Source organism: Butyricimonas sp. BSD2780061689_150309_C8 (assembly GCF_015560935.1).
GTDB classification, from domain to species: Bacteria; Bacteroidota; Bacteroidia; order Bacteroidales; family Marinifilaceae; genus Butyricimonas; species Butyricimonas paravirosa.
Window position 1 is genome coordinate 115,344 of sequence record NZ_JADMSV010000001.1, and the last position, 115,343, is coordinate 230,686.

A 115,343-nucleotide genomic window follows, 5' to 3' on the forward strand; every position below is an offset into this window, starting at 1 on the left:
TTTTATAATTCAACTTTTCCTCCATAATAAAATCATTATCAAAATTTACCAAATCACACGCTTAATCATGCAATACAAAATTATTACTTTTTCCCAAATAAAACCCGGTTTCAACCACAAACACGCCCCTATACAAACTAGAGGTGGATCAAAAGACTTTTGACCCACCTCTAATTTATAAATCTTACAAACCTTTGACTTATAAATATCATATTCTCTCGAACTCCGGTAACACCATATCCAGCCATTTACTTATCCGGGCATCGGTCTTTTCCGGTTCAAAATCTTCATCCAAAGGTAACCCCACAAACAAATCATCAATCACTGCTGTGGAATCCTCGTACACGTACCCATCTGTCGAAGTCTTTCCCACGAGAGTTCCGCCAAGTCCCGTCACCAATTCCGCCATATACCCCATACCATCCACAAAATTCTTCGGATAGGTCACGTGGTCACCCAAACCGACAAGTGCCACGAAACGATCTTTCAAAGAAATCTTACGCATTCCGGGAAAGAACTTCGCCCAACGATCCCGCTGTTCCCTCTCCCAGGTACTACGTCCCAAAGAAGAACATACCAGTATCAGATTCTTGTAATCCAATAACTTACCCGCTTGAATATCATTCACGCAAAACATATCCACCTTATCCGCTCCGATCTTCTTCTTCAGCATCTTGGCAACCCGGTGAACACTTCCCCCAGCGGGAGAATAGAAAATCCCCAACCACTTCATCTCGCTTGTCCGCTCATCCAGCAGATAGTTCCCTTCCAGATCGGCCGTCAAACGTAAAGGACTATCCTCCTCCACGCCCTTTTGATTCAAACCCGGTTTCTTTTGTTCAATCTTATTTTTATCCATAGAAATATAGTTTATAGTGATTAAACCATTATTATCAACTATAAACTATACGGTAAGAAAGACGAAAAGTTATAGACGTCTATTTTTTATGCGTGGCAATCGCTAACAAAACTCCTAGGACAACCCCTAGCAAGGCTGCGAATAAAACCCGCATATCACCCGGCAACAAGAAAGTGATTGTGTGAGCCGGGAACCAGAAAAAAGGAATCGTCTTCTTGAAAACAAAATTCCACTGTACCCGCCAATTCAAATTTGCCATGATTTCCCCCATCTTGATCGGGGTAAAGAAACCGGATAACGTCCCTCCATGACTCAGTATATGCGTATCCGTGATCTTGTGCAATGTCATAAAAACAGGAGCGAAAATCGTGTTCTGCGCCACGGAAATACAGAAGGCCACGAACACCTTATCCCACGATAAACTCTCCCCCATCACGGTAACGGCATTTTCCATGCCCATCGTCTTCAGAAAGACCGGAACCCCGCTTGAAAAAATCGTCATTGCCATACTGATACCCATTCCCAGCACACCCCACACGATAGCACGGGGCCAGATCCCGAAACCTTTCCGGTTATACACCCCGGCACTGATCCTCAATCCGATACATTCCCCTAGTGTTGACAAGATTGCGAACTTCAAAAAGCTCATAATCATACCATGCTCGGCATTAAATGTTTTATAAAAAGAATACACGGCATCAGACACGAAGAAAGGCAACAGGCATACGATTACACACCCGATAACAATAAAATCACTTTTTTTCATCACACATACTTTACCCGTTTCCCGGAAAACCACACCCTCCCGGGGAATTTTAAACATTATTTTTCTGTACTCTCGCTCGACGCATCCGTGTTCCCGTCCTCCGGACCTTGGTTCAACCGGGCGTCCTTATTCACTTCCTCCTTGGGAGAGGAATAGAAGAAATCAAATCCTTTTTTCCAACCGCTACTGATACGACCAAAACTTAGGAGTATTGCCAGCAGCAATACTCCTATTATGATGATCATCTTTCTCTCTTCCTTGCTATAATTTTTCCAAGCTCGCATGAGAAATTTCTATTTCTCGATACGGATACGAGCATCTACAGCCACCACGTTATCTTTATTTCCTAACAACGGGTTCAAGTCCATCTCGAAGATTTCCGGGGCAACCTTCACCAAAGCAGAGATTCTCATCACGGCCTCGGCAAACTTATCCTCGTTCACAGGTTCTTGTCCGCGAACCCCTTGTATAATCTTGTAAGATTTCAACTCTTTAATCATACCATGAGCCTCGTCTTTAGACATCGGGGCCAATCCGGCCTTCACGTCCTTCAACACCTCGATAAAAATACCTCCCAACCCACAAAGTACCATGTGACCGAACTTATCATCCCGTTTAGCACCGATAAACACCTGCGTTCCGCTCAACTGTTGAGCCAGCATAATCGCGTACGTATCCTTGATCTGCATCATCCGCTTGAATTCACGACGAACGGTCTCCTCGTCGCCCACGTTCAACACGACTCCACCAACATCCGATTTGTGGATCGGTCCGACAACTTTCATCACCAGCGGGAACCCGATCTCTTTTGCCATCTTAACAATCTCCTCCTCGTTATCAGAAACTCCCTCTTTAGCTCTCGCTACCCCGGCAGCATCCAACAAAGTATGAATCTCGTCCGGAGACAAATAACCGTTTTGCGCGTTATCCACCACCTCACGGATTCTCTTCACGTCCATATCCGGCATTTCAAAATGTTCCGGTTGCGGGGCCGGAGTCTTGTAAATCTTGCACAAAGCATTTCCAAACAGCACCTCGTCCGGGAAATAAACACGGCCTTTAGACACGAACTCCGCAATCTCGTCCTTCACGATCTTGGAAGAAGGGAAAATCGGGAAAATCGGTTTCTTGCTAGTCTTCATCTTCTCGTCAAGTACCCTGTACACGTCGAACACGGGGAACAAACCGGGGCTACCGAAAATAACCGCCATCCCGTCAATATTGTCAAAGTCCTGATCACAAGCATCTAGAATATATCCTAATTGTTCAGCCGTACCCGTTGCCAAAAAGTCGATCGGGTTACCCACGGACGACCCGGCAAACAATTTCGCCAACAACTCCTGCGCTTTCTCACCTTCAATATGCGGAACATCCATCCCTCCGTTAGAAAGAGCATCTGTCAACATAACGGCAGGTCCACCGGCATGAGTCACGACAGCCATGTTACGACCTTTCATTTCCGGATGCATGAAAATTCCGGCAACCGTCATCAACTCGTCACGTCCGTTACAACGCACAATACCCGCCTTGCGGAACAAAGCCTCTACGGCAACATCCGAACTGGCTAAAGCTCCCGTGTGAGAAGAAGCAGCACGACTTCCGGCAGCAGAACCTCCTGACTTAACGGCAGCGATCCGGCATCCCTTGCGGATCAAAGAAGATGCATGCTTTAACAACTTCTCCGGCTTCTCGATACTCTCCACGTATAATAATTTTACCCGGGAACTCGTCTTCGGATCGAACGACTCGTCCATGTATTCCAAAATCTCCTCTACACCTAATTGAGCTGAATTACCCACGGAATACATACTGTTGAATTTGATTCCTTTTTGCATTCCGGAGTCCATGATAAACAATGCCGTCGCACCAGAACCGGAAATCAAATCTACCCCTTGTGGGTTCAGTTCCGGAATCGGGCTTGTGAACACACCACTATAATGGTTTGTCAAAACACCGATACAGTTCGGTCCGATCAAAGATCCACCTACTGAATTAATCGTCTCCACAATTTGGCGCTCCAGCTTGGCTCCCTCCTCGTTTTCTTCATGGAATCCGGCAGAGAGAATAATAAATGCTTTCGTGTTCTTCTGTTTTGCAAGAACCTCCACGGTTGACGGACAGAATTTAGCAGCAATCGCTAAAATAGCACAATCCACCTCCGGAAGATCCTTCACGTCACGATACGCCTTGATTCCCTGCACTTCATCCATCTTCGGATTCACCACGTAAAGCGAACCTTTGAAATTTCCATCTTGCAAATTCCGTAACACGGTACCCCCGGGCTTGTGAATGTCGTCAGAACCACCCACAACCACAATGCTCTTTGGCTCAATTAATTGTTTTGCTATCATATATTTCGATTTTATTTTTAACTTCCTCTTTAATTTCAAATGGATGATCGCTGTTACAATCATCCATTTGAAGTTTTTTTGTTTCTATATATTATTGAAGAATGTCAGAAACTCCTGTACTTTCTGTACCATCTTCTTCGAACCCGTGTATAACGGCACCCGCTGGTGGAGAGCCTCCGGCTTTATCTCCATGATTCGCTGCTCCCCGTCCGTGGCCAACCCTCCGGATTGTTCGGCAATAAACGCCATCGGGTTACACTCGTACAACAATCTCAACTTTCCTGTTGGGTGAGAACTCGTCTGCGGATATAAGAACACCCCACCTTTCAACATATTTCGGTGGAAATCGGCCACCAAAGACCCGATATAACGGGACGTGTACGGCCGGTTCGTAGCCTCATCTTTCTCCTGACAATACTTGATGAATTTTTTCACACCTACGGGGAAATTCACGTAGTTACCCTCGTTAATAGAATATATCTTTCCGCTTTCCGGTGTTTGCATATTCGGGTGAGACAAACAGAACTCCCCGATAGAAGTATCCAGCGTGAAACCATTCACCCCGTTACCGGAAGTATACACTAACATGGTTGATGACCCGTAAATCACATAACCGGCAGCCACCTGCTCTGTTCCGGGCTGGAAGAAATCGTCCATCACGAGCGGTTCCCCGATAGGAGAAATACGTTTATAAATAGAGAAGATCGTACCCACGGAAACATTCACGTCAATATTTGACGATCCATCCAGCGGGTCCATACAGATGATGTACTTCCCGTCCTTGCTTAATCCCTCCTCGAAAACCACGATGTCCTGATTCTCTTCGGTAGCTACCCCACAACACTCGCCACTCGCCCTCAACTCATCCATAAAAGTTTTGTCGGCATAGACATCCAACTTCTGTTGGTCCTCTCCTTGCACGTTGATTGAACCCACCTTTCCAAGTATATCTACCAAACCAGCTTTATTTACCTCCCGGTGAACTTTTTTAGCAGCGATACCTATATGGTGCAAAAGTCGTGAAAATTCTCCGGTAGCCCCGGGAATCTCGGCTTGCCGTTCAATAATAAATTGATTTAAAGTTGTAACTTTATGCATTATCATGGTTATGTGTTTTAATTTTTTTGCAAATATAGAGTTATAATCTTTAATTTAAAAGGTTTGCGGGTTTTATTCCGTTTCTCCCTTTCAAATCCTTACGCGTATAGCCCGAATTCACGAAGAGGCCTGCAATCGATGACGAAACATCAATCTTCTCTCCGCCGTATACCCCTTATCACGAAGATAAAGCGTTTTCCATCAACATTATGACGTATCCATATTGATACTCAAGTTCATCTTAAAGCATTACGTCAATCCATCATGAGAAGTTTCATCAGTAGGCACGAACAGCACGAACTTTTGCCTGACTTATTTTAGTATATGGATATACCGTTTTCCCTATTTTATCAGGACCAATATAGTGCGTAGGTTCCCCTTCCTTCTCTGTAGAACTCCCATATAATTCAACAAGAGATATTAGATCTCCTAATTGCTCCTCAATTTTGACATTCAACATATCTTTATTAGCAACAACACACCTTATTTCGTTATATGCCGGAAAATACCATCCATCTCCCAAATCACGACAAGTTACAAATGCCGGGTAATTCTCCAATTTTTCACCATTCATTTTGATGAAATTTTCCAATGCAATCGTATTTGTTTTTCCATTATTTTTATCACTCGCTCCCACCGATACCTTTTCTCCTTTGGCTCCACTTTCACACCAAGCCAACTCCCCTAACATCTTACTTGACACCATCCGTCCCCGATAGGCATTTATCCCTTTTACATCCGTCACGAAAGAAGATGTATTTTCATCATATCCCGTCACCTCTCCTACTGCAAAAATCACCCCATCTCCCCAAGCATCCCCAACTTTCGGTGCCACCAGAGACAACTCATCCAGATTATCACCCAGCAACTCCTTATCCTTAAAATAATAATCAAACTCATCTCCCGCCTCCGTGTAAAAACGAGCCTTGTTCAAACGCAATGTCTCGCCTTTCTTTTCCCTTGGGAACATAAATTCCATCTTATTATTTATCACAGGAATATTCAACTTCTCATGGACTTTATTTTCAGAAGACAAATACAAATCCGCCCGATTCACGACCACCCCACTCGCAACATCCGTCAACGTTGCCACCACATTCTGCCCGTCTTCAAACACAATATGAATGGGCGGTTCAGATTCATCCCAATCTTCAACCCGAGTACTGATCACCACGTCTTTATCACCCGCTCCCGGATATTGATTGATCAAAATATCACACTTATACACCTTCCCTTTTTCCAATGACATACCCGCTGCCGGCACCGAATACGACCTTTCTTTTCCACCTTGAACAAAACGAAACAAAACATCCCCACCTTTAACCCTCTGAGGCAAAACAATCACCATCGATTCATTTGCCGGTTGCACCTGTATATCATCAATAGCATCTCCCAACGTCAATTCACCCGTGGTCACGTCAAAATTCCCCTCCCGGACAACGTTTAAAACCTCAAGAGTCGTTATCTGTCCTAAATCAACCGTCTCTGGGGTATCTGTTCTAAAACAAAATTGTAACTTTACAAACTGGTGACTAAAACTCAATGAAATCGCATTATCACTTGCCCGATAACGCTCTTCCGATTTTACATACAAAAAATCAGACCTCAATAAAGCATCCCCCGTCACTTGTTCCCCTTCTACCATTACAGGTACTTTCAAAAGGTTCACGGGATTCCCTTCCATTCCTTTGCAACAAAACCCATATATGTTTATCGGGTTATTCGGATAAATGTGCTTTTCCCCGTCCTCAAAATTTACATTCCCATCCGCATCGCTACTCATTTGATAAAAATCCTCACTTGCAGGTAATTTCACCCCTTCTTCATCTTGCTCCACGATATACAACTGCACTTTATTTCCACTACCCAACCCCACCCTAGATTCCGACAAATTAACTTGTTGTAACTCTTGCACATTCCCTCTAAAACAAATTTCCTGCTCTCCCGATTCATCTGATTCGATTCGGGTACAACTTTGAAGCATACATAAACACACTACACTATACAACCAAACCTCTTTCATAAACACATACATTTATGGTTAATAATTTCATTCGCCGATCACCAAAACCAGAATACTCACAAAAATACTAAAATAATACTAAATAGCAATTTTTACAACAATATTAATTTCTAATAATTAAAATAGATTCATTCCACTTTTTTTCGTACATTTGTATAATACTATTAATACAAAAACCATGTCAAGATACAATCTCATCCGGTTCGACTGGGCCATGAAACGTTTATTACGCAACAAAGCAAATTTTGTCGTGTTAGAAGGATTTTTGAGCGAATTACTACAAGATAATATCAAGATTCATCGGATCCTAGAAAGCGAAGGCAATAAAGAAGACGAGTCCGACAAATTCAACCGGGTTGACGTTTTGGCTGAAAACAACAAAAAGGAACTCATTATCATAGAAGTTCAAAACACCCGGGAACTATATTATTTTCAACGAATGCTATACGGTGTCTCCAAAGCCATCACAGAATACATTCATGAAGGTGACCTTTACGCTGAAGTTCGAAAAGTCTATTCCATTAATATTGTATATTTCGATTTAGGACAGGGGAGTGATTATATCTACCGTGGAGTAACCGATTTCAGAGGAATTCATTCAGGTGATACCTTACGTCTTTCAACCAAGCAACGTAACACGTTCGTGAAAGAAAATGCCGGAGAAATCTTTCCGGAATATTACGTCCTCAGAGTTAATGAATTTGATGATCGGGCCAAAACACCTCTTGACGAGTGGGTCCGTTTCTTGAAATCCGGTATCATTGACGAAAACACCACGGCTAAAGGCTTGCAAGCAGCAAGAGAACGGCTACGTGTGTCAGACATGAGCGAACAGGAACGTCGTGCTTATGAACGCCACATGGACAACATCAGAATCCAGTGGGATGTCCTAACCACTGCACATGGGGAAGGATGGGACGAAGGAAAAGCCGAAGGAAGAGCTGAAGGGAAAGCTGAAGGCAAGGCCGAAGGATTAGCCGAAGGAAGGGAAAAAGGCATTCAAGAAGGCATCGAACTAGAGAAGAAAGAAACCGCCAAAAAATTACTCGAAAAGGGCATTCCTCTTAAAACCATCATGACATGTACCGGATTATCCTTAACGGAAATACAACAATTACAATAAACACGAAAAGACACATCTTCAACATCTTATTTTGCATTTTACAATTTAAAATTTACTTTTGTTTCGTGTTACTTTTTAATCGGAACCTAAATGAAAGTTTTTAAATTCGGGGGAGCATCCGTGAAAGATGCGGCAGGAGTGAAAAACCTCTCTTCAATTGTCCATCAACAGCATGGACAACTTATCGTGGTCGTTTCAGCTATGGGAAAAACGACTAATTTGCTAGAAACATTATGCAACGCCTATTTTCACCAAGATCCAAAAGCGACCGCTATCATGAAAGAATTAAAAGACTTTCATCTAAATATCGTAAACTCGCTATTTCCCTTGAACGATCCGGTCTACAAGCACTTGGAAGAATTATTTACTAACCTGGAAAACATACTGGCAAGCGAATCATCACTATGCTATGATTACGAATACGATCGCATCATCTGTTTCGGGGAACTGATCTCCACGACCATCATCTCCGACTACTTGAAAATGGAGGGGATCGAAAATCAATTCATTGACATCCGGAAATTCCTCAAAACCGACCAAAACTATCGTAACGCGAACATAGACTTGGAACTTTCCGAACAACTTTGCAAAGAAGCATTTGACTTCAAGGCATCGTCCACATTCGTCACCCAAGGATTTATCGCCGGAACCCGCACCAACCAGACCACGACCTTAGGACGGGAAGGATCGGATTACACGGCCGCCCTTTTGGCTAACTTGCTAAATGCCGAAAACGTGACGATCTGGAAAGACGTACCGGGAGTGATGAATGCCGACCCGAAAGAATATGAAAAAGCACAAGTGATCAGCCGGATGTCCTATAAAGAGGCCATCGAGCTATCCCATTTCGGGGCAAAAGTCATTCACCCGAAAACCATAAAGCCAATCCAGAACAAACAAATCCCCCTCTACGTGAGATCGTTCCTGCACCCGGAATCCGAGGGAACCGTGATACAAGAGATTGACGAGCATCTAAAGTTACCCCCCATCTACATTAACAAAGAAAATCAATGCTTGTTGACCCTCACCCCGAGAGATTTCTCTTTTATCGCGGAAGAAAAATTAAGCCACATATTCGCCGTGCTGGCCCAATATAAATTGAAACTGAACCTGATGCAAAACTCTGCCATCAGCTTCTCTTTCTGCGTGGATTGCAACAGCGCCGTGTTCAACGAATTTCTGGATCAACTCCGGGAAGAATTCGAGGTACGCTACAACCAAGACGTGAAACTCATCACGATCCGCCATTACAACGAGGAAATCATTCGGGAGATCATCGGGGATACCCCCTCGCTAGTCGAGCAACGTAGCCGCACGACCGCCCAGTTCGTGCTAAGGAATCATGTACTACAATAACTCCCGCGGCATGAAACATAAAACGCTGTCAATCATCATTCCCGCCTATAACGAAGCCCGAACTCTTTTCACGTTACTGGAAAAAGTTCACCACACACGACTGGTTGAAAATATCCAAAAAGAAATTATCGTTATAAACGACTGTTCGAAAGACGAAACGGAAGACGAGATTCAGCGTTTCATGGAAACGTATCCCGATTGTCCCATTCAATACCACAACCAACCTTATAACCAAGGCAAAGGAGCTGCTTTACGGGTAGGGATTCAGAAAGCCAACGGAGAATGGACCGTTATACAGGACGCGGACCTCGAATACGAACCGGAAGACTTTAACCCGTTACTGACATGGATGATCGAACACGACGGGAAAGTTATCTACGGGTCCCGCTTTCTAAACAAAGCAAACAAACACTCCTATCAACGATTCTATTTCGGCGGCAGGCTATTATCCATCATCACGAACATCCTGTACGGGCAACGCTTGACGGACGAACCGACCTGTTACAAAATGTTCGACACCGCACTACTTAAATCCATCCCGTTAAAATGCACCGGATTCGAATTTTGTCCGGAAGTAACAGCCAAAGTTTGTCGCAAGGGATACAAGATAAAGGAATTACCAATCCACTATTACCCCCGGAGTATTGATGAGGGTAAAAAAATAAACTGGAAAGACGGGGTCATTGGCATATGGACTCTTATAAAATATCGTTTTTAATTTAAAGAATAATTTTCGTATGGGAATTTTTAATAAAATAAAACCGACTACATGGATTTATTTCTGCCTCGCGATCATCGTGTGCGTATTCGTCGTGAATTACCTGGAAATATTTGACTTCAAACCGGATCTGAACGGGGATAACGTTTACTATTATGCCCTGGGAAGAGCCATTGCCGCCGGGAAAGGCTATACGAATATTATGTTTCTGGAAGAAACCCCTCATTCCCATTTCCCACCGGGTTACCCCCTGTTTAACGCGGGGATTTTACTTTTCACCCATTCCTACACGGCTTTAAAAATAGCAAACGGCATTTTATTCGGGTTGTCCATCCTAATCCTTTTTTTCCTCCTGAAAAGGATTTCGGGGAACTTATTCGTCGCCCTGTCAACCTGCCTGTTATGCTGTATGCAACAAGCATTACTACGTTACTCCACGATTGTCATGAGCGAAATGCTATTTACCTTCCTCACGCTGGGAGTCCTGTACTTGATCTCGCTGATTGACATGGACCACCTGTTCTGTAAAAAGCGCCCCCGTTCCCAGATCATTTATTTCATTCTGATGATTATTGCGCTGAATTACATCTATTTTGTCCGGACCATGGGGACATCCATCATTCTGGCAATAATAATTTACCTCGCTATTCTTTGTGTCCAAAAAGGTCTCACGCTCCTCAAAAGCAAGCGTAAAAATGACGAGATCACCATACAGGCTACCAACAAACAAGCCCTGTTCAGCCACCTCATTATCCTATGCGTGGTCATCGCATCCTTTGCAGGGGCGAAAACAGCCTGGGATATGCGAAATAAAAGTATTGGGGTCACGAGTAGTGACTATCTCCATGACTTCAAAAAGAAACCCAAAGGTGAAACCATGGCCACTTTCTCAGACTGGACGGAACGTATCGAAAATAACCTGGTCAGCTACGTGGGCAAATGGATTCCTACGGCAATTATTTCCGATGATCCCGGATTCGATGAAAAAGTAACCACTTCAGGACTGATCGAGGGCATTTGCATCTTAATCATCGTCCTACTCGGATTAATCGCACTGAAAAAAATGCAATTACTCCTGTTCCTGTACATCGGCATCACGATGGCCGTACTCATGATCTGGCCGGAACAATACGCCGGACACCGCTATTTTATCGGGATCATCCCCCTTTTCATATTCCTGTTCCTGAATGGTTGCCTTGAAATCATGAACTCGATCACTAAAAAACTTTCATTTGGCAAATACCAACACATAATTCCCGCGGGAGGCCTGATCGTGTTCCTCGTGTTCTTCATGTTCCCGCACTACGCGAAAGCCTTGAAACCGCAACAGAATTTTGCGACATACAAGCAATGGAATGAAAAAATTGCCGATGCCGCCTTCGTGGAGTACATCTATGCCATCAACTGGTGTAAAAAGAATCTACCCGAAGAAGCCCGCATCACCTGCCGGAAACCGGAACTTTTTTACCTCTTTTCAGGCGGTAGAAAATCGACCTCTTTTCCCCAGTATGCCGAACCGGATGACCTGTTCAACCGCTTCCAAGAACAAAAAATCTCTCACGTGATCATCGACCGCTGGTTCCGCCACGGGTATGTCACAGTGTACCCCATGGTCAAAAAATATCCGGATTATTTCAGACCGCTCATCCAGATCGGGCAGAACACGAAACAGCAACTCCCCACGTTAATTTTCCAATTCCTGCCGGGAGGCCAACCACAAGTTCCGTAGTTTAGTTCAAAGAAAAACGAATCATACTTCTCATGTCGGGTGAAAAATCCGACATGAAAAGGTATATTACAGGACAACAAACCGTTGACCCGAAAATTTAATACCATAATCCATTATCATATCCTCATCAACAACGGATCTCTTTCGTGTAAAGCGCTATTAGAACGCTATTAAATCCCTATTAAATCGCTATATATAATAGCGTTTTAATAGAATTTTAATAGGATATTAAAATTACTTTATCCGTAACACGTCATGTATTGCTACTCTATTCATCTTGAAGTGATTTAGAAAAACGGCAGCAAATCATGACCTCCACTCCTAAACGTCTTTTATTACCCTCTAAAAGAATGAACGCACGAAAAAAAGAAGAGGATTTCCAGTTTCACAAATAAATGGTATATTTGCAACTTGATTTTTTAAATGTGCAAATAAGTAATATCTTAAAATCAGGAGTCACGATGGACAAAAAATTCCAAGAGTACAAAGGTTTGGATCTCTCTCAGGTAAACAAGGATGTCTTGAAAGAGTGGGAATCAAACAATACCTTCGAGCAAAGCTTGAAGAATAGAGAGGGGCACCCCTCGTTTGTCTTTTTCGAAGGTCCCCCTTCGGCAAACGGGATGCCAGGTATTCACCACGTAATGGCTAGGACGATTAAAGATATTATTTGCAGATACAAAACTTTACAAGGATTTCTCGTTGAGCGAAAAGCCGGTTGGGATACACACGGGTTACCTGTTGAATTGGGGGTTGAAAAGAAACTCGGCATTACGAAAGAAAATATCGGGAAAACGATTTCCGTGGCCGACTACAACAAAGAATGTCGTTCCGACGTCATGAAATTCACCCGCGAATGGGAAGATTTGACGAACAAGATGGGTTACTGGGTAGATATGAGCAACCCGTACATCACCTACGACAACCGTTACATCGAAACCTTATGGTATTTGTTGAAACAATTGTACGAGAAAGGTTTCCTGTACAAAGGGTACACGATACAACCCTATTCCCCCGCTGCCGGAACAGGATTAAGCACGCACGAGTTGAACCAACCGGGATGTTACCGGGACGTGAAGGACACGACGTGTGTGGCTCAATTTAAAGTGATCCGGGACGAAAAATCGGAAAAATTATTCGCTTTCAGCGATGAGGTATATTTCACCGCTTGGACAACCACGCCTTGGACGTTACCTTCCAACACGGCATTGGCAGTAGGCCCGAACATCACGTATCTGGAAATAAAAACTTATAATCCTTATACATTCCGCCCGGTAACCATTATCATGGCGAAAGATCGTTTCAGCGCATACTTCAACAAAAAAGCTGAAGGCATCGCCTTGGAAGACTACAAGGAAGGAGATAAATTGATACCTTACCAGATCGTGGCCGAATATAAAGGGCCGGAGCTGGAAGGCATACGTTACGAACAACTTTTACCTTGGATGCAACCCATGGGTGACGCATTCCGTGTAATCCTCGGCGATTACGTTACCACGGAAGATGGTACCGGAATCGTGCATATTGCCCCGACTTTCGGAGCCGATGACGACCGGGTGGCCAAAGTGGCAGGCATAGCTCCCTTGCAATTAATCGACAAGGAAGGCAGCAAGCAACCCATGGTGGACAAACGGGGACGCTTGTTCCGGATGGAAGACATTGATCCGGAATACTTGAAAAATAACGTCAACACGGACCTATACGGGGAATTTGCCGGACGATTCGTGAAAAACGCTTACGATCCGACTTTAACTGAAAATGACCCGACTCTTGACATCGATTTAAGTATCCTGTTAAAACGGGAGAACAAAGCGTTTAAGGTCGAGAAACAAGAACATAATTACCCGCATTGCTGGAGAACCGACAAACCGGTACTTTATTACCCGTTGGATTCTTGGTTCATCAAAACGACAGCCGTTCGGGATCGCATGATCGAGCTGAACAAGACTATCAACTGGAAACCCGCCAGCACGGGCGAAGGCCGTTTCGGGAAATGGTTGGAGAATTTGGTGGATTGGAACCTCTCTCGTTCCCGCTACTGGGGAACTCCCCTACCGATATGGGTTAGCGAGGATGGGACAGAGAAAAAATGTATCGGTTCTGTGAAAGAATTAGTTGAAGAAACTGAAAAAGCGATACAGGCAGGAATCATGAAGGAGAATCCCTTCAAAGGCTTCAAGGTGGGAGACTACTCGAAAGAGAATTACGAGAAAATCGACCTGCACCGCCCGTACGTGGATGACATTATACTGGTTTCTCCCACCGGACAACCGATGTACCGGGAGAAAGACCTGATCGACGTGTGGTTCGATTCGGGGGCCATGCCTTACGCACAGGTACATTACCCGTTCGAGAACAAAGAATTGATCGACAACCGGACAAATTTCCCGGCAGACTTTATCGCCGAAGGAGTAGACCAGACCCGCGGTTGGTTCTTCACGCTACACGCTATCGCAACCATGGTGTTCGATTCCGTGGCATTCAAGAATATCATATCCAACGGACTGGTGCTTGATGCCAAGGGAAACAAGATGTCCAAACGTTTGGGCAATGCCGTTGATCCTTTCGACACGATCGAGAAACAAGGGTCCGATCCCCTGCGTTGGTACATGATCACGAACTCTCAACCATGGGATAACTTGAAATTCGACATCGCCGGGGTGGAAGAAGTGAAACGTAAGTTCTTCGGGACACTGTATAACACGTACAGTTTCTTCGCCTTGTACGCTAATATAGACAAGTTCACGTATGCAGAGGCAGAAGTTCCGTTTAACGAGAGACCGGAAATCGATCGCTGGATTCTTTCCCTATTGAACAGCTTGATTAAAGAGGTCACCGAGGCTTACGAGAAATATGAACCGACACGGGCCGGACGGGCAATACAGGATTTCGTGATCGAGAACCTGTCGAACTGGTACGTGCGCCTTTCCCGTAAACGTTACTGGGGTGGCGAGCAAACCACTGATAAATTGTCGGCTTACCAAACGTTATATACCTGCTTGGAAACCGTGGCAATTTTGTCCTCGCCCATCGCACCATTCTACATGGATCGCTTGTTCACGGACTTGAACAAGGTTACGGGACGATACACGACGGACGTTCACCTGGTAGATTTCCCGGTGGCCGACGAATCAATGATTGACAAGCAACTGGAGGAACGGATGAATATGGCTCAACAAATATCTTCCATGGTACTTGGACTGAGACGCAAAGTGCAAATCCGGGTAAGACAACCGCTGTGCAAACTGCTGATCCCGATCTTGAATGACGAGATGACTACCCAACTGGATGCCGTGAAGAACATCATCCTGTCGGAAGTCAACGTGAAGGAGATCGAATACATCACCGACACGGCAGGAATCTTGGTAAAGAAGATCAAGCCGAACTTCAAGACCTTAGGACCGAAATACGGTAAATACATGAAACAGATTTCCGCTCTCGTGGCAGAAATGAACCAGAATGATATTTACAATTTCGAGAAACAAGGAACTTATTCTCTGGAAGTGGGAACAGAAACGCTGGAATTGACACTGGAAGACGTGGAAATTTTATCGGAAGACATCCCGGGCTGGTTAGTGGCCAACGAGGGACGTCTCACGGTTGCCCTAGACATCAACATCACGAAAGAATTACGTGAAGAAGGTATCGCCAGAGAATTGATCAACCGAATCCAGAACTTGAGAAAAGAGAGTGATTTCAACGTGACAGACAAAATTGATCTTTACATCGGGAAGCACAAAGAGATCAATGAGGCCGTCGAGAACTTCAAGGCGTACATCGCCAGCCAAGTTCTGGCAGAGAACGTTACGCTAATAGATAAAGCCGAGGACGGTGCCCAACCCATCGAAATCGACGACATACAAACGTTTATTAAGATCCAAAAAATGTAACCTCTTCCCCTTGTTACAAGTAAAAGTGGATATTTTTCCACGGGAAAGATTACATAGCGGATTTTTTATTAACTTAGACAAAAACTTTACAACTATGGCCGAGAAAACTAGATATTCGGATGAAGAGTTGCAAGAATTCAAAGAATTGATTCTTGAGAAACTCGAAAAGGCGAAAAGAGATTACGAGGTGCTGAAAGCCTCGATCTCTGGCAGCGACGGGAATGACATTGCCGATACGTCTCCCACTTTTAAAGTATTGGAAGAGGGAGCATCTGTTCTTTCCAAAGAGGAGGCCGGTCGGCTGGCACAAAGGCAGGCAAAATTTATTGCTCACCTAGAGGCTGCGTTAGTACGAATTGAAAATAAAACTTACGGGATCTGCCGGGTAACCGGAAAACTGATCTCCAAAGAAAGATTACGCGCCGTACCTCATGCAACATTGAGTATGGATGCCAAAATGGGACAAGACTCTTAATCGCAAAAGCGATTAAGAGTCGCTTTAAATTTTATCACACAGATGAGTACGCGGAAAAAACTTATTATTTTTATTATTGCCCTATTAGTCATTGATCAAGTTGTTAAAATCTGGATCAAGACCCACATGATGATCGGGGATGAATTCAGTGTCTTCGGGGACTGGTTCAAAATTCATTTTATTGAAAACAACGGGATGGCCTTCGGGATGGAACTCGGGGGAGGCAAGTGGGGAAAAACCGTTTTAAGTGTATTCCGCTTAATTGCCGTAGTGGGCATCGCTTGGTACCTAGGACGTCTCATCAAAGAAAAGGCTCCCATGGGGGTTATTCTCTCTTTCGGATTAATTTTCTGCGGGGCAATAGGTAACATCATCGATAGCGCATTCTACGGGATGATCTTCAGTGACAGTTATTCACAAGTCGCAACCCTATTCCCTCATGGGGGAGGGTACTCGTCGTTCCTACATGGCAAGGTGGTAGATATGCTCTACTTCCCGCTTTACGAAGGCTTTCTGCCCCAATGGATTCCCATCTGGGGAGGTGATTTCTTCGTGTTCTTCCGCCCGGTATTCAACTTGGCTGACTCCTATATTACCATAGGCGTGTTCATCCTGTTACTTTTCCACCGGAAGTATTTCGCATCGAAGAAGTAAGGATACACAATTCTTAAAAAATGTTATGGTGGACGATAAAAAGAGGCTTGAAAGCCTCTTTTATTTTAAAAATAAGTTAATGTTAAACCATGGAATAACAGCGTCAGGCTTTCTTTCCTACCTTGCAACTTTATTTACCAATTTATTGTTGAATTTATGAAAAGCCTTATTTCAATTGTTGCATTTTTGATGCTTAGTCTCACGGCATTCTGTCAAGGAGGCGTGAATTTCGAGCATATCACGTTTGATGAAGCATTGGCTAAAGCCAAAGCAGAGAACAAACTCGTTTTCATGGATTGCTATACCTCATGGTGCGGTCCTTGCAAGTACATGTCAGAAACCATCTTCCCGCAGGAAAAAGCCGGAGAATTTTTCAATCCTAAATTTGTTTGCGTGAAATTTGATATGGAAAAAGGAGAAGGTCCTGAACTGGGTAAAAAATTTGGAGTCAGAGCCTACCCGACATTCTTAATTCTTCGTCCCGATGGATCGGTACAACACAAAGTGGTTGGCGGCGGGGATCTGGAAGGATTCATTGCAAGAGTTGAAAAAGGACTGAACGAAAAGACCTCTCTCGATTATTTGAACAAATTATACGAGAAAGGGAAAATGAACAAGAAACAGCTCATGGCTTACCAGATCGCGTTGAACGATGCTTATGAACAAGCAAAAAGCGAAAAAGTAGGCGAAGAGTTGAATAAAATACTGAAAGACAAGGATAAAATGAAAAAAGAATTCTGGCCTATTCTCGAAGAAAGTCCTTACGGTTCTGATAATTTCAAACTTGTCGTAAATAACCTTGCCGTGTTCAATAAAAACATCGGCAAAGAGAAAGTAGATGCTTACCTTTATGGTAATTATAGTCAAGCTATTGATAATACTACTCGCCGTAACGCAAAAGAACCCGCTAAGACACTTGAGCAAATTCGCCAAGAATTAACCAATATCGATTTGGAGAATAAAGATCAATTGATGAGCAAGATCGAGTTGGCTCAAGCCACGATTGACCAGAACGTGGATAAAATTATTTCTCTCGCTGAACAAGCAGCAGAAACCAAGAGCGAAGAACTATGGTCTATCGTAAACGCCTTAAACTCGATCAGTTCCAAGGTGAACAAAGCCGAAGCCGGGCGTATCGTAACATTAGGAGATAAATTCATTGCCAATAGCCCGGAAAACGGGAAAGCCTACATGACCAACTTCTTTGAAAAATTCAAGGTTGCAGCACATGTTGGTGTATATTTCTACGAGTTAAGTTATGAAGATGCCTTGAAAATGGCAAAACAACAAGGACGTAAACTTTTCATTGACTGCTACACGACTTGGTGCGGCCCTTGCAAGTATATGTCAGAAACCGTATTCAAACAAGAAAACGTGGGAGATTTCCTAAATCAGAACTTCATCTGCTTAAAATATGATATGGAAAAAGGAGAAGGTCCTGAACTAGCAAAAAAATTCGGTGTTCGTGCCTACCCAACTTTCGTGATCGTAAATCCGGACGGTACCATTCGTCATAAACTTGTCGGTGGTGGTGAAGGTGAGAAATTCATCGAGAGAGTGAAGGAATCTTTCGATGACAACAAAGCTTTAGGAGCTTTAGATGCAAAATACAATAGCGGTAATAGAGATAAAGCATTTTTATCTCAATACGCTCAAGTGATGGTAGCTAATTACGATCCGAACGCAAAAGCCATCGTGGACGAATTATTGAAAATTTCTACCGATGAAGAAAAATTATCAGAAGATTACTGGTTCATTTTCGGTAATAGTGAATTAAGCCCGAAAGATTCAGAAGCGGCAAAATTCTTGACTGACAACCGGAGCAAATTCAACGAAACCATTGGCAAGGAGAAAGTAGATAGCCGTTTGAGTGAAGGCCTTTTCCGTGAAATATTAATGGTTATCGCCGGACGTGGTCAAAAAACCGATGTAAAACGTTTAGACGCTATCGGACGGGAAGTAAAAGCTCTGAAATTATCAAACGAGAAAACCTTGCTGTCTTCTTTAGCCATCGCAAAGGCAGTGAAGACAGAAAATATTGACAAGATCTTGACAGCTTGCGAGAAAGAACTCCCGAAACTGGGAAAAGATTCTCAAATGATAGCTTACTATTTATCCGGTTCATTGGCAAAAGCAAATGACACGCAAAAAGCCCGTTGGCAAAAAATAGTTCAAGCGAACACGGGGAAATAAACTCCGGAATACTTATAATAATATGCTCGAAGAGGATGTATCTAAGGAACATCCTCTTCGCTATTTTGGAGAGAGTTTTTTACTAAAAAATGGGTAGAGTTTTTCATTTTCAATTGTTTTACGTAAGTTTGCACCCTAATTTTAGGACGAACAGCTTAAAAAAAGCGATAAATCCGTTTCGGAAGGAAACGGAAATGTAAAAGAAAATCGTATATGATTGAAAATTTAGTAATTGTCGAGTCTCCGGCTAAAGCCAAGACTATTGAACGTTTTTTAGGAGAGAATTATGTTGTAAAATCTAGTTTCGGACATATCCGGGATCTTGAAAAAAAAGATTTGGGGATTGATATAGAACATAATTTCCAACCAAAATATGAAATATCACCCGACAAGAAAGCGATTGTAAAAGAACTGAAACAACTTGCCAAGGAAGCCAAAACGGTTTGGTTAGCCTCCGATGAGGACCGCGAGGGAGAAGCTATTGCCTGGCATTTATTCGAAGTTCTGGGGTTGAAGAAGGAGAACACGAAACGGATTGTTTTTCACGAAATCACGAAAGATGCCATTTTACACGCGATCAATAATCCCCGGGACATTGATAAAAACCTCGTGGATGCCCAACAGGCCCGCCGGGTTCTTGACCGACTGGTCGGATTCGAAGTGTCACCGGTCCTATGGAAAAAAGTGAAACCTTCCTTGTCAGCCGGACGGGTTCAATCCGTTGCCGTAAAACTCATCGTTGAACGGGAACGGGAGATTAACCATTTCGTTGAACAAAAATACTATAAGGTTACCGGAACATTCGAAACCAAAGACGCAAATGGTAATTCGATCCCTTTAAAGGCAGAATTATCCGAACGTTTCTCCACGCAGGAAGAGACGGTTAACTTTCTGGAACATTGCAAGAAGGCGGCATTTTCAGTAAGTGATGTCGAGACGAAACCGAGTAGCCGTAAACCGGCACCACCGTTCACGACATCCACGCTACAACAGGAGGCATCCCGCAAATTGGGATTCTCTGTTTCACAGACAATGGCCGTGGCCCAGAAACTATACGAACAAGGACACATCACCTACATGAGAACAGACTCCGTGAACCTATCCCAACTGGCTATCGGTGCGGCAAAAGCCGTTATCTGCAACACGCTGGGAGAAAAATATTCCAAACCCAGGAATTTCGCCACGAAGACGAAAGGGGCGCAAGAGGCTCACGAGGCCATTCGCCCGACCTATATGGACAAGGAATCAATCAGCGGAGACAAGAATGAACAGCAACTTTACTCGTTAATCCGGAAACGGACTCTCGCCTCTCAAATGGCAGAGGCCGAACTGGAAAAAACGACCATAACAATCGCCATTACCGGGGAGAAACACACGTTCGAGGCCGTGGGTGAAGTGATCGTTTTCGATGGTTTCCTCAAAGTGTACATGGAATCTTTCGATGACGAGAAAGAAGACGATGAAGCAGCCTTATTACCTGCAATACATAAAGGAGACCAATTACAACGTTCCCTGATCCAAGCCTTAGAACAATACACGACGCATCCTCCCCGCTACACGGAGGCCAGTCTAGTGAAGAAAATGGAAGCTTTGGGAATCGGGCGTCCGTCAACATACGCACCCACGATTACCACAATCCAGAACCGGGGATATATCTTACGGGAAAGCCGGGATGGTACAGAACGTCAACTAGACCAGATAGACCTTAAAGGACAAGATATAAAAGTCAAGAAGATCAGCCGGATATTCGGTGCGGAAAAGAAGAAATTGTTTCCCTCGGATATCGGAATGGTCGTGACGGATTTCCTTTCCAATTATTTCACGAATATCATGGATTATAATTTCACGGCAAATGCCGAGGATGCCCTTGACCACATTGCCGAAGGAGAGGTTGAATGGCAATCCATGATCGGAACATTTTATCAACCTTTCCATGCTAACGTGGAGAAAACGTTGAAAGAATCCGAACGAAACACGGGAGCCCGGGAACTTGGTAAAGATCCACAAACAGGAGAAACCGTTTCCGTACGAATCGGACGTTTTGGACCGATGGCTCAGATTGGTGAAGGAGAATCCGTACGTTATGCCGGGCTGCTCAAAGGGCAACTGATGGAAACCATTACCTTGGAAGAAGCTTTAGACTTGTTCAAGTTTCCCCGTCAACTGGGTGAATTCGAAGAGAAACCTGTCAGTGTCGGCATCGGTCGTTTTGGACCTTACATCAAGCATAATCAACTTTTCGTTTCCTTGAAAAAAGGCGTTGACGATCCGGGAACAATAACTCTTGAAACCGCTATCGAACGAATCAACGAGAAACGAGAAATCGAAAAAAATAGGAAGATCCAAGAGTTTGAAAACGGGGCACAAATTCTTAACGGACGTTTTGGACCTTACATCACGTTCAACAAAGTGAACTATAAGATTCCCAAAGGAAAAGAAGCAGACAAATTAACCTTTGAGGAAACCATGGAGATCATTGCAAAGGGAGGGGACAGTAAGAAAAAAACGACAAAAAAGACAACAAAAAAAGCGGCCCCGAAGGCAACAAAAAAGGAAACGAAAAAAGAGACAAAAAAGGAAACGAAAAAGAAGGAATAGGGCAATAAACGAAAGGGATTGAAATTTATTTGCATAAAACCAATCCATTTTATATATTCGTACCCTCGAAAAATAGAATAAATTCGTGTGTAGAAACATAAAATTTTAATATAAATGGCAACGTTACAAAAAATTAGAAATCGCGGTGGAGTACTTGTTAGTATCGTGATTGGATTAGCCCTCGTGGCGTTTATTGTTGGTGATGCTCTTAGCTCTGGCGCCAGCCTTATCAATCGTTCCAGAAACAAAGTTGGAGAAGTTGGAGGTGAAACTATCGGCATTCAAGAATATCAACAAAAGATTATGAAGAATGAAGATTTCATCAAAAGCATGAACGGTTTATCTGCCTTAACGGATGAGCAACAAAGAATGATCCGGGAAAATACCTGGAATCAGATTGTTTCCGAAATCATTCTGAACAAGGAATACGAGGAATTAGGTTTGGACGTTAGCGGTGACGAGTTATACGATTTCTTATTAGGGAGCAACATGAACCCGGCTGTCAGCCAGTTATTCGCAGATCCTAACACGGGACAGGTAGACAAAGAAAGAGCCCGTCTGATCATCAAACAATTGATCGAAGCTCCTGCCGGGACCCCGCAAAAGGAATACTGGTTGAACATGGAAGAGCAAGTAAACACGGCTCGTAAACAAGAAAAATATAATACTCTGCTAGCAAAAAGCTTGTTTGTAACAGATGCTCAAGCCAAAGAACTTGCAGAAAGTGCAGCAACGACAGCTGACATCAGCTTTATCATGAAAAGCTACAACACTGTTAGCGACTCTGCAGTAAAAGTAACAGCTAACGAGATCAAAGATTATTATAATTCACACAAATATTTGTTTGAACGCGAAGAAGCCAGACAAATTGCTTACGTGAATTTTGACATCACGGCCTCAGCCGAAGACATTAAAGAAACGGAAGACTGGGTGAATGACTTGAAACCCGAATTTGCAGAAGCAAAGAACGTACTTGAATTCGCAAACCTTTCATCTGAAAAAAGATTTCAACCCAAATATTACAAAAAGGGAGAATTGGATAACGAGGAACTGGATGAATTCCTGTTCACGGAAAAGAGCGATGCCGTATTCGGACCTTATCTGAAAGATAACGCTTACAATATCGTTCGTGTTGCCGACCGCCGTGTATTACCCGACTCAGTAAGAGCCCGTCATATCTTGATCGCATCAAACAATATGGCTCAATCAGAGAAATTAGCCGATAGTTTAGCAGGCTTAATCCGTAAAGGCGGAGATTTCGATGCTTTAGCAAGACAATATTCTGCCGATCAGAATACCTCTGTAAACGGTGGAGATTTCGGATGGTTCACCCAAGATCAGATGCTCCAACCGATCGCGGATTCAGCGTTCTTTTCTAATAAAAACGAGGTGAAAGTGGTAAGATCAAATTACGGTTTCCATGTTTTGCAAGTAACAGACAGATCAAAACCTGTTGATAAGGTACAAATCGGAATCGTTGCAAAAGAAATTACCCCGTCTCAACAAACGATCAACAAGATTTATAACGACGCACGTACTTTTGCAAACAATATCAATACCGTAGAAGATTTTGAGGCAGCTTTAACTGCTAATAATCAAACCAAACGTATCGCAAACTTAGGTAAAAACGATTATCAGATTGCAGGCATTGATAACGCAAGAGATATTATCCGCGAGGCTTATATGGCTGAAAAACCGGGTTTCATCCTGACGACCAAAGAGAAATCGCCGATCTTTGAGGCTGGAGACAAATTCTCTGTTGTGGTTCTAACCGGAATTCAAGAAGAAGGTATCGCACCTCTGAACTCTGTTTCTGCAGCTATCCGCACAGAACTTATCCGTAAAAAGAAGGGCGAAATCATTGCCAAGGAATTGACCAATGCTATTTCCGGAAGTGAAAGTTTACTTTCTGTTGCCCAAAAAGCCAATGCAGAGGTAATGGATGCCACGGATGTTAGTTTCAGTTCATTCCAAGTTCCCGGAGTTGGTATCGAACCCGTGCTGACTGCCGAAGTTGTTACAATGAAAGAAAACGAAATTTCTAAACCGATCATCGGTAACCAAGGAGTTTATGTTGTGGTTGTAAACTCTAAAACTGTTGAAACAGTTACTCCCGAACAAATTGAAGCTGCCAAGAGAAGTATCGAACAAACGAATCTGTACACCAAGTTCCGTTTGATTCTCCCCGCTTTAGTGAAGAATGCCGGAGTGGTTGATACAAGATACAAATTTTACTAGTAACCTAAACCACAAACCGAAAAAGCCGCCCGTCAAGGCGGCTTTTTTATTTCCTCGAAAGAAAAACATCACCCCCGTTTCTTTCAATACTTTAATAGAAAAACTATCTTTGCCAGTAAAATGATTCAGATATGAAAGATTATTTCGTACACGAGACCGCCATCGTAGACGAGGGCGCAACAATCGGAAAAGGAACTAAAATATGGCATTTCTCCCACATTATGAGTAATTGCCGGATCGGAGAGAATTGTAACATCGGGCAAAACGTCGTCATATCCCCGGAGGTAGTTCTCGGGAACCAAGTAAAAGTACAGAATAATGTATCCGTGTACACGGGAGTCACTTGTGACGATGATGTTTTCTTGGGTCCATCATGCGTGTTCACGAACGTGACCAATCCTCGTAGTGCAGTAAACCGGAAAAGTCAATATGCCAAAACGCACGTGGGTAAAGGGGCTACCATCGGAGCCAATGCCACGATCGTGTGCGGGCATGACATTGGGGCTTACGCCTTCATCGGAGCCGGGGCCGTTGTAACAAAAACTGTTCCTGCATATGCTTTGTTAGTTGGTAATCCGGCTAAACAAATCGGTTGGATGAGTGAATACGGGCATCGTCTTCATTTTGACGAAAAGGGAATAGCCGAATGTCCGGAAAGCAAACAACGCTATCATTTACAAAACGGGTTAGTTCAAAAAATAGAAGAATAAATCTAATTTTATATCACAATGAAAATCACGATGGTTGACCTTCACGGACAATATGAACGCATCCGGGAGGAAATAAATAACGCCATACAGGAAGTACTTGACACCACGGCTTTCATTAACGGCCCCCAAGTGAAGACTTTCGCCCAACATCTCGCCGAGTATAATCAAGTAGAACATGTTGTTCCTTGTGCCAACGGCACGGATGCCCTACAAATTGCTTTAATGGCTCTCGGGTTACAACCCGGCGACGAGGTGATTGTACCTGTTCATACTTACGTGGCCACAGCCGAGGTGATTGCCCTTTTACGGTTGGAACCTATTTTCGTGGATTGTGTCGCAGACCGTTTCACAATTGATGTTACCAAGATTGAAGAAAAAATTACCCCCCGCACGAAAGCAATCGTTCCTGTTCACTTGTACGGCCAATGCGCAGACATGGAACCGCTTATGGATATAGCCCGCCGACACAAACTTTACGTGGTAGAAGACACGGCACAAGCTATCGGAGCCACTTACACGTTCAGTAACGGTCTCCAACAAAAAGCCGGATGCATTGGAGATATTGGTACAACCTCATTCTTCCCCTCCAAAAACTTAGGATGTTACGGGGACGGTGGAGCCTTATTTATCCGAGATCACGAATTAGCCGAACGGGCCCGCATGATTGCCAATCACGGGCAAAAGATCAAATATCACCATAGTGTCGTGGGATGTAACTCTCGTTTGGATACCATGCAAGCTGCCATTTTGGATGTAAAACTAAAATACCTCGATGAATATTCAGCCGCCCGTAATCAAGCCGCTGAACATTATGACAAAGGGTTAGCAACAGTAAAAGGAATTATCCTTCCACAACGGGCTGCTAATAGCACACACGTGTTCCATCAATACACCATCCGGGTTGAAAATCACCTACGGGATGAGTTGAAATCTTTCTTGGCAGAACATGATGTTCCCAGCATGATTTATTATCCTATCCCCTTACATTTGCAAGAGGCTTATGCTAAAAAGGGACAAGGGCAAGGAACATTCCCCGTTGCTGAACAATTAAGCGAAGAGGTACTATCGCTACCGATGCACACGGAAATGAAAGCGGAAGAGCAAGAGTACATCATCGAACAAATTCGTAGATTCTTTAATCGATAGAGATTTCACCGTGAAAAAGATTCTGATCATCACCTATTATTGGCCACCTTCAGGAGGACCGGGAGTTCAACGCTGGTTGAAGTTCTCGAAATACCTTCCGGAATTTGGTTATGATCCGATCATTATCACGGTTGATCCGGAAAAGGCTGAATATCCCATAAAAGACCACACGCTGGAACAAGATGTACGAGCCGGACAAATCGTGTATCGAACGGATTGTTCCGGTATATATGAATATTATAAAAAACTGACTAAAGCCCAAAGTGCCCCGTATAGCGGATTCGTCAATGAAGGGAGTCCCAGTCTAAAACAGAAAATTGCCCGTTTTATCCGGGGTAATTTCTTCCTACCGGATGCCCGGAGAGGCTGGAATAAACACGCTTATCATCAAGCAATCCAAATTATTCAGGAAGAAAAAATAGACGCCGTCATCACAACGGGCCCGCCTATGTCAACCCATCTGGTCGGACAAAAACTAAAAAAGCGTTTCCATCTGCATTGGATTGCTGATTTTCGAGACCCATGGACTGACATCTATTACTATAATAAAATGTACCCAACTCCCATTGCAAAAGCGATTGATCGGCAATATGAACGAAATGTTCTTCTGGATGCAGATCAGGTAATCACGGTAAGCGACTACATCAAAAAGCAACTGGCAGCAAAATCTCCGGCCATTCAAGCCTCTAAAATAAAAGTTATCGCTAATGGATTCGATGCCGAGGATTTCGACCTAACTATTCCAAAGGAAGATGTTTTCACGATCACCTACACGGGGACTTTGGCGGCTGACTACACGATTGATTCCTTTATCCATTCAGTTAAAAGACTTTCCACATCAAGAAAACTCAAACTACGTTTTGTCGGTAAAGTGGATCAGGGTATAGCTCAAAAACTCTCGGAACAACTGGGAGATTTCGTAGAAATCCATTCGTTCGTAGCTCACGCAAATGCCATCAAATACATGAAGAGTTCTTCTGTTCTATTACTCATTATCCCCAACATCGAAGGGAGTAAAGGTAATCTCACGGGCAAGCTTTTCGAGTATATCGGCTCCAGAACCCCTATTCTTTGCCTCGGTCCTACCGATGGTGATGCCGCAGCCATCATTCAAGTTTGTAAGGCCGGGAAAACATTCGAATATGACGATGAAGAAGGTATGTTTCAATTTCTAACCTCCTTACTGAATAATTTTGATCCACAATCTCCTATAAAAGAGGACAATGTAGTCAACCGTTATTCGAGAAAGTCCTTAACCCAGTCTTTAACCCAAATCTTAGCCCGCCATGAAGCTTAAAAAAGCTATTTTCATGTTACGTAAACTTTTGCGAGATTTCAACACGAACCGCAAGATCGAAATTAACATGGAGAATCAATCTGAAACGCTAGGCTATTATTACATCAAATTTGACGAGGACATAGCTAAGCTCAATCGTCTGATTCACTCTTTTGACAAAAATGGAGTCCCCTTGAACATGACTTATATTGACGTGGAAGATACAAAACTGCACTACTATCCTATTTCTATCGGACAGTACGGGTTAGCCATATTCCACTCGTGGTTAAAGACACATTCCGAAGAGAAAAGGGCTCATTTTCTTCGCATTGCAGACTGGTTTATGAACAATCGGACAGATCATACAGAACTCGGTTGTTATTGGCTAACCGATGTGCCTAAACCCGAATACCATGTTTATCAACCTTGGAAATCCGCCTTCGCACAAAGTAGGGGAATATCCATGCTATTGAGAGCCTGGCAACTTACAGAGGATGATGCCTACTTGAAGGTTGCAACTCAAGCATTAATTCCTTTCACGAAGGATATAACAGTCGGAGGGGTTTCCGTAGACCGGGAAAAGGGGGAAACCTTTTACGAAGAATACGTGGCAGAGTGTCCGACACGAGTACTGGATGGCCATGGCTTTTGCCTTTTCGGTTTATACGATTACATTCGTGCAGTTCCCGAAAACAAGGACCCCAACGGGTACGCACTCGCTCTTCGGTTGTTTAATGAAGGAGTAGAAGGTCTTACCCGTCAACTTCCTCTGTTTGACATGGGGTTCTGGCCTCGATTCAATCGCTGCGATCTTTCCGGTTATCCACAAGATGACCCCTGCACGATCGGTTATCTCAGACTTGTTCGCCAGCAACTCCTAATCCTCTATCGAATCACCGGAAAAGAGGAATTACGCCTTTTTAGCGAGAAATTCCATCATTATGACCGTATTTCCAATATTTTAAAAATGTATCGCCACAAGTTCACGGCATTAAAGAAACTGAATCGTTTATAATAAAAACGGGAAAAAATAATACTTTTGTATAAACAAACTCTTGTAATATGTGTGGAATAGCCGGAATATTCGAACGGGATACAGATAACACTCAACTCATGTCGGAAATGCTGACCACGATTGAACATCGGGGGCCGGATGATCAATCTATATATACCTACCGGGATTTCACTCTCGGACACCGGCGTTTGTCCATTATCGACGTTTCCACGTGTGGCAATCAACCTATTTTTAATGAAGACAAAAGTGTCTGTGTCATTTTTAACGGGGAGATATACAACTACGAAGAAATCCGGGAAGAACTCAAATCCAAGGGACACGTGTTCTATACCGCTACCGACACGGAAGTTCTGGTTCATCTTTACGAGGAGTACGGAACCGGATTCTTCAACAAGTTAAACGGTATTTTTGCTTTTGCCCTACTGGATCAAAACAATAACCGCCTGATTCTCGCACGGGATCATTTCGGAACTAAACCTCTACACTATTTCCTCAAAGATGGTATATTAGTTTTCGGTTCCGAACAGAAATCCATTATCCTACACCCGAAATATGAACGGAAATTAAATTTAAAGGCTTTACATATACACTTGAACTTGCGTTACACGCAAGGGAATGAGACTCTTTTTGAAGGCATCAAACGTCTTCCCCCGGCTCACTTTGCCGTGTTTGAAAACGGTCTGTTCACGGTAAAACGCTACTGGCAGCTGGCTGTGAATATCGATCGATCCATCACGGAAAACGAGGCGAAAGAGAAAATGAACGAATTGATCAAACAGGCCGTGAAACGCCAGTTGGTCAGTGATGTTCCAGTCGGCGTGTATCTATCGGGCGGACTGGATTCCTCAACGATCGTGCAGAAAATGCATGAACTGGGTGTTCCCGAGATCAACACGTTTACCCTAGGGTTTAATGAGCCCACGGATGAATTTCCCGATGCCCAACAAATCGCCGATCACTTTCACACGCATCACCACACGTTGAGCCTATCGATGAATCCGATGCAACAAATGCCGAAGGTAATCTGGCATGCAGAGGAACCTAAAATTAATCTATTGCAGGGATTCAATATGTCGGCTTTTGTCCACCCAACCGTGAAGGTTATTCTCGGAGGGCTAGGCGGAGACGAACTATTTGCCGGATATGATATTCATAAATTCATTTACCCGTTCAAAAACTGGCATCACCATACTCCACAATGGCTACAACGTATGTTACGTTGGAAATCGGATTTCATCTTCCGTCTTCAGAACAACTCTAAATCATTACGTTACGACGAATATCGCCGGGGCGTACAAATGTTACTGTCGATCGGGAACGTGGAGCGCTTTTACCTCATCCTGCGAAACACGTGGGATTTCGATAACCCTTTCTACAGGAATATCTATTCGGAATCGTTCTTGAAACAGCAAGAAATAGAACAATTCAAGGTACATAAGGAATTTGACAAGATTTTTGAATCTGTACGCCACCAGAACGGATTGGATCAAGTGCTATATGCCGAATTTCAATCCAAAATGGTAAACGATTATTTGCTTACGGATGACCGGATGTCCATGGCCCATTCGGTTGAGGAACGAATTCCTTTCCTTGATCGGGATTTGGTAGACTTCGGCTTTACTCTCCCCGTGGAGATGAAGATCAAAAATAACCAGACTAAAAATCTTTTCCGGGAAGCCATGAAACCATATCTTCCCCCCAAGATTATCACGAAAAAGAAATGGGGATTCACGGTGAACCCGTATCTACAATTCAAAAAGGATTTAAAAGATACAGCCGAGAAGATTCTTACAAAAGAATATATCGAGAAACAGGGAATATTCAATTATGACTATATCCGCTATATTCTGGATTACCCGGCACATCCGAAACTCCGGTGGCACTACAATTTTATCTGGATCATTCTGGGACTGGCTATCTGGGAACAGGAGTTCATACACAAACGAGTAGAAGATAACATCGAAGCTTACTATTAAAACATGATTATGACAAAAAAAGAAAGCATCAAGCTATTCGAAGAACGTAATTAAGTTTATCTTCAAACCGTGAAAAATTGTCTCGGTTTGAAATAAATCCAATAAATATTACAAACAAGGAACTGGCATTCAGGTATACACGATTATAATAAATACAACTAGATCATGAAATACTCTATCATCATTGCCGTATATAACCGTCTGGAAGAAGTGAAAGAACTCCTTGAAAGCGCAGAAAAGCTCGAAGGGAATCGGTGTCTTTTTGAATTATTATTCGTGGATGACGGTTCGAAAGACGGGTTCAAGGAATTCATCGAACAATACCACTCTGCCAGCGGACTTCAAATACGAGCGATATACCAACAAAATCAAGGTCCCGGGGCTGCCAGAAATTACGGCATGAGTAAAGCCCAAGGAGAGTATTTTATCTTTGTAGATTCCGATTGTATGTTTCCCCCTCAATGGCTGGCTGAAATTGAGAAGGCCCAAAACGAACATCATTATGACGCATTCGGAGGCCCGGACACCTGTCATCCCTCTTTTTCTCCCCTACTGAAAGCGATTAATTACTCCATGACCTCATTTATCGGAACAGGAGGAACCAGGGGAAATAAAAAGCACGTGGGGCGTTTCTATCCTAGAAGTTTCAACATGGGAATATCCAGAAAAGTATATGACATGATTGGAGGTATGGGAGGATTGCGTCATGGTCAGGATATGGATTATTCCATGCGAATATACAATGCCGGTTTTAAAGTGGGGCTAATCGCAGATGCTTATGTCTATCATAAACGCCGCACAAGTATACCCAAGTTCTTCCGCCAAATCTTTAACTGGGGAGTTGCACGCATCAATTTATCCAGACGCCATCCACATACGCTAAAACCGATTCACCTGCTCCCGGCCCTATTAATCGTTGGATTAGTCGTTTTGGAATTATGCACCTTTTTCACAGGACAAAACTATCCTCCCGTACATTTTGTATGGAATATTGTTGACTACGGATTAATGCTTGTTTGCTTATTTGCTTTTTTTCAGTCACTTTTCAGATACCGGAACATCATTGTTGCCTTCCTCTCCATCATTACTTTGCTCATCCAAGTCTTCGCTTATGGCTTCGGGTTACTCTGGGGAGGCTGGAATGCCTTGCTCGGAAAGGAAGTAAAAGGATTTTCAAAAAATTATTACGGAAATAAGAAATCATAATTCACCACATGAAAATAGTTACCATCATAGGCGCACGCCCTCAATTCATAAAAGCAGCCGTGGTCAGTCGAGCCATCAGTAGTTTCCCGGATATACAGGAAGTTATCGTTCACACGGGACAACATTTTGACACGAATATGTCTGATATTTTCTTTGAAGAGATGTGTATACCCAAACCCAACTATAATTTGAATATCAACGGAATGACGCATGGAGCAATGACGGGCCAGATGCTCGAAAAGATTGAATCTATCCTATTAACGGAACAGCCGGATTGGGTGATCGTTTATGGGGATACAAATTCCACACTGGCCGGAGCCTTGGCAGCAAGTAAATTACATATCCGGGTTGCACACATCGAGGCCGGACTACGTTCATACAATATGAATATGCCGGAAGAGATCAACCGAATTCTCACGGATAGGATAAGTTCCGTATTGTTTTGTCCCACAGAGCAAGCTATTAAAAATTTACACCAAGAAGGCTTTAAACAATTTCCTTGTACATTATTGAATTGTGGTGATGTCATGCAAGATGCCGCACTTTTTTATGCCAATAAAGCCAAACATCCTGATTTTTTACTTCCGGAACATTTTATTTTAGCTACTTTGCACCGGGCTGAAAACACGGATTCTCCCGAACGTTTACAATCTATTATCGCTGCTCTTGAAGAGATTGCACGGGAAATGCCTGTCGTTATTCCTATTCATCCCCGTACCCGTAAAAAATTACAAGAGTTGAATTTCAATTTTAAACAAACCCGCCTCCAACTGGTGGACCCCGTAGGCTACCTGGAGATGGTTTATCTGCTAAAACACTGTTCTCTTGTTGCCACGGATAGTGGTGGTTTACAAAAAGAAGCCTATTTTTTCAAAAAATACTGTATCACTCTCCGAACTGAAACGGAATGGGTTGAACTGGTTGAACAAGGAGCCAATATCATTACGGGTTGGAGATACGAAGATATTTTAAACAGCTACAAGCAACTTAAACATACAACAAAAGACGTTTTTTCTTCTCCTCTGTACGGGGATGGACAAGCCGGACATATCATTATCCGGGAACTTCAACGAATAGATTCGTAAGCTGCTATTAACTGTTTAACAGAAACATCCCAATTATATTGCTCCAAACACAATTTGTGAGCCCGAGTTGCCATATCTTCCAAATCCAAGGTTACCAGCTGCTCTAATTTCCGGGCACAGTCTTCCGGAGAATTATCTTTATACACCACTCCAACTTGATGCTCTCGTACAATATTCCCAACACTATTCATATCGCTCACCAGCACGGGTAAACCATAATAAAAGTACTGGTATATCTTATTCGGAGAAGAACAGTCGGTCTGTACCGAACGCAGATTCGATATTACTCCCAAAGAATAGGCGCACATCTTAACGGCTTCTACCGGAAACTTCAAATACCCGGGGAAATGTACCATCTCTTCTAAACCAAGTGCTAATACCAAATCCTTTATCTCTCCGGCATAGGCCCCTTTTCCATATATGTCAAGACTGTACTTAGATTTATCCTTTATCAATGCCAATCCCTTGATCACATTTTGTAATCCCCGGTGATAAGTGATTCCCCCAACATAAAGTAAACGTATCTTTCCTGCTGTCGTCTGGTGTGGTTCCGGACGGGGAAACAACTCCATACTAATCGTATTGTCCACGTGATAATATGTCCGTGGAACCAGATCATTCATCCGGTCAGACATCTCCTTACATACCGTAATAACAATATCCGCCTTGCCTATCATCTCCCGTTCATAGCGTTTCCAAGCATCAAAAGAATACATCAACTTCCCGGCTATCCCTTTCGTGTAGGGAGCCATATCCAACATATAAGGATAATTCTCATGACTATCCAAAACAAATTTTATCCCGAATTTCTTTTTTGCCCAATATCCAACCTCGGCTAAGGGTAGGTCATGTATATGAATCACGTCAAAAGTCTCCGCACACAATAAATTCCCGACCTGTTTCTTCCAAAACATAAAATAGAAGGGCAAGCGCAGACAGGCAATTTTCGCTTTATTATATAGGAAAGATGTCGACAAGGCTCTATGTAACCTGATTCCTTTATAATTTTCATCCCCGACACGTTCTTTTTTTAGCGTTGCACACAACAAATGGACTTCATGTCCGGCTTTTATCAAGGATAACGCCTCTTTCTCAACCCGTTCGTCATCCGGGAACTGGTTCTCTAAAACCATCAGTATTTTCATGCTCCGAAGATATTATTCTATTATTCAAATAAACACATTAACGCACATTCATTCGAAATTTCCGGTAAGGTAAATAAATACCCAGCCATTTCATCATGGCTATAATTTTATGTTTCCCCGTCGGGTTCACAGGCAAGTCTATTGTTTTACCTGCAAAATGATTAATCACTTCTCTAAATACCCGACAAGACTCTTTTACCCGATACTTTGCATCGGCACTCAGCAATGTTGTCAACATTATTCGGGAGTTAAAAGGTGAGCAAACTTCCGAAGCAATCCAACATTCCTGTTTTGACTGTGCAGTCGAAGGTCCCCAATCCAACTCCCAAAACAACATATCCAGCGCATTTAAATGATTTGCTTTAAAAAGAGGACGATTCGTATCATACCATGCTTGCAATTCCCGTACGGCATAAGGATAGTTTCTACACTCCATCAACGCCGCAAGCTCCCTTCCCGATACATTCTCTGTATAATTGTAGTAACTACGGGCAATCTCTCCTAAATTACCATTTAACATTATTGCATCCTTAAAATAAGTTCCGTTTCCCGAAAGAATCATTGCCGCTGTCCGATCTCTGGCATAATCAACACTATTCTTATACACTTCTTTCAAAATAGGATCGACCTCTGGCGAATACCGGAACACTTGAAATGATTTCCCAACTAATTCTGTCAACTTTTTAGGAATAACCAGATCCGGGTGGTTTTCTTTAAAAGAAGGATGTTTATAAATAAAATAAGTACACTCTTTCAAACCAAGACTAGCGGCAAAAACCATTCGGCTATCAAAGCCAGCCGTCACGGGGATCACTACTTTTTTATAACGTTTCGCTATCGCCTCGATATATCCTTTAAACATCGGAATCACCTGTTCCACAACATCCTGCAAGGCTTGTCTCTGAATAGGCTGTGCCGGGAAGAAACGCACGACTTTACGTGCAGTCACATCCAGGTAGGAATTTGCCATTAAACGAAATATTCCTTGTTTCCAAGTCTTGTTGGAGATCGCATATAATCGATATTTATAAACCGATGAATTAAAAAATGCTTTTGCCTCCGGGTCTACAACATCTTCCAAGGGGAAAAAATGTTCTATTAATTTCACTTGAGAGGCAAAAACGTCAAAAGAATCCTTATAATAAAGGATTCGCTGCGCACAAGCATCCGGTATAATTTTTACCCCCACAGCATCTTTACAAAGTACAATAAAATGACCGCAATATTGATCCAGTTGCCGCATCAAATCTTCCACGTCAACAGATTCCGATAATCTCTTTACAATATCTTCATTTGTATATTCAGTATTCCGATAGTCAAACAGATAACCCAATACTGACACAGACAAATATTTCCCATCCTGATGTACATAATCCAGATTCGGATGTACGTAAACATGATAATTATCAAACAAAAACTGTTTCCACCCGTCTAGAGCCAATTCTTTCTCTGAAATTATATACTGCCTGTTAAAAAGCTCTGTTTCCATCATTTGTCCATTTTAAGATTCTTACAAATATAATTAATTCATCCAGTATGGGAAATAGTCCTATGACTCCCGGTATTTTACATTTTTCACGTTCTCTTTCAATCGCCTCAGATCAGACCATTTTTTCCATGCTCCTTTCAAGTTATTCCACTCATCCTTATCGTAAAAATGCCATTTATACAACAAAAACGGATATCCGCCCAAAATAACCAATTTCACCAATATACTTATCCCAATAGCTGTTTCATTAAATAATATACCGATCAGGTATAATATTGTTCCCACAACAAGCACCTTCCCCACTTTCGACAATTCATAGGGAATAGGGTAATACCGTTGAGCAAATATATAACATGCCAACCACGAAATTACATGAACTATCATTGTAGCCAAAGCCGCCCCGTACATTCCCATTGAAGGCACCAGTAGCATATTCAAGAAAAAATTCAATATGGTAATACCAACTATAACATAACTTATAATTTTAGTCTTCTTCATAATTTGCAACCCAATCATGCAACATTCCCGCATCATACTGAAAAAAATAGCATAGGTCACGAAAGGAATGACGTAAAGCGCCTCTATATAATCCGGATTAGTTGTCACCCAAACAATTCCCTCCCGCGAAAACAGATTCAAGCCTAAAGCACAAAACATCAAACCAAAAGAAAAATAAGTCAATACTTTTGAATAAAATTGTTTATTATCCGGATCATTCATTTTCTTCATCAACAAAGGCGTTAAAGCCAATTGCACGGATGTCACGATAAAAACTTTAAGAGTATTCCCTACTTTATATCCCAAACTATAGAAACCGACATCATCCAATCCTTGAAAATGATTTATTATATAACGGTCAAAAACAGTAAGTAAACTTCCTACTATGGCGGGAAAAACTAACGGATAACTATATGCCAGCAATTGTATTGTACACTTTCGGTCTACTCGACAAGAACTGTTCTTAATAACCAGTGGTAATACCATAAGTAATTGTATAGCTATACCGACTAATTGCGCCTCATACACTCCTGATACCCCCCGATGTAAAGAAATTGTAAAATAAATCGTTAGAACTAATGTTACAAATAATCTTACGATATTCGTTAACGAATAATAGATAGGCTTACGTTGTAAACGCAATAAATTTTGTGGAACTTCAACAACTGCCCCCAACATAGAAGTCAATATCAGTAATTGAAGAATATATGGAAGTTCCCCTCCCAAAGAATACCCTTCTTGCTGTACCAGTAATGCCGATAACTCACCAACATTTAACCACAACACGCTCCCGATACACAAAGAAGTCAATATCGTAAACAACAATGTAGTGAAAAAAATAGTCTTTTGTTTATCCCGATATTCGGCATCCCAATACCAACGGATCAACCCGGAATATAAAGAAAGTCCCATCACCGCAATCAAAATTTGTGATGTCACCTCCAATAACCCCATCAACCCGTAATCAGCAGTAGAGAAATATTCGGCATCCGTATAAAGGGGAATCAGAATAAAACCGACAAGCTTGACAGCCACATTTCCGATACCATAAAGTACCGAATCTTTCATGACTTGCTTTATATCTTTAAACATTTCTTTCCTCCATGATTTCTTGATATATTTCTATCATATCTTCCACATTCTTATCCCAATCATATAATTCCCGAACCCTCTTTTCTCCATTTTGAGCCAAGGTAACCCGTAATGTTTCATCATTTACCAGGGTTTCCATGGCCTCTGATGCTTGTTGTGGATTCTCACGTTCAACGATAAGGCCGGACTCTCCCGATTTCACGATTTCGGTGAATCCCGGAGCATCTGATACAACAACAGGACAGCCCACGGCCATTGCCTCCACTACAGCAACCCCAAAACTTTCTGCCCGGGAAAGCGCCACGAATACATCAAAAGAACTGATGACTTCCGGCAAATGATCATGTACGACCTTTCCTTCAAATATGATTTTTTCTGCCAACCCCCAATTTATTGCTTGTAACTGTAATTTTTCTCTCTCACTTCCCTCTCCCACGATCCGTAAACACAAGTTCAGATCTGGTCGCCGTTTACACAACAAAGCAAAAGCATCAATCAACGTATCTATCCCATACCCATATTCCAAAGTTTTCACAATACCAAACACGAATCCATCTGTCTCTTGATGCTTTTTTGGAAATCTCTTGAACAATGTCATATCCACTCCGAATGGGGTAACAGGGATTTGTTTTTTATCCGTATATCTTGCAAGTTCTCCGGCCATCACGTGGCTTGTAGACAAAACCCGATCCGCCTTTTTCAATATATATTTAATCACACAAGCCCTGCTCCATGAACGCCGGGGATAGTCATATACATCTGTTCCCCATGCCGAAACGACGAAAGGATGAAAACCCGCCAACGCCCCGAATAAACCATTATCCGATAAATAGTGAGCATGAACGATATCCGGATGAAATATTTGAATGGAATTTCTGATGTCTTTTATCAACGCCCGGTAATAAATAAATAATTTGACTAAAATAAAACCCTTGATCCCTTTACTATCACGTGATTGCCAGAACGATTTTACCTGTACATGCTTAATCCCCCTATAATAGTCAACCTTTTCACAAGGATAAAAACTGTATAACATAATCTCCACTCCCCGCTTAGCCAACGCACTTACCCATCGTTGAGTATGTATCGCGGCGGGATTTGATAACATGAACACTTTCATAATTCAATTCTTGATAAACAAAAATAGCAATTATTCATCGAGTAGTAAAGATTTCATATTATATTTTTTATTTTTGTCGATGAATAAACATGGCCTTAAAAAAGATTCAAAATGAAACAGCTAAAACTGAAAGCATTCTATCCCCATTTATTTGCAATTATATTATTGATCCTGATCGGTTTTATATATTTCTATCCCACGTTACAAGGAAAGGTTGTCAATCAATCGGATGTCTCTTCTTTCGTGGGTGCCGCCAAAGAAACGATAGATTACCGGGCCGCAAACAACGGGGAAGAACCGCTTTGGACAAATTCCATGTTCAGTGGAATGCCCACAACCATGATCAGTACCTATTACAAGGGAAACTATCTGGAAAATATTTACGAATTTCTATTCGTTGGTCCTCGGCCTGCAGCCGATTTAATCTTAGGTTTCATCAGTTTTTACTTTCTTATGCTGGCATTTGGGGTCAATCCTTGGTTGTCCATTGTTGGTGCTTTGGCATTTGGACTCTGCTCCTATAATTTCCAAATCATCCAAGTAGGACATAATGCCAAAATGACCGCTATCGCCCTTATGCCTGCTGTTCTCGCGGCACTTGTTTATGCCTTTCGAAAGAATCGATGGCTGGGAGCCGTGCTGTTTGGCATCACACTCTCTTTCGAGATTATGGCCAATCACCCACAAATCACATTCTACCTGGCATTTATTACGATATTCTACGGTATTGCTCAATTATACACGGCTATAAAACAAAAGGCTCTACCGTCATTCTTGAAAACAACCATATTGTTAATTGTTGCTGCCGGACTGGCCGGGGCTACGAACGTGAACCATTTATGGCCGACATGGGAATATGGTAAATATACCATGCGTGGTGGTTCGGAATTAACTTTAAATCAAAAGAACCAAACCAAAGGTGGTTTGGATAAAGAATATGCGACAGCATGGAGTTACGGGATAGATGAATCCCTGAATCTGCTGATCCCGAACTTTAAAGGAGGAGCCTCGGCCGGGGCATTAAGCAAAAACTCGGAGACTTACAAATTCTTAAAGAGCGCGGGAGCCCAGAATGCAGATCAAATGATCAAGCAAATGCCTTTATACTGGGGTCCTCAAGCATTTACAGCCGGGCCGATGTACATGGGAGCTATCGCTATTTTCTTATTCGTACTAGGATTAATCTTGATAAAAGGCCCCATGAAATGGTGGATCGTGGGTATATCCCTGTTAGCCCTATTCTTGGGTTGGGGACGTCATTTCATGGCATTATCAAGTTTCTTCTATGATTATGTTCCTTTGTACAATAAATTCAGAGTACCTTCGATGATGCTGGTTGTACTGCAAGTGACCATCCCGTTATTAGGCATATACACGCTGAACAAAATTCTCAATGGCTGCTTTGAACGACAAGTTCTTGTTAAATCATTAAAAATATCTCTTGGTATTACAGCCGGAATTTGTGCTTTATTCGCCTTGATTCCCGGACTTGCCGGAAATTTCTCCGCCCCCATCGACACACAAGCCGAATGGTTACAACAATACTTACCCGCAGAACGAGAATCTTTACTCCGCACCGATGCTTTCCGCTCATTGGCATTTATATTATTGGCAGGAGCCGTTATCTGGGCATGGGTAATCCAAAAACTAAAAGTAACCCAAGTTGCTATAATCATGGGGTTACTGATTCTTGCAGATATGTGGACCGTGGATAAACGTTATTTAAATGCTGACCATTTCGTTACACAACGAGAATTTAATAGCCAATATAAGTTACGTCCTGCTGATAATGCTATTTTAACCGATAAAGATCCTAATTACCGGGTGTTGGATTTATCCGTAGACGTGTTTAACGATTCCCATACCAGTTATTTCCACAAAACAATCGGGGGTTACAGTGCCGCAAAATTACAACGCTATCAAGACATGATTGATTACTTTATCATTCCCGAAATACAGAATCTCGGGAACGCATTAAAGCAATCACCGACACTTTCTTCCATCGAGGGAAGCCTTTCCCAGCAAAAAGCACTAAATATGCTGAATGCGAAATACATTATCATTGATCCGAACTCGGCACCAATCAATAATCGTTTCGCATACGGGAACGCATGGTTTGTTAAAGATTACGAATTAGTTGACACTCCGGATGATGAAATTATCACGTTGAAACAAATCGATCCGAAAGAATCTGCCGTTATCAACAAAGAATTCCAATCTATTATCCAAGACAAGGGATTCAATTTCGACGAAAACGCAAGCATTCAACTGACATCTTACGCTCCGAATAAATTGGAGTACAAAACTTCCGCCACCGATGAACAACTCGCCGTTTTCAGTGAAGTATATTACCCGAAAGGCTGGAATGTTTACGTGGATGGCCAACCGAGTGAATTATTCCGGGCTGATTACATTTTACGGGCCATGATCGTTCCTGCCGGAGAACACGCAATCACGTTCGAGTATAAACCGCAATCCTATTTCATGGGAGCTAAAATATCAGCGATAAGTTCCAGCATATTACTACTTGCGTTATTAGGATGTATTGTATTTTATATTATTCGTTATTATAAGAAAAAAGATTAACTACCAATAAAATAACGACAGCCGGATAACCCGTTTGTCGTTATTTCCGTATCTATATAGATGGCATGAAAATTGCTAGGTATTACGAAAAATAAATTTTTATGAGAAAATATTATTGGATTCTTTTATTTGCTGTGGGATTACTAAGCTCGTGCGAGAAAGTAAAAGACTTGAGTGATGATGCTAGTATTGAGCGTTTTGAAATCACATCATACACCCCGACGACAGCCGAACTAGGAGAAATCTATCGCGATGACAAGTCTATTATTATACCTGTCGTTCCGGAAGATAATTTATTTCCTTTAACACTCCAAACTGTTTTAGAGACAAGTTCAACAACCCATAAAGTTCTTGGTAATTACGTGAAAGGCCAAGATATTGTATTTAATGGAGGAGAATCTACTATCAACTTTTTCCTTATAGCAGAAAGTGGATTCGTTCATCCATATTCTATTAGTTTGGAAGCTATGGATACTGGAGCAGATATTCTACAATTCAAATTTGAAGGCTCAGAGAAAATGACTATTACAATCAATCCCTGGAGCAAAATAGTCAATATCTCCGTGTTAGATCCCGGTTTCCCGGTTACAATAAAACCTACAATCCGGTTATCAGAGGATGCTACTTTTGAAGGTTACACGGAAGGAAAAGAATTAACGTTTCAAAGTTTTGAGGATATAAAAGAGATCACGGTTGTCTCCGCTGACGGACAAACTCGTCGGACATGGAAGATTCAATTCGGAGCCCTTTTACAAATCCCCAATTCGGACTTTGAATCATGGGGAAAATTCGGAAACGATATTAATTTAAATGAAGAAACTATTGATCCCGTACCGGGATACGGAAAAGGTTGGGCAACTGCAAACAATTACTTCGTACAAGGAACTCGCCCTGTTGAACACAATGGAGGTTATGCAGCCAAGATGACGACAAATGAACAAAATGCTCTTATTTTCGGTAAGTTAATCGCAGCAGGAAGTATCTATACTGGGTGTTTCAAATTCGATGTTGGGGCACTTAATGACCCTCGATCCATGACTCACTTTGGAATCCCTCACACGGTGAGAATTCAATCTATTGAATTTGATGCCAAATATGAACCCGGTCCACAATTAAAACAAGCGGTTAAAAGTGGTTCAAAATACTCTATCGAAGATCGCGAGGGCGTGGATGTCGGACAAGCTTTTGTCGAAATTATTCGTTGGACTGGAGAAGGGACATTCGAATATCATGGAAGACCTGCAGATGGTGTTGAAGTTCTCGGAAGAGGAGAAATCCTTTTTGATGGAAAAGAAACGAAATACCGGAACTGGGCTCATTACAATATCCCGGTTGTATACACAAACCAAACCGATATTCCTACACACATTGTTATCGTGTTCAGTTCCAGCAAAAGCGGGGATATATTCTTAGGAGCTCCGGGTAGTACCATGGAAGTAGATGACGTCAAACTGATTTATTAAATCATTGCAACATGAAACATTACATCATATATACACTTATATTTCTAATCTGTGGAGCATTCTCCGTACAAGGACAAGAGAAGGTACGGAAAACAGATTCTGTCGATTATCGATTTGCATTAGGGGTTCAGTTGGGTACGGATATTGGTGGAGCCGTACCGTTCCCGTTCAAACATATACCCGAAACATTCAACCCTTATCCCAAATTGAATTTATCGTTAGGTGCTAAACTATCTTTTCCCATCACTTCCCGCTGGTCTCTAGGTACGGAACTCACGTATAAAACGATCACCATGAATGCTGATGCGAGGGTCGAAAATCAACGCTATCAAGACAAAGAACTTGTTCAATACTTCTCAGGATCGGCAGAAATGCACATGGATTTTACCATGCTTGAGATCCCCGTGTACACGAAATATACTCTACGTAACGGGAAAGACCGACTTCTATTAGGTCTCTATTTCGCTTGGGTAATGAAGAGTTCATTTGTAATCGATCCGGAGAAAGGATACATCGGAACCGGAGGTCCAGACAAAGTTGATTCAATCATGCCGGATGATATGGACGATATGGATTTTGACTCTTCCTTGGACTCTTGGGATCTGGGAATCTTAATGGGATATGAAAGAAAACTTTCAACCCGTTTCGAACTTGGACTTCGTTTCTCTTGGGGATTCAAAGATATATTCAAAAGCAATAATCAATATTTTGATTATAGTATGTTACACATGAGAGGTACCGTGGTTATCAGCTATAATCTATTTGATATTAAACCTCCTAGATTTCCTAAATTCAGTAGAAAATAATAAAAGAAATGCCGATTTAACAATCGGCATTTTTTTATTGCATCAACTCCTCCGTCGTATCCACCAACTTGTACAATTTATCAGACCTTCGCAATTTCGTTTCGCACGGCATGGAGAAAATAGCCCCTTTACCCACTTGTTCGACAGGTGCCAGCTCCAACCTTAGCTCCGGGACAATCATTTGTACCACTCCCGTGTTCGGGCCGACGATCATTACTTCTTCTCCCACTTTCAAATCATAGGATTCCAGTTTAAATTCTCCTACCTGCAATTTACCGAAATAGTTTGTCACTTTACCGATACAAATCTTCTTTTTCGTGGCTTTAGACCCGTACACCTCACTCCACTCCCCCAAACGCTGGCCCAGATAATAACCATCCCAAAATCCCCGGTTAAACACGGTAGCCAATCGCTCTTTCCAATTCGCAATCTTCTCCGCCCCGTAGCTCCCATCAAGATAAGCATTCAACGCCTCATCATAACACTCGCAAACCGTCTTCACATATTCTGCCGGACGGGCACGCCCTTCAATCTTGAAAACCCGCACCCCGGCATCGATCATTTTATTAATAAAACCAATCGTACACAAATCTTTAGGAGACATGATATATTTCCCATCAACCTCCAATTCTATATCACTCTCGGTATCTTTCACCGTATAAGAACGTCGACATATTTGATAGCAAGCCCCCCGGTTTGCCGAAGCATTCATCTCATGGAGACTTAAATAACATTTACCCGAAACCGCCATACACAATGCCCCATGAGAAAACATCTCGATCTGGATCAATTCTCCCTTGGGACCACGCAAATCATTTTCAACAATTTGCCGATGAATCGTCATCACTTGATCCATATCCAGCTCACGAGCCAACACCACTACATCCGCAAACTGGGCATAGAACTTCACCGCCTCATAATTGGTAATATTACATTGCGTACTGATATGCACTTCCACCCCTATCGAGCGGGCGTACAAGATTGCTGCAATATCCGAGGCAATAATCGCTGACACCCCAGCATCCTTTGCACACTCGATCACTTGATGCATTTTATCCAGCTCATTATTATATATAATCGTATTCACCGTGAGATAAGTCTTCACTTCCCGGGCGTTACAACGTTCCACGATATTCCTCAGATCATCCAACGTGAAATTAGCCGATGAACGGGAACGCATATTCAATCCTTCCACCCCAAAATAAACAGAATTCGCTCCAGCCTGCAAAGCCGCCTCCAAAGATTCATAAGAACCAACCGGAGCCATCACTTCAAAATCTTTCCTTTTCATATCGTTTCTTTAAGCAGACAAAAGTAACTCCCTTAATTGAAAATTAAAAATTTAAAGGCTACTCTCTCATTTTAATATCATTCAAGCCGATAAACTATTTTCTTTCTCTCCCGTATATTTACACGAAAATCAATGATAGCATACCATGAAATCTCCATCCTTGTTGTTATCCATCACGCCGATTCTTATTCTGATCGGTTTCCTGTTCCTAAACGTGATCTACTTTGATGATCCTTTGGGTGGAGCTAATCAAATCGCTCTCATGATCACGTCAACGATAAGTGGCATCATCGTAGGCTTTCACCACGTGAAATGGAATACCATACAAAATAAAATACTAAGCATGATCAATTCCGCCATGCCTGCCATCCTGATTTTACTACTTATCGGGGCATTAAGTGGTACATGGATGCTCAGTGGAGTGATCCCAACCATGATTTATTATGGAATTAAACTCATGTCACCCTCTTTCTTTCTGATCGCCTCCGTTATTATATGTAGTATCGTTTCCGTTGCCACGGGTAGCTCCTGGTCAACCATTGCCACCGTGGGCGTTGCTATTATCGGAATCGGTAATGCCTTCAACATGAATCCTAGCATCGTTGCTGGAGCCGTCATTTCCGGTGCTTATTTCGGGGACAAGATGTCACCCCTCTCGGACACCACAAATTTAGCCTCCGCCATTGCAGGAACAGACATATTCACACATATTCGTTACCTACTATACACCACGACACCCACGTACATAATTACCTTAATTATATTCGGGATCATCGGACTCTGGTACCACAACACCGGAAACATCACGGATACCGATTCCATTCTTTCAGGGATCGGGAACACGTTCCATGTTTCCCCGTGGCTATTCCTCGTTCCCGTTTTATTGGCTTTCATTATTATCAAGAAAGTTCCACCAGTCCCTGCCATGCTCGCTGGCATCGGGCTCGGCATACTCTTTGCCTTGATCTTTCAAGGCCAATTGCTAAATAAACTCATACAGGAAGAACATTTCTCTAATACCTACCAGCTTGTCGTGCAAACAATATTCGGGAAAATGGAACTTTCAACAGGCTCACCCAACATTGATGCATTACTATCGACCCGGGGTATGGAAGGGATGCTAAACACGGTTTGGCTTATCATCATGGCCATGATATTCAGCGGGGTAATGGAAGCTGGCGGCTTTTTAAAAAGGATTAGCGAAGCCTTACTTTCATTTGTCAAAAACGATACTTCGCTGGTATCCACAACCATCTCGACATGTATCCTGTTCAACATTACTTCCTGTGATCAATACCTTTCCATCGTAGTTCCGGGGAAAATGACTCAAAATATCTATAAAAACAGGGGATTAAAGCCGGAAGTACTAAGCCGTGCCCTTGAAGATTCTGCCACTGTCACGTCCGTTTTAATCCCTTGGAATACTTGTGGAGCCACCCAAGCTAAAGTTTTGGGAGTTGCCACGTTAGATTATCTTCCCTACTGTTTTTTCAATCTAATTAGTCCCATCATGAATATCTTCATCACTTCTATCAATTACAAAATCCGTCGTTTTCCTCCTTTTTACCCCAAAAGCAACTCTTAACGATGCACGTTAAACTTTCATTAAATCTTTATTTTCATTGCAAAAACAAAAAATTCCTTCTATATTTAGCTGTGATAAAAAGAACTATTTATCACACTAAGAAACACACCATGACATTAAAACCATTCTATGCTAAATTAAAATCCCTCGCCAAATTACCAATCGGATTGGTGAGTGTTTTTCTTATTTTTAATACGCATACGGCAATTAGCCAAATTCAAGATAAACAAACTGTTCAAGACTCCACGGAAGACAACCAAATCCATTTCCTCGTCCAAGAAATGCCTGTATTCCCAGGTAATCTAAATACATGGATATACAACAATATACGCTACCCGGAAACTGCCAAGGAGAAAAAACTCGAAGGGAAAGTGTATGTCAGATTCGTTATTGAAAAGGATGGAGCCATCAGCAATGTCAAAGTTATTCGGGGTGTTTCTCCCGAACTCGACAACGAGGCGAAAGCAGTTATCGCCTCTATGCCGAAGTGGGAACCGGGAAAACAAAACGGTTCTCCCGTGCGTGTTTCATACACGGTCCCTGTCTATTTTGCTTTAAAAAGTACCTCCCCCAGCGTCGAAAGAAGAACTTTCGACAGATACTTGAAAGTATTGAATGCTGAAGAAGAAAAATTAAAAAACGGACTTGACACGGTTCCTCAAGCTTCTTTCGATATGTATCGCCTCTATCTGAAAAAACGTTACGGATCAGATAAGGCCGTTTATAAAGGAATCATCACTTCCGCCCGAGAACAACAACAGTCCTCGGAAATCATGTTAAGCATCGTCATGCCCACCATGTCCCTTCCCGTCAGCGATAAAAACAAAATACTACAATTCTATAAAGAAGAATGGGACGAACAAATCCGGCTTATAGATAGCCTGCCAACAGAAGATTTCACCTCGGAGTATGTACGGATCACCCCTCGTTTCAGGGCAAACACGACCCTACGAGAAATCAAAATCCGGGATTATCTGGGAGAGAAGAAGTTCAAAAGATACGTCGAAGACTGTATTTTCAATCCCGGAAAACTCATTCGGGCTATTATTGCCAACCCGTTTGTTGGTAAATGGGAAAAAATAAGAGAAAATGGGGTTGAAACGAAACAACTCTTACAAAAAGAATATTTCGACGACTTCACGTTCAGTTGTTCTAACGGGGTCAACGGGACCTACAAGATTGCCCACGGACAATTTTTATCGGAACACGCCCCTTCTGTGAAAATAAAAGACATCGTGGAATCCTCTGCTCATTACCAATATGATGCAAACAACCGGATTCTTGTCCTCACAGGCGAAGTAAAACTAAAATTAGCAGATGGAACCCACAAAAACGTTCAAGTCAAGGAAACGTGGCGTAGGATAGAGTAAAAATAAAGTTTTTTTTATACCTTTGTTTGATTCATTATGGGATATTAAATCAAATAAAAATTATATGAACGAGGAAGTACAATTTTATCTCGACGAAGCAAAAGAGAGAATGGAAGCTGCTCTGAGTCACCTGGAATCAGAACTTAGTAAAATCAGAGCGGGAAGAGCCAACCCGAAAATCTTACAAGACGTGCTGGTTGACTATTATGGTAGTCCTACCCCGTTATCACAAGTAGCCAATATTTCAACCCCAGACCCGAGAACAATTGCAGTTCAACCTTGGGAAAAAAGTATGATCTCTCCCATTGAAAGAGCAATCATGAACGCTAATCTCGGCTTGAACCCGGATAACAACGGAGAAATTATTCGTATAAATATCCCGCCTCTGACAGAAGAGCGCCGACGCGACCTTGTAAAACAAAGTAAAGGCGAGATGGAAACAGCAAAAGTAAGTATCCGCAACGCCCGCCGGGATGTCATTGAGCAAGTGAAAAAAATGGTAAAAGACGGACTTCCGGAAGATATGTCCAAAGATGCTGAAGCCATCGCTCAAAAAATGACAGACGAGTACGGCAAGAAAGCCGATGAATACTTTGCGAAGAAAGAAAAAGACATCATGACAATCTAAAAAAGATAAAAACTAAAAATTAAAAGCTAAAAGTGAAATACCTTTTAGCTTTTAATTTTTTATCTACATTCCCCCAAATTTACGGTTTCATCCGAACCAATTCAATAGCTTCTTTGCCCGTCATATGTTCGATAGTTAATTCAATCATACTCACTTGGCCAAACAATTTATCAATCTCCTGCATACGTCCACGTTCGTCATCCGGGGTATATTTTGCTGCCAATATCTCAAGAGCCATGCTCTTTTCCATATCATCTTCCAGAACACGTGCTTTCCCGAAAACAATAACACTCCGAAAATAAGTCGTGTACTCTTGAGGCATCACTTGATCTGCCTCGATAACACAAAAAGAAACCTTCTCATTTCTCGCAATAGCATCTAATTTATGCCCACTTCGGGCACAATGAAAAAAGATCTTAGAATCACAATACACGTAACTAAGCGGGACCGCATAAGGATAGTCATTATCACCGTCAACAGCCAATACCCCTGATGTCCCGTTATCCAACACGGCAACACATTCCTCCAATGACAGCATCTGCTTTTTACGTCGCATCTCCCTAAACATTCGTACCCTCCTTTTATTGAATTAACTCCTTCAATTTCTCCAAGTCTTCCGGGGTATCAATCCCTATTGATTCATGATTCGTGATACTGACAGCAATCGTGTAACCATTCTCCAACCATCGTAATTGTTCCAAAGATTCCGCCTGTTCCAGAACACCCTGCGGGATAGAAGTCACCGCCTTCAGAATTTCCGGACGATAAGCGTACATCCCCACGTGTTTATAAAACGGGGTTTTAGCCAGCCAATCTGCACGCTCCACGCCCCTGCAATAAGGAATCGGATTTCGACTAAAATAAAGAGCAGTATGATTGGCGGAAAACACTACCTTCACTTTATTCGGGTCAAAAATCTCATCATTTTTCTCGAAAGGCTTGGCCAACGTGGCAATCTGCACGGCAGGATCTTCAAAGCACGCAATCAACGATTCGATCTGCTCCGGGATAATAAAAGGCTCGTCTCCCTGCACGTTCACCACCACGTCAAAATTGCACTGCAACATCTCTTTTACTTTCGTGTACGCCTCGTAACACCGATCCGTTCCACTCCGATGCGCATCGGAAGTCATTACCGCACACCCACCAAAAGCAAGCACGGCATCATATATACGCTTGTCATCCGTCGCCACGTATACGTGATCAGAAACAACCGCAGCCTTCTCATACACGTGTTGAATCATAGGTTTTCCGGCAATATCCACCAGCGGTTTCCCAGGAAAACGGGTGGAAGCATAACGGGCCGGAATTAATATCAATGAATTCTCTTCTATCGCCATGTTATTTTAATCTATCTCTATTCTCTTCTTCTGAATGTAAACGCCGTAAATGATCTGAATTAGATAATATCTTCAATTTCAAATTCTGCGGATAATTCGCATGTTTCTCCAAGAAAGAATTTACCATCGTGTAGACATTCTTACTCGTATGACCTGCTAATCCGGCACTTAACCAAGAACCCGGGAAGAAAATATCCCCCGTCTGTTGAATCTCCTGCAACGCACCAAGCAATTTCGGAACATACCCCTCCGCCTCCATTCTCCTCCGCGGGTGATTCAACCACCGCAAACACTCTTCCACCCATACTTCATTCACCCGGTTCTCTCTTACAAGTAAGGCGTTAAACACGCTATCACGCACTTGTTTATCACCAGATAAAGAGGGGTATACATATTCAAACCGATCCAGCAAGTCCTTATTCTTAACCGTTCTCATGATATATGCCTTCGTGTCTTCATAAACACTCGTATCTCGCAATACCAAATTAAACGCAATACTAATCTTATCTTGTTCATTGATCGTTACGTCTTCCGGTAAATCCTGTTCACCCTTTAACACGCTTGACAAATAGGAACAACTCTTCGGTGAAGAACAAATTGACAATAACGTATTAAAATACGATTTTTTATTCTTCCCTTCAGCCTTATTATTTACCATATTAATACAAAAACGTTCTAAATCGTCCTGTATTAACTGCCGACTTCCCTCATCCAGATAGGTTGAATAAATAATTTTCAAGAAACTTAACGTCCGGTTCACAACCAAGTTATTCTTCTCTTGTGGTAAATGCTTGATACATAACTTCAGGAAAAACTCCCCTTTCACTTTTTTATGCAAAACCCCTTCGTAGAGAGCTTGCCAGGCAACTGCCCTGTAAAGCGGGTCATTCAGATTTCCTAGCTCATCATCAAGAAATCGAATAGAAAAATCCGTGGGTAAGAAACAACCGTATCCCATGACGTCCCCATCCGGTAACACGACAGCAGCCCCATACCTGAAAGGAGTCAGCGAATCACGTAACGGGATCAATGTTCTCTTCAACCCCATGTAATCCCAAAAAACAGATACAGCCTGAGGCCAAACCCGATTCTTCCCGCTCTCATCCGTCATCACGATTCCGTTTTTCTGGAACTCGATCACGGGAGCCCCACTTTCTTTTATCCATATCTCGTTCCAAGCCTGCAAATCCTGTCCCGTTGTACTTTCCAGCAGTTTGATCAACTCGTCCCAATCCGCATTAGAATAAGACCATCTGCGAAGATACCTTTGCAACCCGATCTGTAACCGCCGTTCGGAAATCTCCCGTTCCAACATACGCATCACGATCGGGGCCTTGTGGTAAATAATATCCCCGTACAAAGTCCCCGCATCCTTCAGATTATCCAGCTCCTGCAAAATCGGGTGCGTCCCCTTCGTCCGGTCCGTCCGTAATGCCGGCTCGTAATGATTCAAGAAAAAATTCAACCGATGATTCACGTCCGGGTATAACTGGGTCATAATCTTGTCCGACATGAAACCGGCAAACACCTCTTTCAACCACACGTCATTAAACCACCTCATCGTGACGTAATCACCAAACCACATGTGGGCCGTTTCGTGAGCGATAACATCACTGCGTTTCATCCATGCCGACAAATCAGCGTTCCGGTCCAAAAACATCGTTGACGCCCGGTAATACACGGCGCCCGGATGCTCCATCCCGCCGTACTGAAAATCAGGAATCGCCACGACATTATATACATCAAACGGGTAACGTATCCCCGTGTAGTTTTCCATCCAATCCAATGCATGACTTACCTCTCTGGCAATGACCGGAATACTGGCATTGATCTTCGAAGTATCCGTTTCCCGATGGTAAATACCGATCCAGCGCCCTCCCACGTAACGTTCCACGTACGAAAACCTTCCCACGGTAAAAGCAAACAGATAAGTACTCAACGGTTTTGTTTCCTCGAATTCGTATAACTTATAATCATTAAAATACTCCGTACGAACGGGTTCCCCGTTAGCGACCGCCCTCCACCGGGATGGTATTTTCAACGTCAATTTAAATCTCGCCTTTATATCCGGTTGGTCGAAACAAGGCATCAACGTACGACATCGATCCGGAACCAGCAACGTGTATAGCATGTCATCGCTTCGATTCAAAGAGGACTCTCCCGCTTTAAATTGGATGACCAGCTCGTTCCGTCCCTTTTTCAAGTGTTCTGGTTGAATAATAATATGTTCATTTTTAAACGTGTACGGAACTTTTCTCCCATCCGAAGACGTAACGGCAAGAATATTCTCTTTTGCCTCTTTAAAATCCAGAATGACCGGAACCAGATCAAACAATTCAAAAAAGATCGTCGATTCAGCCATAATCGCCTCACTCCTGTCCGCCGGAATGGAAAAATACAATTTATAGGTCACGCCGCCTATATTCGCTTTACGTTCTTTGGCCAGTTCCAAAGAAACACCATCTTCTACCTTATCCTGTTCCTTTTCACAAGAAACCAGACTCAGTAGCAATGAGATCACTACCAATACACGACACACCACGTCTTTAATTATTTTTGTTGAACTTCTCGTTGGATATGGCACTCGCCATTAAAAACCGCTCCGGACTCGATCGCGATATAAGCAGCTTTGATCGTTCCCGTGAATACCGACTTTGCCCTCAAGGAAACAGTCCCCGTCGACACTATATTCCCTTCCATGGTTCCTAAAATATCAACATTCGGAGAATTAACCTCTCCCTCCACCTTGGCCATCTGCCCGATAACCAGACGTCCCTTCGTGAAAATCTTTCCTTTAAGCTCTCCGTCAATACGAATGTCATTTGAAGCGTGAAGATCCCCGGTAATCTGAGTTCCTTCACTGAGTAAATTTAACGCTATTTGCTGTTGTACTTCTTTTCCCATGATTTATCGTTTACTTTATTTTCTTACCAAACGTAACCGTTTTATATCATACTTCACGGCTCTCACGAGCAGTTTTCCTGCCTGCACATCCCCTTCCAAAACGGCATTTTCTCCAATAATTAAAAAACAGGTCTCCACGTTTCCCCCCACCAATCCCTCTATCTCCAATTCCCGACAAGAAATATTTCCTGTTACTACAGCCCCCGACTTCACCTCCACCTTACCTTTTGCAGTAACATTACCTGAAATTTTGCCAAATAAACACAAGTTCCCGGGCAGGATAATATCTCCCTCGATCTCGGAATCTTTCAAGACAACTGTCTGCCTCATTTCGGTACAGTCCTGACTCGCACTTTTTCTCATTTAGCATCCATAATAATCGACCAAATATACAACAAGTAATTTAAAATTGGAAATCCCGATTAAGGATTAATGACGTAAAAACAAAAAGGACTGCCCATTGATCCGAGCAGTCCTTTCATTTAAATAGTAAACGCAAATAATCAAATTTATTTTTTCCGTTTCAGAAACACCATCACTATAATCAATATGACTCCCACCAATAACAACGCAATAAAGAGGGTCTTCCTACCTTCTCCAGAATCTTGCTGTACCTGACTTGCTCGATTCAATTCCTCCTTCTTCAATACCACCCCATTCTGAGCATGTTCCACTTGTACTTCCCGAACACCATCTATATTTTTACGATAAGCCTCAACACGATTTTTATCTGTATGCAAGGCAACAAAATCCTGTAACTTCCGGTTATCACAAACAAATCCGGTACAAGCCGGGCGATAATCTTCTAATAAACGGGTATGTAAGTTTGCAACATCGGCCAACTGCTCTTTCGTTGCCGGCCAGTAGCCTTTACGTGCTGTTTCAAGCATCACCGCCGTAATCTCCTCTAAGGCCGCGGGACTCTCCTGTTTGAAAAATTCATGAATACCCAACTTCAAATTGTCTTTCACATACACGTCATACACCCGATCCCAAAAATCCTTCCCTATAACTGACGGTTTCATAACATTCCAACCGTAACTATTCCGAATGGTTTCAGCAAAAATAGAAGCAGACGATGCCCCTCCTTTCATTTTTTCCCGAATAAAAGCAGGATTAAAAATTGTTGTACGTCCCTCCACACCGATAGCTTCTTTTAATTCCTGTATTCTCACATGATTACGATTCCTATAATCACTCAGATAAGTCTCCGGTTCTTTACCGGTCACTTCTCGTACGGCTAAATTCAATCCTCCCATAAATTCATACACATGGTCTAGGCTTAAAGCCCCCCACGTATTACTTTGACGGGGTTGAATGACAACATCTGCATCGTGAAGAGCTACCTCAAAAGCATCCCGGCTATATTTTCCCCACGCCTTACTGTCGCCATACATCATTCCCATATTGCTCAAATACCGATCAGCGATCTCCGACTCCCGTTCCCAGGCATCTCCCTTTTCTACTAATCCCGTAATTCCTGTACCATACCCGGCACCACCGAATACTCTCACCATGGACAACTCCCGAGCCTCTTTAGGAGAAAAACCCTTATCCACCAGCAACTTCTCTGCCTCCATTGTACCGGCAACAACATAATTCCCACACGTATCATTTTTAGCCTGTGCCGCCAGCGCTACCGCTTTCGTGAGCAACTCCAACCGTGATGCGGCAACATCCCGCAACTGTCCGGATGTCTGCACGACAATATCAATTCTCGGACGTCCCAACTCGGCTGATGGTATTAACCGCAAATCTGTCACCCGGTTCATCCCGTCACGTACGGGAGCGACCCCTAACATATACATTGCCTGAGCCAAAGTTGCCCCCTCCGTTTCTATAAACTCCCCGGCCCAGAAAGTGTAACTTACCTTACGGGGATAGGTCCCATGCTTTTTACGATACTGGTCAATGGTTGTCTGGGCCAAAGCTTTACCCTCGTCCCAAGCCCTCACGCCCGGAGTGGACTCCGCATTAATAGCAAACAAATTGCGTCCGGTGGGTAACGTGTTCGGGTTACGCACGGCATCCCCTCCCGGAGAAGGAGCCACAAAACCACCATTCAATGCGTTCAGCAAAGACTGCATTTCCTGTTCGGGAGACTCACGTAAACACCGGGCATAATCCTGCACGTGCCCTGCAACCTGTTGAATCTCATTCACCGCTTTGGCAAATTCTTTATCTTCTTGCGGTACTTCCGGTAACACAGGTTTCTTTCCCTCTTGTTCCGCCTTTTTACGAGCCTCGATACGTTTTTTCACCCAATCGGGCATCTTACCGACCTTGGGCATCCCGACAGGCATTTTCATCCCACCATCACTTTTTTTCACCCCTTCCGATATATTATTACCCGCATCAGAAGCCATCGCCATCATTTCACTCATCGACAATTGTTTCGGGTTAAGAGCCATTTCTGTCGCACGGGCTCGCATCACGTCTGCCTGACTCACGCCCAATTGTTCCAATGTCAATTCTTTCCCCGAACGCAACAACTCTTCAACCTGCTTCCGAGCGTTAGCCACGTAATGGCGATTCACGTATACATTATCAGAAAATTGCTCGGCAGTAATCCGTCCTTTTTGCTTGTCAAGACGAGCAAAACTGTAAGCTAACGGCTCTGCACACATGGCAATAACCGTAGAGCGAATATCTTCTCCAGTAAAAGGCTGCCCTAAAGTATACAACCGCCCTGTCATTTTTTCATTGGCAATCTCTTCTGCAAAACTCTCTACTTTCCGGATCTCTTCCTCTGTACAAGGCTTTGTAGCCACACTATCCATCTGTAAATCATGATGCAGACCAAGACTTAACACCTTACTTTTAATCCGTTTTGCCCAAGTCGGTTGTTCTGTCTCTCCTGCACGATCATAGTCTGCAATCAGCCGGAACAATTCTTCATACTGTCCCCGAGTCCGGCTCTCCATAAAAGGTGGAGTCAAATATGACACCAATGATGCATACGTCCGACGCTTAGCGACGATACCTTCTCCCACGTTAGCGATCGTGTAATAATAAAAATGAGGAACAGTCCCTATTAATCGGTCCGGCCAATCCCCTGATGACAAAGCCACTTGTTTTCCGGGAGTAAATTCCAAACTGCCATGCGTGCCAAAATGAATTAAAGCATCCGCCAGAAAACCCTTCTGTATCCACAAATAGGGTGCAATATAAGCATGGGGAGGAGCCACATCAACCCCGTGTAAAATCTGGAACTCATTATCTCCGGCAGCCGCAACAGGTTGGGGCATTAACACTACATTTCCAAAACGCAAACAAGAAAATGCCAAAGCCGGTTCGCCATTTTTTGCCCCACTCATGTATTCTCCAGGCGCCTCTCCATATTGTTTCACGACTTCTGCATATTTCTCCGGGGTAAGAACCTCTTTGGCCCATCTCTCATAATCGGCTTTATTAATCCATTCCGGATGGGCGGTTGCCATGAATTCCGCCATTTTCCCTTTGGCATAACTCCCAAAAATACTTCCTTCACGTTGGAGCAAAGCCTCAAATTCTTTTTCCGTTGCCGGAATATTCTCCACGGTATAACCTTCCGCTTTCAATCGTTTCAAAAAAGCATAAAGCGATGGAGCGACTTCAAGTCCGGCAGCGGTCAATGCACTTTGTCCGGCTCCTTTCAAGTAGACAATTGCCAAACGTTTATCTTTATTCTCTTTACGTTGAAGTTGTATTTGATTATAAATACCGTCAACCAGATTCTTTACCCGGTCCGCCACGGGAACAAATTGATAATACCCGTTCTTATCAGCATCCTGCACGGAAAGCACTTGTGAACGAGTACCCCCGTCAATTTCCGGCAATACCACACTAGCCGACAGGTACCCTCCGGCCAATCCCCTCGGGTCCTTTTCCCATTCATCCCGTTCCTGCAAAAGAGTTAACGGACAAAACAACGGGATATTACGTTCCCGTAACCACTCCACGCTTTTATCACTTCCCAAACGCCCCATCGGCAGATAAATCACGGCATCGGGAGAAACCTCCTGCAACATCTGTAAACGTTTTCCTGCCGCATAAACGGGATACACGTTAAAACCTGCACGTTCCAAACTAACAACCAGAGTATCCACATTCGCCCGGTTACCACTTAAAGGAGAAGTCATGCCGGAAACAATAGCTATGGAAGGAGCCCCCTCCTTATAAAAACCATTTTTACGATAATAGCTGTTGTACCCGTCCAAATCCGTAAAATAGTTATCATCTCCCAAATGCCAATAAAAATTAGAAGGCAAATGTTGCGGATCAGCCGGCATCGTTGTAAAAAGCTTATGCTTGTCGAGTTCTGCACGGCAGAAATAAAGCAGATTACGGTAATTCGTCTTATTACCATTTCCGTAATAATCTCCAATGCGTTCCTGCTGAAGACTATCCACATTATGATTTGTAATTACCCCAGAAGAAAATATTAAAGTATACACCGCAGTTCCTTTCGCCCCTGCAGTCTGAATAGCCGCGGCTTGTTCTCCGTTTAAACGTAATCCGGGACCAAAAAATAAAACAACATCGTAATTTTTCAACTTACTTGCATCCTCCGGTTTTAATGCATCTACTTGTATCATCCGACTGTCATTCGCCAAAGCGATACTAGATGCCTGATAAGCGGGGAAATTAATTAATGCAACCCGAGTCGGGGCAAGGTAACGGGAATAAAGTCCCCAGATACAGCAAAGTAGGATAATCACTATCCCCACCTTTAACAATATCTTTTTACGTGTACGAACAAAAGATTTCAATCCCATAACATCAGATTTTAATAAACCAAATTACCCCGGAGCCTAAACTCCGGGGGACAAACACTATTATTTACCTCCTGTCACTTTGCAGGATAGATATATTCAAAAGTAATTTTACCTTGCATCCTTTCCGACTCGTAAGATTTCATAACAACCTTTGCATAATTATTTCCATCAGCAGTCTTTATCACAAAGATATTATTATTCATCGAGGCATCCTTTCCTCCAGCTGCAGAAGAATACCAAGCTCCTTCAGTCTCTTCACATACATAAGCAGGAGAAGCACTCACTTGCTCAAATTTTCCCATATCAGTCATTAATCGACACTCTTTATCTACCTTATATCCGTCAATCGAGATCGTTGCTACATCAGAAAATTTAGTCTTCTTCGTATCTAAAGCCCCTCCCTTTCCATTTCCAGAAGTACCACTATTTGTACGAATATAAAAACGATCAATAGCAAAATCCCATTCTGAACTTGCCATTGCTTCTTCATCCGTTATATCCAAAAACTCTCCTTTCGAAAAAGAAAAATAATTCCATTTTTGTTTCATCACAGACACCGTCAACTCCCTCTGTGAAGGCAACCTATCGCCTTCTTCATATTTATAACGAAATTGAATATGTCCAGAATTATTCAATGCATCCTTATAAGTGTCGAACGTAATCTTTGCATAACTTTCACCATCAGCAGTACGTACAACAAAAATATTGTGATTATAATACCAATTCCCCTCTTGGTACTTATACCAAGCCCAACTATTAGACCCTTCACATTCTACACCCGGATTATAAGACTCTTTCGCAAAACTGCCCATCGTAGTCATAATATTCAATGAATCATCTTCTACAAATTCAGAATCTGCATTCACTGTGGCTGCATCAAAAGTTGCTGCCCCGGAATCAAACAATCCACCTTTTCCTTTACCAGAAGTACCACTATTGGTTTTCACATAATAACGGTTAAAGGCAATATCCCAATCCAAACTACTTTCTGCTTGTTCTGCTGTCAAGTTAACAAAATCACCTTTGGCAAAAGAAAAATACTGCCATCCACTAGCATAAGAATCAGAAAAAAACTCTTTCAAAGTTCCTTCCGCCTGATCATCATCACCGTCACCATCATCATCTGTACAAGCCATAAAGTTAAACGAAAATGCCAGACAAGCCAATAGCATGAGGCATGATTTTAAATTAAACTTTTTCATTCTATATCAATATTAAGTTAAAGATTCTCATGTTGTCAGAAACGGAATATCACGGAACCGAAGAATCGACGTCCGGCATCATACGTCGTGTAATGTTCCGTGTCCGTATAATCAAATAAATTCTGAATTCCGCCTGTTAACGTCAACCTCATAAACTTCTTTTGCCAAGGCGTATATTGGGCCACCAATTTCCAAAGACTATAAGCCGGTTTTGTATTTTCACGAATCACCTCTATTTCTTGACCGCTATCGTCCGTTTCAGTGGATTTACTCTGTGACAATTTCTTAGAAGTCCACCGTCCGGAGAGAGAAACAGAACCATCCCGTTTCAATAATTTACCGCGTAATGTCGTGGTAAAATTCAAGGCGTGTTTTGAATTTCCGGACAATTGCAAATCCGTCTCCCGATCTCTCGCGTCAGTATAAGCATAAGTTCCCCTCAGCAACAATTGTTTAACCGGGTAATAAGTCAATGTTCCTTCTGCCCCGCGTATACGCACGGCCTCCACATTTGCATAATGCATTTCCGCTCCCAATTGTCCCGGTTCCGGATCTTCCACGTCAATAACAAAAGAATTAATTTTATCTTTTATCGTGTTCTGGTACCCTTCCACGCTTGCATTCAACCGTCCATTGTAAGTATATTCCGCCGAAACCGATAAATAATTGGAATACTCCGGTTTCAAATCTGGATTTCCAACATTATGCGACACACTTCCCATGTCAAAATCAGAATACAACTCCGTCAAGCCGGGAGCCTTAAATCCCCGACTATACCCGGCACGGAATTTAAAACTGCCCGGGGCATACATCAAATTTACTTTCGGGGTATATGCGTCACCAAAAACAGAATGGTGCGTGTAACGGAAACCTCCTACCAAATCCAGCTCCGGCAATATCTGCCAATCCACCTGCACGAAAACATTCGCATCGTTCACTTTTCTCACGGTTTGTTCCTTACCGTATTGCATCTTATTATAATTCCGAGTCCAGTTCCATTCAATTCCTCCAACAATCTCCACGTTCTTCAAAGGACTATAAATATCTGTCAAACGGGCTGTCTGCTCGTGAGAAGTCGCATTCGTACTATCTGCAAGATCAATCAAATCATACACGGTCTTACGAGTATAAAAATCTCCGTAATACACCGCATACAACTTATTCTTTTCCCCGAAGGCATGCTCCAATGATGCCCGGAATGTTTTGTTTAAACTGCGATAATGCGTTGGAGATTCTCCCTTGGGAGGATTCTCTACTTCATTCCAATAGAAAGAAGCTGAAGCCACCACTTTCGTCCGTTCATTATTCCATCCTACCTTCTCCTCTATATTCATATCATGTGAAGGATTCATCGTGTAAGACTGGGGTGTTTCGGGCGTAAGATCATACCCATCCGTGGAATTACGACGAAAAAGAGTCTGGGAGAAAAATCCCTTGTGAGCCAACCCGATCCCCGCATCCAACTGCAGATCATTAAACTTAGAATAACGAGCTTTTGCCCAGCCTTCCAAAGAGCGTTTCGGAGAATCCGTGATAATATTCACAACCATACCCATGGCACTTGACCCGTAAAGAGCAGAAGCCGCACCTTTCAAAATCTCGATCCGTTTAATATTGGACGTACTCAGCCGATCGAAATCGATAGGTCCCCCGGGAGTCTGAGATAACCTCTCCCCATCAACCAAGATAAGGATGTAACTATTTTCCAATCCCTGAATCTGGATATTATTACCGCGAGGGTCCACGTTAAAACGAAGCCCCGGAATATTGTACTCCAGAACATCCATCATACTCTCGTAATCATTTCGTTGTAACTCCTCGGCAGAAACGACACGAGTCATCACGGGAGCCTCGGAAATCACCTTTTCCGTTCTCGTACCTGTAATAACCACCTCGTCCAAATCCAACAAACTCTTCTTCAGCTTAATAACAAGCCCAGAGATCGTTCCAGGAGCCACATCAACTTCACGAGTCTCATACCCGACAGAACGAACCGTCAAAGTTGCTTTACGATTGGCAGGCACGTCAATTTTAAATTTTCCTTCCGTATCGCAAACACTCCCCCAACCTAACTCTTTCACCATGAGAGTTGATAAAGGTATTGCTTCCCCTGTTTCAACATCCACGACTTTTCCGGTTAATTTCACCGTTTTCACCGTATCAGCCATCACCTCCGGTTGAATCGCCATAAGTCTTGACATTGGCGCAAAATTCAATACAAGTACGCCACATACTAGCAATAAGATACTTTTCATGTTTATTATTTTTTCATAAACATTATAAACGCCACACGACAGCACACATCACGCACATCCGTGGCTTCATAAATGTTACTGTTAATAAAAACAATAGCTATTATTTTTTCCTTTTTATCATCCTTATTCCCGAGAACAATAAAAACATCTAATTTAGGCAGGTTTTCTGACTTTCTCCGCTTATGTCGCCTTCCCGGACGAACCAGTGGCATGAGGAGACTAAGCATTTCCCGTGTAACGGGAAAGAGATTACAGCAACGGGTATTGTTCCGGACTCTCACCGGATTCCCTTACATCCCATGCAGATAGCATGGGACTCACCAAAATCGACGCAAATATATAAAATAATTTATTTCTTAATGAAAAAAACAATTATTTTCTAATAATCAGCTAAAATATCTTACACCCATCTTCTGAAATCAAAAAAAGCTGTCCGGGAAATAACCGAACAGCCTCGTATATCGTATTATCGATACAATCTAACCCTTATGAGTATATCCCCATTTCAAATAAATGGCACCCCATGTAAATCCGGCACCAAAAGCAGCAAGGATCAAATTATCCCCCTTCTTCAGTTGGTCCTCCCATTCATACAGACACAACGGGATTGTTGCCGAGGTCGTGTTACCGTATTTTTGGATATTAACCATGACCTTCTCTTTGGGTAACCCCATTCGTTCCCCGGTAGCCTTGATAATACGCAGGTTTGCCTGATGAGGTACCAGCCAAGCCACGTCCTCCGAGGACAAGTTATTGCGTTCCATCACTTCCACCGACACGTCTGCCATGTTCGATACAGCATGTTTAAACACGGGCTGTCCTTCCTGGTAAATATAATGTTCCCGGGCTAAAACCGTATCAATGGTTGGCGGTTTCAAAGAGCCACCTGCTTTCATGTGTAGGTGAACACGTCCCATTCCATCCGAACGCAATATGTGGTCAATTACCCCCAAATCTTCAGTTGTCGGCTCCAGCAACACGGCGGCAGCCGCGTCTCCGAAAATAGGACAAGTTGCCCGATCCGTGTAATCCGTAATCGCGGACATCTTTTCAGCTCCCACGACAATCACTTTTTTATAACGCCCGCTCTCCACGTACTGCGTCGCCGTGATCAAGCCATATAGGAAACCGGAACATCCGGCATTAAGATCAAAACTAAAAGCATTCTTTATTCCCACCATATCGGAAATCACGTTCCCGTTAGCAGGGAAATGCATGTCGGCCGTAACCGTACAGCAAATCAATAAATCAACTTCTTCCGGTTTCAAACCTGTTTTACGAAACAAGTCCTCCACCGCTCTGGCCCCGAGGTAAGCACTGCCTTTACCGGCATCCCGCAAAATACGTCTCTCTTTTATACCGATTCGAGTCATGATCCATTCGTCTGTGGTATCTACCATCCGGCTCAACTCCTCGTTAGTTAGAATATAGTCGGGATAATACGCTCCTACCCCTGTGATTACCGCTCTTGGCCTTTCCATAAAATAAAAATTTTCAAATTGAATAATAGAATCAGACACCTATATACAATCATAGCCCCCTAGTACAGGGGGCTGTATTATCTAAGGCAATCTTTATCATTGCATCAAAATTATGCAACAACTGCTTTCTCAATAGCCAATTTACCCCTGTAATACCCACATTCCGGGCATACAGTATGATACTGAACTGCAGCACCACAATTTGAACACTTTGCTATTGCAGGAACCGTTGCCTTATCGTGAGTTCTTCTTTTATTCCTTCTCTGTTTAGAGATTCGGTGTTTAGGATGTGCCATTTCTCTCTAGTTTTATTTAGTTATTATTAATTAATTTCCTCAATTCATCCCAGCGGGGATCAATCTTATCATTCTCTTCTTCCATTGTCAACTCTTCCAGTACATGCTCCATTTCCTCGTTACATTCTCCCTCCGGGTGAACCACGCGAAGCGGGTAATTTAGCATATACACCTCATATAGCGGTTCACTCAAATCCAGATAATCATCATCTTGAGCCAAGATAATAAAATCATCATCATTTCCTTCCTCTCTCTCCCCGTACTTCGCGTACAAGTTCAATTCTCCGCTAATTGGTAACTCCATTTCCTCCAGACAGCGATCGCAAATTGCTTCTACCGTCCCTTCGATCGTCATCCGAACCTCCATCAGCAGGGATGATTTCACGATATTTACTCTCGCGTTTACTTTTCCTTTCGTTCCTTTTGTCGCGTCAAAACAATCAAAAAAACTGCCATCCATGACAAACTCGAAAGTGTGAACGCCTTCCCCTAAGCCTCTGTGGGCTATCTTATATTCTTTCAATCTGTCCACTACTCTTGACGTAAAACGGGGACAAATGTACAAAAAAATATAATACCCAGTACATTCATACCCGTTTTTTTCTTGGAAACAAAATCTTGTATCTCTCTCCCACTTAATCGTGTTCGCCTTTTGAAGCTTCTATTTCCGCAATGTGAACCCTACCGGCACTTGCAAAGTTTCTGAATCGTACATATTCAGATAAAGAATAATTTTTTGGGACATCCCCTCGATGCTAATCTCGTACATATCCAACATTCCACTATCACCGAAAACTGCGTTTGGGGTCTTGAACGGGCAGCAACTCCCTTGACGTTTATACGAAACCTTCTCTCCGTTAGGACCTGCCAATGCGTTCAAAAAGCGTTGTTCATTCAGAGGGCCTTCCATCCCCCCACCTACCTTGATTGGATTATCCTCCGTGTACCCATAGGTCTTGTCACGAGCAAATTTCGTGATCTTAAAAGTTCTCGCATCCAAAAGCTCGTACCGGACGTTTGCTTCCCCCTTCCGGACACTCTTTTTCGAAGTCGCACAAGAACTCATCAAGAGTACCACAATACAGATAAATAAATAGATCGTTTTCATAATTTTGAATAATTAATGATTCATGTGAATCAGCAGTTAGGAAAATATACTCTACAAAGGTTAGAAATCTATTTCTAATAAACAACAGGGAGCCACAAGGCCCCATGTCAGGCTATCCTTCCTCAACACCAACCACCCGGCATCATGCCTTTTCTAACACGGCATGAACACCAACGAGTATTCATGCCGTGTAGATGCTATGTTAAAACTATGTTCATGGTCTAGTACACCCATAGCCCATTCATCGAGTAACCATCGTCGTCGGATTTACCACCACCTCCTTCAAATTCCCATCAGCCATGATTTTCCGGGCAAGCTCCTGCACTTTTTCCACTGTGATCGAATTCAACAATTTATTGTAATCAACATCCCAATCCTCACCCCACGTGTAATACGTCTGTAATAAAATCAAACGAGTCTGAACATTCCTTGCATTTTGAGTTTCCATCTTTCGCCAATATTCCAGATGCTTGTTTAAATCTTCAGGATCAGGCCCTTTGTCGGCAATCTGAAAAAGCTCGTCTTTTACCACCCGAACCAGCTCTTCCACCATGTCCGGGTTCGTCTGGAAAGTTACCTTCAGATCATACGTACCGATCGGTTGTCTGGAGAGAGTTCCATTCACGGAAACCCCGTAACTTCCACCTTTTTCCTCTCGAATAATTTGATTATAGCGTGATTGAAGACAAGCGGAAAGCATTCCCATCGTCATCATATTCTGTTGCGTGTAGTCCATCCCGCCCGAGTAACCAATACTAACCATACTTCTGGCAGTTTCCATACGTATTTCTTGCCTTTCCTCTTTCACTCCGGGCAACACCCTCACCCCGTCATCCTTCCATCCCAATTGTTGCTTCCCGGCAGGAAGTCCTCCAATATATTTTTCCACCAGAGGCTTGAAAGTTTCCATGTCAATATCCCCGACAAAATAAAAAGTATAATTACCTGCCGCATCAGTAAACAAATTACGATACCAAGAGCTAATTTTACCACAATCAATATCTGCCAAGATCTGTTCATCAGGAATTCGTGTTCGCTGTTGGTCACCATACGTGATCTTATTCACCATTTGTGTCATGACAAAATCCGGAGAGTTTACTGAATTTTCCAAATTTTTCCGGTTCGCCTCGATTATCATATCCAAACGCCCCCGATCAAAATTAGGACGTGTAAAATACAGATACGTCAATTGTAACATGGTCTCCACGTCTCCTTTCGCGGCACTTCCGTTTATATCTGTCGAAAAACGATTAATCGTAGGTTGTATGTTAACAACCTTGCTACCCAACACCTTTCGTAACTGCTCTGCAGTGAAATCCCCTACTCCCGAAGCACTCACCACCTGTGCGAGCATCGAAACCGAATAATAATCCTCCGTGGGAATCATGGAAAGTCCCCCACTCGCCTGACCGCTCATGACGATCTGATACGGAGTATCCGTGGTTGGTAACACTACAACTCGGATACCATTCTTCAACATCCACACGGTCGAACCATATTTCCCTTTCTTGGTTTTTATAACACGACCAGAAATAACCTCTTCAGACAAGAGGGGTCGATCAATTTTTTCAGTCTGGTAAGGTTCCATCTCAACCGTTCGAACCCACGAGAAGAAATTTTCCAGAATCTCCGTTTCGGGTAAAACCCTCTTCGCCTTTTCCGGGGCGGAAATAACCAACACGTTATTAGCAAGCGAGATTAGCTGCTGTACCAACTCGTTAACCTCCTGCAATGTCACCTGTTTCATCAACATCAATTGCGTAACCGCCCACTTGTGTCGCGGAGACATCAAGGGCGTATTCTTCACGTAATGATTGATACACTCCCACACTAGCATCCCGGTTTCCCGGTCCCCAGCAGTCTCGTACGCATACTTTCCTCCTCTCAAGATTCCCGTGCGAACCTGCTCCAATTCCTCCTCCGTGAACCCGAAACGTCGCACTCGTTCCAACTCTCCATACGCTGAGGTGAAAGCCTCCGCAATAGCATCTCCGCGTGCCACGACCTGCAATTCCAACGCATCACAAGTATTCGTCAGCGGAACATTCTGCAAATGGGCAGATGCGAACGGACATCCCTCCTGTTGCGCCAGCTCCCCAAAACGAGTGTTCATCATGGCTGCGGCAATATTGATCATTATGTTCATGTAAGTCGCCCCGACCCGGTTATTCAATTCCTTTGGAACAGCCGCTCGCCTGATATAAAAATTTGCATTACACGTCTGTTGTTCCGGATCTGTGATCACCGTCACAACAGGAACCACGTTATCCGGAATCCGAATCACCTCCTTTGCTTTCGGATTCTGAGCGACAGGAATATCCGCCATTACTTTCTTCAACTTCGCCTCCATCTCGTTCACGTCGAAATCACCGACAATTACCACGGCCTGTAAATCCGGACGATACCAGCACTTGTAAAAATCTCGAAGCATCTGAGAATCAAACGTACGCAGGAACTCTTCCGTACCGAGCATATTCCGGTGTGCATAACGAGTATCTCCAAAAACGGAAATAGCCGCCTTATTACCCACCCGGAATTGGGCATTATTCCGTTGCCGTAACTCCTCTATAATCACCCCCCGTTCCTTGTCAATCTTCTTATCTTCCAAAGCCAAATACCCAGACCAGTCGTGTAAGATCAACAACATCGAGTCCACGATACTTTCCCGCTTAAGCGGGACTTGCGTCAACTGGTAATACGTCATTTCCATCCCCGTGGCGGCATTCAAGTTCGTCCCGAACTGCATCCCGATACTCTCCAGCCACCGGATCATACTATCATCCGGAAAATGCTTTGTCCCGTTAAACATCATGTGTTCCAAGAAATGCGCTAATCCATTTTGTGAATCCTCTTCTTGAACTGATCCCACATCATACACAATGTAGAAATCCGCCAATCCCGTCGACTTGGCATTATGCCTCAAATAATACCCCATCCCATTATCAAGTTTTCCAACCCTCACATTTGTATCTTGAGGGAGTATATCCCCCATATTCAATTGTTGGGCAGAAGCAACACTACTTACCGCCACCAACAAGAATATCCCCAAGATAATTTGTCGTAATATTGTTCTCATAATATATGATTTAAAATTTATTTTATCCTCTGTCAAACACGTTACCTCGCACATCAATTATCATCGTATTACTCTTTCCCATAATAACGCTTAGAAATACACACCCGACCATAATTTGCTTTCGGTCGACTTTTCCTTACAAACATAAAAGCATCCTGCAACTCACGCTGAGCCACCGTATCCCCGGATGCTATATTCTCCCCGTACTCCAGCGCTTTCTTTTCTATTTTTCTCAACGATCCAAGATATTCATCATTCAAACCCTGCAGGGAGATGGAGTTCATCACCTTTTCAAGAATCTTCCGGCCATAATCCCCACCCATGCTCTCGTAAAACATCCGTTCCCACAAGGCATGCGGCAAGACTTCAAACAAAGGCCTGGACATTTCCATCGAAGACACGATCAGTCGTCCCTCTCGATCAAAATAGATATTGACATCTATCATTATGTCAGTTGATAAAGAATCCGCTACCGCTTTTGCGATACGATTCATACCACCTCCGAAAACCCGCTTCTCCATCTCCTTTTCCCACCGGTTCCACGGATGATTCTCCCGAATCGTCTCTTCACCTTCATCAAAGGGAACAGCCAACAAATCCACCCACCCAAACATACTCTTGTTCAACGAATCCCTTATCGAATAATAATTTTTAGGAAAAATCCGAACGTTCCTATCATCCTGTTCCACTACAATAAACTTTTCCGTCTCATATCCCCGATCCTCCCGATAAACATACATTCTTTCTCGATTAAAGTCAAATGTTGTTTTCCTTATATCAAGACAAACCTCCTGTGATTCCACCTTTCCCCTAAAGTAACGCACATCCCAAAAAGGGATGGATTCCGCTGCATGACGAATGAACTCCATCCACGGACGAGCTGTTTTCACGTCTTCCCGTTCGTCACCGCGTTTTCGATCCAAGTCACAAGTCGTAACAAGCCGGATACACCCAATCCGATCTGCACGACCATCCATACGCGGGTAAACCGTAAAAGAACAATACAAATTGCGATCTTTCAACTCCGGATAACGATCCCAATCGTGCGCACGTAGTGTTTCCACAAAACGACGATAAGCCACCGTATCTCCCCGGCGTGTGAAATTATTTCGAATCTCCTGACGGACTACGTAACCTTGCTCCACCTCGCACACGATTTCTTCACGATCAATATATTTCCTGACAGGATCACCACTCACCATTTCACGCCCTTCAATGTCATACCACAAAGAATCCAACGAGCCGCCCATCCCCATCTTGAAAACCCCAGTATACCATGATGCCTCCACCGCCTCTCCTTCATTACCGGGCGCAACCACCGAAAGAGGTATCAATTCCCCAGTATAAGCATTACGAACCTCTGTCAACCACAATTTTTCTTCGGCAATCTTCCAGCGGACATGATACCCACAAGGACATTCCGTCGTGAAAGCCCCTTTCAGATAAGGACGTACACGAGAAAACACCTCTGAATCGTAATGCAAGGGGAAAGCATCCATTCGATAAAGCATACCATCCATCTCCAACACATCCGGATAAGCTCTCGACAAATACGTGTCCATCTCCAACCTGTATTTCCTTGCCACAGGATCCACCAACACCCTCTGAATTTCACCATCCAAGGTCACCACACGCCAGTCACCTATCAATTCGGCACACGCATAGGCTTCACGAATAGCAGGATCATCTAGTGCCAATTTCTCTTTCCCACACATGACCTCTACCCGATCCACCCTCCCGTCGGACTTAGGATAAACATAGACATCAAAATCCGCCCCTCTATCCCGCATCATTTCCTTAATATTCAACAACATTCCCATCGTGTAATGACACATCTGATTTCCTTGCTCCCGCAAACGGTTACGCACCTCTTTCCGATCCGTCATCTCCCCATTTCGAAACGTATATGTGATTTCCGTTTCAAATCTCGGAGGCTTAGGACCACACAATATTGAGGTCGTGTAAATTCGATAAGGATAAAAACCTTCACCCCCAACCGCAAGAAGCTCGCCACTAAACCATCGGGCAACAATGCGTCCGTTTTCACGATAAACATCGAAAATACCGGAAATGTCCACAGCCTGGTTGTCTTTTTCAATTTTCTCCAAGAAAAGCATTCCTTCTTCCAACCGCCACAAACTAACATAATCCTTCCAATACTCGACAGAAGAAGTGTCTTCAACCAAACGCTTCTGTACTTGCCATTCCAGAACACTATCCTGTTCAACCGGGCAAGGATACATCCTCAAGGTATCGCTCCCGATAATCAACTGGGCAAATCCTCCCCCATACACCGTACTAACGAAACAGCACGTGTAAAACGTTATTAAAACTAATATCTTCATCACAAAAACATATAAAAGACAGATAAATAGTACAAATACAGACGACATCAACGATCTCCATTTTCATCATGACGCTTCTTTTGTCCGATTAAAAACAAAATGCCCTCTATAGACCACAAATGTTTTCCGGTCTTTCTCTCTGGCAAAATAAACAACTACATCCCCATTACGAACAACAACCATTTTACAACACACGGGAACTTGTTCCACCTCATAATCAACACGATCCTCGAACTCGGAATACCAAGACGTACGGGGAACAATGATATCATCTCCATTCATATTCAATGACATCCGGAAAGTAAATCTTATGATAATCGAATCTTTAGTCCCAATTGTAACCTCGTAATCTGAAATAATATACTTGGACGGAAAAGGTTCGCCATGTTTATAAGGTCTGGCATACACGTATTCCAAACCCGGTCGTGTCCAAATATCATAACTCATGAAAGAATGAAGTATATCACCAGATATATGCATATAAAATGGGATTTCCGCACCAAGAAATGACCAGCCACCGCCTCCAGGTGTGGCTGAAAAATCCACCTTAAAATCACGATTCTCCACCATTTGTCTCACGACTCCAGGTCGTTCCTTCATTATCGGTTTTCTCTGTTGCAAAGCACAAGCGGACATACTCGCCACTAACAGCATTACACACAGCCATTTTTGAAATACTATTTTCATCACCTTAAATATTAAATCGTATTTTACCATTCTCTAGGTACATAAAATTCTTGTTGTGCAATAAATCGATCAGCCACATACTTTCCAAGTACCGAATCATACCTTGCATAGGATAAATATATAGTAATCTCCCGATCCCCAGGAACAGGAAAATTATTAATCGGATGACCATATTGGATTTCAGTCCCATGCCATAGAATTCCAGAGTAGTTATCATAGATCTCTGCATAATACATCCAATTAATACCTTCAGGATTTTGATCCTTCGCCTCCATCCATAATAGATTCTTATTAAACTTCACAATAATATAATTAGGCAGAACAGGGGTAAATGTTACGTTATAATTCCAATCTTTACTTGTATTAAATGTTAATTCCACTCCTCTAATATTTGAATTAACAGTTAACGTTGGATTTGACCTAACTATATCTACACATTCACCTTGCCAATCCCAATCAACAAAAGTGTCTGATGATGCTGTTTGTACATAAGTGGTTGTAGGGAGAGAACTTGTTCCTGATAAGATTCTACGTAATCCTTTATAAGGTTCAATCAAGAACACAGTCCAATGTGACATCTCTTTACCTATTCCACTTATACTAATACGATAAAAGGCTTTAAAAGAAATAATATTATTACTAGAACCAGGTACTATTATACCTTGAGCCGCTTGAAAGTCACCCACGCTCCTACTTAATAAATTTGCAGATTTTCCAAATTCAGGCAACACTTCTTCTATAAATTCTCCTTTGGGACCAAAGGATTTATTGCCGAATGTAACTGTAGCTCCATCTTTTATATATTCAGCTAATATTGCATTTTGATTTTCAAGATATTCTAAAAAAAACTGATATCTCTTTTCACTAACACCTTTCGCAAGAATCCCTTCCTTACTTAAGGCACAAACATATTTCCCTCGTTGAAAATCAATATTTTTCAACAAGATTTTATCTTCCGAAGAAAGCTTATTTACCGGTAGTGTTGAATAATCAATATAACCTACGTTTTCTTTTTCATCCCATATATTTTCCGAATCATAACACCCGGTAAACATCATTATTGTAATTAAAAAAAATATTATTTTATTCATAATATATGTTATATATATAAATAACACATCAGAATTAGTTATAATATACTCTAACATGATCGATGTAGTAGATACTGAATATGGTTAATTAACGATTATCGTCAGATAGCCACATAACCAAACAACTATATTCCAGATGCTTATCAATATATTTTAATATAGCACATTATCTGTCATGACAAGAATATCCTTACAGGTAGTACATGTTCCTTCCCCTCCGTATCCCGCACCGTCACGATTTTAGCCCCATGCTGGCGGATCAGTTCATCGATATTGGGAGTTTCCAATGTCACGTTTTCCAACGGCTTACCGTCTAAGGCGATCACCGTCCATTGCGGAGCCAGTTTCTTACGTGCCTCTTTTCCCCACACGGCAGCGATTTTCAATACCCCATTTTCTGCTCCCGTCATCACGGGGCGGCTGTCGCCTTCCCACACGCTTGCATCCGCATAAGGTTCAAAGTGATATCGTCCGTTAGGATAATCCAAGGTAAATACCCCTAAATCCGTCGTTCTGAAACAAAGCAACAGATATCCGACACCTCCGGTAATGATCGGCATTTTTTCGAAAACAGCATCACCCAGATGAAGTCCGGTCATTAGTCCCCGGTAAAGTTTATCCGTTTTCACCATGCCGCCCACCATTGTACCGATAAAACCAACTCCTTCCTCCACGTCACCGATAATCCCCGCTTGCGTCCATTGCTCGAATCCCTCCACCGAGGGCAATCCGATGGCTCCCGTTCCGTTACCCGTGTCAAACAATGCCGGTACATCGTGAATTTCGCCTTTTCCTTGCACCTTGATGGAAAGCAACGGGACATGATTCCAAAGTTCCAGTTTATTCCATCGTGTGATAGAAGCATCCGCCCGTCCCGCGAACGTGATTGTCTTGTTTCTCGAGTCGATCGTCACCACATAGTCATTGATGATATTCGCCCCGATCGTTCCGTCCACTCCAAGATGCACAAAAATCGGGTTATGCTCGCTCATCACTGCCGCTTGCTTATCCTTCACCATAAGTTCCCCCAGCGACAACTCGGGAATCTCCGCCATGACAACCTGTCCATCCATACCCTGCATGGATTGTCCGGTTTGCCGGTAGACCAATTTCTCCGTATTTACCAGCTTGTCTGACACGCAAGTAATTCCCGCGCAAGTATCAAACAAGAAATAATAAGTATGCCCGTTAATCACTACCTTCACCACGGGCGTCCCCTGGCGAAACTCGTAGCTTAACACGACCTCTTTACCCAACGAAGCAGGGGTCTGCACCTGACTCTGCGCTGTCGGGTTCGGCACATTCGCCGCAGTACCCTCTTTCAACAAATTAACATACTTCTCCATCTCCTTCTGCGCCTTCTTCATTTCGGCAGATTTCCCCAAAGCCTGCCACAGGGCAGCCTTTTCCGCATTCATCATGGCACGTGTCTGGTAGGAAACAATATCCTCTCCTGTAGCTTTCATAATCAACTCGTCCAACCACTTCAAACCGGCCTCAACAGCCGCCTTTTGTTCTTTCATCTGCGTCAGAGCCTGCATGAAAAACGAGAAATACGGCCCATACAACTGAGGTGGGAAAATATTTTCTCTCTCCACCTCCCGCATCGCCTCTAACATCCGTTTCCAATCCCCTTGTCGGGCAAGTTGTGACGTGTTCAGCCATACGGCAGCCATCGTTTTTCCTGGCCCCTCTTTTGCCTGATCCAGATAATCGACAAAAGCATTAAACCGCTCCTGTTCATAAATGCCAAGATTAGGATTCGTGGAAAACTCCATTGCCGTTTGCACCATCGCCCCCATCAACGTGGCATCTACCATCGCCTGCTGGTTCTCCAAAGGAATAGCGTAAAAACGATCAAGATGATCCCGTACCATCAGTAATGTTTTCGACAACGGATCATTTTCAAATTGCATGATGATCGGCCACATCTGCGGTGTCGCCAATTGATCGAGTGATAACCCGTCAAGCCACTCTTTCACCACTTGCTGCACCTCGGCCTTCATTCCCGCAAGACCTAACGCCTTAATAAACTCCAAAAGAAATGCCGGCTCCCGCTCCCCCGCATTATACCGGGCTGCCAAAGCATCTAATCGTTTAGCAGGATCCAATACGGCTTTTGCTCCCTCCACGAGCCAAGTAGCATCGCCCGCCCCGACAAGCTTTCCAATAACCTGTTCCGTCTTCGGATCAATAAACACCAATGTCGGTAAGGAAGCCACTCCCCATTTTGCGACATTCGCCTTACCATCGGCATCTTTCTCTACATTAAACTGCACATTAACAAAATGGCGGTTAAAAAACTCACCCACGCCTTTTTGCGTGAACACCTGCGAAGCCAGTTGCTTACACGGACCGCACCAATCGGCATAACAATCCACAAAGATCAACTTACCCTCCCCCCGAGCCTTTTCCACGACCTTCTTCCACAACCGGGAGGTTTCAAACGCAATGCCTTGCGTTTGGGCAAAGGCACTTACACCTAAAACCCAAAGCAAGGCATTTAATAACATACATCTCTTCATTTGTTATTCCCCTTTGATAACCATAAATGAACCCAATGCTATATTATAAAAATCAATATAATTCCAAGACGAATCATATCCTTTCTCGAAAAAGAGATCCGATACTCTCAGTCGAATCTTTGAACACCTTTTGGATATTTTATTCTTATCCAAATAGACAACCGTCGTTTCACCTTTACCTGTTCCGAGCATTGTATTTTCTTGGAAAGCAACAGCAATCCATTGACCGGAAGAAATTTGCATTTCAATTTTAACCTGTTCCGGACATTGAATTGCAGAAGCAATATTGGCCTGTGCAATCTTAAATCCGGAAATACTCTCTTCTTTTCCAAAATCGATCTCAATAACATGTTCCCGAACCGCAGCACTGGATTGTGGTAACCAATAACTAGCGTCATCGGTCAATAAATTTTTCAAGCCTGAATTATACTCCATCAGATCTCTCGGAGTTACAGAGATAGTCCAACTACTGGTTTCCAAAAATGTAAGAGCCGGTTCTACTGCCACCATATTTTTTCCCGTAAAGAAATCCGGTACTACGTTAAAATAATGATTCCCATAGTGATAAATTTCCACTCCGTTTTCTTTAGCCACCCGTAAAGCTGCTTCGGAAACAACTTGTTCGGTTAAAGTTGAACGATACGTTAATTCCGTACCGTCTGCAAGGATTCGATTCCGCCCCAAATGAAGTTCTTTCAAGTTCGGAAAATGAAGTACGTCAACCAAAGAAACCTGATTGTAATCAATATCCAACACCTCTACGTCGGTAATATCTGATTTTTTGATTTCACCCAACAAATCTAATTTACTCCTGACCTCCACGGCAAAATCACTCTCAAAAGAAGGAAGTTCAAAATAAAGATCAATGGGCTCCATCTCCAACAACATATCTCCCACAACTGCAATCTTTCCAGTTCTATACACTTTAACTCCCTGGCTGAAATCGACATCAGTACCGATTAAAGCGTAAGGTAACCCATTCGGATAATTATCGATCCTATCTTCCGGAGTCGCTTCCCAAAACTGTTCGGTAGGATTATTCTTTTCATAATAACCAATTTTAAATGAAATCAAATTATCTGTCCATTCCTCAAACGTCACAAACAATTGTTTATCTGCAACATTGAATTGCTTTTTCACCACTCGACTAAAAAGAATCAACTCATCAGAAGCGTAGGTGTATGGACGTATATACACAGGATCACCTATCGAACGTTTAGTAATTTCACCGTTTGCCGTTTGCTCTATAGCATAAACACCTAACTCATATTCATAATTTTTCAATCCTTCCACGAGATAACTCGTGCTATTCCGATCAATAATGACGGAGTCCGTCTTCTCGTCATCCGTCCATTCTACTAGAATGGCAGTCCGCCCCGGATCTAATTTCAGATTCCAAGTCAACTCTACCGACATCCATCGGGGCTTTCCTTGAAGATCATAAATTTTTGTCAAGTACTGTTCGGGACCATCACCTGTATAGTCCGAGTAAGTATCTTCAAGACTCTCACTACAACTTGCGACTAATCCGGCAAGCAAAGCGAGTATCAGTGTATATTTCAAAAATAGTCCTCTCATACATTATTATTTTTGTCCGTAAACTTCCAATTCATGGAAAGTCACGTTATTATTATTGTTATGATTATAACTCGGAGAATATAAATCTACATACGTTTCACGAAATTCAAGTTTAAAGAAGCGATACTCTTTATCCTCGAAAGGTAAAGCTATAGACACATAATAAGGTCCCACAGCATTCAGCTGCGCAATAGTTTTTACTTCATCTACTTGATTATTTGTCGGATTTATATACCAACGATCTATTAACGTAGCATTCGGATCCTGCTCAAAGCTGCCAATATGTTCCCAATCATCGTTGGTACCTGAATTCGTTACTGGATCATAATCTCCCTCTCCAGTCCACGCGTACACTTGAATATTACAAGGCAATTTTGTAAAATAATCATTATCAAATTGGGCATTTACTGCATATCCATCCTTGATTCGCATATAGAATCGTAACTCTCCGACAATAGCCGGTTCCTTAATGTCCAACACAAAATAACATTCGTTACCTTCCCGATTCAGGGCATTCGGACCGGCCAAAAACGTGAAAGGAGGAGTGGCATTACCTGCTTTAAAATATTCTGCAGCCCGGGTCCCCTTCACATCTCCGTCAAACAGATATTCCGCACCTAATGCTCCCGGTCGTCTCCAATCTGCCGTAGAATAAGGTTCCGTAATAATTTTATGGAAGGGATCCAAAAGTTCAAAGTTCGCATTCGGTATAAGTACCCTTTTCGCTCCTACCACATCGTTCCACACCTGTTTCCGTACAATCCGTTGACGATTGTCCTCCGTGGTGACCACGACCGTGTAGGAATCCTGAATCTGTGAATCCGTCATGGAGAAAGCCTTTACGTTAGGTCCTGCTTCCAGAAGGAAATTCTCCAAGAAAAGAGTATCTCTCTCTTTCGTCGTGGGATTAGTCCCCACGAAATAAACCGAGGCAGAACCTTCCGCCCGTCCTTCTAGGTTAAACACCAACTGAAATCCATTCCAATAGGGATTAACAGCCACTTCATCAAAAAAAGTATACAACGAAGAAGGACGTGTATCAAAAGTAAAATGTAAAGCCTTGGATGCATTCTCATTCTTATCTAAGAACGCCACTTTTACCGGAACTTCAGTACATGCTTGATTGAACCCATCCAACAACAAGGTATCCACGGAATAATCCGCAATCTTATACACAGATTCTCCAAATTCGTCCGTATATTCCACGCTTACCTTATTCACTCGCCGATCCGCTAAATTATAGCGCATAATGGCTCCCCCCTCCGTTGGTGTAAAAGAAAACATATCTTCGTTTATTTCTACATCAAAACCACCATTATCATCATCAGAACAAGCGAACAATACGGACATCAATAGTATTAATAATATTGTATTTCTCATCTTTTTCTTTTTTAGGTAACTTAAATTTAAAATCTAAAATTTAAAATTCATCTACCATCCGGGATTCTGCACTATACCGGAAATCATTGCTTCCTCACTCTTTATGGGGAACAAGTAATCCCGAGATGGATTAAATGCAGCCTTATCCCACACAGTAACAGGCCCTTGAAAGTTATTATAGAACCCTTGCCATGTCTGAGCAGTAACAACCCACGCTTGCGGTTTGTCATTCCAACCTTCGTCAATTGCCGTACCCCAACGACGTACATCCCAAAAACGATGCCCCTCGAACATTAACTCGATCGTACGTTCTCGACGAACAATATCTCTCAGACCAACCTGCTCATTGAATTTATTCGGATTGATGCCATATCTGCCCCAACTATCTTGAATAGTAGGAAGCCCGGCACGTTCACGAATTGCATTCAAACGATCAAAAATTTGTGTCCGATGTGCCCCATTCGGTCCTTCATACTCGTTCCAAGCCTCTGCTGCTATCAAATAAAGTTCAGCCAATCGTATTACCACATGCACATTAGCAGCAAAACTCATAATATCATTGCTATAACTACTCGTATTAAATTCACTCCGTGTTCCTTTCTTTATATAATATCCGGTAATATTTTGTTCGTAATCACCATTAATACGATCCTGTTTTAAGCCGAAAGCACCTCCCCGGTAGGAATCTACAATCATATTGTATGAATCATACACACCTCGTTGCCAATACAATCCGGGAGCGGCAATAGTAGCATAAAAACGAGGTTCTCGTTTCAAATGCAAAGCAAGCACGTCAGTACCCAAAGGAACGACTTTCGTATAAGCCGGATCACGTTCCTGCGCCATAGTATAACCATCACCATAAGTCCACGTCTTATCCTCCTCAATCGGTAGTCCATTAGCTGTATAGAATTTATTCACCATCCGGATACTCGTACCTAATGTACCTTTTACAACAGAATTATAATGAATATCAGAAGTACTTGAACCCAATTTAGGTAACAAATGTTGATACAGGTTATTGTATCCTGCGACCATCATAACTGCCTCCGTCGAATTAGCCCAATTAGGAGCCCACACGGAGCATTCCAAATCCCGCATTGTATTTAGTAAAGCAGTAGATTTATCCTCATTTCCGGAAATAAGTTTATAGCCATTATTTTCCAAATACTCAATAACCTCTTCTGTATATTCAGCAGCAACCCTCCACTTCTTTTTATCTTCTTCGGGAAAAAGCTTTTCTCCATTCTTATTGGTAAAATTCCGGTATTGCGATAACCCTCCATTAAAAAGTGGTGAGGCTGCATAAAGTAATACCCTTGCTTTCAATCCCATGGCACCCTCTTTAGAGAAAAAATCTCGCTGATCGGCATCTTTCTCCGCAAACACTTGTAGATATGGAATCGCCTCATCCAAAAGATCGGTAATTGCTTTAAAACAGCTATCAACCGAACTTCTCGGCTGTCTCTGTTCTTCCATGGGAGCGTAAACATCAATATTCTGCGGAACTAACACGATCGGACCGTAACGTTTTACGAGTTCAAAGTAATAAAAAGCTTTCAATGCCTTCACTTCGGCAGTCCAACGTTCCAACTCTCCGGGACGTAAATTATAAACATCTCCAATATACTGCAAGAAGGTATTACAATAGCGAATATAGTAATAAACTCCATTATACGTCCAAATATCATTAATGGGCGATAGCGCTGTTTGTAACCCATCTGCGATATACAAAGTTGAAATATACCCCTGTCCTTTCCGGGCATAATCTCCGGCTGTATATTCATCCGCTCCCGCTAACGCCGGATTCCAATTCAAATCGACAGCATAAGTTTTAAAACCGGCACTGGCATCATTTTTCCAGCGAGCAGCCCCTGTTCTCGTTTCAAAAATCTTGGGAATGGTTAGAATATCGTCTTCGGGTACCAAGTCAAGAAACTCATTACACCCTGTTCCCAAAAAGATTGAGCAAACAATAACTAATATATTCTTAAATTTCATACGCATAATTTTAAAAACTTAAATTAATACCTACAGAATAAGTTCTTTGAATTGGATAGTTGAATCCGGACGAACCTAACTCCACATCCCAAAGATCAAAATCGCTAATCAAAAAAGGATTATTCACCCGGATATAAGGTTTCAAACGTTGCAAACCTATCTTCTCCACCCATCTAGTCGGCAAGTTATAGGCTAATTCCAATGACTGACAACGTAAGAATTTTACTTCACGCATGAAATAAGTTGAAGCACGTAAAGTCTCCTGCCCAATTCTGGCCTCTTCCATATTATGTGTGGTAATACTGCTTGTCGACAAACGAGGCCACAATGGATTAGCTTTCATGTTTTCCGGAGTCCAGTGGTCTTCCCAGATCGCACTTAACAGAGCCCGGTCATTCACGAACGGAGAAAGTGATGAAGGCTCGATAAAAAGAGAACGTTTGGATGCCCCTTGAAACGCAAAATTAAACTCAAAACGTTTATAGCTGATAGTTCCGTTAAAACCATACACGAACCTTGGCTCCGTGGGATAACCGATATGCACGGCATCATCAATACTGATTTTCCCATCACCATTCACATCCCGATAGCGAATATCTCCCGGCATATAATTACCGGATTGAATAGGTGAACGATCTATCTCCTCCTGACTCTGGAATAGTCCTTCTGCAATATATCCCACGACCTGTGAAATATCATGCCCCACTTTTCCCTGCCACTCCGGCTTATCAGCCGCCTCCTCAATCTCTTTAAAAACCGACTTATTATAGGTAGCCGTACCGTTTAAAATGAACCAGAAATCATTGGAAAATGCATGCTGAATTTTTCCAGAGAAGTCCATACCACGGGAACGAACTTTTCCGACATTATCAAAGGGATAAAGCCCTAAACCCATGCTGGCTGGCACAATCGTACGAGACGATAATATATTATGACGGATTTCTTCATAAAAATCAACCGTAAAATCCAACAAACCTTTAAAAAGCGTCACTTCCAGTCCCAAGTTTGTCTGTTCGGCAATCTCCCATTGAATAGTAGGATTAGCATACGAATAAATCACATACTGATCTTGACTATTGATTCCTACATTCTCCAAATAAATATATCGTCCCACATTTTGCGTGTAATTATCTGTTACCGCATCTCCAATACCATCATTCCCGACCTTACCATACGAAGCACGCACTTTCAGGAAAGAGAGCCAATGTCCGGTAGCATTAGCAATAAACGGCTCTTTGGACAACATATAAGAAAAACCTATGGAAGGGAAGAAGCCAAAACGATTGTGTTTTGCAAAACGCTCGGAACCATTGTATCCAAAACTTCCTTCCAGATAATAACGTTCTTTATATCCATAAGAAAGTCGCATAGAAAGTCCCATATTACGATTTTTTATAGCAGAAAATAACGTACGTCCGGTTGAAGTGGTACGCTGAGAAAGATTAAATAACCCCGTGTAACTCACGGTATGATCGCCCCAATTCCCATTATAAAATACTCGAAATTCTCCCGCAACCTGAGTTTCTCCTTCCGTAACCTTACCATTAGGATCAACCTTCAAATTCTTATCACCTTCTGTAAGCTGCTCCAATGTATGTTCACCAGTCTGGTGATTATAGTCCGCCAAACGATATTGATAAGGCGTAGTTTGAAATGGAGTACTATAATAGGCTTCCTTATACAAAGAAACATTAGCACGTGTTTCCAATCCTTTTAGAATTGCTCCCCAATTTTGAATATACTCCACACGATTTACCGTAGCAAAACGACTTCTCTCCAAATAACCCGCTTGAATAGAAGCATAAGGATTATTAGAATTTTTCGTTTCATAACCGAACCGAATGTGTGGGAAACCATAGGTTGCATCAGCAGGATAAACTGCAGCATAGTCAACCGGATTTGCATTGAATGCTAAAGAGTAAGCTTGTTGTACACTAGAAAGAGGACCGCGATAGGCGTCTAGTGTTGAATTAGAATTAAGCACCAATTTGGCACTCGGAGTCATATCAATATTCAAATTAATACGTAAAGCCGTAGTATTATTCCTAATATTCACGTCAAACGAATTCAACCGATCGGTCTTCAACATACCTTCATCATAATTATGACTCAACGATGCGTAATATTGCATAATCTTTGTACCCCCTCGAACACTCAAACCCAAGTGATGATTGATTGCGGTATTTTTAAAAAGAAGTTTATACCAGTCATTAGCAGGATACACCCAAGAAGGGAAACGATCACTACCCGTGTTATTGATACGCTCTGCCGTATATTTTGGCTGTGCCAACGGATCACGGGTTTGCAAAGCTTCGTTGTAAGCTCGCATATAAGTAACGGGATCTACAACATCGATTTTCTTCGTTGGCATAGAAGCAATAGCCTCATAACGGAAAGCCGTATAAACAGATCCTTCAGCTCCTTTCTTTGTAGAAACCAAAATTACCCCGTTGGCTCCTCTAGCACCATACATGGCCGTGGCAGAAGCATCCTTCAACACGCTGAAAGAATCAATATCTTCCGGATCAATACGAGACAAGTCAAGTACAGAAACCTCCACTCCATCCAACAAAATCAACGGAGCCGTATTAGCATTATTACCGAAAGAAGTAATACCACGGATAGAGAATTGAGTCTGCATTTCCTCTTCTCTCAACGCCCCCGGCATTCCCCCTTTCAGGTAACCGATCATACCCGGAATACGTCCCACGAAACTTGCAGTAAGATCACTATTGGAGGTTTTCAGTGAACTCACGTTCACGGTAGTTACCGCACCAACCACACTTTCCCGTTTCTGCTCACCATAAGCAACAACTGTCACCTCTTCCAAGGCCTCCTCTGTAGGTTCAAGTGTAACATTTAGAACGGTTTTCCCTTCAACAGGAACTGTCGCATCTCTATAACCGATAAACGAGAATTTCAACACGTCATCGGCCCTAACCAGAATATCATAATTCCCCTTATTATCAGTAGCAACCCCTCGTGAAGTCTGGTTAATCACCACACTCACTCCCGGCATGGGATTTCCCTTCTCATCCACCACACGCCCCTTCACTGTGATAATATCCCGTGTCAATGACTCTTGGGCTTTCGGCTTTTTCTTGATAACAATCACCTTGCTCTCAATCGAATAATCGTAACCATGAGCCGTAAGCACTTTTTTTAACACGTCATCCAGTGTCGCATTTGTAAAAGTTTCCGTGATTTTCACCTCGCTGGATATATCGTTTTGCTTGTGCACAAAAGTATATCCCGTCTTTGCTTTCAGGTCTTCTAGTACTTCCAGAATCGTTTTATTCTGGTACTTAGCCGTAATTCTCTGTTGCCGAGAAGATTCATTCTGTGCATACAAAGACACTCCCGACAACAATACCAAAATTAAATTTACTAACATAATCCGACCCCATTTCCGAATTTCCACTCGAAAAATGGCGTGACTCCATTTTTTTTTCATATTTTTGTATTTGAATTATAAGATATCGTCTGTCGCCAACAGACGTCGCAAACTTGGGGCGGGAGAATTCCTTGAATTCTCTCCCTTTTTTAATTAATTTTTTGAACCTCTATTTTCCCATCGGTTTTCATTTTAAATTTCACATCCGCTACTTTACTTAACACGGCTAGAAACACTCCTAGACTTTCATCACTTGAAATGCTCCCCCGCAAAATAATATCATCAACTGGTAATAATTCTGTATCAAAATCCACATCATAGGCACGAGATACGACCTTCAATATCTCTCTCAAACCCATGTTTTCAATATTAATGATCCCATCTTTCCAAGAAACGACATCATTAATTTTCACTTGCCGCACGGATAAGTTATCTGCATGCACACTTAAAACAGATTGTTCCCCCGGTAACAGTACAACCGAATCCATTCCACTAACAGGTATCACTTTTACTTTCCCGGAAGCAAGCGTTGTCAGAACCGGTTCCGACGGGTAAGCGGATACGTTAAACTTCGTCCCCAAAACAGAAACGGATTGTAAAGCTGTCTCAACAACAAACGGACGCATCGTATCCCGGGCAACATCAAAAAACGCCTCTCCGCTGATACGAACCCTTCGTTCTCCTAAAGCAAACTTTTCCGGATACTCCAAGCGACTATCTGAATTTAACCAGATCACGCTACCATCACTAAGCAAAATTCGATATAACCCGGCACCTCGCGGTACCGTGATTTTATTAAAGACAAGTACTTCCTTCTCTCTCTCCACGTCCTCCCCCGCCTTCTTATCATACACAACTTTACCCTCACTGACTGCCAACTGCGTACCATCCTGCTCTTTGAATTCGATCTCACTACCACCCAAATAATGGCGTTCCCCTCCAGACAACTCTAATATCGCAGCACGGGCAGGAGCGCCAACATGAGATATTTCTTTATTATTATCCATAGAAGAATACTGCCATAACGAAACTGAAGAAATAACCCCCACCACGATAGCAGCAGCAACACCCCAATATTTTAATTTAAATGCCCGATGACGCCGAGGAATTATCCGTCCCTGTATGGAAGAATAATCACCCTTGATAAGTTGAGCTCGGACAACCTCTTTCAGAATGAGATTTTCCTTTCGCATGACATCGAACAACTCACGATTCTCATCACAAGCCTCTTTCCATTCCAGAATTTCTTTTTCTTCCTCGACAGAAAGTTTGTCATTAAAAAAGTCAAACAACTCGGATTCAGTGACTTGATATTCTCTTTTCATTTTTACAATAACCTTTGTTATTCTAAAGACCGGAAAGAGTAGAAAACGGTTGAATGAAATTAGAAAAAAATTCAAAAAAAAATGATAACCCTCAAATTCTATGGAATTTGAGGGTTATCATCGTGATCTCTATTTCAAAAAGATAACTACAACCTTTCAATATCCTCGGCAGTCAGTCCGGTCATTTGAATGATTATATCCATCGGCATATTCTTTTCTTTCATATTCCGGGCTACTTTCAAGATCCCCTTCTCTTCACCTTTGACCAATCCCTCCTCCCGGCCTTCTACTCGCCCCTCCTCTAGACCCTTTTCTCGACCTTCTACTCGACCTTCTTCTAAGCCTTTCATTCGACCCTCGACTAATCCCTCTAGCTTTGCTGTACCCAGCACATCATTCTGGATCATGATAGCATCCACGTGACGATCATACGCAGCTCGTTCTGCTTCATCCATATTATAGTAAACCAGCTTTTCCCTTGCTTCTTTCAATCCCGGAGTCTTTGTATCGGGACGGATGTAATCATTTTTCAAGTAATCCAACCACTCCTCAAGCGGGGTTGTTGCCACTTGATCAAACTCATTCACTCGGATCAAGAAATACTCTGGGAATATCTCCGATGGCAAGCGCTGAACCAAAGCATCCCGCTCCTTCACGGTCACGTGCAAATGATCACCGGTGTGTACTCCCGTAAAGATGTTTTGACCATGGTAAAGATAATCATCCCCTTTTCCAATGTCAAAATAAAGAATACTAATAGAATACACTTTCTTCACTTCTGAATAAAGTTCTCCTAGCTTGATATGCTCGGTAATCGCCTTGGCTGCACCATAAAGAATTCGTTCAAGGAAATATAATTCCCTAGTAACTTGCACCTCCACGATAATAATCTCACCCTCGCTATCCCGGGCCTTAACATCTACCCGGTTAAACTTGTCCTCGTAAATCTGTTGATTACCCTCGCTTTCCAATATATCTATAATGTGAACTTGACGATCAAGTAACACGGTTAACAACCCTTCCAAGACGACAAAATTCGCCTTGTCCCGCAATAACCGTTTCACGGCCCAATCAAATCGAATGTATTTATTCTTGTCCATGTGGAAATAGTTTACTTCTCTATTCAAAGGTAAGCTTTTTTACGAGATTAAGGGAGGAAAAAATGTGATTTAACTTTTCTACCGATCGTACCGATATCAAGTTCATTCGAACCTGAAGTGCCAGAACCCGGAAAAGACCTGCCTCAAATACTTCAAAGCATTCACGAGCAACGTTTTTACCGTCGCAATCGAAATAGAAAAACGATCTGCCGTCTCCCGGTAACTCAACCCATCAATATACACTGACTTCAAAACCTCGCGTGTTCTCGGGGGCAATTTCTCGATCTCAACTTCTATTGCCTGCAAAATCTCCTCTGTCAGCCAATCCGTGTCCTCAACTTCCACATTCTCGTTCAACTCACCACAAGCCTCGCGTAAGGGATCCCTCTTTTCCAATAACTTCAACGCCCGATTTCTTACTGAAGCAAAAAGATATCCCCGAAGATTACCCGAAGTGATTCGCACATAAGCTCGCTGCTCCCAGAATGCCACGAAGAAATCCTGTACTAAATCTTCTGCAGCCGGGATATTTCCCACAAAGGAATCCGCCCACAAAACCAAAGGTCGATAATAATCACTGAACAGTACTTCCATCCCCCGGGGATCGTCATGTTCAGCTAGAAGTTTACATATCAACTTATCATCAACCTGCATAAATTTAAAAATTCACCACCACGTATAAATTATTGGATTTACAAACTTATACAAAAAACTTCGATTTTTTGGCATGCACGATGAAAATTCCGTTCCCTCAAAACCCTTTATTTCCGATATTTTTCATCTCCTTCCTCGAACATGCTTACATAGCTGAAATAGCGACTCTCGCTGATTTCCCCCTTCTCCACGGCTTCCAGCACGGCACATCCCGGTTCGTGAATATGCGTGCAATTATAGAATCGGCATTCACTTGCCCGCTTGAATATTTCCGGGAAATAATGTGATATCTCTGTTTTTTCCATGTGAATCACCCCGAACGCCCGGATTCCGGGAGTATCGACGATGTACCCGCCAAAACTCAACGGGAACATTTCTGCGAACGTGGTGGTATGTTTTCCCGTGTCATGGGAATCGGAAATCTCCGCCACTTTCAGTTTTAATCCCGGCTCGACACGATTGATCAGCGAGGATTTTCCCACCCCCGACAAGCCGGAAAACACGGTCACTTTATCCTTCAAGGCCGCCACCACGTCTTCCATCCCCTCCCCGGTCAACGAGGACACGTGAAAACATTCATACCCCACCTGCATATAAATCTGGGTCAAAGCTCCCAATAGCAATAAATCCTCCTCATCGTACAAATCTATCTTGTTAAACACGAGTATGGCTGGAATCCGGTAAGCCTCCACGGATGCTAGGAAACGATCGATAAAAACGGTCGATGTAACGGGATGATTCACCGTCACCACCAACACCGCCTGATCGACATTCGCGGCGATAATATGTGCCTCTTTCGACAAGTTCGTTGATTTCCGGATAATGTAATTCTTCCGATCTTCAATCCGGTTGATCACCGCACCATCGGGATTGACCTCCACCTCGACAACATCCCCTACCGCAACAGGATTCGTGGTCTTAATCCCTTTCATCCGGAATTTACCCTTGATCCGACAGTCCAGCACGTCCCCCGATTCCATTCGCACGGAATACCAACTTCCGGTAGATTTCACAACAATCCCTTTCATATTATCAATTTAATGGTTCCTGTTTTACCCGAATGCAAATATACACGATATAATTTTCTTCTCGCACGGACCGAGAAAAATTATAATATCAAGGATTATAAATTGTCCTACCCACGACAGTCCCACGTCAATCTTTAATATATGATCAATCTTGCACTTCTTCATGATCATTAGCTGAAATCACTCTTTTATCATGCTTTTAAAATTCTTATAAAACGCTATTCTAAATATAGCGCTTTAATAGGGTTTTAATAGCGTTCTAATAGCGTTTTATACGGTAGTGGTCTAGTAGTAATCATCTATAAATCATGACTTTTTAACTTTACACGGCATTTCTAGGGATAATCGTTAGTTTCTACTCCCAATTTCACTACCTTTGCAACATACAAATTATTACAAGCCATGAAATTAGTTTTCGCTACCAATAATGCCCACAAGCTGGAAGAAATAAAAGAAATGCTCGGTTCCCAGCATGAGATCGTTTCCTTGAAAGAGATTCAATGCCATGAGGACATTCCGGAAGAACAAGACACGCTCGAAGGGAATGCTCTTCAAAAAGCCAGGTATATTCACGAGAAATATGGCTTAGACTGTTTTGCGGATGATACAGGGTTAGAAATAAAAGCCTTGAACAATGCTCCCGGTGTTTATTCCGCACGATACGCCGGTAATGCCCACGACTCGGAAGCCAACATGAAAAAAGTTTTACAGGAGATGCAAAATATATCGGAACGCCAAGCCCGTTTCAGAACTGTTATCGCTTTAATTCTCGGGGAAAAGGAATACTTGTTTGAAGGTATTGTCAACGGGGAGATTCTCACAAGCAAGCATGGGCACGAGGGATTCGGTTACGATCCGATTTTCCGTCCCGAAGGTTTTCAAGAAAGCTTTGCCGAAATGCCCCTTCACGAGAAAAACGAAATCAGCCACCGGGGCCAAGCCGTCCGGGCATTATGCCGTTTTTTAAACAACTTATAAAAAAGTATGCACACGGTGAAGGCCATCATATTAAAAAGCATACCTCATTCCGAACAGCAACAAATTCTACATGTTTATTCGGAAGAAAGAGGTTATATGCAAATGATTACCCCGTTAGCCCTGTTCAAGCGTAAAGCGAACACCTCCGCCCAGTGTATGCAAATCGTGGAAATCGAGTTTATCCCTAATGAAAGGGGGGGACTCCACAAACTGAAATCATTCTCTCCACTCGTAAACACGTCTGCCATCTATTTCGACGTGTACAAAATGAATATAGCCCTGTTGTGGGGTGAAATATTAAACCTCGTGCTACGGGATTCCGACCCGAACCCCAGCCTATACGAGTACATCAAAACTTCCGTGGAATACTTGAATATCACACGGGAGGACATCGCCAATTTCAACTTGCTATTCCTGTTTCGGTTGGGCAAATTACTCGGGTTCAGCATAGACAATAGCACATACCACCCCGACCACGTGTTCAACATCAATGACGGATGTTTTTATCCCACAGGTTCACCGGGAAGTTACCATACGGGGCCACATTCCGCCAAAGCGATCCATGCCCTCTGCACGTGTCAGTTACAAGAATTGAAAGACATCCCGCTTAATCAACAGGGACGCAAGATCTTACTCGACATAGCCCTACTCTTTCTCGGGTTCCATCTGAACTTGGATTTTAACACGAAAAGTATCCGGGTTATCCGGGAGATATTTTCTTGATGATGCGTGTTCATCGATAAAATCGAGGTTTCTGTCCCGAAATTACCGACGTTGACTTGAATTAATTGATCAATAACGCTGTATTTCATATCTTTACAGAAAACTTAAACGAAAATCACATGAAACAGGGTAAAGCATCCGGCAGTCAACAAAAATTCACCAAAATGGCCTTCGAGAACCAACATTGGAAGTCATAAGTTAATATTTTGTTAAAATAATAAACCTTTTTAAGCAAAAAGTGTCTCACTCAAACTAGGATATTTCACATTTTATTAACATATATTCCGGCTTATTATGCATAGATTTATACCAACCTAAAATACCAGCGTTATGCGTATAAAAATTGTAAATCTGAATAAAGTCTACCCGGGAGGTAAAAAAGCCTTAAAAGACTTGAATTTGGAAATCGAACCGGGGATGTTCGGCCTGTTGGGACCGAATGGTGCAGGAAAAACCTCTCTCATGAGAATCATGACTCTATTGCAGAGTTGCACGTCAGGAACCATCTATTTTGATGATTATGACATTGCCAAGGACCGGAAAGCGATTCGCTCCCTGCTGGGCTACTTGCCACAGGACTTCCGTTTCTTCGAGAAACTGAAAACCTGGGAATTCCTCGATTACGGTGCCGGGCTTGCAGGGATCAAGGGGAAGCAACACCGGGCCGAAGTGGTAGACGAGATGCTACGCAAAGTTGGTTTATTTGAAGTCCGTGACCGTTGGGCCAACCGGTTATCCGGGGGTATGAAACGAAGACTCGGGATCGCCCAAGCCATCATCGGAAACCCGAAAGTGATTATCGTGGACGAGCCGACTACCGGACTGGACCCGGAAGAGAGAATCCGGTTCCGTAACATCCTGTCAGACATCAGCGACAAGGATTCCATCATTATCCTTTCCACCCATATCGTGGGAGACATTTCAAGTACCTGTAAGAAACTGGCCTTGCTAAACCGCGGAGAACTGAAGTTTGAAGGTTCACCGGACGAGATGATCGATCTGGCTCGCGGAAAAGTATGGGAGATCTTCGTAACCGACATGGAATACGAAGAAATCAAAGATAAATACCCGATTATTTCAACCATCCCGACGGACGGCGGTATGGAGATTCAGGTCGTGGCCGATGCCATTGACGGCTACTCGCACAAAGCCATCGAACCGAACCTCGAACATGCCTACGTTTACTACATGGACTACTTGCTGAAAGACAAGATGAACATGCAGGTTGAAGCAATCAAAGAAAATGAATTGTTCAAGTAAATCTTAGAAGAAACCAGCGATGAATATTCACAACATCAGCACAATATCGAGATACGAAACCAAGCTCCTACGGAGAAGCTGGCTATTTCGTATATTCGCTATTTTATCCCTTTTAGTTATCGTATTTTTTCACATGGGTACACAGTCAAACCTGGGATGGTTCGAATGGGTCATGGTTGCCATGCCATCCTCCATCCCGTTTGTCAATATCTACCTTTTCAATATCGCACAATCTGTCATTGCCATATTCCTGGCAGGGAGCTTTTTAAAGCGAGATAAAAAGTTAGATACAGCCGAAGTAATTTACGTACGCCCGATGAGTAACGCAGATTATATCATCGGGAAAACATGGGGGATCGTGAAAGTGTTTGTATCATTAAACATTATCGCTTTACTCATCGCTGGTTTCATTCATTTGTTCGCGAGTGAATCCCCGTTTACCCTATTCCCCTATTTCTTCTACCTACTCACGTTATCGATCCCATCACTGATTTTCGTGCTGGGACTATCGTTCGTGATCATGAGTTTTATTCGTAACCAAGCGGTTACGTTCGTAATTATGTTAGGATTCATCGGGGTAACCTTATCTTATCTCGGGGACGCGGAACACGGAACGTTTGACTTCTTCGCCCTCACGGTGCCGAATATGTTCTCCGACGTGCTGGGACACACGAACTTGTTTCCCTATCTCGTTCAACGATTGACATTCTTGCTATTGGGAATGGGATTACTCACGTTTACCATCGCCATGGTCAACCGCTTACCGTTACATCCCAAGAAAAATATCTTGCTGAACGCCCTGGGATGTATTATCCTGATCGCCGGAATCGGCTGTGGTTTCACCTATTTCACCCGATTCCATCACGTTGACAATCAACGCAAATTATATTCCGAAAGATACAAGAAATACAATAATATTGACAAAGTTCATTTGATAGATCAAGAGATTATATTCTCACAAGACGGTAAAAAGATTACCGTCAATTCACACGTAAAGGTCCAAAACCGGAATCACCAGGAGATCGACAAAATCGTGTTCTACTTGAACCCATCCCTGCAAGTTGAAAAATTAACCCACCAAGGAGAAGAAATTCCCTACAAAAGAGATGCGCAAGTTATTATTGCGGAACACAAACTCCGCCCGTACGAGAGTCTTGAACTGGATATCACGTATAACGGTTCCATCGACGAGAATATCTGCTACCTGGACATCACGGACGAAGAATATTACGACACGCAAACCGGAAGTAGTATTCTCCGTTTCGGGAAAAGATACGCTTTCGTGCAGGATAAATTTACCCTGCTGACCCCGGAATGCCTGTGGTACCCCTCTACCTTTCCACCGGTAAACCCGGAAGCTCCTTATAATATCCGGAAAAACTTCTCGAATTACACTCTAAAAGTGATTCATCCCGATGACCGGACGATTCTTTCACAAGGGACACCTTCCCAATCGGGGGACACGACAATATTCCGAAATAAAGAGCAACTGCCCGGCATCAGTTTAGCCATTGGGGACTACGAGAAGAAGAGTATCGTGGTTGATTCCGTGCAGATCGAATTATACAATTTTAAGGGTCACGATTTCTATTCTGAAGTTTTTCCTAACATTTCGGACACGTTAGCCGGATTCCTTCAGGATGTGAAATCCGAATACGAGTTGAGAAAAGGCCGTAAATACCCGTATCAGAAATTTATCATGGCAGAAACGCCTATTTCTTACACGGGTTACGTGCGAAATTGGAAAGGGAACAGCGAGCAGGCGCAACCGGAGATGGTTTTCCTTCCTGAATTTGCCACGACCCTGCCTAGCAGTAATTTCAAATTTGCCAAGAAAAGAATGGCCAACTGGGGACGACGTGATCCCCAGGGAGCGATGGAAGAAATTGACGTGGAAATGAACGTTATACGGGATTTTGTCCGCCGGGTTCTTCTCTCGGAGGAAACGTTTCAAGAAGAGGGAAATACATTCGTGAATATGTTCTCTGGCGAATGGTCCGGGACATCCAAGCTGAACAAGTACGATTTATCGTCCATGTATTTTAATTACGCGGGTTCTATTTATTCCCAGAATTTCCCGATCATAGACATCGTGATGAACACCATGCTAAAACAGGAAGAAAGCGATCAGGGAAGACATTTCTTCCGGATGTTCAACGGGATGGGCGATGACCAACGAGCCGCCGCTTACCTGAACGGGAAAAGTTTTGAACAAGCCGTACTTGATAACACGCTTTCGACAGAGGTGTTCTACGAAATGATGAAACTAAAGGGCGTTTACCTGAGGAACTATATAAACTCACGCCTTTCATCAAACGAGTTCAAGGAATTCATGGCAGAATTCACTAAAAAATACCAGTTTCAAGAAGTTAATTTCACTCGCCTGAACAGTGAGTTTATCCGTAAATTCCATTTCAATTTAATGGATTTCATCCCGAACTGGTACACGATAAACAGCACGCCTCGTTTTATCGTGAAAGGGGTGGATGCCGATCAAGTAGAAGTCGGGGATTACACGAAATATATCGTGAAGTTCCAAGTGTACAACCCCACGAATGTAGAAGGTGTGATTTCCGTCAACGTGGAAGAAGGAGGCGGAATGTTCCCCGGCGGCCCGCGGGGAAGAAGAGGACGGGCTGCTCAAATGGAGTCCAAGCCGGCGAAAAATTACATTATAGAACCGCAGAAATACAAAGAGATTCGTATTTTATGTGACGAACGTCCGAGTAACCTCACGATTAACACGAATATCTCGCAGAATCTACCCAGTACGATCATGCAGAATTTCGCCAAAGTGACCACCACGACGACCGACACGGTAACAGGAATATTCGACGCAAATGCCACCCTTTTCACGTTTAACCCGAAAGAGATCACGGTTGACAACGAAGATCCCGGATTCCGGATAATCGAATCCAATCAAAAGAACAAGCTACAATCTTTCTTCAAGAAGGAGAGCGAAGATAAATACAAGAACTTAAACTTCTGGATGCCCCCCAGTAAATGGACAGCTACTATCGGGGCAAATTATTACGGGGACTATATCAATAGTGCCGTGTACAAGAAATCCGGAAGCGGTAGTAACAAGACGGAATGGACAACCCAGATACAAATTCCAGGATTCTACGAGGTATTCGTGTACTCGTCTGATCTTCCCATGATGGGACATCGCTGGGGAAGGAATGAAGAGAAAAAAATGCAATATTACACGGTAAAACATGATGACGGAGAAGAGGAAATTTCAGTCGAGACGGGCCGGGGACGGCAGGGATGGATGACACTGGGTTCTTTCTATTTCTCGCAAGGAGAGGCTAAGATTACCTTAAGTGACAAGGGATCGGGATCAAACCAAATCATCTTTGCCGATGCGGTAAAATGGGTGTACACGAACAATAACAAATAAAAATAACAACAACATATTATGAAAAAGATCGCGTCAATATCGTTGATTATTTCGGGAATACTCATGTTTTGTTCCGGATCAACGTTTGCTCAGGAAATTTTGACGTTGGAAAAGGCTCTGGAGATCGCTTATCAGCAAAGTCCTTCCATCATTCAAAGTAAAATGAGTCTGGAACAAAGTGAGCTGGCCCTGATTCAGCAAAAAGCCTCGTTAAAATCACAGTTCAGTTTGAACCTGAGCCCGTTTCAATATACCAGAAGTACGTCGTTTGACGATTACAATACACAATGGTATACCCGAAAATCCATGAGTTCCGGCCTGGACTTCAGGATCAGTCAACCGATCAAGTGGACGGACGGAACGCTTACACTTAGCAACTCGTTTAACTGGCAAGATGACGATAACCAATCTTTCGGAGCCAAGAGTACCTCTTTTTCAAATAACCTTAGCTTAAACCTGGAGCAACCGATCTTTACCTACAACAAGACCAAGATGCAATTGAAAAGGCTGGAATTCAACCTTGAAAAAGCAAAAATACAATACGCTCTAGCCCAACTGAACATCGAGAAGAACGTGACCGCAGCATTTTATGGCGTTTACCAGTCTTATAAAAGACTCGTTACGGCTCGGGAAGCTTTCCAGAGTCAAAAAGAAAACTACGAGTTAATCAAAAATAAAGTGGAACAACATTTGATCGCCCAAGAAGAACTCTTCCAGGCGGAAGTAACCTTAGCCACGAACGAGAATTCTCTCGCCGACACGGAAACGAGTTACGAGAATACCAAAGATCAATTCAAGCAAACTTTGGGGTTACCCTTGGATATAGACATCAGCATATTACCCAACATCCAGATTGATTCGGTTCACGTGGATGTGAATCAAGCCGTTAAATACGCCTTGACTCAACGTATGGAAATCCGCCAACAACAGATTGCCATTGAAGAAGGTATTTTTAGCTTGATCGAGGCAAAGGATAATAACAAGTTTAAAGGTAGTATCTCCGCCAGAGTAGGTTTGATGGGCCAAGGTGATAAATTCAACGGAGCTTTCTCGAAACCGGATGACAACGAAACGATCGGGGTTACCTTAACCGTTCCTATCTGGGACTGGGGGGCAAGAAAGGCAAGTATTCGCAGTACGGAATTATCCAACGAAAACACGGAGATCAGCAACGAGGAAGAAAGAAAATCCATCATGCTCGAAGTACGTCAGATTTGTCGAGAGTTACCCAAATTATTACGCCAGATCGAAATCGCCCGCCAGACAGTCAGAAACGCAGAGCGCACGTACGACATCAACGTCGAGAAATATCGTAGCGGAACCCTTACCGGTATGGAACTGAAAAACCAACAGACCCAGTTAACTGACGCAAAAAACTCATTGACGGATGCCATCATTTCATACAAATTGAAATTACTGGATCTGAAAATCCAAACCCTGTGGGATTACCAGAATAACAGGTCTTATTTACCGGTTGATTTATTGAAATAAACCCTAACACAAAATATAAAACAAAAACGCTATGATCAACAAATCTATAAAATATATCGGGGTGATTCTACTGGCTTACACCTTGAACGCTTGTAACGAGCAACGAATGAGTTCTTCTTCAGAAACAACCACGCCTGTTTGGCTTGCCGAAGTCGGGAAACGTGATGTTCGGGAATTGACCACCACAACAGGAACAGCCAAAGCAGCCAAAACGGTGGAAGTGAAATCCGAGACAAACGGTAAATACGAGCTGATGATCAACCCCAAGACCAAGCGTCCCTACAAGCTGGGAGACATTGTCGAGGAAGGGGCCGTGATTATCAAGCTGAATAATAAAGAACACGAAAATACCGTGTCGTTACCAACAAAAAAAATGCAGGTTGATATCGCCAAGAAAGAGTGGGAAGGACAAAAAGCCGTATTTGAAAAAGGCGGTGCCACGGAAAAAGATGTACTAAATGCCGAAAGTAGTTACATACAAGCGCAAACAGCATTGGAAACGGCATACTCTGATCTGGCAAAGCTCTCGATCAAAGCCCCTTTCAAAGGAGCCATCGTCAGCCTGCCGTATTTCACCCCGAACGTGGAGATCGCATCGGGCGAAACGATGGTCGGGTTGATGGATTACAGCCATATGTACATGGAAATCGCATTACCGGAAAACACGATCGATAAGGTGAAAGTGGGTCAAAAAGTGTTGGTCACCAATTATAATATCAAATCAGATACACTGTCCGGCCTTGTTTCCCAGTTATCCCCGGCAATCAACGAGGATACCCGCACATACACCGGATACATCACGATCAGCAACCCGGAACTGAAACTACGTCCCGGTATGTTCGCGAAAGGAGAGATTATTACTTTGCAAAAGGATTCAGTTATTGTTATACCGAAAGACATCGTTAATTCCCGTCGGGGAGGAAACCGGATTGTCTACACGGTGGAACAAAACCGGGCCATGGAGAAAATCATCACAATTGGTATCAGTGATGACCGTTTCATCGAGGTGGAAAGCGGTCTGAACCAAGGAGACAAGATCGTGGTGAAAGGCTACGAATTCCTGAGAAACAGAGGCAAAGTAAAAATCATGAAATAAAAAGACATGAACAGCATTACCAAATTTGCAGTAAAATACCCGGTGAGCGTGTTAATGCTCACGCTGGCGGTATGTTTACTGGGAACCATATCTTATAATAAGTTAGGGACAGATCTTTTCCCTGACTTGAAAAATCCCGCTCTTTACGTGGAAGTGAAAAGCGGTCAGAGACCACCCGAAGAGGTTGAAAAGCTAATCACTACCAATGTCGAATCGACTGCCGCACGTCAGGAAGGCGTGAAGAGCGTGTACAGCGTCACGAAAGTCGGGTACACGAAGGTTACCGTGGAATACGGATGGGATCAGGACATGGATGCCGCTTTCCTGGATTTACAGCGAAGTGTCTCTTCTCTTTCTCAAGATGAAAGCATCGAAGAAGTTAACGTTACCCGTTACGATGCCAACGCAACACCAATCATGACCATCGCTCTCACTCATAACGAGGTGAAGGACATGAATGAATTGCGAAAGATCGCAGAAAATTACATGCGTAATGAACTCGTCCGGGTAGATGGAATCGCGGATATTCAATTGAACGGACAGGAACAGGCTATCGTCGAAATATCCACGAATCCTTATATGTTGGAGGCATTCGGATTAACTGCCGACGGGATTGCCTCGCAAATCACGGCCATCAATCAAAATGTTTCCGGGGGAACGATCACAGACGGGGATATTCAATACACGGTGAAAGGGGTAAACCTGATTACCAGTCTCCAAGATATTGAAAACATTATCGTGGCATTTAAAGAGAATTCTTCCAGCGGAAGTTCCTCTTCCACGGAATCTACAAGCAGTTCCAGCAAGACAAAAGCCCCGGTATATTTAAAAGATGTGGCCTCCGTGTCCATTCGCAACAAAGACCCGGAAAATTTGGCCCGTTATAACGGAGAACGCTGTCTGGGAATCAGTATCTACAAAGAAAATAAATATAACACGGTAAATGCCGTGGAAAACTTGCTCGCCAAGATTGATGAATTTCGCAAAAGTTTACCGGGGTATGATTTCCATATCATCAGTAACCAAGGAGAATTTATCGGGAGTTCCATCAAGGAGGTTAAAGATTCCGCTTTAATGGGTATCATCCTCGCCGTTATTATACTTTATATATTCTTGCGACGAGTGAACATGACATTAATCGTCAGTCTCTCTATCCCGATCTCGATCATAGCCACGTTCAACCTGATGTACTTCAACGGTCTTTCCATTAACATCATGACGCTGGGAGGACTCGCACTGGGTGCGGGAATGCTGGTCGATAATGCCATCGTGGTGATGGAAAATATCTTCCGGAATATGGACGAGAACAACCTGCCGCCCACGGAGGCAGCCGTGAGGGGGACCTCGGAAGTAGCGGGAGCAATCACGGCTTCCACCTTAACTACGATCGTGGTATTCCTTCCAATCGTGTACCTGCAAGGTGCCGCCGGGGAGTTGTTCAAGGAACAGGCGTGGACGGTTAGTTTCTCGCTGTTATCCTCCCTTTTTGTTTCTATCCTGTTTATCCCGATGCTGGCATCGAAATTCATGCGGAAGAAAGACAACATTTCCAGTCACGCCATCACGATCAAAGGTTTCGGAAATTTCGTCGGGAAGATCCTTAAAAGGAAATACTTGGTGATTGGCATCGCCACAGCTCTCATGATCGTTTCTTACTTGATGTTACCGTTAATCGGCATGGAGTTCATGCCTAAAACAGAATCGAAGGAGTTCTCGATTCTTGTTACCATGGAACCGGGAACAAGGTTAAAAAGTACGGATAATGCCGTGGGAACCATTGAAGATGCCATCCGGACTCTAGGACAGGATGATATTGAATGGCAATACACGCTGGTTGGCCCATCCAACCTTGAAAGTCAAAGCGGGGGAAAACTGGAATCAGAGAATCAATCCCAAATTAAGGTAAAGATAAAGAAAGATTCTAAGCTGGATGCCGATTACTTTATCACGAATATTAACGAGAATTACCCCTTGCCGGAAGGCGTGGAAATTTCCTACGAGAAAGGAGAATCCGCCCTACAAAGTATTCTGGGAACAGAAGGGGCACCGCTGGTAATCGAGGTGAAAGGGGAAGAACTTGAATTGCTGGATGAATTGTGTAGCGAGATAAAAGAGAAAATCACTGGAATTCCCGGTATATACGACATCAAATCTTCCTTGGAAAAAGGAGCCCCGGAGGTGAATATCAAGATTGACCGCTTGAAAAGTGGAATCTACGGGATTGACGTTGCCACGGTAAGTAACCAAGTCAGCGAGAAACTGGCAGGTAAGGATGCCGGAACTTTCGAAACACAAGGCGAGACTATTGACATCAATATCAAGGTTCCCGAAGTGACCCTTTCCGAAATCTACGATATTGAAATCATACAAGGCGAGAAGAAATACCGTCTCGGAGAGATTGCAGACATAGAAATCGCGTCGGCTCCGAAAGAAATTAACCGGGTTAACCAAAGCCGGACGGGCATCGTGACCGCCATGATCGAGAAACAATACTCACTAAGCCATATAACCCCTGCTATTAAAGCTAAATTGTCCGAGGTTGAATTCCCAGCCAAGTATTCGGCTAAAATAACGGGAGAGGAAGAGATGCGACAAGAGTCATTCAGTGGGTTGGGATTCGCCCTGTTTTTATCTATTCTATTAGTATATATGGTGATGGCAGCACAATTTGAATCCTTGCGCCACCCGTTCACGATCCTGCTGACCATTCCGTTAGCCGGCGTCGGGTGTATTTTGGCATTCCTGCTCACCGGACAAACACTCAACATGATGGCCTTTATCGGTATTATCATGCTGGCGGGTATTGCCGTGAACAGTTCTATCATACTCGTGGATGCGATCAATCGCCTGAAAGAAGAGGGTCATCCCCTGGAAGAGGCTATTAAAATGGCAGCACAGCATCGTGTGCGTCCGATTATCATGACCAGTGCCACCACGATTCTGGCATTGCTACCCATGTGTTTCGGATTCGGGGAAGGAGCCTCATTACGCTCGCCCATGGCACTTGCCGTGATCGGTGGTTTGCTGACCTCGACCATCATGACGCTGATCGTTATTCCGTGTGTGTATTACGTTATTGACAGAAAGAAATCATGAACACGATTATAAAAAGAAGGGTTCTTGTATCGATGCTTTTCATCGGGCTGGTACTTATGGGAATTTTCTCCTATAAACACCTTCCCATGGAATTATACCCCAATGCCGAACTGCCGGTGTTGAGCGTGAGCATTAGCTCCGAGACAGAATCTGACCCTTCCTATATAGAAAATCAAGTAGCTATTCCCGTTGAAGGAGCCGTCAGTGCCCTTAACGGGGTAGAAAAAATAGAAACCCAGATTTATTCGAGAGGAGGACAGGTAACCGTCTCTTTCAAACAGGACGTTGATCTGAAATACACCTTTCTACAACTGGAAGAAAAAATAAAAAGCATCACCCCGAATCTCCCTGATAATTTCAGATTAAACGTGAACAAATCTTCTTCGGGTTCTGCCAGTGATATGTTCATGAACCTACGAATTCTCGGGGAGGACGACATCGACTACGTGCGTAATATCGCCGATTCAGAGATTGTTCCCTACCTGGAAAATATCGACGGGATCGCTAACGTCACCATCATGGGAGGACGGCAAAAAAGCATCGAGGTTATTGTCGATCCGGAAAGATGCAAGGCGTTGAATATCACGACATCAACGATCAGTCGAGCCATTTCAAGCAATCTGGCAGAAAAGAGTTTCGCCGGTTCGGTTTACGAGAACAACAAACGTTATTTCGTCAACGTAACAGCCGAATATCTTGCCACAGAAGACTTGGGAAGTATCGTGGTTGCCGAGGGACCGATCCAATTGAAAGACATCGCTGAAATCCAATTCGGCGTGAAGGAAGAGGAATCATACGCCCGTACCAACGGGAAAGAGGTGATCTCTTGTATCCTGTCCAAATCCCCGCTAGCTAACGTGATCGAACTTTCCGAAAAGGTTCGACAAGAAATTGATCGCCTAAACGGGGAATTAGCATCCAAAGGAGTTCTTATCGAGGTGGAGGACGATGCGGCCGACGTGATGAATAAAAATATTGACCAGATCATTGATCTCGGACTTTCGGGAGCCTTACTGGCCATATTCGTGTTGTTCCTGTTCCTTCGGAAAATACGGATCATTTCCATCGTGGCTTTTGCCATTCCGATTTCCGTGTTCTCGTCATTCTATTTCTTTTATCTATTCGGAATAACGATCAACACGCTAACCCTCACGGGTATTGCCCTCGCCGTCGGTATGTTACTGGACAATTCTATCGTCGTCATGGAGAATATCTACCGGCTGAAAGGTCTGGGAGTTTCCACCGATGAGGCTTGTGTTCGGGGAACTACCGAGGTATGGAAGGCAATCATGGCGGCCACAGTCACCACGATTACCGTGTTCCTGCCTTTCCTTTTCGCAGACAATTATCTAGTCAAACTGATCGGGGAACATATCGGAATCTCTATCGTGGCAACGCTTACCATATCGTTGGTCGTGGCATTACTATTGATTCCGATGGCGGTAAACGCTATTTTGCGCAAGACACCGGAAGATGTAAACTTCAGCAACTTATCAATCCATAACAGATTGGTGCAGATATATGTTGCCATACTCAAGATGTCACTTCGCCGTCCGGCACAAGTAATCATTATCGCTCTAGTCACGTTACTGGTTACCGTGGTTCTGTCCACCTCTTTAACCTTGAACACGCTGAAAGAGGTTGAATTGAATACGTTCAACGTGTATATCACCCCGCCAACGGGCTACACGCTTCAAAGGACCGACGAGATGATCCGGCTTTTCGAGGACGAATTACTCGAAGTTCCGGAAATAAAAGAATTCTCTTCCAACGTTATGAAAGAGGATGTCCGGCTTACGATTCGATTGAAAGATGATTACCAAAAGATCAATAAGAAATCCCTCATCCAACTGAAAACCGAAGTACTCCGGTTGGCCGAGACGGTCAATATCAACCAAATCAGCCTAGAGGCCAGCGAGAGCAGCGAGAACTTCAGAGGAAGTAGCGGTGGCGGTGGAATGCTTGGCAATAGTTCCTTGCTCAGAATGATGGGTATGGGTAGTCAAACAGAAAAAGTGATAATCAAGGGGCAGGATTTCGAGTCTATGGCAAATTTTGCCGAATATTTGAAATATCAACTTGACGATCTGGATAACATTTCCAATTCCCACATTTCAGTTTCCCAAGGAAGTACGGTCTCCAAAATATTTTTTGACCAGTACCTCATGGGAATGAACGAGGTTGAACCCAGTAATGTAAGTCAGGAGCTTTCCAACTTCCAACCTCAAAGTAAAGCTGAGGTAAAATACAAAGCCGGGAACCAGGAATATGATATCCTGATCCGGGATATCAATTATGATGAGGACGATCAGAAGACACAAACCCGGACATTGGAGGATTTACGCAATCTGGAAGTCACGAACAAGAATAACGGGTTAGTCCAATTACGGAGTTTCAGCCGCATCAACCTAGGACGTGACAAAGGAAATATCACTCGTATTAACCAGGAAAAGGAGGTGAACCTCGTTTATATGTTCAATTCCGACATCAATGAATCAAAGGATTTGCTGGAAGCCGCACGGGAGGAGATTGACGAACTGGTGCAAAGCATGGATGTCCCGACGGGTATCGCCGTGGAGGTCGTACACGAGGAAAACGAAATGGATGATTTTATCTTCCTTATTTTGGCCGCATTCATTTTGATTTACATGATTTTAGCCGCCGTATTTGAATCAACCACGGCTCCCATCGTGTTGATGTTTACCATCCCGCTGGCCGCTATCGGTTCTTTACTGGCGTTATTATTCACGAGCAATTCATTGATGAATGCCAATGTTTTCGTGGGTTTCATTATCCTCATTGGTATCGTGGTGAATAATAGTATCATCCTCATCGACTACACTTCTTTACTCCGTCGGAATGGAAACCGTAAACAACGAGCTATTATAACGGCCGGGTTATCCCGTTTAAGACCGATTCTGATCACGGCAATCACGACGATCGTGGCCATGATTCCGTTAGCTATGGGGCAAGGAGAATACGTGTCCGGACTGGGAGCCCCGTTTGCCATCACCGTGATCGGGGGACTTACCATGAGTACGCTGTTGACTCTGGTCATTATCCCGACATTGTATTCCGGAATGGAAGATGCTTTATACCGCTTACGCACGCAAAGTCTCTTCATGAAACTATTGCAAGTCGTGCTTTTCGTCGTGGCCGTAATCTGCGTTTACTTCTGGACCTATACCCTGTTGAACCGGATTCTATACGTGATCCTAACGGTTATTCTCGTACCGGGAGTGACCTGGTTCTTGGAAGACAGTTTACGTCGGGCGCAAAGTAATATCATCCCAGCTGACGAAGAGTTGGAGATCAAGATATGCAATCTTGTCAAAGTGTACGGACGCCCGTCACGTTTCAACCGGGAATGGACTTCCGGTTTGAAGATCCAGGAACGGCTCGGCCTGCAAGGGAATTATCGCGAATGGCGGGATATGCAACCGTTGTTATGGTCGTTGCCCGTGCTGGGATTCATGTATTATTTCACGTTCAGCTACCAGGTACTGTTCTTCTGGGCAATTGTTTTTGCCTTCATTACCTGGACGATGACGCTAAGTATCATGAATGTTTTCCGGGAGTTCTGCGAGAACCGGAAACAGACCGTCATTGCCAAGATTCTACGGATCATTGCTATCGTCATTTATTATGCCGGTCCTATGGTTATCCTGATCTGGTCAAGTAAGAAATTCGAGAACAGCGGGGGGGCTATCTTCCTCGGTATGTTCTGGTATCTCGGCATTGCCGCACGCTACTTGTCCAACAAGATCAACAAGGAGAACATCAATATTGACTTGATCGACGGTCGGTTCCGTATGTTGAAAAAGACTATTTTCCGTCTGGCTTCCAAGGCTCCGTTTATCGGGGTGAAGAAGAAACCGTTCAAGGCGTTGAATTCCGTTTCCATGGAGATACATACCGGAATGTTCGGTTTGTTGGGGCCTAACGGGGCCGGTAAGACCACGTTGATGCGTATCATCTGTGGGGTCTTCGAACAGAGTTACGGGAAGATATTCATTAACGGTATCGATACCCAGAAGAAACGGGAAGAGTTGCAAGGTCTGATCGGTTATTTACCGCAGGAATTCGGGACCTACGAGAACCTCACGGCATGGGAGTTCTTGGAGTACCAAGCCCTGTTGAAAGGAATATATAACCAAAAGATACGTCATAACCGGATAGCCGAAGTACTTTCTGCCGTGCATATGTACGAGAACAAGGACAAGAAGATCGGAGGTTTCTCCGGTGGTATGAAACAACGTATCGGTATCGCACAAACCCTGTTGAACCTGCCCCGGATACTCGTGGTGGATGAACCGACTGCCGGTCTGGACCCGCGGGAAAGAATCCGTTTCAGAAACTTGCTCGTGGAATTGTCCCGAAACCGGATCGTGATTTTCTCTACCCACATTATAGAGGACATTGCCAGTTCCTGTAACCAAGTCGGCGTGATCAACAAGGGTATTCTGAAATACAACGGTACGCCAAGTGACATGGCTAATATCGCCAAGGATGTTACCTGGACCTTTGAGGTTCCGGTACGGGATTTCGCAAAATTACCGTCCGACATGCTAATCGTTCACCACATCCGCCAAGGCGACATCATCAAAGTACGTTGCCTCAGCGAGCATAAGCCCACCGAGACCGCCGAGAAGATTCTCCCGGCCTTGGAGGACTCTTACTTGTGGTTGTTGAGAAGTGTGAAGATCGAGAATAAAGAAGAAATTATAACACAATAAAAAGATTTAGCGATTTATGATTGACGATTTCGTGATTCTAAATTCTAAATTTTACATTTTACATTAACGCTATGGTGCAATTTTGGATAACCCTACAAAAGCTGGTACAATATAACATCAAGATTATATTCGGGAATAAATTCCTGTACTTCATGTTGAGTGCCCTCGCCTTCTACGTGATCACGGTGATCGTGAAATTGCTGGGAGACGACGAGATCACGCAGGCAACAGCCTACTCCATGTTGATGTTACCGAGCATTCTGTTGGTTTTCTACCCGATGTGTTTCGGCATACAGAACGATCAGGACGCCAAGATCGTGGAGATTATTTTCGGAATCCCGAACTATAGTTATAAGGTCTGGTTATTACGCCTCATCATCTCTTACGTGATCTGTTTCGTGATTACCTGTTTCCTTGCTCTATTAACGGATTTGGCTATCGTGTCGGTTCCCCCGATGGGACTGACCCTACAAGCCATGGTCCCGGCTCTTTTTATCGGCACGCTTTCCTTCATGCTAAGCACGATGATCAAAAACGGGAACGGGACTTCCGTGGTGATTATCATTATCGGACTGTTATTCTCCATGATACAGGGAGCTATCGGGGATAGTCAATGGAACATTTTCCTAAATCCTTACGATGTTCCCATTGACAAGAACCCGCAGATATTCTTCAACACGGTCTTCCATTGCCGGATGAACATGTTGATCGCCTCTGTCCTCTTTATCATCTTCGGACTGAATAACACTCGAAACCGGGAGAAATTTATATAGAAGAAATCGGGGCTGTCCCAAAAGTCATTTTATTTCGAAAAACTCCTCCGCCACTTCGTGCCACCTCTTTCTTCCCCTGCCTGAGGGGAAGTACCCCGAAGGGGGGAGGGAGTTTGAAAACACCTTGTTTTGTGTATGTCTGTTCTTTTGTTACCTTTGTTCACAAACACTACTATCAAGTGAAAGTTTTGTCTTTTTCAAGAAACTCTATTCATCTAATAAGAAGGATTAGTACATGAAATATTTTATTGAAACCCTAACAAACAACAGCAAGAGCGTGGAACTACCCGAAGAGTTTAATTATTTCGGGAAACTGATTGGCAGTTGGAAATTTGATTATGTCGATCACAACATATCCTGTTCGACTAAAGGAGAATGGCATTTCTCGTGGATTCTTGAGGGAATGGCGGTACAAGATGTTATTATTCTACCTTCACGAGAAACCAGAACAGAAATACCACATCCCCTCACCGAATACGGCACGACTCTCCGTATCTACAATCCAGCCACGCACACTTGGGATATTGCCTATTGCTATACAGGAAGAATCATGCGCCTTGAGGCAAGAAAACAAGATGATATGATTGTTCTCACGAATATTGACGACGAAAAGAAGAAATGGGCTTTCGTCAAGATCGAGGATAACACATTTCATTGGCAGAATGTAACCGTAAAAGATAATGGTGAATGGCTTATAAATGCGGATTTATATGCCGTGCGTACACGATAAGCATTTTGCACGGCACATCTTACTGCAAGTATAAATATTCTTTATTCTTAAACATCATGGCATAACAGCTCATATAGTAAATATACAACACGATTCACCCGACATACAAACATAATTGTATGAAAAACCAATTCTATAAAATAGGAAATAACAATAAATAGACTCCCGCAAGAATAATTTCAACGCCCTATGTAAGCTATGTCATTTTTTATAATTTTGCGGAGATTATCACCATAAAAATAAAGAAATGAGAAAAATCTTGTATGTATTATGTCTGCTTACGACTCTTGTAGCGTGTAGTGATGACGATGACAAAATTATTACCGATTATGACAAACCGTACACGAAGTTACCCTCTTCCGAATTAAGAACTTTAATCGAAGACAATATCAGTTCATGCGAAGCGTTGGTCAAGGAGTTTAGTGAGATGGAGGAAAATAATGAGATATTCGATTTAATAAGGTATTATGATATAAATTTGAGTTTCAATATTTCCGATTTTATAAACTCCCGAAGTTCAGATTCAAACAAAGAAAACACATTTACCGGAATGAAATTAGTTTGGAACAAAGACAAACAGGACTTCGACACGACCATCAATGCAGCTGGATTCATGGAAGTCCTCTTCCCCTCTTCCAAAACAGATCAGTCCCAAAATGATCTTCGTTTCATTGCAACGATTGATTATAGTACCGGTGTCTGCCTTAAAATGGAAGTTTACAAGGGCGAAGAAATTCTATTACACAAAGTACAGCAATATAACAAAGAAACTTCCGAAGCCATACAAATAGTAAAATGTCCTCCTTACAGCCAAATGGTCAAGATGGAAATAAATTACGATGATATTGTCTCCCGATTTATCATGAGAAGAATGCCCAAAGAGGTCATTGTACAAAAGGACGGAGGAGATTATTACAGCCTTTCATTGAATATCGAAAATGGCAACCTACATTTAGTGACAGATTTCAATAACATCCGGATTCGCTCTACATTCGAACAATATAATAGCATACAGGCGTTAATTGAGGAAATATATTACACGAATGAAGGACGTTATGACGAGTTGGTTACAGAACTTTTCAGAAAAAATATGCGAGAAAGTGTTATTGTTTTCACGGATAAAGATGAGAAAATCGGAGAATGGGAATTCGTGGAACTAAAACGAGGCGCAGAAAGTCCTTTCCCTCTTTGTAAATGTATGTTCCAAGACGGAACAGAATTATTTTTCCGGTTATATACATTTATCTAGTTTCCTATAAAGATTTCTTTCCCCGGTTTTCAAAAAGAGCCGGGGAAATTTCTGTCTAATGAATCCCTGTACGCCCCAATTTCTCGTTTAGTTTACGACGAATGACATTGATGGCATTTTTGCGCTTAAGGAGTTCCACAATTTGCGAAGGATCTTTACTATTCTGTGATTCAAGAATGCGATTATCTATATCCCGAGAGAGCATTTCCACTCTTCGCATCTTGTAATTATCTAGTATCTTGGGCAGAAGTTCTCCGAGTTTCATCTGTTCCGTCTCGACAAAACTATCCATCTTGTACCAAATCTTACTTAACTCGTAAGGTTCACTCAAGATATTGGCAGCCATAGTACTAACTTTTATATCCGGGTAAGAAATAAAATAACGGGCCGGGATAAACGACGGAGACTCATACTGACGTTGATATTCCTGTTGCATCGTACGGAACACGGGATTCAACAATTCCAAATCATCTTCCCCAAGTTCCCGGATAATGAATTCCCCGACACTCACACTTCGCATATATCCGTTACGTTCCTCCTCGTACAACTCGCTATCCCCGAATAAAAGCAGGTAACGAATCAACACACTTTCCTCGATGTCACAAGGAGTCGCTCCTCGTGTCGGGGTTGTTACCTTCAATTCCGGAGTCGTAACAGGAGTTTTAGAAGGTTGTTCCTCGTTCTTCAAGCGAACCTTGGCAATCTCGGTATATAAAACTCGTTCCTCAACATCCAACTGGTGTGCAGTTTCCCGCACATAGACGGAACGCACGATGTTATCCGGAATCTTGGCAATACTTCGCACGATGTCCGTGATTAGGCGAGCCCGTTCAACAGGATCATCCCCCGCAGTACCCAGCAATAATTTAGTCTTGAAATTTATAAAATCCGTCTCGTTATTCGCAATAAAGTCCGCCAAATCTTGCGGCGTATGACTCCGGGCAAAAGAATCCGGGTCCTCCCCGTCCGGCAGTAAAAGTACCCTCACGTTCAATCCCTCTTCCAGCACGAGATCGATTCCCCGCAAAGAGGCCTTGATCCCGGCAGCATCCCCGTCATAAATAATTGTCACGTTCGGGGTCAACCGACGAATCAACCGGATCTGTTCGATCGTCAAAGAGGTTCCCGAGGAAGCCACCACGTTCTCAATTCCTTTCGCATGAAAAGAGATCACGTCCGTGTACCCTTCCACCAAGATGCAGCGATCTTGCTGCACGATTGATTTCTTAGCAAAGAATATCCCGTAAAGGGTTTTACTCTTGTGATATATCTCGGACTCCGGGGAATTCAGGTATTTTGAAATCTTTTTATCGGCTGTCATCGTTCGTCCCCCGAAAGCAATCACCTTACCCGCCAAATCAAGCACGGGAAACATCACCCGGGCTCGGAATCGGTCGAAAAGTCCTTTCTCGTTCTCGATGGTCAATCCTGTCTTCACGAGAAACTCTTTCTTGTAGCCCTTTTCCTGAGCTGTTTTCGTGAACGCCCCCCAACCTTCCGGGTTATAGCCCAAACCGAATTTGCGAATCATCTCGTCACTGATACCTCGTTGACGCAAGTAACCCAATCCCACGGAACGCCCCTCGTCCGTGTTCCACAGTTGATATTGAAAATACTCGTTCGCGTATGAAGAGACAATTAACATACTCTCTCGTTCCGTCTTCTCCTTCTTCTGTTCCTCTGTTAATTCCTTTTCCTCAACCGGGATATGATATTTCTCGGCCAAGTATTTCAATGCCTCCACGTAAGACATCTGCTCGTGTTCCATGATAAAATTCACGGCATTTCCCCCTTTCCCGCAACCGAAACATTTATATATGCCTTTTGCCGGGGAAACGGTGAACGAACCTGTCTTCTCATTATGAAACGGACACAGCCCAAGATAGTTCACACCTCGCTTTTTTAAACTCACGAAATCGGAAACCACCTCGTATATATCCGCCGCATCAAAAATTTTCTGTATGGTAGCCTGATCAATCATGACACAAAGATAGGATAATGGAATTGAAAATGGAGAATTGAAAATTGAAAATGATGTAATAAGATTAAAATCATTGAAAAGTTGCGCCCGACAAGAGTTTTAACAATACTTTAACATACATGTCGTATTAGTGGAACAATATTTGTATACTTTTGCACGTGGAAACGTTTTAAACACGTTTCGTTTCCAAGTACAAACACTAAGACATCAGCTATGGAAGAAAACATAAAACAAAAAAGGGAACTTATAGCCGCTATCTCGGATCTTTTTTTGAGATTTGGATTGAGAAGTACCTCCATGGATGATATAGCGAATCACTTGAAAATTTCGAAGAAAACACTCTACCAACAGTTTGCCAATAAAGACGACGTGGTGGAGCAAGTGATGTTGTACAGGAGAGATGAAAAAATAAAAAACACGGATGTTAATCAACTAGCCAAGAAAAACCCGATCGTGGTCATGAGCGAAATTCGGGATTTCATGGTGAGTGACTTGGGTAGCCGCTTACCTGCCAATCATTTTGATTTAAGGAAATACCACCCGGCCGTGTACGAAAGAGTTGCCAAGCAAGAAGAGGAGTCAACGAAGAAGTTTCTCGTGGCATTACTGGATAACGGTATAAAACAAGAACTCTTCCGGAAGGATATTGACAAAGAATTACAATTGTACCTGTTAGGCAAACAATTGCACTTTTTGAAAGATCCTGAAATCACCAGTAAGCTTGAATACCCGATTTCGGTAATTATTTCAACGATCTTTATCAATTTTATTTACGCTATATCCACAGAAAAAGGTCTAAAAGAATTTGAACGCCTAAGGAACACGGCAAAACGACCAGAAGACGGATGATTGATTTTTTGGTACGAGTTTTGTAACGAGAGAAAAAACATTTGAAATTTCCCGGAAAAAATAAATAATTAAATCTATAATCTATGAAACAAGGAACGACTCTTTTCCTCCTAATGTTTTTCGTGCCATGGATGCTCCACGCACAGGAAGCGCCGCAAACGATATCGCTGCAGCAAGCAGTGGAGTTTGCCATCAAGCACAACAAAGAACTGCAATCTTCGCAGATGAATATTGATTTGTATCGCCAAAAGGTACGGGAATCCGTATCACAAGGATTGCCACAAGTCAATGGTACCGTAACGTATTCCACGAATTTCAACTACAAGATGGATTTCGGCGGCCAAGCGATAAAAATGAAAGACCAGTCTAACCTGACGGTAGGTTTGCAACAATTATTATTCAGCGGCCAATGGATTCTAGGGATGCAAACCAGTAAAATCGCTGTACGCCTGACCGAGCAGGAAGTTGAAACCACGGAACTGGACATCGTTGAAAATATTTATAATTCATACTACACGGTGCTGGTATCTGAAAGGATGCTCGACATTCTACGTCAGAACCTGGAGAATATGAATGAAATTTACAAGCACACCGATAATATGTACAAAGCCGGAACGGTTGAAGTGACGGACGTGGATCAAATCCGCATTAACGTGGGACAACTGAAAAACAGTTTATTATCCATGGAGAGAACGGTTGCCGTGAATTACAACCTACTGCGTCTTCAACTGGGACTGGAAGCAGGCACCCCGATTAAACTTACGGATGCGCTGAATGTATTCTTGGAAAACGATAAGTCCACTCGTTTGTATGTTGAGAAATTTGACATCAATAATAATTTGAGTTATCAATTGATCACCACGCAAACCGAGCTGAATAAAAAGATGCTGGGATTGGAAAAATGGAGTTACGCTCCCACAATCTCCGGTAATTACAACTTCAACTACAAGATTTTGAAACCGGCATTGGATATGAGCCCGAAACACACGGCCGGCCTCACGATGAACATTCCGATTTTCTCCGGTTTGCAGCGGGATTCCAAAGTTAAACAGGCCAAAATCACCTTGGAACAATCTTATATGCAGAAGAGTTTATTGCAAGACCAGTTGAACGTGCAGGACGAACAGTTGAAATTCAACTTGAAAAACGCCATGGAAAATTACAACCTGCAAAAAGAGAACATCGATGTTGCCACGCGGGTATTAAAGAACTACCAGAGAAAATACGAGCTGGGAGCTGTTTCCAGTTTGGATTTGACACAAGCAAATAACAACTACCTGCAAGCAGAAACAAATTACACGGAAGCAATTCTAAGCTTGCTACAAGCACAAGTAAGTTTGGAAAAACTGTATAATCAACTTCCCCGATAAAACAACTTGAATAACAAAAACAAAAAAGAAATACAATGGTAAAGAATCTCATTTTATCGATTATAGCATTAGCTATCCTTGCCGGTTGCTCGGGCAAAAAAGATAAGACTACAGGGGAAACCGTGGAGGCGGTTCCTGTTAAGGTGCAAAAATTAGAGAAGACGGATATTGCCAAAACCTTGGACTATACCGCCAACTTACAAGCAGATAAGCAAGTGTACTATGCCCCCGCTGCCACGGGTAGAATCGAGAAGATTTACGTGGAAGTAGGCGACCGCATCAAGAAAGGTCAGTTACTCGTTGAGATGGATAGAACCCAGCTAGTTCAAGCTGAAGTTCAATTAAAGAACTTGGAAACGGAATATAACCGTGCCGTTCAATTAAATGAAACCGGAAGTATCTCCAAACAAGCTTATGATGCTGCCGTAACCCAGTACGAAGTAGCTAAAGCTAACGTGGATTTCTTGAAAGAGAATACCAAAATGCTCGCTCCTTTTGACGGTATTGTTACCGGAAAATATTTCGAGAATGGGGAACTTTACACGGGAGCCGCTTTCGGTGGTGCTAGTAAACCTTCTATCATCGCAATCGAAAAAATCAACCCGCTGAAAGCTTACGTGAACCTAGCCGAACAATATTATTTGGCCATACAAAAAGGAACTAAAATTCAGTTGAAGAGCAATATCTTTCCTGATAAAACATTTGATGGTACGGTTAGCATCGTTTACCCGACGATCGACCCAGCCTCAAGAACTTTCACGGTAGAAGTAAAAATCCCGAATAGCGACGAATCATTAAGACCGGGGATGTACGGAACCATTGACTTCTTCATCGGTAACACAGAAACTATGGTCGTTCCGGCTATCGCCGTATTGAAATTACAGGGTTCCAACGATCGTTACGTGTTCTTGAATAAAGATGGAAAAGCAAAACGTGTGGCAGTAAAACTCGGCAGACGTTTCGAAGATCAAGTAGAGTTGATCAGTGATGAAATCCGCGAAGGAGACGAGTTGATTGTTGTCGGTCAAGGCCGGTTAGTTGACGGATCACCGCTTTCTATTACAAAATAGGAGAAACCCGCAACTTAAAATTTAAAACTTAAAATTTAAAATTCAGAATATGAGTATATACAATACAGCGGTCAATAAACCCATTTCAACCTTGATGGTTTTCCTCGCCATCATCGTACTGGGTGTTGCTGCCTATATACAATTACCGGTGGACCAGTATCCCAAGATGGACCCGCCTTATATCACGGTAATGGCAACCTACCCGGGAGCTAACGCCGCAGATATTGAAGAGAACGTGACCAAGATCCTCGAAGACCAGTTAAACTCGGTGGATGACTTGAAGGAATTGACCTCAACTTCTTACGATAACCTATCTGTTATCTCCCTAGAGTTTGAATGGGAAGTAAATCTTGACGAGGCTTCAAACGACGTGCGTGATGCAGTAGATAAAGCCATGTCCAGCCTCCCGGATGATATAGACCGTCCTACCATCATGCGTTTCAACACGTCCATGATGCCTATCTTGATCTATGCCGTAACCGCAAAGGAATCATATCCCGGTATTGACAAGATTTTGGATGACAAGCTGATTACCCGGTTAAACCGCGTGGACGGAGTTGCCTCTGTTATCGTGGCCGGAGCCCCGGAACGTGTCGTTTACGTGGACCTCGACCCGAATAAACTTGATGCTTACAATTTGACGCTGGAACAAATCGGTAACAAGATTCTGGCAGAGAATAAAGATATTTCTTCCGGTAACGTGAAGATGGGACAGATGGACTATACGCTACGCGTGGAAGGAGAATTCGAAGAAAGTGACCAGATCAAAAATATCGTGCTGGGTACCCAGAATGATAAAATCATTTACTTGCGGGATGTTGCAAACGTACGGGATACCTTGAAAGATATTACCCTAGAACAAACGATTAACAGAGGTCGGGGTGGTGTATTGATGGTAACCAAACAAACTGACGCAAACGCCGTGGCTGTTGCGAAACAGGCAAAAAGTGAAATTGAAAAAGCACAAAAGGAATTACCAACGGATATCAAATTCCAGATCATTTCGGATAATTCGGACTTCATCATCAAGTCTATTAATAACTTGCAGGAGTCTTTGATGTACGCTTTGATCTTCGTGATCTTAATCGTGTTCTTATTCTTAGGACGTTGGAGGGCTACCTTCATCATCGCATTGACAATCCCGATTTCCCTGATTGTTGCTTTCATTTACTTATTTGCAACCGGGGAGTCGCTTAACATTATATCTCTATCGTCCCTATCTATTGCAATTGGTATGGTGGTGGACGACGCCATCGTGGTATTGGAGAACATCACGAAACATATTGACCGGGGAAGCCGTCCGCGAGAGGCCGCCAAATACGGTACAAACGAGGTTTGGTTGTCTGTAATCGTTACGACGTTGGTAACCGTGGCTGTGTTCTTCCCGTTGACCTTGGTGAGCGGTATGACCGGTATTTTGTTTAAACAGTTGGGATGGATCGTTTGTATCACGGTATGTACGTCAACCGTGACCGCAATCTCTTTGACCCCGATGTTGTGTTCTCAATTGATGAAAATTCAAGAGAAGACGGATTCAAGTAAGTTTAGTTTCTACAACTTCGTTTCCAGAATGTTGGAGAAATTGGACAGTGCTTACGAGAAATTGATCCGCTGGGTACTTGTTCACAAGACCGTAACGATCCTTAGTATGTTTGCTTTATTCTTTGCCTCCATGTTCCTGGCTAAATTGATCAAAACGGACTTTATGCCCCAAAATGACCAGAACTACTTGAACGTGTACGCCAAGATGCAATCCGGCCAACGTGTAGAGGTGACGAGAGAGGTTGCCTTGGAAATTGATTCCATCATTCGAAAAGATATTCCGGAAATCACGTTGATCAACTTGTCATACGGTAGTGAAGAGGAAGCCTCTTTCGCATCCATGATGAACAGCACGGGTAACAATATCTTGAACATGCGTTTGAGAACAACAGATATTAAAGACCGTCAACGTAGTGTGTTCCAGATTGCCGACCAGGTGCGTGGTATTTTAAAAGCTTTCCCGGACATTTTACAGTACACGGTAACAACTTCAAGCGGTGGTTCCATGGGAGGTAATAACGTGGACATTGAAATCATGGGACATGACTTCAACACGACTACGAATCTAGCACACTCCATCGCAGAGAAAGCTCGCCAGATTCCGGGTGCGGAAGATATCAAGATCAGCCGTGACGAAGATAAATCCGAGTTGCGTATCATGCTGGATCAAGATAAACTAGCCCGCCACGGTCTGACAACGTCTGAAGTAGGTTCATACATGCGTAACCGTATCTATGGATACCGGAACAGTAAATACAAGGAAAACGGAGAGGAATATGATATTATCGTACGTTTCGACGAGAAATATCGTTCTTCGATCACCGAGATTGAAAATATCATTATCCCTGACGGCAAGGGCCAGAAGGTTCGGTTAAAAGAATTGGGAGAAATCCAAGAGTTCTTCTCCCCGCCAAATATCGAGCGTAAGAGTAAACAACGTTTGTTGAAGGTATCTATCACCCCGGCAGCAGGAGTTGCTCTAGGAGATATAGCAACTGCAGCTCAAGAGATCATCGATAACACGGAAATACCTCAGGAAGTATCCATGTATATCGGTGGTAGCTACGAAGATCAACAGGAATCATTCAGCTCATTGTTCTTATTGTTGTTACTCTCTTTGATGTTGGTTTACATCGTGATGGCTGCACAGTTCGAGTCATTCAAGATGCCGTTCATCATCATGTTGGCAATTCCGTTCGCCTTCACCGGTGTGGTTCTTGCCTTGTTGCTGACGAACACAACCTTGAGTATCGTTGCCGCATTGGGTGCTATCATGTTGGTGGGTATCGTTACGAAAAATGGTATCGTGTTGATCGACTTTATCAACTTGATGCGTGAACGAGGTATCCGCCTATACGACGCAATCGCAATGGCTTGTCGTTCTCGTTTGCGTCCGGTATTGATGACCTCGTTAACCACCATCTTAGGTATGGTGCCGATGGCAATTAGTGCTGGTGAGGGTTCTGAAACCTGGAGACCGATGGGTATCGCCGTAATCGGTGGTATGATCTTCTCCACGATTATCACGATGGTGATTGTTCCGGCCGTTTACGCCGCAATGGACAAGAGTGGTAGCCGTGATAAAAAGAAGATTCTCAGCAAACAATTCAAGTTCATGGCCGACTTTAACCCGGAAAGAGATCTTCCGAAAAAGAAATAAATAATATTTGATTTTAGATTTACGATCCTGTATCGTAAATCTAAAATTTAAAACCTAAAACACTATGAAAGCAGTATTTATATCATATAACCAAGCCTTGACGGAACGGGTTGCTTTTATCCTTGATCAATTACAAATTCGGGGATTCACGCAATGGCCTTTGGTAAACGGAGCCGGAACCGTGGATGGAGAACCTAGAATGGGAACTCACACTTGGCCGGAAATGAACTCCGCCACCTTGACTATCGTGGAGGAAGAAATGGTCCCTCTAATCTTGAAATATGTCAAGAACCTTGACGAGGTGAATAAAGAAAACGGTATCCGGGCATTTGTCTGGGACATTACCGATATGTATTAAAAAAAGAGCCGAAAGGCTCTTTTTTTGTATATGTACTTCACGCAAAGAGGCCAATGCCTCTTTTTTATTCGTCCTCTAATGACTTGAATCCCTTTCCTAATATCTCTCTGGAGTCGATAACATTTATAAAAGCCTCCGGATCAATTTCACGAATTCTGTGACGTAAGATCATCATCTCACGACGAGTTAAAATCGTGTAAATAATCTCGCGAGATTCACCCTTATAAGCACCGACAGCCGGTAAAATTGTAGCTCCACGATTAATATCATTCAAGATGATATTTTTCACCGTTTCCATCTCTTTCGTGACGATCATCAATGTCTTGTGGACAGAAGCACCTTCCACGATCAAGTCAATCACCTTACCTTCGATGAACACGATAATCCAAGAATACATGGGCAAACGCCAGTCTCCGAAAGCCACCACGGTTGACAAAGTAATCGTACAATCCACGATAATAACCAACGTACCCAAAGAAATATGGGTATACTTGTTCAAAATCATGGAAATAATATCCGATCCCCCGGAAGTAGCCCGGGCCTTGAAGATCATACCAATACCAATACCATAAACAATACCACCGAAAATAGCTGACAGTAATTGTTCATTCAACATCGTTCGGTCAGTAATTCCCGGTTCCAGCAAAGCATCATAACCGTAAACATAGTGAATCAAACGCATAAATGCCGGAATAGCAAACGTACAGATAATGGTTTTCACACCAAACATTCCTCCCAGGAAATAAATTCCCAACAACAACAAAGGCACATCCATACAAAGGGCAGCAATCTCAGTTTCCCAGCCCCACAAGTGATGAAAGACCATGGACAGACCGTATGTTCCACCGGGAGCAAAACCATAAGGCTCCGCAAACAATACCGCACCTAACGCGAACATGAAACAACCACCCAACAACCATCCGTAGGTGATAAAGAAATCCTTAGAGAATAATTTCTCCTTAGTTACAAATCCCATACTACAACTTATTTTTATTTTAACAATTAATTTCGCTTGTTTTTAGCCGCACAAAAGTACAACTTGTTTTTGACTTTTTACAACGTTTTCGATTTCTCAAATTTAACTGTAATACACTCATAATATGTATATTACATTTTATTTTTCATGCATAATTATACAACTCACCTCATAATTATTCGAAAAAACACGAACCCCATGAAAAAGAATAATTTTCAATACTCCATTTCCGATTTCCAATTATTTTCCTTATGTTTGTAAACGTATTGGAAAGGTAATGTTCTTCGTGACATTACGAGGGAATCCCGTGAGAGTCGGGAACTGTACCCGCAGCTGTAAGTTTCGAAACTTTAGTCTCTACTGCCACTGTCTGTACATGGATGGGAAGGCGACGAAAAGGAAACAAGTCAGAAAACCTGCCAAGACGTAACTGTTTATGTAGCTTTCGGGAAGTGAAGCTGGCAAGATGTTTATCATGGTAACATGATCTTCTTCTACCCAAATTTTCCAACAAGCATTGTTCTGTGAAATAAGTGAGCAGATTATGAGATGTAGAATATCTCTGCCAATTTTGTTTTACATCGCGTAACAAGCTCACTTATTTTGAATACAGTTTCCAAATCAACGATAAAGCCTCGCTTGGAACCAAGCTTGAAATATCATCTCCTTTTCGGATCATTTCTCGGATCTCGGTGGCAGACAAGGGAAACAAAGGGGCATCAACGAACGTCATGTTCGTAAATCCTTCAACAGAAGTTATAATACCTGAACGAGGATAAACAAAAATATCACAATGTCCCTCGATCCAACGATGCTCCTTCCATTTCGGGAAATCCAGTACGTTATCCCCCCCGATGATCAAAGCAAATTGTTGACCGGGGTATCGATCAAACAAAACCCGTAAGGTATCCACCGTG

At 42.9% G+C, this 115,343-nt stretch carries 79 protein-coding genes and 2 riboswitches (2 of these 81 cut by a window edge); of the genes, 39 read left to right on the forward strand and 40 right to left on the reverse strand.

Going from position 1 to position 115,343, the window contains the following annotated elements; all coding sequences use genetic code 11:
- The 7 genes from I2I33_RS00370 to I2I33_RS00400 all read right to left on the reverse strand — a co-directional run.
- Positions 1 to 25, reverse strand: partial view of a cupin domain-containing protein gene (locus I2I33_RS00370; RefSeq protein WP_087418994.1) — the 5' end (the start) only. Its footprint begins 356 nt before the window's first position; only the first 25 of its 381 coding nucleotides appear in the window; it begins with the start codon at positions 23 to 25; its stop codon lies off the left edge, out of view.
- A 183-nt stretch (positions 26 to 208) separates the two neighbouring features.
- Positions 209 to 859 (reverse strand): flavodoxin domain-containing protein, encoded by a 651-nt coding sequence (locus I2I33_RS00375; protein ID WP_087418995.1) that lies wholly within the window; start codon positions 857 to 859, stop codon positions 209 to 211.
- 79 nt (positions 860 to 938) lie between these two features.
- Complete coding sequence (locus I2I33_RS00380; RefSeq protein WP_087419737.1) at positions 939 to 1,625, reverse strand: hypothetical protein; 687 nt, start codon at positions 1,623 to 1,625, stop codon at positions 939 to 941.
- Positions 1,626 to 1,681: 56 nt separating this feature from the next.
- Complete coding sequence (locus I2I33_RS00385; protein ID WP_087418996.1) at positions 1,682 to 1,909, reverse strand: hypothetical protein; 228 nt, start codon at positions 1,907 to 1,909, stop codon at positions 1,682 to 1,684.
- A gap of 9 nt (positions 1,910 to 1,918) precedes the next feature.
- Complete coding sequence (locus I2I33_RS00390) at positions 1,919 to 3,976, reverse strand: acetate--CoA ligase family protein (protein ID WP_087419738.1); 2,058 nt, start codon at positions 3,974 to 3,976, stop codon at positions 1,919 to 1,921.
- Between the two features lie 84 nt (positions 3,977 to 4,060).
- Positions 4,061 to 5,080, reverse strand: a complete 1,020-nt coding sequence (gene fbp / locus I2I33_RS00395; RefSeq protein WP_204247524.1) for a class 1 fructose-bisphosphatase — start codon at positions 5,078 to 5,080, stop codon at positions 4,061 to 4,063.
- Between the two features lie 271 nt (positions 5,081 to 5,351).
- Positions 5,352 to 7,097 (reverse strand): fimbrillin family protein, encoded by a 1,746-nt coding sequence (locus tag I2I33_RS00400; protein ID WP_158571877.1) that lies wholly within the window; start codon positions 7,095 to 7,097, stop codon positions 5,352 to 5,354.
- A 178-nt stretch (positions 7,098 to 7,275) separates the two neighbouring features.
- On the opposite strand from I2I33_RS00400, the gene I2I33_RS00405 reads away from it, so the two are divergent.
- From I2I33_RS00405 to wecB, 17 genes are all read left to right on the forward strand, one after another.
- Positions 7,276 to 8,220, forward strand: coding sequence for an Rpn family recombination-promoting nuclease/putative transposase (locus I2I33_RS00405; RefSeq protein ID WP_087418998.1), 945 nt, complete (start codon positions 7,276 to 7,278; stop codon positions 8,218 to 8,220).
- Between the two features lie 90 nt (positions 8,221 to 8,310).
- Positions 8,311 to 9,576 (forward strand): aspartate kinase, encoded by a 1,266-nt coding sequence (locus I2I33_RS00410; protein WP_087418999.1) that lies wholly within the window; start codon positions 8,311 to 8,313, stop codon positions 9,574 to 9,576.
- A gap of 10 nt (positions 9,577 to 9,586) precedes the next feature.
- Positions 9,587 to 10,294 (forward strand): glycosyltransferase family 2 protein, encoded by a 708-nt coding sequence (locus I2I33_RS00415; protein WP_087419740.1) that lies wholly within the window; start codon positions 9,587 to 9,589, stop codon positions 10,292 to 10,294.
- 19 nt (positions 10,295 to 10,313) lie between these two features.
- Positions 10,314 to 12,023 carry a phospholipid carrier-dependent glycosyltransferase gene (locus I2I33_RS00420; RefSeq protein ID WP_087419000.1) on the forward strand — a complete coding sequence of 570 codons (1,710 nt, stop codon included), beginning with the start codon at positions 10,314 to 10,316 and terminating at the stop codon, positions 12,021 to 12,023.
- A gap of 461 nt (positions 12,024 to 12,484) precedes the next feature.
- Positions 12,485 to 15,913, forward strand: a complete 3,429-nt coding sequence (gene ileS / locus I2I33_RS00425) for an isoleucine--tRNA ligase (protein WP_087419741.1) — start codon at positions 12,485 to 12,487, stop codon at positions 15,911 to 15,913.
- A gap of 94 nt (positions 15,914 to 16,007) precedes the next feature.
- Positions 16,008 to 16,388, forward strand: coding sequence for a TraR/DksA family transcriptional regulator (locus tag I2I33_RS00430; RefSeq protein ID WP_027201860.1), 381 nt, complete (start codon positions 16,008 to 16,010; stop codon positions 16,386 to 16,388).
- Between the two features lie 42 nt (positions 16,389 to 16,430).
- Positions 16,431 to 17,042, forward strand: coding sequence for a lipoprotein signal peptidase (locus I2I33_RS00435; protein ID WP_087419001.1), 612 nt, complete (start codon positions 16,431 to 16,433; stop codon positions 17,040 to 17,042).
- Positions 17,043 to 17,198: 156 nt separating this feature from the next.
- Positions 17,199 to 19,235: a thioredoxin family protein gene (locus tag I2I33_RS00440; protein ID WP_229128135.1), complete on the forward strand. Its 2,037-nt coding sequence runs from the start codon at positions 17,199 to 17,201 to the stop codon at positions 19,233 to 19,235.
- Positions 19,236 to 19,448: 213 nt separating this feature from the next.
- A complete protein-coding gene (topA, locus tag I2I33_RS00445) occupies positions 19,449 to 21,833 on the forward strand; it encodes a type I DNA topoisomerase (protein ID WP_087419002.1) in 2,385 nt (794 codons plus the stop codon).
- Positions 21,834 to 21,947: 114 nt separating this feature from the next.
- Positions 21,948 to 24,071 carry a peptidylprolyl isomerase gene (locus I2I33_RS00450; protein WP_087419003.1) on the forward strand — a complete coding sequence of 708 codons (2,124 nt, stop codon included), beginning with the start codon at positions 21,948 to 21,950 and terminating at the stop codon, positions 24,069 to 24,071.
- 131 nt (positions 24,072 to 24,202) lie between these two features.
- The gene (locus I2I33_RS00455) at positions 24,203 to 24,781 is read left to right on the forward strand and encodes an acyltransferase (RefSeq protein WP_087419004.1); all 579 of its coding nucleotides are present in this window, start codon (positions 24,203 to 24,205) and stop codon (positions 24,779 to 24,781) included.
- An 18-nt stretch (positions 24,782 to 24,799) separates the two neighbouring features.
- Positions 24,800 to 25,927 (forward strand): DegT/DnrJ/EryC1/StrS family aminotransferase, encoded by a 1,128-nt coding sequence (locus tag I2I33_RS00460; protein ID WP_087419005.1) that lies wholly within the window; start codon positions 24,800 to 24,802, stop codon positions 25,925 to 25,927.
- 10 nt (positions 25,928 to 25,937) lie between these two features.
- Complete coding sequence (locus tag I2I33_RS00465) at positions 25,938 to 27,224, forward strand: glycosyltransferase family 4 protein (RefSeq protein ID WP_162613655.1); 1,287 nt, start codon at positions 25,938 to 25,940, stop codon at positions 27,222 to 27,224.
- Positions 27,214 to 28,218 (forward strand): D-glucuronyl C5-epimerase family protein, encoded by a 1,005-nt coding sequence (locus I2I33_RS00470; RefSeq protein WP_087419007.1) that lies wholly within the window; start codon positions 27,214 to 27,216, stop codon positions 28,216 to 28,218. The genes I2I33_RS00465 and I2I33_RS00470 overlap by 11 nt, the downstream gene beginning before the upstream one ends.
- A gap of 47 nt (positions 28,219 to 28,265) precedes the next feature.
- Positions 28,266 to 30,194 (forward strand): asparagine synthase (glutamine-hydrolyzing), encoded by a 1,929-nt coding sequence (gene asnB / locus I2I33_RS00475; RefSeq protein ID WP_087419008.1) that lies wholly within the window; start codon positions 28,266 to 28,268, stop codon positions 30,192 to 30,194.
- Between the two features lie 165 nt (positions 30,195 to 30,359).
- Positions 30,360 to 31,400: a glycosyltransferase gene (locus I2I33_RS00480; protein WP_087419009.1), complete on the forward strand. Its 1,041-nt coding sequence runs from the start codon at positions 30,360 to 30,362 to the stop codon at positions 31,398 to 31,400.
- An 8-nt stretch (positions 31,401 to 31,408) separates the two neighbouring features.
- A complete protein-coding gene (gene wecB, locus I2I33_RS00485) occupies positions 31,409 to 32,485 on the forward strand; it encodes a non-hydrolyzing UDP-N-acetylglucosamine 2-epimerase (RefSeq protein ID WP_087419010.1) in 1,077 nt (358 codons plus the stop codon).
- On the opposite strand, the gene I2I33_RS00490 is transcribed toward wecB, so the two are convergent.
- Genes I2I33_RS00490 through I2I33_RS00505 form a run of 4 tightly spaced genes read right to left on the reverse strand, consistent with a single transcriptional unit; the run spans position 32,467 to position 37,829 of the window.
- Positions 32,467 to 33,630: a glycosyltransferase gene (locus tag I2I33_RS00490; RefSeq protein WP_087419011.1), complete on the reverse strand. Its 1,164-nt coding sequence runs from the start codon at positions 33,628 to 33,630 to the stop codon at positions 32,467 to 32,469. The two genes, wecB and I2I33_RS00490, sit on opposite strands and share 19 nt — an antisense overlap.
- Before the next feature lie 37 nt (positions 33,631 to 33,667).
- Complete coding sequence (locus I2I33_RS00495; protein ID WP_087419012.1) at positions 33,668 to 35,119, reverse strand: hypothetical protein; 1,452 nt, start codon at positions 35,117 to 35,119, stop codon at positions 33,668 to 33,670.
- 60 nt (positions 35,120 to 35,179) lie between these two features.
- Entirely contained in the window at positions 35,180 to 36,685 is a 1,506-nt protein-coding gene (locus I2I33_RS00500; RefSeq protein WP_162613656.1) for a lipopolysaccharide biosynthesis protein, read from the reverse strand.
- A gap of 16 nt (positions 36,686 to 36,701) precedes the next feature.
- Positions 36,702 to 37,829 (reverse strand): glycosyltransferase, encoded by a 1,128-nt coding sequence (locus I2I33_RS00505; protein ID WP_087419014.1) that lies wholly within the window; start codon positions 37,827 to 37,829, stop codon positions 36,702 to 36,704.
- Between the two features lie 111 nt (positions 37,830 to 37,940).
- Between I2I33_RS00505 and I2I33_RS00510 the strand changes: the two genes are divergently transcribed.
- From I2I33_RS00510 to I2I33_RS00520, 3 genes are all read left to right on the forward strand, one after another.
- Positions 37,941 to 40,415, forward strand: a complete 2,475-nt coding sequence (locus I2I33_RS00510) for a YfhO family protein (RefSeq protein WP_087419015.1) — start codon at positions 37,941 to 37,943, stop codon at positions 40,413 to 40,415.
- A 101-nt stretch (positions 40,416 to 40,516) separates the two neighbouring features.
- Positions 40,517 to 41,878 (forward strand): PCMD domain-containing protein, encoded by a 1,362-nt coding sequence (locus I2I33_RS00515; protein ID WP_087419016.1) that lies wholly within the window; start codon positions 40,517 to 40,519, stop codon positions 41,876 to 41,878.
- 11 nt (positions 41,879 to 41,889) lie between these two features.
- Positions 41,890 to 42,684, forward strand: a complete 795-nt coding sequence (locus tag I2I33_RS00520) for an outer membrane beta-barrel protein (protein ID WP_087419017.1) — start codon at positions 41,890 to 41,892, stop codon at positions 42,682 to 42,684.
- Between the two features lie 34 nt (positions 42,685 to 42,718).
- Here the strand turns inward: I2I33_RS00520 and I2I33_RS00525 are convergent, their stop codons facing one another.
- A complete protein-coding gene (locus I2I33_RS00525) occupies positions 42,719 to 43,975 on the reverse strand; it encodes a peptidase U32 family protein (RefSeq protein ID WP_087419018.1) in 1,257 nt (418 codons plus the stop codon).
- A gap of 145 nt (positions 43,976 to 44,120) precedes the next feature.
- On the opposite strand from I2I33_RS00525, the gene nhaC reads away from it, so the two are divergent.
- The 3 genes from nhaC to frr all read left to right on the forward strand — a co-directional run bounded on the left by nhaC (position 44,121) and on the right by frr (position 47,558).
- Positions 44,121 to 45,560 carry a Na+/H+ antiporter NhaC gene (gene nhaC / locus I2I33_RS00530; protein ID WP_087419019.1) on the forward strand — a complete coding sequence of 480 codons (1,440 nt, stop codon included), beginning with the start codon at positions 44,121 to 44,123 and terminating at the stop codon, positions 45,558 to 45,560.
- A gap of 110 nt (positions 45,561 to 45,670) precedes the next feature.
- Positions 45,671 to 46,930 (forward strand): energy transducer TonB, encoded by a 1,260-nt coding sequence (locus tag I2I33_RS00535; protein ID WP_162613657.1) that lies wholly within the window; start codon positions 45,671 to 45,673, stop codon positions 46,928 to 46,930.
- Between the two features lie 64 nt (positions 46,931 to 46,994).
- Positions 46,995 to 47,558 carry a ribosome recycling factor gene (gene frr, locus I2I33_RS00540; RefSeq protein ID WP_027201833.1) on the forward strand — a complete coding sequence of 188 codons (564 nt, stop codon included), beginning with the start codon at positions 46,995 to 46,997 and terminating at the stop codon, positions 47,556 to 47,558.
- A 79-nt stretch (positions 47,559 to 47,637) separates the two neighbouring features.
- Here the strand turns inward: frr and I2I33_RS00545 are convergent, their stop codons facing one another.
- From I2I33_RS00545 to rsgA, 25 genes are all read right to left on the reverse strand, one after another.
- Positions 47,638 to 48,126 carry a pyridoxamine 5'-phosphate oxidase family protein gene (locus I2I33_RS00545; protein WP_087419021.1) on the reverse strand — a complete coding sequence of 163 codons (489 nt, stop codon included), beginning with the start codon at positions 48,124 to 48,126 and terminating at the stop codon, positions 47,638 to 47,640.
- A 13-nt stretch (positions 48,127 to 48,139) separates the two neighbouring features.
- Positions 48,140 to 48,898 carry a 3-deoxy-manno-octulosonate cytidylyltransferase gene (gene kdsB, locus I2I33_RS00550; protein WP_087419022.1) on the reverse strand — a complete coding sequence of 253 codons (759 nt, stop codon included), beginning with the start codon at positions 48,896 to 48,898 and terminating at the stop codon, positions 48,140 to 48,142.
- A gap of 1 nt (position 48,899) precedes the next feature.
- Positions 48,900 to 51,440 (reverse strand): M1 family metallopeptidase, encoded by a 2,541-nt coding sequence (locus tag I2I33_RS00555; protein WP_087419023.1) that lies wholly within the window; start codon positions 51,438 to 51,440, stop codon positions 48,900 to 48,902.
- Between the two features lie 8 nt (positions 51,441 to 51,448).
- Positions 51,449 to 51,802, reverse strand: a complete 354-nt coding sequence (locus I2I33_RS00560; protein WP_087419024.1) for a polymer-forming cytoskeletal protein — start codon at positions 51,800 to 51,802, stop codon at positions 51,449 to 51,451.
- A 15-nt stretch (positions 51,803 to 51,817) separates the two neighbouring features.
- Positions 51,818 to 52,165, reverse strand: a complete 348-nt coding sequence (locus I2I33_RS00565; protein WP_087419025.1) for a polymer-forming cytoskeletal protein — start codon at positions 52,163 to 52,165, stop codon at positions 51,818 to 51,820.
- A 146-nt stretch (positions 52,166 to 52,311) separates the two neighbouring features.
- The gene (locus I2I33_RS00570; protein WP_087419026.1) at positions 52,312 to 56,559 is read right to left on the reverse strand and encodes a cobaltochelatase subunit CobN; all 4,248 of its coding nucleotides are present in this window, start codon (positions 56,557 to 56,559) and stop codon (positions 52,312 to 52,314) included.
- A gap of 74 nt (positions 56,560 to 56,633) precedes the next feature.
- The gene (locus tag I2I33_RS00575; protein ID WP_087419027.1) at positions 56,634 to 57,761 is read right to left on the reverse strand and encodes an HmuY family protein; all 1,128 of its coding nucleotides are present in this window, start codon (positions 57,759 to 57,761) and stop codon (positions 56,634 to 56,636) included.
- Between the two features lie 35 nt (positions 57,762 to 57,796).
- Complete coding sequence (locus tag I2I33_RS00580) at positions 57,797 to 60,016, reverse strand: TonB-dependent receptor (protein ID WP_087419028.1); 2,220 nt, start codon at positions 60,014 to 60,016, stop codon at positions 57,797 to 57,799.
- Positions 60,017 to 60,154: 138 nt separating this feature from the next.
- A riboswitch (cobalamin riboswitch) is annotated at positions 60,155 to 60,356 on the reverse strand.
- 139 nt (positions 60,357 to 60,495) lie between these two features.
- Positions 60,496 to 61,497, reverse strand: coding sequence for a beta-ketoacyl-ACP synthase III (locus I2I33_RS00585; RefSeq protein ID WP_087419029.1), 1,002 nt, complete (start codon positions 61,495 to 61,497; stop codon positions 60,496 to 60,498).
- Between the two features lie 110 nt (positions 61,498 to 61,607).
- Positions 61,608 to 61,793 carry a 50S ribosomal protein L32 gene (gene rpmF / locus I2I33_RS00590; RefSeq protein ID WP_027201828.1) on the reverse strand — a complete coding sequence of 62 codons (186 nt, stop codon included), beginning with the start codon at positions 61,791 to 61,793 and terminating at the stop codon, positions 61,608 to 61,610.
- Between the two features lie 16 nt (positions 61,794 to 61,809).
- The gene (locus tag I2I33_RS00595; protein ID WP_229782343.1) at positions 61,810 to 62,325 is read right to left on the reverse strand and encodes a YceD family protein; all 516 of its coding nucleotides are present in this window, start codon (positions 62,323 to 62,325) and stop codon (positions 61,810 to 61,812) included.
- Positions 62,326 to 62,454: 129 nt separating this feature from the next.
- The gene (locus I2I33_RS00600) at positions 62,455 to 62,901 is read right to left on the reverse strand and encodes a hypothetical protein (protein ID WP_087419031.1); all 447 of its coding nucleotides are present in this window, start codon (positions 62,899 to 62,901) and stop codon (positions 62,455 to 62,457) included.
- Between the two features lie 241 nt (positions 62,902 to 63,142).
- Positions 63,143 to 65,977, reverse strand: coding sequence for a M16 family metallopeptidase (locus I2I33_RS00605; RefSeq protein ID WP_087419032.1), 2,835 nt, complete (start codon positions 65,975 to 65,977; stop codon positions 63,143 to 63,145).
- Positions 65,978 to 66,045: 68 nt separating this feature from the next.
- Entirely contained in the window at positions 66,046 to 68,322 is a 2,277-nt protein-coding gene (locus I2I33_RS00610) for a hypothetical protein (protein ID WP_140402509.1), read from the reverse strand.
- Positions 68,323 to 68,388: 66 nt separating this feature from the next.
- Complete coding sequence (locus I2I33_RS00615; protein WP_140402510.1) at positions 68,389 to 69,009, reverse strand: hypothetical protein; 621 nt, start codon at positions 69,007 to 69,009, stop codon at positions 68,389 to 68,391.
- 23 nt (positions 69,010 to 69,032) lie between these two features.
- Positions 69,033 to 70,100, reverse strand: coding sequence for a hypothetical protein (locus I2I33_RS00620; protein ID WP_140402511.1), 1,068 nt, complete (start codon positions 70,098 to 70,100; stop codon positions 69,033 to 69,035).
- Positions 70,101 to 70,273: 173 nt separating this feature from the next.
- Entirely contained in the window at positions 70,274 to 72,625 is a 2,352-nt protein-coding gene (locus I2I33_RS00625; RefSeq protein ID WP_087419036.1) for a thioredoxin fold domain-containing protein, read from the reverse strand.
- 3 nt (positions 72,626 to 72,628) lie between these two features.
- Positions 72,629 to 74,203, reverse strand: a complete 1,575-nt coding sequence (locus tag I2I33_RS00630) for a DUF4998 domain-containing protein (RefSeq protein ID WP_087419037.1) — start codon at positions 74,201 to 74,203, stop codon at positions 72,629 to 72,631.
- 6 nt (positions 74,204 to 74,209) lie between these two features.
- Positions 74,210 to 75,583 (reverse strand): DUF4959 domain-containing protein, encoded by a 1,374-nt coding sequence (locus I2I33_RS00635; RefSeq protein WP_140402512.1) that lies wholly within the window; start codon positions 75,581 to 75,583, stop codon positions 74,210 to 74,212.
- A gap of 51 nt (positions 75,584 to 75,634) precedes the next feature.
- Entirely contained in the window at positions 75,635 to 77,584 is a 1,950-nt protein-coding gene (locus I2I33_RS00640) for a RagB/SusD family nutrient uptake outer membrane protein (RefSeq protein ID WP_087419744.1), read from the reverse strand.
- A 10-nt stretch (positions 77,585 to 77,594) separates the two neighbouring features.
- Positions 77,595 to 81,038 carry a SusC/RagA family TonB-linked outer membrane protein gene (locus I2I33_RS00645; RefSeq protein ID WP_140402513.1) on the reverse strand — a complete coding sequence of 1,148 codons (3,444 nt, stop codon included), beginning with the start codon at positions 81,036 to 81,038 and terminating at the stop codon, positions 77,595 to 77,597.
- An 89-nt stretch (positions 81,039 to 81,127) separates the two neighbouring features.
- Positions 81,128 to 82,303, reverse strand: coding sequence for a FecR family protein (locus I2I33_RS00650; RefSeq protein WP_087419038.1), 1,176 nt, complete (start codon positions 82,301 to 82,303; stop codon positions 81,128 to 81,130).
- 146 nt (positions 82,304 to 82,449) lie between these two features.
- Entirely contained in the window at positions 82,450 to 83,403 is a 954-nt protein-coding gene (locus I2I33_RS00655; protein ID WP_087419039.1) for a PD-(D/E)XK nuclease family transposase, read from the reverse strand.
- A 102-nt stretch (positions 83,404 to 83,505) separates the two neighbouring features.
- Positions 83,506 to 84,057: an RNA polymerase sigma factor gene (locus I2I33_RS00660; RefSeq protein WP_087419040.1), complete on the reverse strand. Its 552-nt coding sequence runs from the start codon at positions 84,055 to 84,057 to the stop codon at positions 83,506 to 83,508.
- 107 nt (positions 84,058 to 84,164) lie between these two features.
- A complete protein-coding gene (rsgA, locus tag I2I33_RS00665; protein WP_087419041.1) occupies positions 84,165 to 85,085 on the reverse strand; it encodes a ribosome small subunit-dependent GTPase A in 921 nt (306 codons plus the stop codon).
- 402 nt (positions 85,086 to 85,487) lie between these two features.
- Here rsgA and I2I33_RS00670 point away from each other — a divergent pair, with 402 nt between their 5' ends.
- The 11 genes from I2I33_RS00670 (at position 85,488) to I2I33_RS00720 (ending at position 104,620) form a co-directional block, all read left to right on the forward strand.
- The gene (locus I2I33_RS00670) at positions 85,488 to 86,063 is read left to right on the forward strand and encodes a non-canonical purine NTP diphosphatase (RefSeq protein ID WP_087419042.1); all 576 of its coding nucleotides are present in this window, start codon (positions 85,488 to 85,490) and stop codon (positions 86,061 to 86,063) included.
- A gap of 6 nt (positions 86,064 to 86,069) precedes the next feature.
- The gene (gene recO, locus I2I33_RS00675) at positions 86,070 to 86,786 is read left to right on the forward strand and encodes a DNA repair protein RecO (protein ID WP_087419043.1); all 717 of its coding nucleotides are present in this window, start codon (positions 86,070 to 86,072) and stop codon (positions 86,784 to 86,786) included.
- Between the two features lie 330 nt (positions 86,787 to 87,116).
- Positions 87,117 to 88,046: an ABC transporter ATP-binding protein gene (locus tag I2I33_RS00680; protein ID WP_087419044.1), complete on the forward strand. Its 930-nt coding sequence runs from the start codon at positions 87,117 to 87,119 to the stop codon at positions 88,044 to 88,046.
- Positions 88,047 to 88,179: 133 nt separating this feature from the next.
- Positions 88,180 to 91,449, forward strand: a complete 3,270-nt coding sequence (locus I2I33_RS00685) for a hypothetical protein (RefSeq protein ID WP_140402514.1) — start codon at positions 88,180 to 88,182, stop codon at positions 91,447 to 91,449.
- An 18-nt stretch (positions 91,450 to 91,467) separates the two neighbouring features.
- Positions 91,468 to 92,940 carry a TolC family protein gene (locus tag I2I33_RS00690; protein WP_229128136.1) on the forward strand — a complete coding sequence of 491 codons (1,473 nt, stop codon included), beginning with the start codon at positions 91,468 to 91,470 and terminating at the stop codon, positions 92,938 to 92,940.
- A 31-nt stretch (positions 92,941 to 92,971) separates the two neighbouring features.
- Complete coding sequence (locus I2I33_RS00695; RefSeq protein WP_087419046.1) at positions 92,972 to 94,036, forward strand: efflux RND transporter periplasmic adaptor subunit; 1,065 nt, start codon at positions 92,972 to 92,974, stop codon at positions 94,034 to 94,036.
- 6 nt (positions 94,037 to 94,042) lie between these two features.
- The gene (locus I2I33_RS00700) at positions 94,043 to 97,132 is read left to right on the forward strand and encodes an efflux RND transporter permease subunit (protein WP_087419047.1); all 3,090 of its coding nucleotides are present in this window, start codon (positions 94,043 to 94,045) and stop codon (positions 97,130 to 97,132) included.
- Entirely contained in the window at positions 97,129 to 101,868 is a 4,740-nt protein-coding gene (locus tag I2I33_RS00705; RefSeq protein ID WP_087419048.1) for an efflux RND transporter permease subunit, read from the forward strand. Before I2I33_RS00700 ends, I2I33_RS00705 begins: the two co-directional genes overlap by 4 nt.
- Positions 101,869 to 101,939: 71 nt before the next feature.
- Positions 101,940 to 102,641, forward strand: a complete 702-nt coding sequence (locus I2I33_RS00710; protein WP_051465918.1) for a hypothetical protein — start codon at positions 101,940 to 101,942, stop codon at positions 102,639 to 102,641.
- 235 nt (positions 102,642 to 102,876) lie between these two features.
- On the forward strand, positions 102,877 to 103,371 hold the full coding sequence (locus I2I33_RS00715; protein WP_087419049.1) for a hypothetical protein: 495 nt from the start codon (positions 102,877 to 102,879) through the stop codon (positions 103,369 to 103,371).
- 247 nt (positions 103,372 to 103,618) lie between these two features.
- Positions 103,619 to 104,620 carry a hypothetical protein gene (locus I2I33_RS00720; RefSeq protein WP_087419050.1) on the forward strand — a complete coding sequence of 334 codons (1,002 nt, stop codon included), beginning with the start codon at positions 103,619 to 103,621 and terminating at the stop codon, positions 104,618 to 104,620.
- A gap of 55 nt (positions 104,621 to 104,675) precedes the next feature.
- On the opposite strand, the gene dnaG is transcribed toward I2I33_RS00720, so the two are convergent.
- A complete protein-coding gene (gene dnaG / locus I2I33_RS00725; RefSeq protein ID WP_087419051.1) occupies positions 104,676 to 106,601 on the reverse strand; it encodes a DNA primase in 1,926 nt (641 codons plus the stop codon).
- A gap of 213 nt (positions 106,602 to 106,814) precedes the next feature.
- Here dnaG and I2I33_RS00730 point away from each other — a divergent pair, with 213 nt between their 5' ends.
- The 5 genes from I2I33_RS00730 to I2I33_RS00750 all read left to right on the forward strand — a co-directional run bounded on the left by I2I33_RS00730 (position 106,815) and on the right by I2I33_RS00750 (position 113,450).
- Complete coding sequence (locus I2I33_RS00730) at positions 106,815 to 107,450, forward strand: TetR/AcrR family transcriptional regulator (protein ID WP_087419052.1); 636 nt, start codon at positions 106,815 to 106,817, stop codon at positions 107,448 to 107,450.
- Positions 107,451 to 107,533: 83 nt separating this feature from the next.
- A complete protein-coding gene (locus tag I2I33_RS00735; protein WP_229128137.1) occupies positions 107,534 to 108,820 on the forward strand; it encodes a TolC family protein in 1,287 nt (428 codons plus the stop codon).
- Positions 108,821 to 108,855: 35 nt separating this feature from the next.
- On the forward strand, positions 108,856 to 109,890 hold the full coding sequence (locus I2I33_RS00740; RefSeq protein ID WP_087419053.1) for an efflux RND transporter periplasmic adaptor subunit: 1,035 nt from the start codon (positions 108,856 to 108,858) through the stop codon (positions 109,888 to 109,890).
- 49 nt (positions 109,891 to 109,939) lie between these two features.
- On the forward strand, positions 109,940 to 113,092 hold the full coding sequence (locus I2I33_RS00745) for an efflux RND transporter permease subunit (RefSeq protein ID WP_087419054.1): 3,153 nt from the start codon (positions 109,940 to 109,942) through the stop codon (positions 113,090 to 113,092).
- Between the two features lie 64 nt (positions 113,093 to 113,156).
- On the forward strand, positions 113,157 to 113,450 hold the full coding sequence (locus I2I33_RS00750) for a PG0541 family transporter-associated protein (protein WP_087419055.1): 294 nt from the start codon (positions 113,157 to 113,159) through the stop codon (positions 113,448 to 113,450).
- A gap of 64 nt (positions 113,451 to 113,514) precedes the next feature.
- On the opposite strand, the gene I2I33_RS00755 is transcribed toward I2I33_RS00750, so the two are convergent.
- Together I2I33_RS00755 and nadD are read right to left on the reverse strand one after the other, a co-directional pair.
- Positions 113,515 to 114,426: a YitT family protein gene (locus tag I2I33_RS00755; RefSeq protein ID WP_087419056.1), complete on the reverse strand. Its 912-nt coding sequence runs from the start codon at positions 114,424 to 114,426 to the stop codon at positions 113,515 to 113,517.
- 255 nt (positions 114,427 to 114,681) lie between these two features.
- Positions 114,682 to 114,865: riboswitch (cobalamin riboswitch) on the forward strand.
- Positions 114,866 to 115,024: 159 nt separating this feature from the next.
- Positions 115,025 to 115,343, reverse strand: the 3' portion of a protein-coding gene (gene nadD / locus I2I33_RS00760; protein ID WP_087419057.1) for a nicotinate (nicotinamide) nucleotide adenylyltransferase. Its footprint extends 278 nt past the window's final position; the window shows 319 of its 597 coding nt (coding positions 279–597); its start codon lies off the right edge, out of view; it ends in the stop codon at positions 115,025 to 115,027.

Coding starts and splice junctions, on each gene's coding strand:
- I2I33_RS00560 (WP_087419024.1), bottom strand. CDS start 51,802: ATGGGAAAAGAAGTACAACAGCAAATAGCGTTAAATTTACTCAGTGAA.
- I2I33_RS00670 (WP_087419042.1), top strand. CDS start 85,488: ATGAAATTAGTTTTCGCTACCAATAATGCCCACAAGCTGGAAGAAATA.
- I2I33_RS00575 (WP_087419027.1), bottom strand. CDS start 57,761: ATGAAAAAGTTTAATTTAAAATCATGCCTCATGCTATTGGCTTGTCTG.
- asnB (WP_087419008.1), top strand. CDS start 28,266: ATGTGTGGAATAGCCGGAATATTCGAACGGGATACAGATAACACTCAA.
- I2I33_RS00450 (WP_087419003.1), top strand. CDS start 21,948: ATGGCAACGTTACAAAAAATTAGAAATCGCGGTGGAGTACTTGTTAGT.
- I2I33_RS00440 (WP_229128135.1), top strand. CDS start 17,199: ATGAAAAGCCTTATTTCAATTGTTGCATTTTTGATGCTTAGTCTCACG.
- I2I33_RS00745 (WP_087419054.1), top strand. CDS start 109,940: ATGAGTATATACAATACAGCGGTCAATAAACCCATTTCAACCTTGATG.
- I2I33_RS00390 (WP_087419738.1), bottom strand. CDS start 3,976: ATGATAGCAAAACAATTAATTGAGCCAAAGAGCATTGTGGTTGTGGGT.
- I2I33_RS00660 (WP_087419040.1), bottom strand. CDS start 84,057: ATGCAGGTTGATGATAAGTTGATATGTAAACTTCTAGCTGAACATGAC.
- I2I33_RS00735 (WP_229128137.1), top strand. CDS start 107,534: ATGAAACAAGGAACGACTCTTTTCCTCCTAATGTTTTTCGTGCCATGG.
- I2I33_RS00490 (WP_087419011.1), bottom strand. CDS start 33,630: ATGAAAATACTGATGGTTTTAGAGAACCAGTTCCCGGATGACGAACGG.
- I2I33_RS00755 (WP_087419056.1), bottom strand. CDS start 114,426: ATGGGATTTGTAACTAAGGAGAAATTATTCTCTAAGGATTTCTTTATC.
- rpmF (WP_027201828.1), bottom strand. CDS start 61,793: ATGGCACATCCTAAACACCGAATCTCTAAACAGAGAAGGAATAAAAGA.
- ileS (WP_087419741.1), top strand. CDS start 12,485: ATGGACAAAAAATTCCAAGAGTACAAAGGTTTGGATCTCTCTCAGGTA.
- I2I33_RS00710 (WP_051465918.1), top strand. CDS start 101,940: ATGGTGCAATTTTGGATAACCCTACAAAAGCTGGTACAATATAACATC.
- I2I33_RS00740 (WP_087419053.1), top strand. CDS start 108,856: ATGGTAAAGAATCTCATTTTATCGATTATAGCATTAGCTATCCTTGCC.
- I2I33_RS00585 (WP_087419029.1), bottom strand. CDS start 61,497: ATGGAAAGGCCAAGAGCGGTAATCACAGGGGTAGGAGCGTATTATCCC.
- rsgA (WP_087419041.1), bottom strand. CDS start 85,085: ATGAAAGGGATTGTTGTGAAATCTACCGGAAGTTGGTATTCCGTGCGA.
- I2I33_RS00705 (WP_087419048.1), top strand. CDS start 97,129: ATGAACACGATTATAAAAAGAAGGGTTCTTGTATCGATGCTTTTCATC.
- I2I33_RS00415 (WP_087419740.1), top strand. CDS start 9,587: ATGAAACATAAAACGCTGTCAATCATCATTCCCGCCTATAACGAAGCC.
- I2I33_RS00640 (WP_087419744.1), bottom strand. CDS start 77,584: ATGAAATTTAAGAATATATTAGTTATTGTTTGCTCAATCTTTTTGGGA.
- I2I33_RS00510 (WP_087419015.1), top strand. CDS start 37,941: ATGAAACAGCTAAAACTGAAAGCATTCTATCCCCATTTATTTGCAATT.
- kdsB (WP_087419022.1), bottom strand. CDS start 48,898: ATGGCGATAGAAGAGAATTCATTGATATTAATTCCGGCCCGTTATGCT.
- I2I33_RS00500 (WP_162613656.1), bottom strand. CDS start 36,685: ATGAAAGATTCGGTACTTTATGGTATCGGAAATGTGGCTGTCAAGCTT.
- I2I33_RS00535 (WP_162613657.1), top strand. CDS start 45,671: ATGACATTAAAACCATTCTATGCTAAATTAAAATCCCTCGCCAAATTA.
- I2I33_RS00690 (WP_229128136.1), top strand. CDS start 91,468: ATGAAAAAGATCGCGTCAATATCGTTGATTATTTCGGGAATACTCATG.
- I2I33_RS00565 (WP_087419025.1), bottom strand. CDS start 52,165: ATGAGAAAAAGTGCGAGTCAGGACTGTACCGAAATGAGGCAGACAGTT.
- I2I33_RS00375 (WP_087418995.1), bottom strand. CDS start 859: ATGGATAAAAATAAGATTGAACAAAAGAAACCGGGTTTGAATCAAAAG.
- I2I33_RS00605 (WP_087419032.1), bottom strand. CDS start 65,977: ATGAGAACAATATTACGACAAATTATCTTGGGGATATTCTTGTTGGTG.
- I2I33_RS00610 (WP_140402509.1), bottom strand. CDS start 68,322: ATGAAGATATTAGTTTTAATAACGTTTTACACGTGCTGTTTCGTTAGT.
- I2I33_RS00455 (WP_087419004.1), top strand. CDS start 24,203: ATGAAAGATTATTTCGTACACGAGACCGCCATCGTAGACGAGGGCGCA.
- frr (WP_027201833.1), top strand. CDS start 46,995: ATGAACGAGGAAGTACAATTTTATCTCGACGAAGCAAAAGAGAGAATG.
- I2I33_RS00615 (WP_140402510.1), bottom strand. CDS start 69,009: ATGAAAATAGTATTTCAAAAATGGCTGTGTGTAATGCTGTTAGTGGCG.
- I2I33_RS00620 (WP_140402511.1), bottom strand. CDS start 70,100: ATGAATAAAATAATATTTTTTTTAATTACAATAATGATGTTTACCGGG.
- fbp (WP_204247524.1), bottom strand. CDS start 5,080: ATGATAATGCATAAAGTTACAACTTTAAATCAATTTATTATTGAACGG.
- I2I33_RS00435 (WP_087419001.1), top strand. CDS start 16,431: ATGAGTACGCGGAAAAAACTTATTATTTTTATTATTGCCCTATTAGTC.
- I2I33_RS00385 (WP_087418996.1), bottom strand. CDS start 1,909: ATGCGAGCTTGGAAAAATTATAGCAAGGAAGAGAGAAAGATGATCATC.
- I2I33_RS00700 (WP_087419047.1), top strand. CDS start 94,043: ATGAACAGCATTACCAAATTTGCAGTAAAATACCCGGTGAGCGTGTTA.
- I2I33_RS00470 (WP_087419007.1), top strand. CDS start 27,214: ATGAAGCTTAAAAAAGCTATTTTCATGTTACGTAAACTTTTGCGAGAT.
- I2I33_RS00635 (WP_140402512.1), bottom strand. CDS start 75,583: ATGAGAAATACAATATTATTAATACTATTGATGTCCGTATTGTTCGCT.
- I2I33_RS00520 (WP_087419017.1), top strand. CDS start 41,890: ATGAAACATTACATCATATATACACTTATATTTCTAATCTGTGGAGCA.
- I2I33_RS00645 (WP_140402513.1), bottom strand. CDS start 81,038: ATGAAAAAAAAATGGAGTCACGCCATTTTTCGAGTGGAAATTCGGAAA.
- nhaC (WP_087419019.1), top strand. CDS start 44,121: ATGAAATCTCCATCCTTGTTGTTATCCATCACGCCGATTCTTATTCTG.
- topA (WP_087419002.1), top strand. CDS start 19,449: ATGATTGAAAATTTAGTAATTGTCGAGTCTCCGGCTAAAGCCAAGACT.
- I2I33_RS00570 (WP_087419026.1), bottom strand. CDS start 56,559: ATGGGATTGAAATCTTTTGTTCGTACACGTAAAAAGATATTGTTAAAG.
- I2I33_RS00505 (WP_087419014.1), bottom strand. CDS start 37,829: ATGAAAGTGTTCATGTTATCAAATCCCGCCGCGATACATACTCAACGA.
- I2I33_RS00720 (WP_087419050.1), top strand. CDS start 103,619: ATGAGAAAAATCTTGTATGTATTATGTCTGCTTACGACTCTTGTAGCG.
- I2I33_RS00600 (WP_087419031.1), bottom strand. CDS start 62,901: ATGAAAACGATCTATTTATTTATCTGTATTGTGGTACTCTTGATGAGT.
- I2I33_RS00480 (WP_087419009.1), top strand. CDS start 30,360: ATGAAATACTCTATCATCATTGCCGTATATAACCGTCTGGAAGAAGTG.
- I2I33_RS00460 (WP_087419005.1), top strand. CDS start 24,800: ATGAAAATCACGATGGTTGACCTTCACGGACAATATGAACGCATCCGG.
- I2I33_RS00750 (WP_087419055.1), top strand. CDS start 113,157: ATGAAAGCAGTATTTATATCATATAACCAAGCCTTGACGGAACGGGTT.
- I2I33_RS00695 (WP_087419046.1), top strand. CDS start 92,972: ATGATCAACAAATCTATAAAATATATCGGGGTGATTCTACTGGCTTAC.
- I2I33_RS00405 (WP_087418998.1), top strand. CDS start 7,276: ATGTCAAGATACAATCTCATCCGGTTCGACTGGGCCATGAAACGTTTA.
- wecB (WP_087419010.1), top strand. CDS start 31,409: ATGAAAATAGTTACCATCATAGGCGCACGCCCTCAATTCATAAAAGCA.
- I2I33_RS00420 (WP_087419000.1), top strand. CDS start 10,314: ATGGGAATTTTTAATAAAATAAAACCGACTACATGGATTTATTTCTGC.
- I2I33_RS00515 (WP_087419016.1), top strand. CDS start 40,517: ATGAGAAAATATTATTGGATTCTTTTATTTGCTGTGGGATTACTAAGC.
- I2I33_RS00545 (WP_087419021.1), bottom strand. CDS start 48,126: ATGTTTAGGGAGATGCGACGTAAAAAGCAGATGCTGTCATTGGAGGAA.
- I2I33_RS00580 (WP_087419028.1), bottom strand. CDS start 60,016: ATGAAAAGTATCTTATTGCTAGTATGTGGCGTACTTGTATTGAATTTT.
- I2I33_RS00400 (WP_158571877.1), bottom strand. CDS start 7,097: ATGAAAGAGGTTTGGTTGTATAGTGTAGTGTGTTTATGTATGCTTCAA.
- I2I33_RS00715 (WP_087419049.1), top strand. CDS start 102,877: ATGAAATATTTTATTGAAACCCTAACAAACAACAGCAAGAGCGTGGAA.
- I2I33_RS00525 (WP_087419018.1), bottom strand. CDS start 43,975: ATGAAAAGGAAAGATTTTGAAGTGATGGCTCCGGTTGGTTCTTATGAA.
- I2I33_RS00625 (WP_087419036.1), bottom strand. CDS start 72,625: ATGAAGAGATGTATGTTATTAAATGCCTTGCTTTGGGTTTTAGGTGTA.
- I2I33_RS00650 (WP_087419038.1), bottom strand. CDS start 82,303: ATGAAAAGAGAATATCAAGTCACTGAATCCGAGTTGTTTGACTTTTTT.
- I2I33_RS00410 (WP_087418999.1), top strand. CDS start 8,311: ATGAAAGTTTTTAAATTCGGGGGAGCATCCGTGAAAGATGCGGCAGGA.
- recO (WP_087419043.1), top strand. CDS start 86,070: ATGCACACGGTGAAGGCCATCATATTAAAAAGCATACCTCATTCCGAA.
- I2I33_RS00380 (WP_087419737.1), bottom strand. CDS start 1,625: ATGAAAAAAAGTGATTTTATTGTTATCGGGTGTGTAATCGTATGCCTG.
- dnaG (WP_087419051.1), bottom strand. CDS start 106,601: ATGATTGATCAGGCTACCATACAGAAAATTTTTGATGCGGCGGATATA.
- I2I33_RS00655 (WP_087419039.1), bottom strand. CDS start 83,403: ATGGACAAGAATAAATACATTCGATTTGATTGGGCCGTGAAACGGTTA.
- I2I33_RS00430 (WP_027201860.1), top strand. CDS start 16,008: ATGGCCGAGAAAACTAGATATTCGGATGAAGAGTTGCAAGAATTCAAA.
- I2I33_RS00685 (WP_140402514.1), top strand. CDS start 88,180: ATGGGTACACAGTCAAACCTGGGATGGTTCGAATGGGTCATGGTTGCC.
- I2I33_RS00495 (WP_087419012.1), bottom strand. CDS start 35,119: ATGGAAACAGAGCTTTTTAACAGGCAGTATATAATTTCAGAGAAAGAA.
- I2I33_RS00680 (WP_087419044.1), top strand. CDS start 87,117: ATGCGTATAAAAATTGTAAATCTGAATAAAGTCTACCCGGGAGGTAAA.
- I2I33_RS00630 (WP_087419037.1), bottom strand. CDS start 74,203: ATGAGAGGACTATTTTTGAAATATACACTGATACTCGCTTTGCTTGCC.
- I2I33_RS00730 (WP_087419052.1), top strand. CDS start 106,815: ATGGAAGAAAACATAAAACAAAAAAGGGAACTTATAGCCGCTATCTCG.